The sequence below is a fragment of the Pleomorphomonas koreensis DSM 23070 genome, assembly GCF_000425185.1.
Classification (GTDB): Bacteria; Pseudomonadota; Alphaproteobacteria; order Rhizobiales; family Pleomorphomonadaceae; genus Pleomorphomonas; species Pleomorphomonas koreensis.
Window position 1 is genome coordinate 170,748 of record NZ_AULH01000008.1, and the last position, 112,481, is coordinate 283,228.

General features: G+C 68.4%; 104 protein-coding genes, 1 tRNA gene, 1 pseudogene and 1 riboswitch (2 of these 107 cut by a window edge). Of the genes and pseudogenes, 51 read left to right on the forward strand and 55 right to left on the reverse strand.

Annotated elements, in window-relative coordinates:
- The 5 genes in view from H512_RS0107540 to H512_RS0107560 are tightly spaced (at most 22 nt apart) and all read left to right on the forward strand, a layout consistent with a single transcriptional unit that may run on beyond the window.
- Positions 1-494 carry the final stretch of an ABC transporter substrate-binding protein gene (locus tag H512_RS0107540; protein WP_245585365.1) on the forward strand. It extends 856 nt beyond the left edge of the window, so only the last 494 of its 1,350 coding nucleotides appear in the window; its start codon lies beyond the left edge, outside the window; the stop codon is at positions 492-494.
- 1 nt (position 495) lies between these two features.
- The gene (locus H512_RS0107545; RefSeq protein WP_026782935.1) at positions 496-1,437 is read left to right on the forward strand and encodes a carbohydrate ABC transporter permease; all 942 of its coding nucleotides are present in this window, start codon (positions 496-498) and stop codon (positions 1,435-1,437) included.
- Complete coding sequence (locus H512_RS0107550) at positions 1,430-2,272, forward strand: carbohydrate ABC transporter permease (RefSeq protein ID WP_026782936.1); 843 nt, start codon at positions 1,430-1,432, stop codon at positions 2,270-2,272. The genes H512_RS0107545 and H512_RS0107550 overlap by 8 nt, the downstream gene beginning before the upstream one ends.
- Before the next feature lie 22 nt (positions 2,273-2,294).
- The gene (locus H512_RS0107555; RefSeq protein ID WP_026782937.1) at positions 2,295-3,476 is read left to right on the forward strand and encodes a glycoside hydrolase family 172 protein; all 1,182 of its coding nucleotides are present in this window, start codon (positions 2,295-2,297) and stop codon (positions 3,474-3,476) included.
- Between the two features lie 9 nt (positions 3,477-3,485).
- Complete coding sequence (locus H512_RS0107560) at positions 3,486-4,553, forward strand: ABC transporter ATP-binding protein (protein ID WP_026782938.1); 1,068 nt, start codon at positions 3,486-3,488, stop codon at positions 4,551-4,553.
- Between the two features lie 119 nt (positions 4,554-4,672).
- Here H512_RS0107560 and H512_RS0107565 read toward each other — a convergent pair whose 3' ends face one another.
- Both H512_RS0107565 and H512_RS0107570 read right to left on the reverse strand, forming a co-directional pair.
- Positions 4,673-4,861: a hypothetical protein gene (locus H512_RS0107565; protein ID WP_026782939.1), complete on the reverse strand. Its 189-nt coding sequence runs from the start codon at positions 4,859-4,861 to the stop codon at positions 4,673-4,675.
- A 138-nt stretch (positions 4,862-4,999) separates the two neighbouring features.
- A tRNA-Gln gene (locus H512_RS0107570) sits at positions 5,000-5,073 on the reverse strand.
- A gap of 394 nt (positions 5,074-5,467) precedes the next feature.
- Between H512_RS0107570 and H512_RS0107575 the strand changes: the two genes are divergently transcribed.
- Together H512_RS0107575 and H512_RS0107580 are read left to right on the forward strand one after the other, a co-directional pair.
- A complete protein-coding gene (locus H512_RS0107575) occupies positions 5,468-5,869 on the forward strand; it encodes a hypothetical protein (RefSeq protein WP_026782940.1) in 402 nt (133 codons plus the stop codon).
- A 66-nt stretch (positions 5,870-5,935) separates the two neighbouring features.
- Positions 5,936-7,549: a peptide chain release factor 3 gene (locus tag H512_RS0107580; RefSeq protein ID WP_026782941.1), complete on the forward strand. Its 1,614-nt coding sequence runs from the start codon at positions 5,936-5,938 to the stop codon at positions 7,547-7,549.
- A gap of 63 nt (positions 7,550-7,612) precedes the next feature.
- Here H512_RS0107580 and H512_RS0107585 read toward each other — a convergent pair whose 3' ends face one another.
- The 8 genes from H512_RS0107585 to H512_RS0107620 form a co-directional block, all read right to left on the reverse strand.
- On the reverse strand, positions 7,613-9,205 hold the full coding sequence (locus H512_RS0107585; RefSeq protein ID WP_026782942.1) for an ABC transporter ATP-binding protein: 1,593 nt from the start codon (positions 9,203-9,205) through the stop codon (positions 7,613-7,615).
- 1 nt (position 9,206) lies between these two features.
- A complete protein-coding gene (locus H512_RS0107590) occupies positions 9,207-10,331 on the reverse strand; it encodes an ABC transporter permease subunit (protein ID WP_425414162.1) in 1,125 nt (374 codons plus the stop codon).
- 1 nt (position 10,332) lies between these two features.
- Positions 10,333-11,256 (reverse strand): oligopeptide ABC transporter permease OppB, encoded by a 924-nt coding sequence (gene oppB, locus H512_RS0107595; protein ID WP_026782944.1) that lies wholly within the window; start codon positions 11,254-11,256, stop codon positions 10,333-10,335.
- A 173-nt stretch (positions 11,257-11,429) separates the two neighbouring features.
- A complete protein-coding gene (locus H512_RS0107600) occupies positions 11,430-13,031 on the reverse strand; it encodes a peptide ABC transporter substrate-binding protein (protein ID WP_084798353.1) in 1,602 nt (533 codons plus the stop codon).
- 176 nt (positions 13,032-13,207) lie between these two features.
- Entirely contained in the window at positions 13,208-14,125 is a 918-nt protein-coding gene (puuE, locus tag H512_RS0107605) for an allantoinase PuuE (protein ID WP_026782946.1), read from the reverse strand.
- Between the two features lie 40 nt (positions 14,126-14,165).
- Positions 14,166-15,023, reverse strand: a complete 858-nt coding sequence (gene pssA, locus H512_RS23045) for a CDP-diacylglycerol--serine O-phosphatidyltransferase (RefSeq protein WP_084798354.1) — start codon at positions 15,021-15,023, stop codon at positions 14,166-14,168.
- Positions 15,024-15,032: 9 nt separating this feature from the next.
- Complete coding sequence (locus H512_RS0107615) at positions 15,033-15,734, reverse strand: phosphatidylserine decarboxylase (RefSeq protein ID WP_026782947.1); 702 nt, start codon at positions 15,732-15,734, stop codon at positions 15,033-15,035.
- A 163-nt stretch (positions 15,735-15,897) separates the two neighbouring features.
- Positions 15,898-16,830, reverse strand: coding sequence for a DMT family transporter (locus H512_RS0107620; protein ID WP_026782948.1), 933 nt, complete (start codon positions 16,828-16,830; stop codon positions 15,898-15,900).
- A gap of 104 nt (positions 16,831-16,934) precedes the next feature.
- A riboswitch (FMN riboswitch) is annotated at positions 16,935-17,083 on the reverse strand.
- Between the two features lie 174 nt (positions 17,084-17,257).
- Here H512_RS0107620 and H512_RS0107625 point away from each other — a divergent pair.
- Positions 17,258-18,655, forward strand: coding sequence for a DHA2 family efflux MFS transporter permease subunit (locus H512_RS0107625; RefSeq protein ID WP_026782949.1), 1,398 nt, complete (start codon positions 17,258-17,260; stop codon positions 18,653-18,655).
- Here the strand turns inward: H512_RS0107625 and yidD are convergent.
- Both yidD and H512_RS0107635 read right to left on the reverse strand, forming a co-directional pair.
- Positions 18,647-19,003: a membrane protein insertion efficiency factor YidD gene (gene yidD, locus H512_RS0107630; RefSeq protein WP_026782950.1), complete on the reverse strand. Its 357-nt coding sequence runs from the start codon at positions 19,001-19,003 to the stop codon at positions 18,647-18,649. The genes H512_RS0107625 and yidD overlap by 9 nt on opposite strands.
- 3 nt (positions 19,004-19,006) lie before the next feature.
- Positions 19,007-19,447 carry an iron-sulfur cluster assembly scaffold protein gene (locus H512_RS0107635; protein WP_026782951.1) on the reverse strand — a complete coding sequence of 147 codons (441 nt, stop codon included), beginning with the start codon at positions 19,445-19,447 and terminating at the stop codon, positions 19,007-19,009.
- 140 nt (positions 19,448-19,587) lie between these two features.
- Between H512_RS0107635 and folE the strand changes: the two genes are divergently transcribed.
- From folE to H512_RS23060, 4 genes are all read left to right on the forward strand, one after another.
- A complete protein-coding gene (gene folE / locus H512_RS23050) occupies positions 19,588-20,202 on the forward strand; it encodes a GTP cyclohydrolase I FolE (protein WP_053239664.1) in 615 nt (204 codons plus the stop codon).
- 7 nt (positions 20,203-20,209) lie between these two features.
- Positions 20,210-20,680 (forward strand): phosphoribosyl-AMP cyclohydrolase, encoded by a 471-nt coding sequence (gene hisI, locus H512_RS23055; protein ID WP_036790558.1) that lies wholly within the window; start codon positions 20,210-20,212, stop codon positions 20,678-20,680.
- Positions 20,681-20,770: 90 nt separating this feature from the next.
- Positions 20,771-21,160 (forward strand): hypothetical protein, encoded by a 390-nt coding sequence (locus H512_RS0107650; protein ID WP_026782952.1) that lies wholly within the window; start codon positions 20,771-20,773, stop codon positions 21,158-21,160.
- An 87-nt stretch (positions 21,161-21,247) separates the two neighbouring features.
- Positions 21,248-21,751 carry a DUF6803 family protein gene (locus H512_RS23060; RefSeq protein WP_036790561.1) on the forward strand — a complete coding sequence of 168 codons (504 nt, stop codon included), beginning with the start codon at positions 21,248-21,250 and terminating at the stop codon, positions 21,749-21,751.
- Positions 21,752-21,817: 66 nt separating this feature from the next.
- Here the strand turns inward: H512_RS23060 and H512_RS0107660 are convergent, their stop codons facing one another.
- Entirely contained in the window at positions 21,818-22,132 is a 315-nt protein-coding gene (locus H512_RS0107660) for a PilZ domain-containing protein (RefSeq protein ID WP_026782953.1), read from the reverse strand.
- Positions 22,133-22,337: 205 nt separating this feature from the next.
- Here H512_RS0107660 and H512_RS0107665 point away from each other — a divergent pair, with 205 nt between their 5' ends.
- The 4 genes from H512_RS0107665 to H512_RS0107680 all read left to right on the forward strand — a co-directional run bounded on the left by H512_RS0107665 (position 22,338) and on the right by H512_RS0107680 (position 25,712).
- The gene (locus tag H512_RS0107665) at positions 22,338-23,549 is read left to right on the forward strand and encodes a GNAT family N-acetyltransferase (RefSeq protein ID WP_036790564.1); all 1,212 of its coding nucleotides are present in this window, start codon (positions 22,338-22,340) and stop codon (positions 23,547-23,549) included.
- Between the two features lie 55 nt (positions 23,550-23,604).
- Positions 23,605-24,030 (forward strand): HIT family protein, encoded by a 426-nt coding sequence (locus tag H512_RS0107670; protein ID WP_026782955.1) that lies wholly within the window; start codon positions 23,605-23,607, stop codon positions 24,028-24,030.
- Positions 24,031-24,160: 130 nt separating this feature from the next.
- A complete protein-coding gene (locus H512_RS0107675) occupies positions 24,161-25,051 on the forward strand; it encodes an SDR family oxidoreductase (RefSeq protein ID WP_026782956.1) in 891 nt (296 codons plus the stop codon).
- Between the two features lie 298 nt (positions 25,052-25,349).
- The gene (locus H512_RS0107680) at positions 25,350-25,712 is read left to right on the forward strand and encodes a VOC family protein (protein ID WP_026782957.1); all 363 of its coding nucleotides are present in this window, start codon (positions 25,350-25,352) and stop codon (positions 25,710-25,712) included.
- 32 nt (positions 25,713-25,744) lie between these two features.
- Here the strand turns inward: H512_RS0107680 and H512_RS0107685 are convergent, their stop codons facing one another.
- Both H512_RS0107685 and H512_RS0107690 read right to left on the reverse strand, forming a co-directional pair.
- Positions 25,745-26,500 carry a glycerophosphodiester phosphodiesterase family protein gene (locus tag H512_RS0107685; RefSeq protein ID WP_026782958.1) on the reverse strand — a complete coding sequence of 252 codons (756 nt, stop codon included), beginning with the start codon at positions 26,498-26,500 and terminating at the stop codon, positions 25,745-25,747.
- A 6-nt stretch (positions 26,501-26,506) separates the two neighbouring features.
- The gene (locus H512_RS0107690) at positions 26,507-26,971 is read right to left on the reverse strand and encodes a RidA family protein (protein WP_026782959.1); all 465 of its coding nucleotides are present in this window, start codon (positions 26,969-26,971) and stop codon (positions 26,507-26,509) included.
- 187 nt (positions 26,972-27,158) lie between these two features.
- Here H512_RS0107690 and H512_RS23065 point away from each other — a divergent pair, with 187 nt between their 5' ends.
- Positions 27,159-28,145: an EipB family protein gene (locus H512_RS23065; RefSeq protein WP_053239665.1), complete on the forward strand. Its 987-nt coding sequence runs from the start codon at positions 27,159-27,161 to the stop codon at positions 28,143-28,145.
- Between the two features lie 4 nt (positions 28,146-28,149).
- On the opposite strand, the gene H512_RS23070 is transcribed toward H512_RS23065, so the two are convergent.
- The 5 genes from H512_RS23070 to H512_RS0107720 all read right to left on the reverse strand — a co-directional run bounded on the left by H512_RS23070 (position 28,150) and on the right by H512_RS0107720 (position 32,573).
- Positions 28,150-29,487 (reverse strand): TCR/Tet family MFS transporter, encoded by a 1,338-nt coding sequence (locus H512_RS23070; RefSeq protein WP_281170330.1) that lies wholly within the window; start codon positions 29,485-29,487, stop codon positions 28,150-28,152.
- Between the two features lie 70 nt (positions 29,488-29,557).
- Entirely contained in the window at positions 29,558-29,725 is a 168-nt protein-coding gene (rpmG, locus tag H512_RS0107705; RefSeq protein WP_026782960.1) for a 50S ribosomal protein L33, read from the reverse strand.
- 122 nt (positions 29,726-29,847) lie between these two features.
- Positions 29,848-31,044: an MFS transporter gene (locus H512_RS23075; RefSeq protein ID WP_053239667.1), complete on the reverse strand. Its 1,197-nt coding sequence runs from the start codon at positions 31,042-31,044 to the stop codon at positions 29,848-29,850.
- A gap of 61 nt (positions 31,045-31,105) precedes the next feature.
- The gene (locus H512_RS0107715; RefSeq protein WP_026782961.1) at positions 31,106-32,305 is read right to left on the reverse strand and encodes an FAD-dependent monooxygenase; all 1,200 of its coding nucleotides are present in this window, start codon (positions 32,303-32,305) and stop codon (positions 31,106-31,108) included.
- A 22-nt stretch (positions 32,306-32,327) separates the two neighbouring features.
- Positions 32,328-32,573 (reverse strand): zinc-finger domain-containing protein, encoded by a 246-nt coding sequence (locus H512_RS0107720; RefSeq protein ID WP_026782962.1) that lies wholly within the window; start codon positions 32,571-32,573, stop codon positions 32,328-32,330.
- A gap of 125 nt (positions 32,574-32,698) precedes the next feature.
- On the opposite strand from H512_RS0107720, the gene H512_RS0107725 reads away from it, so the two are divergent.
- From H512_RS0107725 to H512_RS26285, 5 genes are all read left to right on the forward strand, one after another.
- Positions 32,699-33,445 carry an alpha/beta fold hydrolase gene (locus H512_RS0107725; protein ID WP_026782963.1) on the forward strand — a complete coding sequence of 249 codons (747 nt, stop codon included), beginning with the start codon at positions 32,699-32,701 and terminating at the stop codon, positions 33,443-33,445.
- 128 nt (positions 33,446-33,573) lie between these two features.
- On the forward strand, positions 33,574-33,831 hold the full coding sequence (locus tag H512_RS0107730; RefSeq protein WP_026782964.1) for a spike base protein, RCAP_Rcc01079 family: 258 nt from the start codon (positions 33,574-33,576) through the stop codon (positions 33,829-33,831).
- Between the two features lie 8 nt (positions 33,832-33,839).
- Positions 33,840-35,144 (forward strand): phage head spike fiber domain-containing protein, encoded by a 1,305-nt coding sequence (locus H512_RS0107735; protein ID WP_026782965.1) that lies wholly within the window; start codon positions 33,840-33,842, stop codon positions 35,142-35,144.
- A 2-nt stretch (positions 35,145-35,146) separates the two neighbouring features.
- Positions 35,147-35,452: a hypothetical protein gene (locus H512_RS0107740; protein ID WP_026782966.1), complete on the forward strand. Its 306-nt coding sequence runs from the start codon at positions 35,147-35,149 to the stop codon at positions 35,450-35,452.
- Positions 35,453-35,647: 195 nt separating this feature from the next.
- Complete coding sequence (locus H512_RS26285) at positions 35,648-35,806, forward strand: DUF3309 family protein (RefSeq protein ID WP_084798356.1); 159 nt, start codon at positions 35,648-35,650, stop codon at positions 35,804-35,806.
- Between the two features lie 152 nt (positions 35,807-35,958).
- Here H512_RS26285 and clpA read toward each other — a convergent pair whose 3' ends face one another.
- Together clpA and clpS are read right to left on the reverse strand one after the other, a co-directional pair.
- Positions 35,959-38,364, reverse strand: coding sequence for an ATP-dependent Clp protease ATP-binding subunit ClpA (gene clpA / locus H512_RS23080; RefSeq protein ID WP_053239668.1), 2,406 nt, complete (start codon positions 38,362-38,364; stop codon positions 35,959-35,961).
- A gap of 9 nt (positions 38,365-38,373) precedes the next feature.
- Positions 38,374-38,766, reverse strand: a complete 393-nt coding sequence (gene clpS, locus H512_RS0107760) for an ATP-dependent Clp protease adapter ClpS (RefSeq protein WP_084798365.1) — start codon at positions 38,764-38,766, stop codon at positions 38,374-38,376.
- Between the two features lie 562 nt (positions 38,767-39,328).
- Between clpS and H512_RS0107765 the strand changes: the two genes are divergently transcribed.
- Entirely contained in the window at positions 39,329-40,945 is a 1,617-nt protein-coding gene (locus tag H512_RS0107765) for a D-alanyl-D-alanine carboxypeptidase (protein ID WP_036790568.1), read from the forward strand.
- A gap of 119 nt (positions 40,946-41,064) precedes the next feature.
- Here H512_RS0107765 and H512_RS0107770 read toward each other — a convergent pair whose 3' ends face one another.
- Positions 41,065-41,751, reverse strand: coding sequence for a DnaJ domain-containing protein (locus H512_RS0107770; protein ID WP_036790571.1), 687 nt, complete (start codon positions 41,749-41,751; stop codon positions 41,065-41,067).
- A gap of 330 nt (positions 41,752-42,081) precedes the next feature.
- Between H512_RS0107770 and H512_RS0107775 the strand changes: the two genes are divergently transcribed.
- On the forward strand, positions 42,082-43,863 hold the full coding sequence (locus tag H512_RS0107775) for a tetratricopeptide repeat protein (RefSeq protein WP_053239669.1): 1,782 nt from the start codon (positions 42,082-42,084) through the stop codon (positions 43,861-43,863).
- Between the two features lie 16 nt (positions 43,864-43,879).
- Positions 43,880-44,743, forward strand: a complete 864-nt coding sequence (locus tag H512_RS0107780; RefSeq protein ID WP_026782971.1) for a 4-(cytidine 5'-diphospho)-2-C-methyl-D-erythritol kinase — start codon at positions 43,880-43,882, stop codon at positions 44,741-44,743.
- 1 nt (position 44,744) lies between these two features.
- On the opposite strand, the gene H512_RS0107785 is transcribed toward H512_RS0107780, so the two are convergent.
- Together H512_RS0107785 and H512_RS0107790 are read right to left on the reverse strand one after the other, a co-directional pair.
- Complete coding sequence (locus H512_RS0107785) at positions 44,745-45,566, reverse strand: hypothetical protein (protein ID WP_026782972.1); 822 nt, start codon at positions 45,564-45,566, stop codon at positions 44,745-44,747.
- 8 nt (positions 45,567-45,574) lie between these two features.
- Positions 45,575-46,681 (reverse strand): anhydro-N-acetylmuramic acid kinase, encoded by a 1,107-nt coding sequence (locus tag H512_RS0107790; protein WP_036790574.1) that lies wholly within the window; start codon positions 46,679-46,681, stop codon positions 45,575-45,577.
- Between the two features lie 102 nt (positions 46,682-46,783).
- Here H512_RS0107790 and tyrS point away from each other — a divergent pair, with 102 nt between their 5' ends.
- A complete protein-coding gene (gene tyrS / locus H512_RS0107795; protein ID WP_026782974.1) occupies positions 46,784-48,037 on the forward strand; it encodes a tyrosine--tRNA ligase in 1,254 nt (417 codons plus the stop codon).
- Positions 48,038-48,092: 55 nt separating this feature from the next.
- Here the strand turns inward: tyrS and H512_RS0107800 are convergent, their stop codons facing one another.
- A complete protein-coding gene (locus tag H512_RS0107800) occupies positions 48,093-51,230 on the reverse strand; it encodes a hypothetical protein (RefSeq protein ID WP_026782975.1) in 3,138 nt (1,045 codons plus the stop codon).
- Between the two features lie 180 nt (positions 51,231-51,410).
- Between H512_RS0107800 and ygfZ the strand changes: the two genes are divergently transcribed.
- From ygfZ to ppdK, 4 genes are all read left to right on the forward strand, one after another.
- Positions 51,411-52,268 (forward strand): CAF17-like 4Fe-4S cluster assembly/insertion protein YgfZ, encoded by an 858-nt coding sequence (gene ygfZ / locus H512_RS0107805; protein WP_026782976.1) that lies wholly within the window; start codon positions 51,411-51,413, stop codon positions 52,266-52,268.
- 6 nt (positions 52,269-52,274) lie between these two features.
- Complete coding sequence (locus H512_RS0107810) at positions 52,275-52,895, forward strand: HD domain-containing protein (RefSeq protein WP_026782977.1); 621 nt, start codon at positions 52,275-52,277, stop codon at positions 52,893-52,895.
- On the forward strand, positions 52,892-53,425 hold the full coding sequence (locus tag H512_RS0107815; RefSeq protein ID WP_026782978.1) for a tyrosine phosphatase family protein: 534 nt from the start codon (positions 52,892-52,894) through the stop codon (positions 53,423-53,425). Before H512_RS0107810 ends, H512_RS0107815 begins: the two co-directional genes overlap by 4 nt.
- An 83-nt stretch (positions 53,426-53,508) precedes the next feature.
- Positions 53,509-56,190 (forward strand): pyruvate, phosphate dikinase, encoded by a 2,682-nt coding sequence (ppdK, locus tag H512_RS0107820; RefSeq protein WP_026782979.1) that lies wholly within the window; start codon positions 53,509-53,511, stop codon positions 56,188-56,190.
- On the opposite strand, the gene H512_RS0107825 is transcribed toward ppdK, so the two are convergent.
- Positions 56,180-57,247 (reverse strand): AbrB family transcriptional regulator, encoded by a 1,068-nt coding sequence (locus H512_RS0107825; RefSeq protein ID WP_026782980.1) that lies wholly within the window; start codon positions 57,245-57,247, stop codon positions 56,180-56,182. The genes ppdK and H512_RS0107825 overlap by 11 nt on opposite strands.
- A gap of 559 nt (positions 57,248-57,806) precedes the next feature.
- Between H512_RS0107825 and H512_RS0107830 the strand changes: the two are divergent.
- From H512_RS0107830 to dprA, 5 genes and pseudogenes are all read left to right on the forward strand, one after another.
- Positions 57,807-59,558, forward strand: a pseudogene (locus H512_RS0107830) (methyl-accepting chemotaxis protein); the annotation flags it as partial.
- Between the two features lie 143 nt (positions 59,559-59,701).
- Complete coding sequence (locus tag H512_RS0107835; RefSeq protein WP_026782982.1) at positions 59,702-60,670, forward strand: aspartate carbamoyltransferase catalytic subunit; 969 nt, start codon at positions 59,702-59,704, stop codon at positions 60,668-60,670.
- Positions 60,667-61,971 (forward strand): dihydroorotase, encoded by a 1,305-nt coding sequence (gene pyrC, locus H512_RS0107840; protein ID WP_026782983.1) that lies wholly within the window; start codon positions 60,667-60,669, stop codon positions 61,969-61,971. The genes H512_RS0107835 and pyrC overlap by 4 nt, the downstream gene beginning before the upstream one ends.
- A 188-nt stretch (positions 61,972-62,159) precedes the next feature.
- Complete coding sequence (gene plsY / locus H512_RS0107845; protein ID WP_053239670.1) at positions 62,160-62,774, forward strand: glycerol-3-phosphate 1-O-acyltransferase PlsY; 615 nt, start codon at positions 62,160-62,162, stop codon at positions 62,772-62,774.
- An 18-nt stretch (positions 62,775-62,792) separates the two neighbouring features.
- Positions 62,793-63,908, forward strand: a complete 1,116-nt coding sequence (gene dprA / locus H512_RS0107850; RefSeq protein ID WP_026782985.1) for a DNA-processing protein DprA — start codon at positions 62,793-62,795, stop codon at positions 63,906-63,908.
- 50 nt (positions 63,909-63,958) lie between these two features.
- On the opposite strand, the gene H512_RS0107855 is transcribed toward dprA, so the two are convergent.
- Positions 63,959-64,210, reverse strand: a complete 252-nt coding sequence (locus H512_RS0107855) for a hypothetical protein (protein ID WP_026782986.1) — start codon at positions 64,208-64,210, stop codon at positions 63,959-63,961.
- A gap of 320 nt (positions 64,211-64,530) precedes the next feature.
- Between H512_RS0107855 and topA the strand changes: the two genes are divergently transcribed.
- The 5 genes from topA to H512_RS0107885 all read left to right on the forward strand — a co-directional run bounded on the left by topA (position 64,531) and on the right by H512_RS0107885 (position 72,227).
- Positions 64,531-67,254 carry a type I DNA topoisomerase gene (gene topA / locus H512_RS0107865; protein WP_026782988.1) on the forward strand — a complete coding sequence of 908 codons (2,724 nt, stop codon included), beginning with the start codon at positions 64,531-64,533 and terminating at the stop codon, positions 67,252-67,254.
- A gap of 148 nt (positions 67,255-67,402) precedes the next feature.
- Positions 67,403-68,242 carry a GGDEF domain-containing protein gene (locus H512_RS0107870; RefSeq protein ID WP_026782989.1) on the forward strand — a complete coding sequence of 280 codons (840 nt, stop codon included), beginning with the start codon at positions 67,403-67,405 and terminating at the stop codon, positions 68,240-68,242.
- An 89-nt stretch (positions 68,243-68,331) separates the two neighbouring features.
- The gene (rnr, locus tag H512_RS0107875) at positions 68,332-70,659 is read left to right on the forward strand and encodes a ribonuclease R (RefSeq protein WP_210162670.1); all 2,328 of its coding nucleotides are present in this window, start codon (positions 68,332-68,334) and stop codon (positions 70,657-70,659) included.
- A gap of 435 nt (positions 70,660-71,094) precedes the next feature.
- Positions 71,095-71,730, forward strand: a complete 636-nt coding sequence (locus H512_RS0107880; RefSeq protein WP_084798359.1) for a TetR/AcrR family transcriptional regulator — start codon at positions 71,095-71,097, stop codon at positions 71,728-71,730.
- Positions 71,727-72,227 (forward strand): VOC family protein, encoded by a 501-nt coding sequence (locus H512_RS0107885; RefSeq protein ID WP_053239671.1) that lies wholly within the window; start codon positions 71,727-71,729, stop codon positions 72,225-72,227. Before H512_RS0107880 ends, H512_RS0107885 begins: the two co-directional genes overlap by 4 nt.
- A gap of 36 nt (positions 72,228-72,263) precedes the next feature.
- Here H512_RS0107885 and H512_RS0107890 read toward each other — a convergent pair whose 3' ends face one another.
- Together H512_RS0107890 and H512_RS0107895 are read right to left on the reverse strand one after the other, a co-directional pair.
- Positions 72,264-72,692, reverse strand: a complete 429-nt coding sequence (locus tag H512_RS0107890) for a CoA-binding protein (protein WP_026782993.1) — start codon at positions 72,690-72,692, stop codon at positions 72,264-72,266.
- A 23-nt stretch (positions 72,693-72,715) separates the two neighbouring features.
- Positions 72,716-73,150: a VOC family protein gene (locus H512_RS0107895; RefSeq protein WP_036790581.1), complete on the reverse strand. Its 435-nt coding sequence runs from the start codon at positions 73,148-73,150 to the stop codon at positions 72,716-72,718.
- A gap of 216 nt (positions 73,151-73,366) precedes the next feature.
- On the opposite strand from H512_RS0107895, the gene fabG reads away from it, so the two are divergent.
- The 4 genes from fabG (at position 73,367) to mltG (ending at position 77,805) form a co-directional block, all read left to right on the forward strand.
- Positions 73,367-74,104 (forward strand): 3-oxoacyl-[acyl-carrier-protein] reductase, encoded by a 738-nt coding sequence (fabG, locus tag H512_RS0107900; protein WP_026782995.1) that lies wholly within the window; start codon positions 73,367-73,369, stop codon positions 74,102-74,104.
- Between the two features lie 400 nt (positions 74,105-74,504).
- Positions 74,505-74,741: an acyl carrier protein gene (locus H512_RS0107905; RefSeq protein WP_026782996.1), complete on the forward strand. Its 237-nt coding sequence runs from the start codon at positions 74,505-74,507 to the stop codon at positions 74,739-74,741.
- A 291-nt stretch (positions 74,742-75,032) separates the two neighbouring features.
- Entirely contained in the window at positions 75,033-76,295 is a 1,263-nt protein-coding gene (fabF, locus tag H512_RS0107910) for a beta-ketoacyl-ACP synthase II (protein ID WP_026782997.1), read from the forward strand.
- Between the two features lie 205 nt (positions 76,296-76,500).
- Complete coding sequence (mltG, locus tag H512_RS23085; protein ID WP_053239672.1) at positions 76,501-77,805, forward strand: endolytic transglycosylase MltG; 1,305 nt, start codon at positions 76,501-76,503, stop codon at positions 77,803-77,805.
- A gap of 3 nt (positions 77,806-77,808) precedes the next feature.
- On the opposite strand, the gene H512_RS0107920 is transcribed toward mltG, so the two are convergent.
- On the reverse strand, positions 77,809-78,435 hold the full coding sequence (locus H512_RS0107920) for an MSMEG_1061 family FMN-dependent PPOX-type flavoprotein (protein WP_026782998.1): 627 nt from the start codon (positions 78,433-78,435) through the stop codon (positions 77,809-77,811).
- Between the two features lie 82 nt (positions 78,436-78,517).
- Between H512_RS0107920 and H512_RS0107925 the strand changes: the two genes are divergently transcribed.
- Positions 78,518-79,291, forward strand: a complete 774-nt coding sequence (locus H512_RS0107925; RefSeq protein ID WP_026782999.1) for an AraC family transcriptional regulator — start codon at positions 78,518-78,520, stop codon at positions 79,289-79,291.
- A 14-nt stretch (positions 79,292-79,305) separates the two neighbouring features.
- Here H512_RS0107925 and H512_RS23090 read toward each other — a convergent pair whose 3' ends face one another.
- Positions 79,306-80,496 carry a UbiH/UbiF family hydroxylase gene (locus H512_RS23090; RefSeq protein ID WP_036790584.1) on the reverse strand — a complete coding sequence of 397 codons (1,191 nt, stop codon included), beginning with the start codon at positions 80,494-80,496 and terminating at the stop codon, positions 79,306-79,308.
- Positions 80,497-80,519: 23 nt separating this feature from the next.
- Positions 80,520-81,422: a LysR family transcriptional regulator gene (locus tag H512_RS0107935; protein ID WP_026783000.1), complete on the reverse strand. Its 903-nt coding sequence runs from the start codon at positions 81,420-81,422 to the stop codon at positions 80,520-80,522.
- An 83-nt stretch (positions 81,423-81,505) separates the two neighbouring features.
- Between H512_RS0107935 and H512_RS26900 the strand changes: the two genes are divergently transcribed.
- Entirely contained in the window at positions 81,506-81,670 is a 165-nt protein-coding gene (locus H512_RS26900; RefSeq protein WP_156899418.1) for a hypothetical protein, read from the forward strand.
- Between the two features lie 93 nt (positions 81,671-81,763).
- Here the strand turns inward: H512_RS26900 and ntrC are convergent, their stop codons facing one another.
- Genes ntrC through dusB form a run of 3 tightly spaced genes read right to left on the reverse strand, consistent with a single transcriptional unit; the run spans position 81,764 to position 85,382 of the window.
- A complete protein-coding gene (gene ntrC, locus H512_RS0107945) occupies positions 81,764-83,206 on the reverse strand; it encodes a nitrogen regulation protein NR(I) (protein WP_026783001.1) in 1,443 nt (480 codons plus the stop codon).
- Between the two features lie 14 nt (positions 83,207-83,220).
- Positions 83,221-84,336 carry a two-component system sensor histidine kinase NtrB gene (locus tag H512_RS0107950; RefSeq protein WP_026783002.1) on the reverse strand — a complete coding sequence of 372 codons (1,116 nt, stop codon included), beginning with the start codon at positions 84,334-84,336 and terminating at the stop codon, positions 83,221-83,223.
- Positions 84,333-85,382, reverse strand: coding sequence for a tRNA dihydrouridine synthase DusB (dusB, locus tag H512_RS0107955; RefSeq protein ID WP_084798360.1), 1,050 nt, complete (start codon positions 85,380-85,382; stop codon positions 84,333-84,335). Before dusB ends, H512_RS0107950 begins: the two co-directional genes overlap by 4 nt.
- A gap of 167 nt (positions 85,383-85,549) precedes the next feature.
- On the opposite strand from dusB, the gene H512_RS23095 reads away from it, so the two are divergent.
- Together H512_RS23095 and H512_RS0107965 are read left to right on the forward strand one after the other, a co-directional pair.
- The gene (locus H512_RS23095) at positions 85,550-86,821 is read left to right on the forward strand and encodes a bifunctional 2-C-methyl-D-erythritol 4-phosphate cytidylyltransferase/2-C-methyl-D-erythritol 2,4-cyclodiphosphate synthase (protein WP_053239677.1); all 1,272 of its coding nucleotides are present in this window, start codon (positions 85,550-85,552) and stop codon (positions 86,819-86,821) included.
- A 17-nt stretch (positions 86,822-86,838) separates the two neighbouring features.
- Positions 86,839-87,351 (forward strand): CinA family protein, encoded by a 513-nt coding sequence (locus H512_RS0107965; RefSeq protein ID WP_036790586.1) that lies wholly within the window; start codon positions 86,839-86,841, stop codon positions 87,349-87,351.
- On the opposite strand, the gene H512_RS23100 is transcribed toward H512_RS0107965, so the two are convergent.
- Positions 87,297-88,253 (reverse strand): LysR family transcriptional regulator, encoded by a 957-nt coding sequence (locus tag H512_RS23100; protein ID WP_053239673.1) that lies wholly within the window; start codon positions 88,251-88,253, stop codon positions 87,297-87,299. The two genes, H512_RS0107965 and H512_RS23100, sit on opposite strands and share 55 nt — an antisense overlap.
- 98 nt (positions 88,254-88,351) lie before the next feature.
- On the opposite strand from H512_RS23100, the gene H512_RS0107975 reads away from it, so the two are divergent.
- Complete coding sequence (locus H512_RS0107975) at positions 88,352-89,221, forward strand: aldo/keto reductase family oxidoreductase (RefSeq protein ID WP_026783005.1); 870 nt, start codon at positions 88,352-88,354, stop codon at positions 89,219-89,221.
- 36 nt (positions 89,222-89,257) lie between these two features.
- Here the strand turns inward: H512_RS0107975 and H512_RS0107980 are convergent, their stop codons facing one another.
- From H512_RS0107980 to H512_RS0108045, 14 genes are all read right to left on the reverse strand, one after another.
- Positions 89,258-89,503, reverse strand: a complete 246-nt coding sequence (locus H512_RS0107980; RefSeq protein ID WP_026783006.1) for a GlsB/YeaQ/YmgE family stress response membrane protein — start codon at positions 89,501-89,503, stop codon at positions 89,258-89,260.
- Between the two features lie 204 nt (positions 89,504-89,707).
- Positions 89,708-90,334 (reverse strand): LysE family translocator, encoded by a 627-nt coding sequence (locus tag H512_RS0107985; protein WP_026783007.1) that lies wholly within the window; start codon positions 90,332-90,334, stop codon positions 89,708-89,710.
- Between the two features lie 16 nt (positions 90,335-90,350).
- Entirely contained in the window at positions 90,351-90,809 is a 459-nt protein-coding gene (locus tag H512_RS0107990; RefSeq protein ID WP_026783008.1) for a type II toxin-antitoxin system RatA family toxin, read from the reverse strand.
- 101 nt (positions 90,810-90,910) lie between these two features.
- A complete protein-coding gene (gene lipA, locus H512_RS0107995; protein ID WP_026783009.1) occupies positions 90,911-91,879 on the reverse strand; it encodes a lipoyl synthase in 969 nt (322 codons plus the stop codon).
- Between the two features lie 525 nt (positions 91,880-92,404).
- Positions 92,405-93,820 carry a coiled-coil domain-containing protein gene (locus H512_RS0108000; protein WP_026783010.1) on the reverse strand — a complete coding sequence of 472 codons (1,416 nt, stop codon included), beginning with the start codon at positions 93,818-93,820 and terminating at the stop codon, positions 92,405-92,407.
- 18 nt (positions 93,821-93,838) lie between these two features.
- Positions 93,839-94,783: a DUF6384 family protein gene (locus tag H512_RS0108005; RefSeq protein WP_026783011.1), complete on the reverse strand. Its 945-nt coding sequence runs from the start codon at positions 94,781-94,783 to the stop codon at positions 93,839-93,841.
- On the reverse strand, positions 94,776-95,927 hold the full coding sequence (locus tag H512_RS0108010) for a hypothetical protein (protein ID WP_036790714.1): 1,152 nt from the start codon (positions 95,925-95,927) through the stop codon (positions 94,776-94,778). Before H512_RS0108010 ends, H512_RS0108005 begins: the two co-directional genes overlap by 8 nt.
- 133 nt (positions 95,928-96,060) lie before the next feature.
- Positions 96,061-96,918, reverse strand: coding sequence for a shikimate dehydrogenase (aroE, locus tag H512_RS0108015; RefSeq protein ID WP_026783013.1), 858 nt, complete (start codon positions 96,916-96,918; stop codon positions 96,061-96,063).
- A 135-nt stretch (positions 96,919-97,053) separates the two neighbouring features.
- A complete protein-coding gene (locus tag H512_RS0108020; protein ID WP_026783014.1) occupies positions 97,054-97,302 on the reverse strand; it encodes a GlsB/YeaQ/YmgE family stress response membrane protein in 249 nt (82 codons plus the stop codon).
- Between the two features lie 177 nt (positions 97,303-97,479).
- The gene (gene lpdA, locus H512_RS0108025; RefSeq protein ID WP_026783015.1) at positions 97,480-98,892 is read right to left on the reverse strand and encodes a dihydrolipoyl dehydrogenase; all 1,413 of its coding nucleotides are present in this window, start codon (positions 98,890-98,892) and stop codon (positions 97,480-97,482) included.
- Positions 98,893-99,002: 110 nt separating this feature from the next.
- Positions 99,003-100,373, reverse strand: a complete 1,371-nt coding sequence (locus tag H512_RS0108030) for a pyruvate dehydrogenase complex dihydrolipoamide acetyltransferase (protein WP_026783016.1) — start codon at positions 100,371-100,373, stop codon at positions 99,003-99,005.
- Positions 100,374-100,384: 11 nt separating this feature from the next.
- Entirely contained in the window at positions 100,385-101,800 is a 1,416-nt protein-coding gene (locus H512_RS0108035; protein WP_026783017.1) for a pyruvate dehydrogenase complex E1 component subunit beta, read from the reverse strand.
- A 21-nt stretch (positions 101,801-101,821) separates the two neighbouring features.
- Positions 101,822-102,892, reverse strand: coding sequence for a pyruvate dehydrogenase (acetyl-transferring) E1 component subunit alpha (gene pdhA, locus H512_RS0108040; protein ID WP_026783018.1), 1,071 nt, complete (start codon positions 102,890-102,892; stop codon positions 101,822-101,824).
- A 160-nt stretch (positions 102,893-103,052) separates the two neighbouring features.
- Positions 103,053-103,391: an FtsB family cell division protein gene (locus H512_RS0108045; protein ID WP_026783019.1), complete on the reverse strand. Its 339-nt coding sequence runs from the start codon at positions 103,389-103,391 to the stop codon at positions 103,053-103,055.
- A gap of 586 nt (positions 103,392-103,977) precedes the next feature.
- Between H512_RS0108045 and H512_RS27335 the strand changes: the two genes are divergently transcribed.
- Positions 103,978-104,376: a DUF930 domain-containing protein gene (locus H512_RS27335; RefSeq protein WP_036790590.1), complete on the forward strand. Its 399-nt coding sequence runs from the start codon at positions 103,978-103,980 to the stop codon at positions 104,374-104,376.
- A gap of 8 nt (positions 104,377-104,384) precedes the next feature.
- Here H512_RS27335 and ntrX read toward each other — a convergent pair whose 3' ends face one another.
- Both ntrX and H512_RS23110 read right to left on the reverse strand, forming a co-directional pair.
- A complete protein-coding gene (ntrX, locus tag H512_RS0108055) occupies positions 104,385-105,755 on the reverse strand; it encodes a nitrogen assimilation response regulator NtrX (protein ID WP_026783020.1) in 1,371 nt (456 codons plus the stop codon).
- A 114-nt stretch (positions 105,756-105,869) separates the two neighbouring features.
- Positions 105,870-108,113 (reverse strand): sensor histidine kinase NtrY-like, encoded by a 2,244-nt coding sequence (locus H512_RS23110; RefSeq protein WP_210162671.1) that lies wholly within the window; start codon positions 108,111-108,113, stop codon positions 105,870-105,872.
- Between the two features lie 174 nt (positions 108,114-108,287).
- On the opposite strand from H512_RS23110, the gene H512_RS0108065 reads away from it, so the two are divergent.
- Positions 108,288-109,295 (forward strand): KpsF/GutQ family sugar-phosphate isomerase, encoded by a 1,008-nt coding sequence (locus H512_RS0108065; protein WP_026783021.1) that lies wholly within the window; start codon positions 108,288-108,290, stop codon positions 109,293-109,295.
- Between the two features lie 52 nt (positions 109,296-109,347).
- Here the strand turns inward: H512_RS0108065 and H512_RS0108070 are convergent, their stop codons facing one another.
- Positions 109,348-110,736 (reverse strand): cation diffusion facilitator family transporter, encoded by a 1,389-nt coding sequence (locus H512_RS0108070; protein WP_084798366.1) that lies wholly within the window; start codon positions 110,734-110,736, stop codon positions 109,348-109,350.
- Between the two features lie 85 nt (positions 110,737-110,821).
- Positions 110,822-112,481, reverse strand: the 3' portion of a protein-coding gene (pbpC, locus tag H512_RS0108075; RefSeq protein ID WP_026783023.1) for a penicillin-binding protein 1C. The gene runs 413 nt beyond the window's last position; only the last 1,660 of its 2,073 coding nucleotides appear in the window; its start codon lies off the right edge, out of view — the gene reads right to left on this strand; it ends in the stop codon at positions 110,822-110,824.

Sequence of the window (112,481 nt, forward strand, 5' to 3'; positions counted from 1 at the left end):
TCGGCATCTGGGCGATCGCCGAATTGAACACCAACGCGCCCGACGTGCCCTACGGCATCTTCAAGCTGCCGACCCCCAAGGGCGGCAAATACGTGACGGTGGGCGGCGGCTGGGCCTTCGTCGCCAATGCCCACGGCGCCAACCCCGACGCCGCCGGCCAGTTCTGCGCCTGGGTGCTGGCCTCCATGGACAAGGGCTCGGTCGATCGCGTGGTCAACTGGTGCACGGTCGCCAAGTCCGACATGCCGCCGCGCCAGTCGGCGCTTCAGGCGGGCGGCGACGCCTTCCTGTCCGGCAACATGGGGATCTTCTCCAAGGAGATCTACCCCGGCATCCGCGCCGAGCCGCGCGTGCCGCCGGAAGTCTACAAGATCATCTCCGACGCCATCCAGGAGACCATGCTCGGCGGCCAGGACCCGGCAGCCGTCGCCGAAGCCGCCTCGCAGCAGCTCGACGCGTTCTTTGCCGGGTATTCCGGGGCGCGGATCCTCTGAGATGGCAAAGTCGGTTTCGAATCAGGTGTCGGCGGGTCTCCCCGCCGCCACCGGCCTGACCTCGCGCCAGCGCGAGGCCATCGCCGGCTACGTCTTCGTCCTGCCCGATGCCCTGGGCCTGCTGATCTTCATCGGCATTCCGATGATGCTGGCGCTGGCCCTGGCCTTCTTCGACGTCGACGGCTTCGGCGGCTATCGCTTCGTCGGCATCAAGAACTATCAGCGCCTCGCACTCGATCCCCTGTTCTGGAAAAGCTTCTGGGTCACGGTCACCTACGTGGTCTGGCTCGTTCCGGCACTCTACGTCACCGGGCTCGGCCTGGCGCTGCTGGTCAAGCGCACCAATGCCTTCAACGGCATGATGCGCTCGCTGTTCTTCATGCCCCAGATGGTCAGCCTCGTCGTGGTGGCGCTGGTCTGGCAGGTGCTGGCCGTCGACAAGATCGGCATGATCCCCCGCCTCGTATCGGCGCTGGGCCTTGGCAGCGTGTCCTTTCTCGGCAGCCCGGAGCTGGCGCTGTTCGCGGTCGTCTTCGTCAGCGTCTGGTTCCTGATGGGCTTCTACATGCTGATCTTTCTGGGTGGCCTGCAGGACATCCCGGGCGAATACTACGAGGCCGCCCGCATCGACGGCGCCGGCCCGCTGGCATCCTTCTGGTACATCACCCTGCCGCTTCTGCGCCCGACCAGCTTCTTCGTGCTGATCGTGTCGATGGTCGCCGCCGTCGCCGGCGCCCAGACCTTCGATCTCATCTACGTCATGACGCGTGGCGGCCCGGCCAACTCCACCATGATGACCATCTACTACATCTACCAGCAGGCGTTTCAGTACAACGCCTTCGGCTACGCCGGCGCGCTGGCCTCCATCCTGGTCCTGGCCCTGATGGCCATCACCATCCTGCTGTTCGTGCTCACAAGGGGCGGGAGGTTCAACTATGAATAAGCCCGGCCTCGCCTTCAGCCTGTCGCAGGTCCGCATCGTCCGCGGCGTGCAGATGCTGGTCACGCTGATCCTGGCGGTGATGACCGTGTTTCCGCTGTTCTGGATGATCTCGACGGCCTTCAAGCAGCCGTCGGACGTCTTCTCCATGAACCTTATTCCGGAAGCGCCGACGCTGCGGAACTTCGTCTACGTGTTCACCGAGGTCAACTTCCTGCGCTATCTGTTCAACACGCTGGTCGTCTCGGCCTCGGTCACGCTGATCGCCCTGCTGTTCCACTCGATGTCGGGCTACGCGCTGGCGCGGCTGCGCTTTCCGGGGCGCGAAGTCATCTTCATGACCATGTTCTCGACCTTCCTGGTGTCGCTGCCGGTCATCATCGTTCCCCTGTTCATCCTGGTGCGCACGCTCGGCATGCTGAACTCCTACGCCGGGCTGATCATCCCCGCCATATTCAACGCCTTCGGCATCTTCCTGCTCAGGCAATACTACCTGTCGATCCCCCGCGAGCTGGAGGAGGCGGCGGTAATCGACGGCGCAGGCTACTGGCGCATCTACTGGAGCCTGATCCTGCCGCTCAGCCGGCCGCTGCTGTCGTCGCTGGCCATCCTGTTCTTCCTCACCAACTGGAACGCCTTCCTGTGGCCGCTGACCATCACCAGCGATCAGGAACTGTGGATGGTCCAGGTCGGCATATCCGCCTTCAAGGGCCAGTACAGCGCATCGTGGAACTACATCATGGCCGCCTCCACCATCGTGGCGGCGCCGACCCTGATCCTGTTCCTGATCTTCCAGCGCCAAATCATGGATTCCATCAAGACGAGCGGTCTCAAGTAGGCCGCGCCAAGGAGAGTTGTGAATGTCCAATCTCGGCCTGTCACCGTTGCGGGGCCTTGCCAAGCTGCGCAAGGCGAAGACCCGGCGGTTTTCCAGCTACGACCGCACCGGCGGCAACGACGATCGCCTTCACATCGCCACCGGCGAGACCGTCACCATCGCCGAGGCCGCCGGCGCCGGGATCGTCACGCACATCTGGGTGACCATCGCCTGCGACAGCCCGCACTACCTGCGCAAGATCATCCTCCGCGCCTACTGGGACGGCGAGAGCGAGCCGAGCATCGAGGCGCCGATCGGCGACTTCTTCGGCATGGGCCACGCCAAGGCGCAGAACTTCTGGAGCCTGCCGCTGCAGATGAGCCCGCAGGACGGCAAGGGCTTCAACTGCTACTTCCCCATGCCCTTCGGCAGCCACATGAAGTTCACGGTGACCAGCGAGGCCGAGGACGTGGTTCAGTTCTACTACTATGTGGACCTCGAACTGCACGACCGGCTGGAGGACGACATGGGCCGCTTCCACGCCCAGTTCCGCCTGATGCGCCCCGAGGCGGCCGACGAAACCGGCATGTCCAACGAGGAGTACCTGTTCGGCGGTGTCAACACCGCCCCGCGGGACAACTACCTCATCCTCGACGCCGTGGGACACGGCCATTACGTCGGATGCACATACAGTGTCTATTCGCTTCGCCGTCATGCAGGCTGGGACTGGTACGGCGAGGGCGACGACATGATCTTCGTCGATGGCGAGCCGGGCCTTGCGGTGCCCGACGCCGGCCGCCAGCCGCAGATCGCTCATGAGGAACGCCATCCCGAACTGCCCGCGCACCCGGAAACCAGCCCCGGCGCCAACGACGCCTGGCCGCCGACCCTGCACGGCACCGGCACGGAGGATTACTTCAACACCTCCTGGTGCCCCAACCAGGACTACAGCGCGCCCTATCACGGCATCATCGCCGGCGGCGGGCCCAACTGGACTGACCCGGTGTCGGTCTACCGGTTCCACATCGAGGACCCGGTGGTCTTCCAGCAGCGGATCCGGGTGACCATCGAGCACGGCCACGCCAACCGGCGCGGCGACTCCATCTCCTCGGTCGCCTACTGGTACCAGACCGAGCCCCACAAGCCCTTCGGCGCCTTCCCCGCCTGCCACGACCGGCTGCCCGACTTTCGGGCTCCCTTCGAGGCACGCGGCCCCAAGGCATAGGAGTGGACCATGGCGTCGATCGGTTTGGACAACATCGTCAAGGCATACGGCAGCCTGGAAGTGATCCATGGCGTGTCGGTGGACATCGAGGACGGCGATTTCGTCGTCCTGGTCGGTCCGTCCGGCTGCGGCAAGTCGACGCTGCTCCGGATGATCGCCGGCCTTGAGGACATCACCGCCGGCACCCTCAGCATCGGCGGCACCATCGTCAACAACCTGCCGCCCAAGAAGCGGAACATCGCCATGGTGTTCCAGAACTACGCCCTCTATCCGCACATGACGGTCGGCCAGAACATGGGCTTCTCGCTCAAGCTCGGCGGCGTTCCCAAGGCTGAGATCGGCCGCAAGGTGCAGGCCGCCGCCGAGGTGCTGGGTCTCTCCGCCCTGCTCGACCGCTTTCCCGGCCAGTTGTCGGGCGGCCAGCGCCAGCGCGTCGCCATGGGCCGGGCCATCGTGCGCGACCCGCAGGTGTTCCTGTTCGACGAGCCGCTCAGCAACCTCGACGCCAAGCTGCGTGTCGTCATGCGCGCCGAGATCAAGTCGCTGCAGGCCAGCCTCGGAACGACCACCGTCTACGTCACCCACGATCAGGTCGAGGCGATGACCATGGCCGACAAGATCGTGGTGATGAACGAGGGGCGCGTCGAACAGATCGGCAGCCCGCTCAAGCTGTTCAACACGCCCGACAACGTCTTCGTCGCCAGCTTCATCGGCTCGCCGGTCATGAACTTCATCCCAGGTATCGTGACGACGGCCGGCACCGGCCCAACCTTCCTGTCCGGCGACCTGCGCCTGCCGCTGCCCCATCTTCCCCACGGCGTGCCGAAGGAGACCGACGTCATTCTCGGCATACGCCCGCAGTATTGGCGACGCGACCCCACCGGCTTCGAGGCGCAGGCGGAAGTCATCGAGCCGACGGGTTCGGAAACCCAGCTCGAACTGTCGATGCAGGGCCACCGGCTCACCGTCGTCCTTCACGAACAGCTCGAGGTCAGGCGCGGCGACAAGGTTCCCCTCCTGCCGGACTTCGACAAGATGCTGTTCTTCGACGCCGCGTCCCACAGGCGCATCGCATAGGCCGTCCTGGCGGCAAGCAAACCGCGGTACAGACGCAGATCCGTAAGCCGCTGCTGACGCCGGCGGCGGCCGAGCGAGCCCGCCACGTCGGCAAGACCCGGCTTGGCCAGAAACCTTCGTCAGGGATCGCCCATGCGAAGGTCGAGGGTGTTCGCCTTGAGCTGTCCGTCGACACCGAGCACTACCCCGCACTCGCCGGCGCCAAACAGGGCGATCGGATCGAATCCCCAGCCGGCGATTCGCGGGAGGTCGCATCGGTCCGGTGTGACGCGGATGTCCGGGCGGTGTTCGTGCTTGCCGCGTTCCATGTCGCACGGAATCGCCGGCCCTGTTTGGAAAAGCCCGGAATCCTGCGGAATAGGATGACACTCCGATGCGACATGAAATCACCGGAATCGCCAGCGCCGGACGAACATAAACTGTTTAATTTACTGGAAAAAGGAGATTGGCTGGGGGACCTGGATTCGAACCAAGACGAACGGAGTCAGAGTCCGTCATTCTACCGTTAAATTATCCCCCAGCGGGACCCCGACGGCTCGGAGGCAGCGGCGAAGCGGACGCTTCGTCGGCTGCGGCGTTCTGGTACCCGATCGGAAATGCGGTGTCAAGTTGCCGGTGCCGTTTCCGGAACGGAAAGCCATGATGCGCCAAAGCCTCCGACCGCCGCGCTCCCGCGCCATTCAGCGGAACACTTGCATTGATTACCCATGTCATTTTTGTCGAGGAATTTCAGGGGATATTAAGAAAGCTGCGCCCAAAAGTCGGACCCTGCCCTGACGCGTCCGGCCGTTCCGTGCCAATATGGCTGTTACGCGATCGCGCCAAGACGTCGGCGGCCGGGAAGGCTCGCCGACCCATAATACCTATAGCGACGCGTTTCAGTCGCCTTCACTATTGGATAACGCCGCACGCCGATGCCGTGGACGAGTTTTGCCCATGATCTCCCGCCGAACGAGTCGGGAGCGCTTGATGACAGCGGCGCGCTGCTCCGCCTGATGCAGCTCGTGCTGGCCAGCGTCGAGGCGTCCGGCGCCGAGGGCTGCCGCCTCACCCGCGATTCGGCTCTCGTCAGCGTCGCGCGGGCGCTGGTCGGCGAGGCGACCGACTGGTCGGCGGTGAGCCGCACCGCCACCATGGCGCTGCGCGACCTCGTCTGGCGCGTCGACACGGCGCGCGGCCTCCTTATCGACAAGGTCGGCGACCGGGCCCGCCAGGAGGTCGAAGCGCTGCTCGATACCGCCGACATCCACGCCTTTCTAAATAACGCGGCGCCACGAAAGCCGCGTCCGGCGCCCGACGACGAAGAAATCGCCTGAAGCGGTTGACAAACGGCGCGCCGCGTTGTGGTTTGCGGCCTTTCCGGGAGCGCCGCGAGACCCTAGATGAGCAGCCTTGAATCCCCCTCCTCCGCCGACGCACGGCTTCACCGCGAGATCGAGCGGCGGCGCACCTTCGCCATCATCTCGCACCCGGACGCCGGCAAGACGACGCTGACCGAAAAGCTGCTGCTGTTCGGCGGCGCCATCCAGCTCGCCGGCCAGGTGCGCGCCCGCGGCGAAAACCGCCGCACCCGCTCCGACTGGATGAAGATCGAGCGCGACCGCGGCATCTCCGTCGTCACCTCGGTGATGACCTTCGAATACGGCGGCAACGTCTTCAACCTCCTGGACACGCCCGGCCACGAGGACTTCTCGGAGGACACCTATCGCACGCTGACCGCCGTCGACAGCGCCATCATGGTGATCGACGCCGCCAAGGGCATCGAGGACCGCACGCGCAAGCTGTTCGAGGTCTGCCGCATGCGCGACATCCCGATCGTCACCTTCGTCAACAAGCTCGACCGCGAGGCGCGCGACCCGTTCGAGACGCTGGACGAGATCGAGAAGACGCTCGCCCTCGACACGGCGCCGATCACCTGGCCGGTCGGCTCGGGCAAGGACTTCATCGGCACCTACGATCTCAAGCGCCGCCAGACCCGCCTGATGAACGAGAAGGGCGACGACCATCGCGATGAGATCGGCGACGACAAGCTGGACGCGCTGCTCGAACAGCGCTACCTGACCGGCCTCCGCGAAGGCATCGAGCTGGCGGCCGAGGGTACCAATCCCTTCGATCTCCAGTCGTTCCGGGAGGGCCATCTGACGCCGGTCTTCTGGGGGTCGGCGCTCAGGAACTTCGGCATCAAGGACATCCTCGACGGGCTCGCCGCCTATGCCCCTCCGCCGCGCGACCAGGCGGCCAGCACGCGCGTCGTCAAGGCCGAGGAGCCGAAGATGAGCGCCTTCGTCTTCAAGATCCAGGCCAACATGGACCCCAACCACCGCGACCGCATCGCCTTCGTGCGCCTGTGCTCGGGCAAGCTCAACCGCGGCATGAAGGTCAAGCACGTCCGCACCCAGAAGACCATCGGCCTCACCGCGCCGCAGTTCTTCTTCGCCCAGGAGCGGCAGATCGCCGACGAGGCCTGGGCCGGCGACGTGGTCGGCATCCCCAACCACGGCACGCTCAGGATCGGCGACACGCTGACCGAGGGCGAGAACCTCACCTTCGTCGGCGTGCCGAGCTTCGCGCCGGAAATCCTCCGCCGCGTCCGGCTCGAAGACGCCATGAAAGCCAAGAAGCTGAAGCAGGCCCTGCAGGAACTGGCCGAGGAAGGCGTGGTGCAGGTGTTCCGGCCGATCGACGGCGCGCCGGCGCTGGTCGGCTTCGTCGGCGCCCTGCAGCTCGACGTGCTGCAGGGCCGGCTCGACCAGGAATACGGCCTGGAGGTCGGCTTCGAGGTCAGCCAGTACAACATGGCCCGCTGGCTGGCCGGCGAGCGGCAGGACGTCATCGACTTCCAGAACGGCAACCGCGCCGCCATGGCCGAGGACGTCGACGGCGACCCGGTGTTGCTCGCCACCTCCGGCTACGCCTTCAACTACATCAAGGAAAAGTGGCCGAAGATTCGCTTCACCGACGTCAAGGAAACGCAGGCGCGGGCGGCCGAGGGCTGAGAACAAGGCAAAAAGGCCGGGAACCCTGCCCGGCCTTTTTCTTTGCAGAGGGGCCGCCCGCCCTCACTTGCCGAAGGCGGCGGCCATCAGTTCGCGCGTGTAGCCCTCGCGCGGCGCGTCGAAGATCTGGTCGGTCGAGCCTTCCTCGACGATCTTGCCGCTCTTCATGACGATGATGTAGTCCGACAGCGCCCGCACGACCGCGAGGTCATGGCTGATGAACAGGTAGCTGAGGCCGTGCTTTTCCTGCAGATCGCGCAGGAGGTCGACGATCTGCTTCTGCACCGAGCGGTCCAGCGCCGACGTCGGCTCGTCCAGAACCACCACCTTGGGCTTCAGGATGATCGCCCTGGCGATGGCGATGCGCTGGCGCTGGCCGCCCGAGAACTCGTGCGGATAGCGATTGCGCGTCGTCGGATCGAGGCCGACCTCCATGAAGGCGCGGATGGCCCGGAGGTCGCGGTCCGCCTTGCTGAGCTGCGGCTCGTGGACCAGGAGGCCCTCGGTGACGATCTGCCCGGCGGTCATGCGCGGGGAGAGCGAGCCGAACGGGTCCTGGAACACCAGTTGCATTTCCCGCCGGTGCTTGCGCATCTCCTGGCGGGTCGCCTCGGAGATGTCGTCGTTCTCGAAGCGGATGGCGCCGGTGCCGTGGTTGAGGCGGAGAAGCGCCCGGCCGAGCGTCGACTTGCCCGAACCGCTCTCGCCGACGATGCCGATGGTCTGGCCTTCCCTGAGGCGAATGTCGACGTTGTCGACGGCGTGGATGTCGAGCCGCTTGCCGCCGAGGAAGCCGCCGCCCATGGTGAAGCGGACGTCGACGTCCCGGCCTTCCAGCAGCACCGGCGCGCTGTCGGGCACCGGCGCCTTGCGGCCGGTCGGCTCGGCGGCCAGCAGCATCTTCGTATAGGGATGCTGGGGGTTGCTGAAGATCTCGGCCACCGTGCCGCTCTCCACCACCTCGCCGGTGCGCATCACCGCCACGCGGTCGGCGAAGCGGCGGACGATGCCGAGGTCATGGCTGATGAATACGATGGCGAGGCCGATGCGCGCCTTCAGTTCGGCGAGCAGTTCCAGGATCTGCGCCTGGATGGTGACGTCGAGCGCCGTGGTCGGCTCGTCGGCGATCAGCAGTTCCGGATCGTTGGCGAGCGCCATGGCGATCATCACGCGCTGGCGCTGGCCGCCGGACATCTCGTAGGGGTAGCTGTCGACGCGGCGTTCCGGGTCGGGGATCTTGACGAGCTTCAGCAGCTCGATCGCCCTGGCGCGCGCCGCCTTGGCGGTGAGGCCGCGATGACGCATCATCGGTTCGGCCAGTTGCTTGCCGATCCGGTAGAGCGGATCGAGCGAGGTCATCGGCTCCTGGAAGATCATGGTGATCCTGGCGCCGCGGATGCGGTTCAGCTTGCCGAGCGGCAGGCCGATCATCTCCTGGCCCTGGAACTTCGCCGAGCCGCCGGCGCGGCCGTTGGCGGCCAGCAGGCCCATGATCGCCATCATGGTCTGGCTCTTGCCCGAGCCGCTTTCGCCGACGATGGCCAGCGTCTCGCCCTTGTTCACCTGAAGGTCGATGCCCTTCACCGCATGGACCTCGCCGGCCGGCGTCGAGAAGCGGACATCGAGCCCGCGGATGTCGAGTAGCGTGTCGGCCATGTCAGCGGTCCTTCGGGTCGAGAGCGTCGCGCAAGCCGTCGCCGATGAAGTTGAGGGCGAACAGCGTCGTCACGAAGAAGACGGCCGGATAGATCAACAGCCAGGGCACCGCCTGCATGCCCGTGGTGCCCTCGGCGATCAGCGAGCCCCAGGAGGTCATCGGCTCCTGCACGCCGAGACCGAGGAAGGAGAGGAAGCTTTCGAGCAGGATGACCTTCGGCACCAGCACCGTCACGAACACCACCACCGGGCCGATGGTGTTGGGGATGACGTGCCGGCGGATGATCTGCCAGTTGGTGAGGCCCATGGCCAGCGCCGCCTCGACGAACTCCCGCCGTTTCAGCGACAGCGTCTGGCCGCGCACGATGCGCGCCATGTCCAGCCACTCGATGGCGCCGATCGCCGCGAAGATCAGCACGAAATGCCGCCCGAAGAACACCACCAGCATGATCACGAAGAACATGAACGGCAGCGAGTAGAGGATTTCGACGAAGCGCATCATCACGTTGTCGACACGGCCGCCGACATAGCCCGACACGGCGCCGTAGGTGACGCCGATGACCAGCGACACGAAGGTGGCGAGAAGGCCGACGGTGATCGATACCTGGCCGCCGACCATGATGCGCGGCACGAGGTCGCGGCCGTTGCGATCGGTTCCGAAGGGGAAATACTGGGCGTTGACGCGGCCCTTGACCTCGATCGTCCGTCCATCGTCGGCGGTCCCGGTAATCTCGGCGCTGTCGAACTCGTCGGGGCGGTCGAGATAGCGGGTGGCGCGGGCGTCGATCGGTTTGTCGGAGCTGATGCGGGCCGTGTAGGTGGTGCCGTCGGCATCGAAGGCGTCGAGCCTGAGGCGCGCCCGCTCGACGGCCGTCTGCATCACCTGCAGCAGCGTGTCCTCGCGCGGATAGGGGTCGAGCGACGGCGGCACCGCCACGTAGGACGGGAAGATCTGGTCGTAGCGGTGCGGGTAGACCCAAGTGCCGCCGAAGCTGAACACGGCCACCAGCACCAGAATGACCAGGCTGGCCATGGACGCCTTGTTGCGCACGAAGCGGTGGCGGGCCATGGCCCACAGGCTGGTGCCGCGCATGGCGGCCACCGGCTCGGCGAGGGATTGCGTCATCTCACTCATAACGGACCCTCGGATCGAGAACGGCATAGAGAATGTCGACGAGAAGGTTGAACACCACGATGAACACCGAAATTAGCACCACGGTGCCCATCACCAGCGTGTAGTCGCGGTTGAGGGCGCCGAGCACGAAGTAGCGGCCGACGCCGGGCAGCGAGTAGACCGTCTCCACCACCACCGAGCCGGTCAGCACGGCGGCGGCCACCGGGCCGAGATAGCTGACGGCCGGCACCAGCGCGGCGCGCATGGCGTGGACGACCACCACGACGCGGGTCGGCAGGCCGTAGGCGCGGGCGGTGCGGATGTGGTCGGCGCGCAGCGTCTCGATCATCGAGCCGCGGGTGATGCGGGCGAACACGGCGAGCTGCGGCAGCGCCAGCGAGATCACCGGCAGCACCAGGTTGGCCGGGCCGCCATCGCCCCAGCCGCCGGCCGGCAGCCAGTGCAGCACCACGGCGAAGACGAAGGACAGGATCGGCGCCAGCACGAAATTGGGAACGGTGATGCCGAAGCTGGCGACGCTCATCACCGCATAGTCGACGAAGGAGTTCTGCCGGAGCGCCGCATAGGAGCCGATGGCGATGCCGCCGAACACCGCGACCAGCAGCGCCCAGGCGCCGAGCGTCATCGAATAGGGCAGACTCTTGCCGATCAGCTCGGAGACGGTGAAGTCGCGGTAGATGAAGCTCGGTCCGAGGTCGCCGTGGGCGAGGTTCCAGAGATAGTGGCCGTATTGGACCACCAGCGGCTGGTCGAGCAGGAAGGCGCGCTTCAGGTTTTCGAGCACCTGCGGCTCCAGCGGCCGTTCGAGGTTGAACGGGCCACCCGGCGCGACGCGCATCAGGAAGAAGGACAGCGTGACGACGATGAAGATGGTCGGCACCGCCGACAACAACCGTCGCAGGACATAACGTAACATGGACCCGTCCCCGTTGGGTTGGTCACGGAAGGCGAGAACGACAGACCGGCCGCGCGTCCAGGGGAGGACGCCGAAAGGCCGACGGGCGGCGCCTCTCCGAGAGGAGAGGCGCCGCCGTCAGGGACGCCGCCCCTTCCCCGGCTGGCGAGGAAGGGGCGAACGTCACAGCTCTCTCATTCGAGCGACAGGAACTTGGTCAGGTGCTCGTTGACGCCGTTCATGGCGAAGCCCTTGACCTTGTTGGAGACGAGCCAGGTGGAAGCGTGCACCATCAGCGGCACCAGGCCCTGCTCGTCCATGGCGATCTGCTCGGCGTCGTGCATCAGCTGCATGCGCTTGGCCTGATCGCGCTCCTCGTAGGAGGCCTTCATCAGCTCGTCATACTTGGCGTTGGTCCAATGACCGTAGTTGAAGGTCTTGTTGGAGCTGACCAGCAGGTTGAGGAAGTTTTCCGGATCGGCGTAGTCGGCCTGCCAGCCGCAGCGCGCCGCGTCGAACGAGCCGCCTTCCTGGAGGTAGGCGTAGTGCGACTTGACGTCGAGGTTCTGGATGGTCACCTCGGCGCCGAGCGCCTTCCACATGTCGGCAACGGCGGTAGCCACCTTCTTGTGGTTCTCGTTGGTGTTGAAGCGGATGTCGACCTTGAGCGGCTTGCCGCCCTCGCCGTAGCCGGCTTCCTTCAGGAGATCCTTGGCCTTGTCCTCGCGGTCGAGCTGGTCGAGATCGGCCCATTCGGGCTTGGCCGGCGTGTAGCCGACGATGCCTTCCGGCACGAAGGAATAGGCCGGCATCTGCGTGCTGGAGAAGATCTTGTCCGACAGGAAATCGCGGTCGACGGCCATCGAGAAGGCGGCGCGGACGCGGGCGTCATCGAACGGCGGCTTGCGGGTGTCGAGCACGTAATAATAGGAGGACAGGTCGGGGGCGGCCAGCACCTGGTCCTTGCCGAGCTTGTCCTGCAGGAACTTCATCTGGTCGGTCTGGAAGTTGTAGACGACGTCCAGCTCGCCGGCCTCGAACATGCGCTCGGTGGTCGCCTGGTCTTCCGACGGGTTGTAGATGACCTTGTCGATCTTGACGCTGGCGGCGTCCCAGTATTTCGGGTTCTTCACCGTGGTGATGTGGTCGTTCGGCACGTTCTCGGTCAGGCAGAAGGCGCCGTTGCAGACGATGTTGCCCGGCTTGATCCACTCGCCGCCGAACTTCTCGATGGCCCATTTCGGCACCGGCAGCGCCGCGTAGTGGGCGAGCAGCTGGATGAAGTAGGGCGTCGGACGCTCCAGCGTGATCTCCAGCGTCTTGTCGTCGATCGCCTTGACGCCCAGCGTGTCGACCGCCGCATTGCCGCCGTTGATCGCCTCGGCGTTCTTGATCGGATAGAGAATGTTGGCGTATTCGGCCGCCTCCTTCGGATCCTCCATCCGCTGGTAGGCGAAGACGAAGTCGCCGGCGGTGACCGGCGTGCCGTCCGACCAGTTGGCGTCGGCCCTGAGCTTGAAGGTGTAGACGGTGCCGTCGTCCGACAGTGTCCAGCTCTCGGCGACGCCGGGGATCACCTTGCCGTGCGGGTCGTAGATGGTCAGGCCCTCGAACATGTCGCGGACGATGAAGCCCTCGACGTCGATCGAGATGTGCGCCTGGTCGAGCGTCTGCGGCTCGCCGCCGTTGCCGCGGCGGATGACCACCTCGGCCAGCGACGGCGTCGCGAGAACCGCCAGCATCGAGCCGGCGATCAGCGCCGCCGACATCGCACGGATGATACGCGGTGTATTCATGTGTTCGATCCTCCTGCCTGGACTTGCGGCGACCGGGCGATTTGCCGTCGGTCGCCGAACAAATTCGAGTTTTTTCTTTGGTTTCGCTGCCGGTGGTCCAAACGACCTCGGGATTTCAAGGCCCCCAGAATTCAGAGACTGCATCCGGTCATCGTTGTCGTTCCTTGTCGCCGCGCTCAACTGCCGGGCCGGTGCTGGGCGATCCAGTGCCAGGCGATGTCGATCCGGCGGGGTATCCAGACCTTATCATGCGACAGCACGTAGTCCAGAAAACGCTGGAGCGCCGCCGCCCGCGCCGGCCGCCCGGCGAGGCGGCAGTGCAGGCCGACGTTCAGCATCTTCGGGCTGCCGATCCGCCCTTCCTCATAGAGCACGTCGAAGGCGTCTTTCAGGTAGGTGTAGAACTGATCGCCCGAGTTGAAGCCTTGATGTGTCGCAAAGCGCATGTCGTTGGTGTCGAGCGTATACGGAATGATGAGATGCGGCCCGTTGGGGCCCTCGATCCAGTAGGGCAGATCGTCGGCATAGCTGTCGGAGGAGTAGAGGAAGCCGCCCTCCTCCATCGCCAGTTCGGTCGAATGCACCGAGGCGCGGCCGGTGTACCAGCCGAGCGGCCGCGAGCCCGTCACCTCCTCGTGGATGCGGATCGCCTCCAGCATGTGCGCCCGCTCGGCTTCCTTGGTGTAGTCGCGATAGTCGATCCACTTGAGGCCGTGGCTGGCGATCTCCCAATCGGCCTCCTTCATGGCCGCCACCGCCTCCGGATTGCGGGCGAGCGCCGTGGCGACGCCGTAGACCGTCACCGGCACGGCGTGCGCCGTGAACAGCCGGTGCAGCCGCCAGAAGCCGGCGCGCGAGCCGTACTCGTAGATCGACTCCATGTTGACGTGCCGCTGGCCGGGCCAGGGCTCGGCGCCGACGATCTCCGACAGGAAGGCTTCGGAGGCGGCATCGCCGTGCAGGATGCAGTTCTCGCCGCCCTCCTCGTAGTTGACGACGAACTGCACGGCGATATGGGCGCCCTCCGGCCAGCGGGCATCGGGAGGATTGCGGCCGTAACCGACCATGTCGCGGGGATAGGTCTTGTCGATCATGTCGCGTCACCTCCTCGGGTGGGCGGGCGGCGCGGCCGGCTCAGGGCGCGGCCTCGTCGTCCGGGCAACTCGGACTGCCGACGTCCAGCGTCAGCTCGTCCTCCTTGGTGCCGTGGGCCCGCGCCAGCCGGTTCCAGGCGCGCCAGCCGAACGGGATGTAGGCGAGATAGAGGATGGTCAGGACGGAAAGCACGTGGAACGGATAGCTGACCAGCAGCATCGCCAGGATGACGACGCCGATCAGGATCGGCACCACCCACTCGCGCTGGAGGCCGCCGTATTTCTTGCCCGAGAAGGTGGGCACGCGGCTGACCATCAGCGCGGCGATCAACACCACATAGGCCACCACCACCGGCGCCGCCGCCTCCGGCACATCGATGCCGACGCGGTCGATGTAGACCGGCAGCAGCACGGCAAGCGCGCCGGCCGGGATCGGCACGCCGGTGAAGAAGTTGGACTGCCAGGCCGGCTTGTCCTCGCCGAGCATGGTGTTGAAGCGGGCAAGGCGCAGGGCGCCGGCGATGGCGAACAGCACCACCGCCACCCAGCCGAAGGAGTTGATGTCGTGGAAGTTCCACACGAACAGCAGCAGCGGCGGCGCCACGCCGAAGCTCAGGAAGTCGCTGAGGGAATCAAGCTCGGCGCCGAATTTCGAGGTGACGCGCAGGTAGCGGGCGAGCCGGCCGTCGAGCCCATCGAGCACGGCGGCGATTACGATGGCGTAGACCGCCATGTCAAAGCGCCCCTCGAAGCCCATGCGGATCGAGGTGAGACCGGCGCAGAGCGACAGCAGCGTCACCAGATTGGGGATGACGGAACGCACCGGAATGCGACGGAGCCGCCGCGGCCGCTCGGCGGTTTCCGGCTCGGGATCGAACGGCGGGAAAAGCCCAGGCATGGCCGTGCCTCAGGATACGCGCACGAAGGGCGTCTTGACGGCACCGTCGATGTCGGCAAGCACCGTCTCGCCGGCAATCGCCCTGGCGCCCTCGGAGACCAGCGCCGTCGCCTGAGGCGGCAGGTAGACGTCGACGCGCGAGCCGAAGCGGATCAGGCCGAAGCGGTCGCCGACGGTGAGGCTCTCGCCCTCGCGGGTGAAGGAGACGATGCGGCGGGCGATCAGGCCGGCGATCTGCACCACGCCGACGACGCGCCCGTCCGGCCGCTCGATGACCAGGCCGTTGCGCTCGTTGTCCTCGCTGGCCTTGTCGAGTTCGGCATTGAGGAACTTGCCGGCCTTGTAGGCGATGCGCGCCACGCGGCCGGTGACCGGCGCCCGGTTCACGTGCACGTCGAACACGTTCATGAACACGCAGATCCTGAGCAGCGGCTCCGGCCCGAGGCCCAGTTCGCGCGGCGGCACGGCGAGACCGACCGCCGAGACGCGGCCGTCGGCCGGCGACACGACCAGCGAGTTCGACACCGGCGTCACCCGCACGGGATCGCGGAAGAACAGCGCGCACCATATGGTCAGCGCGAGGCCGATCCAGAACAGCGGCTCGAACAGCCAGCCGAGGATGACGGTGGCCGCCAGGAAGGCGAGGATGAACTTGTGCCCTTCCGGATGGATCGGCGGCACGGCGTTCCGGATCGAGTTCAGAACCGACATGGGATTTCGTCCGTGAAACGGCGGGCAAGCCCGCTGAGAGAAACGGACTTTTCGCACGAATGACCGGCACATGCAAAGCCGCTTGCCGCCGCCTGCCTGTTGTTCACACCGCTTTCGATCAAAAATGGCCGGCGGGCCGGCCGCCCGCCGGCCGGACCTCCGGTCAGGCCGGAACCGGCCCGCTTTCGACCGGCTTCACCGCCTCGGTGCGCAGGAGATAGAGCGAGGCGCCGATGATCAGCACGGCGCCGATCCAGAGGTAACCGCTTGGCGCATAGGCGAACACCAGCCAGCCGGCCAGCGTGTTGAGCGGCAGGCGGACGTTGTCGAAGGTCTGGAGATAGGAGGCGTCGGCGCGCGCATAGGCGAGCGTCAGCAGATACTGCGCCGCGGCGGTCAGCGCGGCGAGCGCCAGCACCACCCACAGCACCGTGCCGCCCGGCAGCGCGAAGGCGGCGCCGAAGTCGAAACCGGTGGAGGTCAGCAGGAAGGCGGCGTTGATCGGCGTGAGCAGCGCCAGCAGGTAGACGGTGACCGATTCCGGCCGCTCGACGGCGGCGAGCTGCTTGGTCATCACCGACGATCCCGCCCACATCGCCGCCGCGCCGAGCGGCAACAGGCTGTAGACGCTGAAGCTGTCCGACCACGGCGCCAGGATCAGCATGCCGCCGGCAAAGCCAACCACGGCGGCCAGCGCCCGATGCGGGCCGATGCGCTCGCCGAGCATCAGGCGCGCCGCGATGATCACCATGAACGGCGAGGTCATGTCGATCGCCACCACCTGGGCGATCGGCACGCCGGCCGCCAGCGCGCCGACGAAGAACTGCACGCCGAGCGTGGCAAAGATCACGCGGACGATGTGAGCCACCGGATGCGCCGTGCGGAAGGCGCCGGCCCCGAGCTTGATCAGGCTCGGCAGGAAGAAGATCAGCGACAGCCCGTATTGCCAGAAGACGAGGGCCTGCGAGGAGTAGTGATAGGTGCCGGTCACCCACTGGGTGAGCACGTTGATGGCGGCGAAGACGACGCCGGCGGACACCATGTAGGTCGCCCCGAGCACGGGGAACGACCGGGTCTTGTTCGGGCTCTGATTCAAGGTTCGGATCCTCTAGACAAGGAACGACGCGGAATCAGGGCGATGGGTCATGGCGACAATCGGTCGCGATCGGCTGCTGCCGGCCGCGAACGGGATTTTCAGCACACCCTTCTCTTTCATCCGGACTGTACCGTCGGCTCCGGAATCCAACCGGATCTGCTGACCTCCGGCCGTTAAGCCGGAGCGCTCGCGGGCTAGGCGGCGCGCCGCCATTACCGCCGGTGGGGAATTGCACCCCGCCCCGAGAATGGTTGCCGGCATGGGGAACCCCACTCCGACGGAGCGACTTTAGTCCGGGAAGCCTCCGAAATCAAAGGTGACACAGCGTTTCCGCGCGCATGACAGTCATGTTCTCCGACATGTGATCGCCGCCCCCTCGACCCTTGGTCGCGCTTCCGCCATAAACCGGACCAAATACGAGACCGTCATGCTCATTCCGCTCATCGTCGCCTGCGCTCTCTTCATGGAAAATCTCGACAGCTCGGTGGTCGCGACTTCGTTGCCGCAGATCGCTCGCGACCTCGCCGTCGACCCCATCTCCCTGAAGCTCGCCTTCACCAGCTACCTGATCTCGGTCGCCGTGTTCCTGCCGATCTCCGGCTGGATGGCCGACCGCTTCGGCGCCCGCACCATTTTCCGCCTGGCCATCCTGGTGTTCGTCACCGGCTCGGTATTCTGCGGCCTGTCGTCGTCGCTGGAGGGCTTCGTCGCCGCCCGCATCGTCCAGGGCGCCGGCGGCGCCATGATGGTGCCGGTCGGCCGGCTGGTGATGCTGCGCTCGGTGCCGAAGTCCGACTATCTGCGCGCCATGAGCTGGCTGACGGTGCCGGCGATGATCGGCCCCGTGCTCGGGCCGCCGCTCGGCGGCTTCATCACCACCTATTTCGAGTGGCGCTGGATCTTCTGGATCAACATCCCGATCAGCGTCGTCGGCCTCGTGCTGGTCAGCGTATTCATCAAGAACTACAAGGAGGCGAACCTGCCGCCGCTCGACACGCGCGGCTTCGTGCTGTCCGGCATCGGCCTCGCCGGCTTCGTGTTCGGCGTCGCGGCGAGCGGCATCGGCGTGCTACCGTCCTCACTCGACATCGTGCTGATCGTCGGCGGCGGCGCGGCGCTCGTCGCCTACGCCCGCCACGCCCGCCGGACGCCGGAGCCGCTGATGGACCTCAGCCTGTTCCGCCTGCCGACCTTCCGCGTGTCGGTGCTCGGCGGCCTGTTGTTCCGCATCGGCGTCGGCGCCATCCCCTTCCTGCTGCCGCTGCTCCTCCAGCTCGGCTTCGGCATGACGCCCTTCGAGAGCGGCATGCTCACCTTCGCCACCGCCGCCGGCGCGGTGCTGATGAAGTTCACGGCACCGCGCATCGTCCGCGCCTGGGGCTTCCGCATGGTGCTGATGGTCAACACGCTGTTCACCACCGCCTTCCTCATCGCCATCATCTCCTTCAGCAAGACGACGCCGCATGCCGTCATCTTCGGCGTGCTGCTGGTCGGCGGCTTCTTCCGCTCGCTGCAATTCACGGCGCTGAACGGTCTCGCCTTCGCCGAGGTCGACAGCCGCCGCATGAGCCATGCCACGTCGATCTCCTCGGTGGGCCAGCAGATCTCGGCGGCGCTCGGCGTGGCGATCGGCGCCGCCGTGCTGGAGATCACCCGCTCGATGCGCGGCGACATGGCCGTGCTGCCGGGCGACTTCATCCCGGCCTTCCTGGTGCTGGCGGTGATCGGCCTTCTCTGCATCCCCATCTACGCCCGCATGGCGCCCGGCGCCGGCGCCGAGGTATCCGGCCATCGGGCGCGGGCGGCCGAGGAAGCGTCAATCTAGCCGCGTGGCGGGATCGATGTGGGCGCCGGTCCAGCGCGCCGCCGCCCACGGCCGCCACCAGCGATAGGCGGGATCGAGCGTCTCGGGGATCGGATCGAAGCCCGACGAGCCCCAGGGGTTGCAGCGCAGGATGCGGGCGAGCCCCATCCAGCCGCCGGCCCACAGACCATAGCGGCCGATCGCCTCGTCGGTGTAGCTCGAACAGGTTGGAAGATGCCGGCATTGCCGCCCCATCAGCGGCGACAGGACCAGCTGATAGGCGCGGATCAGCGCCCCGCCGACAAGGCGGCCCGGCGTCTTCCGCCGTGGCGCGTCGGAGCGTTCGGAATGGGCGTGGTGTCCGCACATGGCCTACCCCCTGCCAGCCCGCGCCGCGACGGCGTCGAGGCAAGCGACCACCGCCTCGAACACCAGCATGGTCGAGGCGTGGCGTGCCTTGAAATCGCGCACCGGTTCGAGATGGCGCAGATCGCCGAAGCGGCCGGCGGGCGGCGGAGCGCCCTCCTCCAGCATGGCGCGCATCTCGTCGCGCACTTGCCTGAGTTCGGCCGCCGTGGCGCCGACCACCTCGTTGGCCATCACCGCCGCCGCCGCCTGCCCCAGCGCGCAGGCCTTCACCTCGTGGGCGTAGTCGGCGACGACGTCGCCGTCCATCCCGATGTCGACGGTGATGGTCGAACCGCAGAGCGGCGCCCGCCGCGTTGCCGTGGCGTCCGGCGCCTCAAGCCGGCCGAGGCGACCGATGTTGCCGGCGAGATCGAGGATGCGGGCGCTGTAGACCTCGTCGAGCATGCTGACACCTTCAGCGTGTGGCCGGGCATATTGTCGCGGGCAGCGGCCAACCACCTTTGAACTCCGGGGCATGGCGCGTATATAGGCCAGAGACGGCCCCGCCGCCAAGCGCGGCCGGACGCATCGAGCAAGGATCGAGCATGGACGATGCCATCTTCACCGCCAGCGCCTGCAAGGGCCGCCGCCCCAGCCGCGAGGAAGCCGAGGCCGCCGTCCGCACGCTGATCGCCTATGCCGGCGAGGATCCCGACCGCGAGGGCCTGCGCGACACGCCGCGCCGGGTGGTCAAGGCCTATGCCGAGCTGTTCTCCGGCTACGGCCAGAGCGACGAGGACGTGCTCGACCGCATCTTCACCGAAGTGGCCGGCTACGAGGAGCTGATCCTCGTCCGCGACATCCCCTTCTATTCCCATTGCGAGCACCACATGGTGCCGTTCATCGGCAAGGCGCACATCGCCTATTATCCGACCACCGGCGTCGTCGGCCTGTCCAAGCTCGCGCGCATCGTCGAGACCTACGCCCGCCGCCTGCAGACGCAGGAGACCATGACCGCCCAGGTCAGCAACGCCATCGACAAGGTGCTGAAGCCGCGCGGCGGCGCCGTGCTGATCGAGGCCGAGCACCTCTGCATGACCATGCGCGGCGTGCAGAAGCCGGGCGCCTCCACGGTCACCGCCCGCTTCACCGGCTGCTTCAAGACCGACCCGACCGAGCAGGCCCGCTTCATGATGATGGTGCGCGGGGAGCACAGGTGAACCCGACATGACCGAGACGAAACCGTTCCCGCCCCCCGGCGACAAGGCGGCGCTGGAAGCGGGCAGCGTGCTGACGCCCCGCTTCGGGCCGGACGGCACCATTGTCTGCGTCACCGTCGACGCCGACAGCGGCGCCGTGCTGATGCTCGCCTACATGAACGCCGAGAGCCTGGCGCTGACCATCGAGACCGGCGAGGGCTGGTACTGGAGCCGGTCGCGCGGCGAACTCTGGCACAAGGGCGCCACCTCCGGCAACGTCCAGAAAGTGGTGGAGCTTCTCACCGACTGCGACCAGGACGCCCTATTGCTGCGCGTCCGCGTCACCGGCGCCGGTGCTACCTGCCACACCGGTCATGTGTCCTGCTTCTATCGGGCGGTGCCGCTCGGCCAGACGGCGAAGGATGGCCCGGTGCGGCTCGAACACGTCGGCGGCGAACGCCGCTTCGACCCCGAGGCGGTCTACGGCCACAACCACTGACCGTCGTCGTGCCGCCGCAATCTTCCGCGATTGACGGCGGCCAAGCGCATCCCGATAGTCGCGCCGCCGCCGCTTGCCGCAACGGGTAACATGATCCGCCGGGTCCTCGTCCTCTTCGCGTTTCTCACGCTGGCCCTGGTGTCGGCGGCGAGCGCGCACGAGCACGGCGGCCACGCCATGCCGGCCGCCACCGGTCCGACTATGCCGGCCGCCCTGCCCGACGCGATGCCCATCCTCGATCATGCGGCCGCGCAGCTCAACGCCGCCGCCGACGCGGCCGCCTGCATCGAGGGCGCCGACATCTGCCATGATCGCGGCAAGCCCGCCGCCTGCACCTGCCCGGCCGCTTGTGCCGGCCTGTTCGACGTCGTCGTCGCCGCGCCGTCGATGCCGGCCGTGGCCATGGCCTTGCCGCCCTGCGGCGTCCGCCGCCTGCTTCCTCTCGCCGCGCCGCCGCCGACGCCGCCGCCCCGCGCCTGATCGTCTTCCGACCCGATCCCTAGCAAATGGACCATCCGCCGAACGCGAGCCCGTGCGCCGCGTCCTTCGGCACGGAGACAGACGATCATGCCCATGACCCACTACATGGAACTGCTGGCCACCAACCAGCCGTGGAACCTCATCCTGTTCATGGCGGTGCCGGTGATTCTGGCCGAGACCATCGCCATCGCCGAGCTTTACCTGCTCTACACGCGCAAGCTCGACGGCGCGGTGCGGCAGTTGAGCCGCGTCGCCGGCTCGATCGCCGGCGTCTACTTCCTCGGCGTCTTCCTGTATCTGTTCTTCACCGCCGTGGTACCGCTGACCAGCGGCGGCGGCTGGCGCGGCGCCGCCGACGTCATCGCCGTCGGCTTCTACCTCGCCGGCGTCATTCCGCTCGGCGGCATCGCGCTGATCGATCTCGGACTGATCCTGAAGGGCCGCAGCGTCGAGGCCAGGCTCGGCGTACACGCCGGCTTCGTCGCGCTGTTCCTGATCGTCGCCCACGTGGCGATGATCTTCGGCATGCTCGACCCGACGCTGTTCACCGGCGCCGAGCCGATGGCGGCGATGCCCGGCATGGCCCATTGACAACGGCGGCGCCGGCGGCGGGCACCCCCATTCGCCCGCCGGCGCCCCGATCCGGCCCGCAGGCCGTCAGACGGTCAGGTTGTGGCTTTCCTCGCCGAAACTGAACTGGATGCCCGCCTCCTCGGCGCGCGCCCAGGCGACGATGCCGTCCAGCACCATCTTCTGCGAGGGGATGCGCACCACAACCGAATCGCCGGCCGCGAACAGATGGCCGATGGTGCGCACGCGGCAACCGTTGTGGCTGATATTCTCGACGACGCAGGCAATATCGCGCGGATCGTTCTGGACCATGGCTGGCCAGCGGCAGTTTATCCGCGAGGCTTGCCGCTGTTCACCGACCCTGACATTGGGATTGCGCAGGCGGGCGATCAGCTCCTCCATCTCCCGCTTCGTCAACTTGTGGCGTCTGTGCACGTCGGATATCCATTCTCAGTAACAATCCCAGATAGCGTACTTCACGTTAATCCTTGGTTTCGCCCGCCGGGGCTCCAGTGTTGATCCGGCGTGAAAATTCGCGATTTGCCTTGATGGTGACAGCCGGGCTATCCTCGTGAAAACCCGTATCCAGCCGCGAATCCACCGCAACATGCCCAAATCGCTGTCGCTCCGCACAATTGACAAGCTCGCCACCGTCGGCCGCGAGGACTGGGACCGCCTCGCCAACCCCGGCTGGCAGGTGGGGCCGCGCGGCATTCTTCACTGGACGGGAGAGGGCGAGCCCACCTCCTTCAATCCCTTCGTCAGCCACGACTTCCTGTCGGCCTGCGAGGATTCCGGCTGCGCCACGGCCGAGAGCGGCTGGCTGCCAAGCCATCTGCTGCTTGAGGACGAGGGGCGGCTCGTCGGCGCCGTGCCGGCCTATCTCAAGGGCCACTCCTACGGCGAATACGTGTTCGACCACGGCTGGGCCGACGCCTGGGAGCGGGCCGGCGGCCGCTACTATCCAAAGCTGCAATCGGCTGTCCCGTTCACGCCGGTCGCCGGCCCGCGCCTCCTCGCCGCCGATCCCGAAACGCGCCGGGCGCTGGCCCAGGGGCTGCGGCTGGTTGCCGACCGCTACGAGCTGTCGTCGGCGCACGTCACCTTCGCCGACGGGCAAGGCGCCGTCGCCCTGACCGCCGACGGCTGGCTGGAGCGGCTCGACCAGCAGTTCCAGTTCCGGAACGACGGCTACGCCAGCTACGACGACTTCCTCAGCCGGCTCGCCTCGCGCAAGCGCAAGGCACTGAAGCGCGAGCGGCGCGAGGCGCTTGCGGACGGCATCACCATCGAATGGGTCGGCGGCGCCGACCTCACCGAGGCGCATTGGGACGCCTTCTTCGCCTTCTACATGGACACCGGCAATCGCAAGTGGGGCACGCCCTATCTCAACCGCCGCTTCTTCTCGCTGATCTCCGAGCGGATGGCCGACCGCATATTGCTGGTGATGGCGCGGCGAGCCGGCCGCTACATCGCCGGCGCGCTCAACCTCATTGGCTCCGACCGGATCTACGGCCGCAACTGGGGCGCCATCGAGGAGCACCCCTTCCTGCATTTCGAGGTCTGCTATCATCAGGCCATCGACTACGCCATCGCCCATCGCCTTGAGGTGGTGGAGGCCGGGGCGCAGGGCGAGCACAAGCTGTCCCGCGGCTACCTGCCGGAGACCACCCGTTCAGCCCACTTCATCGCCGATGCCGGCTTCCGTCGGGCGGTGGCCGACTTCCTTGCCCGCGAGCGGCGCGCCGTGCTCCGCGCCGAGACGGAACTGGAGGGCCTCGGCCCGTTCCGGCGCGGCCCCTTGCAGGAACGGGATTGACCGGCCGGAGCGGAAAGACCACCTTGCGGTTCAACACATTACCGAGGAGCGCGCGATGACCGCCTATGACCCCGACAACATCTTCGCCAAGATCCTGCGTGGCGAGATTCCCGCCTACAAGGTCTACGAGGACGACGATGCCCTCGCCTTCATGGACGTCATGCCGCAGTCGGACGGCCATACGCTGATCCTGCCGAAGGTGCCCTCCCGCAACATCCTCGATGCCGACCCCGATGTCGTCGCCAAGGTCATCAAGGTGGTGCAGAAGGTGGCCAAGGCGGCGGTCAACGCTTTCGGCGCCGACGGCGCCACCGTCATGCAGTTCAACGAGGCGCCGGCCGGCCAGACGGTGTTCCATCTGCATTTCCACGTGGTGCCGCGCTATCTCGGCGTGCCGCTCCGCCCGCACACCGGCAAGATGGCCGACGCGGCGCTGCTCTCCGGCCATGCCGACAAGCTCAAGGCGGCGCTCGCGACCTGAGGATGGGGACGGCGGTTCGCCGCTCGCCCGGCCGAAGGCCCGCCGCCTTTTCCGCCAATCGCGCGGAACCCGACACCCATGCTAGAAGTAGACAAGGGACACGGAGCAAGTCAGCGGAGCGAGGCAAGCGATGAGCGAGAAACTGCTGGTGACCGGCGCCGCCGGCAAGCTCGGGCGAAGTGTCGTCGCCTATCTCGTCGAGGAGTTCGGCATCGATCCCGCCGATATCGTCGCCGGCACCCGCGACCCCGCCAAGCTCGATGACGTCGGCCCCGGCGGCGTCGCGGTGCGCACCGTCGACTTCGACAAGCCCGACGACCTCGCCACCGCCTTCGCCGGCATCGACCGCCTGCTGATCGTCTCCTCCGACGCCATCGGCACGCGCCTCGCCGGCCATAAGGCCGCTGTCGCCGCCGCCACGGCGGCCGGCGTCAAGGGCATCGTCTACACCTCGGCGCCCAACCCGCATGGCGCCAGCCATCCGCTGATCTTCGCCGGCGACCACGCCGGCACCGAGGCCGCCATCTTCGAGAGTGGCCTCCCCTATCGCATCCTGCGCAACTACTGGTACCACGAGAACCTGCTCAGGACCCTGCCGCCGGTGCTGAAGAGCGGCGCCTGGTATACCGCCGAGGCGCCCGGCACCCGCGTCGCCTACGTCGCCCGCGAGGATTGCGCCCGCGCCGCCGCCGCCGCCCTCGTCCGTCCGTGGGACCATGACAAGGCCGTCTACGACATCACCGGCGGCGAGGCCCTGACGATCGAGGAGGTGGCCGCTCTCGCCACCAAGGCGCTCGGCAAGCCGATCAACGTCGTCCACCTGTCGCCGGAGACGCTGGCCTCCGCCCTGAAGGTGGCGGGCGTGCCCGAGTTCGTCGTCGCCCTGACGCTGTCCATGGACGCCACCAACAGCGCCGGCCTGCTCTCCACCCCCTCCGACGCGGTGGAGCAACTGACCGGACGCGAGCCGCGTCCGCTCTCCGCCTTCTTCGAGGTCAACCGCGCCGCCTTCGTCGGCTGAGCGCCAGGAGCAATTCCAGCCAAAGCGGGAGCCGGTCTGGCGTCCGGAATTGCGTCCCAACAAAGAGATGGAGCATGTCCGGTGAACCGGATTTCACCGGACATGCTCCAGATTCCAAAACCAATCATCCTCGTGAAACGTGCGGATCACATTGATTCAGAGGGGTCTCCGCTGAAGCAGGAGGTTATTGGCGATGTGGCGTTCGTCGTCCTGGCTGTCGGTTTCAGCCGCAAGCCTCGACGCCGCCACCGCGTTCCGGCTCTGAAAAGGTTATACTTTTCAAACCGAGGAGATAATAATGGCCGTTAAACGGATTGTCGCAAATATTTCCGCGCCGCATCCTGATGCGGCTCGGTCGTTCTACTGTGACATACTGGGCCTTGAAGCTGTCATGGATCATGGTTGGATCATTACATTTGCCGCGCCAGCGATAGATGGCAGGCCGCAGGTCAGCATTGCCAGCGAAGGAGGCTCTGGAACGGCTGTTCCTGACCTCTCTGTCGAAGTCGACAATCTCGAAGAGGTCCAGAAGCGCGTTGGCGAAGCCGGGCTGGAAATCGAATATGGCCCGGCTGACGAACCCTGGGGCGTCAGGCGCTTCTATGTCCGCGACCCGTTCGGACGCCTTATCAACATCCTGAGCCACTCCGGCTCCGCATAGCCATGGCGGAATGAGCCTGAACCCCTGGGCATTCAGGCGTCCGGATCGAACCCCTCGAACACCGGCCCGGCGCCGAAATCCTGCGCCGCCCGCCGGTCCTCCGGCGTGCGGACGGTCCAGGCGGTCAGCGGCAGATGCCAGTCGTCGCGCACCCGGCGGCTGACGTCGTTGCCGAGCAGCTGCACCCAGTAGCTGACGAACTGGAACTTCGACCAGTCACGGTGGCCGAGACCGGCCAGTTCGTCGCGGTCGACGAAGCGATAGTGATTGTAGTCCTCGGCGCTCGCCGCATCGTCGGCGACGATGCCGCGCGGCAGATCGGGCGCGATCTCCGCGAGGTCCTGGATCTGCCGCGGATCGAAGGACTCCACCACCACCGGCCCGCCGTAGCCGGCAAGCTCGCGGGCGGTGGCCGCGACGAGGTCGCGCTGGCGCTCGGCGAAGTAGCTCTTGATCTCGACGACGAGGCCGGTCCGCCCGGCGACGAGATCGAGCACCTGCCGCAGCGTCGGGATGCGATCGTCGGTGCCGATCATCGGGATGGCCCGTAGTTCGGCCATCGTCCGGCCGGCCACCGGCCCCCGACCGGCGGTCAGCCGGTCGAGATGATCGTCATGGAACACATAGACGACGCCGTCGGCGGAGAGATGGACGTCCATCTCCATGGCAAAGCCCGCCCGCGCCGCCGCGTCGAAGGCCGAGAGCGTGTTTTCGATTCGTCCGGCCTTGTCGTCATGCAGGCCGCGGTGGGCGATCGGGCGGGCGGAGAGCCAGGAAATGTCCGTCATCTTGCGTCAGGAAACCTCGATGATGGCGTCGATTTCCACCGCGACGCCGAGCGGCAGGGCGGCGACGCCGACAGCCGTGCGGCTGTGCCTGCCCTTGTCGCCCAGCACGTTAGCGAACAGATTCGACGCTCCGTTGACGACCTGCGGCTGGTCGGTGAATTCCGGCGCGGAATTGACGAAGGCGTTGAGCCGCACGACGCGGACGATGCTGTCGAGGTCGCCGACGGCCGCCTTCACCTGGGCGAGGATGTTGAGGGCGCAAAGCTCGGCCGCCTTCTGGCCGGCCGCGACGTCGACGTCGGCGCCGAGCTTGCCGGTGACGGCCGCGCCGGCCGCCGTCTTGGAGATCTGGCCGGATACGAACAGGAGGTTGCCGGTGCGGACGTAGGGCACGTAGTTGGCGACGGGGGCGATCGCCTCCGGCAGCGTCAGGCCGAGGCCGGAAAGGGCGGATTCGACGGAACTGGTCATGGGAAATCTCCGAAAATGGGAGTTGGAGTCTTGCCCCATCGCGCCGACGAGCGCAACTCGGCGGCCCATCCGGCACGCCGCTTCCCGCTGCGATCGCTTGATGTTTCCGCAAGGATACGTGCTATCCTCCGGCCATTCATCCGGATACTCCAACCGTTTCCGTGACGACGCGCCGGGGAGCCCTACAATGAACCCGCTTTTCCGATCGGCGACGATCGCCTGTGCCGTCTCGGCGCTGATCGACCCGGCGCTGGCCGGCGGCCTGGTGCCGCACCGCGTCGCCTACGACCTCGCCCTCGAAAAGAACGCCCAGATCAGCGACGCCGCCGTCGATATGAAGGGGCGCATGGTCTACGAGTTCACCGGCAACGCCTGCGAGGGCTACAAGTCGGCCTTCCGGTTCGTGCTGGAGACCGGCGACGGCGAGGGCAACGCGGCGGTCACCGACCTGCGCAACAGCAATGTCGAAAGCGGTGACGGCAACAGCTTCGACTTCAGCTCGCAGACCTTTGTCAACGAGGTGCAGACCCAGGACGTCAAGGGCACCGCCCTCCGCGACGGCGAGAAGGTCGACGTCAAGCTGAAGCTCACCGAGGACACCGGCTTCACCATCGACAAGCCGGTGATCTTCCCGACCGCCCAGCTCCTCAAGACCATCGCCGAGGCGGAAAAGGGCACCACGGTATTCTCCGACGACGTCTACGACGGCTCGGACGGCGGCCAGCACGTCTTCCACACCTCCACCGCCATCGGCATGGCGCGCGCCACGCCGCCCGACACCAGCGAGAAGCCGATCGGCGATCTCCGCCGCTGGCCGGTCACCGTTTCCTATTTCGGCGGCGAGATTGGCGGCGACCAGCCGCCGGACTACTCGATTTCCTTCGACCTCTGGGAGAACGGCGTCTCTTCGCGCATGCGGCTCGATTACGGCGACTTCGTCCTCAGCGGCAAGATCGTCCATTTCGAGTTCCTGCCGACGACGCCCTGCGACCAGCCGCCAGTCGAGGCCGGAAAGGCCGCGGCGCCGGAAACGCCGGCGTTGCCCGACGCGGCAACCAATGAGGCGCCGGCCGCCCCCGGTGCCGCGCCGGAGATGCCGCCGCCGCCCGGTGCGACGCCGGCAACCCCTGACGCGAAGCCCGACGCGGCGCCCGACGAAACGCCCGCCAACTGACGCCTCACGCCGCCATCCGCCGCGCCTGCCGCAGGAACAGGGCGAGCGCGGCGAGCATCAGGGCGGCGGCGATGAAGTACGAGACGTCCGGACTGCGAACCGGCGCCGCCTCCGACAGGAAGTAGGCGAAGGCCTGGGTGTAGAAGATGGCGCCGATCAGCATGGCGATGTTCATCAGCGCCGAGATGCCGCCCTGAAGGGCTCCCTGCGTGTCCTCGGGCACCGCCTTCGACATCAGCGCCGACAGCATGGGATGGGCGAATCCCTCGACGGCGTTGATCACCAGCATCGCCACCACGACGGCGGTGGTCGGCGACAGCGCGAAGCCGATGCAGGTGGCCGCGGCACCGGCAATGCCCACGGCCGCCATCCGCCGCTCGCCCCAGCGAGCAACCGCCGGGCCGGTGCCGAATCCCTGTAGCAGCGCCACGGCGAGGCCGGAGGCGGCCAGCGTCAGTCCGACCGTGGTGGCCGACCAATTGTATTTGGCCATGCCCCAGAAGGACCAGACCGCTGGGTAGACCGAGGTTCCGAAGAAGAACACCGTCAGCACCAGCGCGTAGGGCAGCACGCCGGGATAGCGGGCGAACACGGCCAGCACGCCGAGCGGATTGGCCTCGCGCCAGCGGAAGGCACGGCGGCTGTCGCGCGGCAAGGTCTCCGGCAAGGCCAGGAGGCCGAACAGGAAGTTGGCGCTGGCCAGCGCGGCGGCACTCCAGAACGGCACGCGGGTCCCGAACTCGCCGAGCAGACCGCCGATCGCCGGCCCCAGCACGAAACCGAGCCCGAAGGCGGCCGTCATGCGGCCGAAGGCGCGGGCGCGATTCTCCGGCGCGCTGACGTCGGCGAGGCAGGCGCCGGCGATGACATGCGACGAGCCGCAGACGCCGGCGATCAGCCGGCCGACGAACAGCCAAAGCACGGTCGGCGCCAGCGCCTGCACGACATAGTCGACCGCCAGACCGGCGATGGCGATCAGCAGCAGCGGCCGCCGGCCGAAGCGATCGGACAGTGCGCCGGCCAGCGGCGCGAACATGAACTGCGCCAGGCTGAAGGCGGCGAACAGCCAGCCGCCGATACGGGCCGCCTCGTCGAGCCCGGTGTGTCCCACCTCCTCGATCAGTCGCGGCAGCACCGGGATGATCAGCCCGAATCCGACCACATCGAGGAACACGGCGACCAGCGCGAAGGCGGTGGCCCGGCGCGCCCCGGCGGCCGTGACGAAGGCGGGACGATCGGCGGTCATCGGCAGGAGTCTCCGGAGTGGGAGGCGGACTGTAAACCGTGCTGCGTCAGAACCTGTCGGCAGCGATGCCCTCAGGCCCGAAACGCAAAAAGGCACCCGAAACGGGTGCCTCCTGCGGAAAGCCGTAGAGGCCGGGCGCCTTGAGGCGTGTCCGGCCGGAACCGGATCACTTGATCTTGGATTCCTTGAACTCGACGTGCTTGCGCGCGACCGGATCGTACTTGGTCTTGGTCATCTTCTCGGTCATCGTGCGCGAGTTCTTCTTGGTGACGTAGAAGTACCCGGTGTCGGCGGTCGAGACGAGCCGGATCTTGATGGTCGTTGCCTTGGCCATGGCATCCGATTCCCTATGCTTGTTGACGGTGGACAGCCAAAGCGGCTGGACGCCTCCCGCGGGAAGCGTCTTTCGTTCGGCGGGCACCCTAGTCGAAAGCGCCTGAAAGTCAAGACGACAAGTCAGTTCGACAGGGGCTGTTTGCCGACATCCGGCGCCGGCACCGCACGGATGCGCCGGGCCGCGAAAGCCGCGTAGCCGGCGAGGATCGCCACCGTCACCACCACCAGCCCCTGCGGCCCCATCGCGTCCATGCCGACGCCGGTAAGTCCCGGCCCCACCAGCATGCCGGCCGAGTACATGAACACGAAGGCGGCGTTGGCCGAGGCGAGATCGGCGCCGGACAGGCGGGCGCCGAGATGGGTCAATCCCACCGCGTAGAGGCCGGATACCAGGCCGCCCCACAGGCCGATCACCGGCATCAGCAGCCGCCAGTCCGACGACACCGCCGCCGTCGCCAGGGCCGACGCGATACCGCCCAGCGCGACGTAGAGCAGCAGGCGCCGCCGGTCCATGCGGTCGGACAGCATGCCGAGCGGCAGCTGCGCCACGATGTTGCCGAGCGCCGCCGCCATCACCAGGAGCGCCGCCACCTGCTCGCTGTAGCCGAGCCGCAGGCCATAGACCGGCGAGAAGCTCATCACCGACGATTCGACGGCGCCGACCGTGAAGGCGGCCAGCGTCGCCAGCGGCACCACAGTGAGGAAATGCAGGAAGTTGCCGCCGGTCCCCTCGTGCATCGGCGGATCGGCCTTGAAGCCGGCGATGATCGGCAGGATGGAGAGGGCCATCAGCCCGGTGCCGATGGCGAACGGCAGCCAGCCCTCCGAGCCGACGACGCTGAGAATCGCCGGCCCGGCCGCGAAGCCGACGGACAGGATGGTGGCGTAGACGCCCATCACGAAGCCGCGTTTTGCGGCCGGCGCCAGGGCGTTGATCCAGAATTCCGAGACGATGAACGCCGTGTTGAGGCAGAGCGAGAAGATGAAGCGCAGCACGAACCAGACGGCGATCGAATCGAAGAGGTAGAACAGCGGGAAGGTCGCCGTGCCCAGCACCACCGCCATCAGCAACACCCAGGCGGCGCCGAAGCGGCGCGTCAGCACCGGCACGAAGGGCGTGCTGAGCAGGGCGGCGACGCCGGCCGCCACCGTCACCAGGCCGATCACCGAGCCGGAATGGCCGCGCTGCTCCAGGATGACCGCCAGGAGCGGCATGCCGAGCGACAGCGACGTGCCGACCGCCGAGATGGCGCCGATGGCGGCGGCGAGGCCGGCGAGGCGGCGGCGGTCGAAACCATCGGAAGCGGGAGGCGTCATGGCCGGTCCTTTCGAAAGCCTGGCGGAGCGAGTCTGACATTCCAATGTCGGAACCGAACCGCTAGCCTTCTGGCGGACGCCAGCCGTAAATCCAGTCCATGCCGGCGATCAGCCGCTCCGCGCCGAGTGCCCGCATGCCGAGATTGCGCGCCTTGGCCGCCGCGCCGCCGAGATGATAGATGCGGCCGTTGCGCCGGGCGGCGGCGGCCACCTTGTCGGTGCGCGCCTTGCGCCCCTCGGCGAAACCCGAGAGCCGCTCCTCGACGTCGCCGCCGGTGCCGGAGGCCAGCACGCCCGACAGTACCCGCGCGTCCTCGATGGCCATGGCGGCGCCCTGCGCCACGAAGGGCGGCATGCCATGCACGGCGTCGCCGATCAGCACCGCCCGGCCGCGCGTCCACGGCGTGTCGCGCGGCGCCTCGCAAAGCGCCCATTTCCGCCAGCTTTCCGGCATGGCGATCAGCTTGCGCACCGGTTCCGGCCAACGCGCGAAGGCGGCCCGGATCTGTTCGGGATCGCCCGGCACGTCCCAACCGTCGTCGTTCCAGACATCGTCGATGGCGGCGACGAGGTTGATCTCGCGACCGGCGTCGATGGCGTAGTGAACGAGATGGGCATGCCGGCCGAGCCACAGGCCGGTCTCGTTGTGCCGGAAGGACTGGGCGACGAAGCCCTCGGCCTTGAAGGTGGCCCGCCAGGCGGTGCGGCCGGTGTAGACGGCCGGGCGGCCGCCCATCACCTTCTCGCGCACCATGGAGCGAACGCCGTCGGCGCCCACCAGCACGCCGCCGCGGAATTCGACCGGCTGGCCCGCCTCGCGGCCGGCGACCGTCACCCCGGCCTCGTCCTCCTGCAGACTGTCGATGTCGACACCGAGATGCAGGCTGACGCGCGGCTCCTGCTCGACGGCGGCCAGCAGCGTCCCCTGAAGATCGGCGCGGTGAATGACGATATAGGGCGCACCGTAGCGCTCGACCATCGCCTCGCCGAGCGGCAGGCGCAGGATGAGACGGCCGCTTGCCCCGTCGCGGATGGCGATCGCCTCCGGCCGGATGCCCGTCGCGTCGAGCGCCGAGCCGAGTCCGAGATGAAACAGGATCGCCGAGGCGTTGGGCGACAGTTGCAGGCCGGCGCCGACTTCCCTCAGCTCCTGCGCCCGGTCGATCACCGTGACCCGCACGCCGGCGCGCGCCAGGCACAGGGACAGCGTGAGGCCGGCTATTCCGGCCCCGACCACCACCACCGGCAAGTGATCCGGCATAGCTCCATCCTTGGCGTGGGAATCAGGCCGCCTGCGGCCGCCACGCGGCGTCCTTGGGTTCCGATTCGGTCGCCTTCAGCGACGGATCGTAGCGATAGGCGGTCGAGCAATAGGCGCAGACGACCTCCGTCTCGTCTCCCATTTCCAGGAAGATGTGCGGATGGTCGAAGGGCGGCCTGGCGCCGATGCACATGAATTCCTTCGCGCCAATCCGGATGGTCGCCACGCCGGCGTCATTGGCGAAATGAGGAATGAAAGCGTCCGCCATGCACGATACCCTTGTTGAAATCCGCGACTTCGGCAAGCATACCGGCAACATAACGGCAAGAACAGTCCCTTTGCGGCAAAAGCCAGGGACTTCGACGGACCACCGCCCGACGAGGGAAACGCGACATGCCGAGCTTTTCGACCCGCGACGGCGACTTCTCCTATCTCGACGAAGGCAACGGCCCGCCGGTGGTGCTCGTCCACGGCTTTGCCTCCAACGCCCGCGTCAACTGGCGCGATACCGGCTGGATCGACCACCTGACGGCCGCCGGCTACCGGACGATCGCCCTCGACAATCGCGGCCATGGCGGCTCGGTCAAGCTCCACGATCCCGAGGACTACCGGCTGGAGAAGATGGCCGGCGACGTCGAGGCGCTGATCGACCATCTCGACCTCGCCCGCGTCAGCGCCATCGGCTACTCGATGGGCGCCCGCATCCTCATCGACTTCGCCGTCCGCCGCTCTGACCGGCTGAGCAGGCTGGTGCTTGGCGGCATCGGCGGCGCCATGGCCAAGGGCGAGATGGACAAGGAGCCTATCGCCGCCGCCCTCACCGCCCCGTCCATCGATGATGTCGCCGATCCTGTCGGCCGCGGCTACCGGCAGTTCGCCGACCGGACCCGATCCGATCGCGAGGCGCTCGCCGCCTGCATCCGCGGCTATGGCCGGCCCGTCGATCCGGCGGAGGCCGGCCGCATCACTGTCCCGACACTGGTCGCCGTCGGCAGCAAGGACGCCGTAGCCGGCTCGGCCGCCGAGCTGGCGGCGATGATCCCCGGCGCGGAGGTGCTCGACATTCCGAACCGCGACCACATGCGGGCAACCGGCGACAAGGTGTTCAAGGAAGGCGCGACGGCCTTCCTCAAGGGGTGACGGCGGCAACTTCCGATCATCCTGCCGAATTCGCACCACCGGATATCCCCGTCGTCCGAACCGCGCCTATCCTTCTCGCCGGACCGCCCGTCTTCCCGAACGGCGCCCGAAACAGCGAGAGGACCATCATGGCCGACACCTTCTCCGGACATTCCAACGGCCTCGGCAGCCCGGCCGCTCAGGCCGCCGCCGTCACGCCGAGCGACAGCACCGATCTCGCCAACGCAAGCCGGGCGCTCTACGTCGGCACGGCCGGCAACCTGACGATCGTCACGGTTGGCGGTTCGACGGTGACGCTGATCGGCGCCAGCGGCTGGATGCCGGTGCGTGTCGCCCGCGTGCTGGCCACCGGCACCACGGCTTCCGACATCGTCGCTGTCTGGTGAGGCCCGCCATGCTGGGAACAGGACTGCGCCTCACCGAGGCTCCCATTCTTTCCAGAGCCAGCTGGTGGCTGACCGCCCGTCACCGTCTCGACGGCATCGCTCCGGCCGCTATTCTGTCGCCGGCCTCCGGCCGCTCGATGCTCGACGGCAAGCCGGCGGCCGACGCCGCGCTGATCTCCCGCCAGGGCGGCGCCAAATACGTCATCGGCAAGGATGGCGCGCTCGTCCAGATCGCCGCCAACACCCTCGCCTACGACTATAGCTCCGGCCGCCGGCGCCTCAGATTCGAGGGTGCGGCGACCAACTCCATCCGCAACTCGACGATGGTGGGTGCCGGCGCTGGCACTCCGGGGTCGGCGCCGACCAATTGGTCGTTGGTCGCGTCGGCGTCCGGACTTACCCGCTCGATCGTCGGCGTCGGCAGCATGCTCGGCAAGCCCTACATCGACGTCCGCTGGCGGGGTACCATAGCTGGGACCGCCTCCGCACAGATGGACCCCGAGTCGTCGATGCAGCTTGCCGGCGTCCAGGGCCAGACCTGGACGCATGCCGCGGACATCGCGCTGGTGGCCGGGGCGTGGCCGACGACCGGCAACGTCTATATCGGCATCACCGAGCGCTCGTCGGCAGGGTCCGTCATCGCAGGCGGCAATGCGTCTCTCCGAGGCATCGGCTCCGCCCTGACGCGCATCTCGCATAGCCGCACGCTCGCAAATGCCTCGACGGCCTATGTCCAGCCGGTGATCCGGTTCGATCCGTCTGCGGATGGGGAGGTCGTCGATTTCACGGTCCGCATTGCCGCGCCGCAGATGGAGATGTCGGCTGCCGCATCGTCCTATATCCCGACCTCGGGCGCCGCCGTCACCCGGCCGGCCGACGTGGCGCCGCTGTGGTCCGGCGCCGGTCAGGCGACCGCCTGGGCGTGGCGCGGCAGCGTGCCGGCTCCGATCGCCGGCCAGACTTTGCTTGGCGCCAATGGCGGCCCCTATCTCAACGCCGGGGTCAATGATCCAACCGCCGTGCGCTTACAAGGCACGGGGTCGGTTACCGGCGACCGCGCCGGCACGCTGCCGGGGCCTGTTGCGGCCTGCTTCGGATGGGACGCTGCGGGGCGGAGGATCGCCATCAACACGCAAGCCGCCATCGGTGACGCCGTGGCGCCGACATACGCCCGCGCCATAATGGCGCTGGGCGCCGTCGCCGGCCTTGCCGCCGGCCAGATCCTCGACATCGACGAGCTTGTCGCCTGGCGCCTGCCCGACCGTCCGTCGGCGGCCGGCTGTCAGGCGCAGGCCCGCGCGTGGAGTGCCTGATCATGCGGACCATCCGACTGCGCTTTGCCGACGAGGCCGCCGCCCGCGACACTCTCAAGGCCGCCGGCTGGCTGGCGACCGATCCGGAGACCGGCGCCGAGACGGTGCCGCCACTCGTATGGGTCTCTGGCGCCCGCTGCGACATCGACATGATCGGCGTGCTCCATGAGGCGGCCGATGCGGACGCCCAGCCGGTCGCGCTGCCCGGCTGGCACATCAACCTGCTGTGGTGGGGAGATGGTACCGCGCCGGCGATCGGTGGCGAGACGGTGGAGCCCGAGGCGGCGCTTCGGGAGTGGCTGGTGTAAGAAACACCTCGCACCGACACCATGCAACTGGCCGGCAGCCCGGCGTTTTGCCTGCCCATCCGGGACCTCGGCGGCATGTCGGCGGTCATCTCCATGGAACCGCCGGGGCCCTTTGCGAATTTGCTCTGGTAGGCAGGATTTATCGAGCTGGGTTGTCCCTGCCTTTACCGCCCCTTTCGCTAATGGAGACCGCCCATGACTCTCGGAACAATCCTGGTGATCGTCCTGATCCTGGTTCTCATCGGGGCGTTGCCACGTTGGCAGTATAGCAACAACTGGGGGTACTTCCCCAGCGGCGGCCTGGGCCTGATCCTGCTCATCGTCATCATCCTGATGTTGATGGGGCGCATCTGACATCGCGCCGTCGGCCTTCGCCGCGCCCGGCAGAGGCGAGCCGATCGCCCTCCCCGCTGACATGGCGATCGGCTCTCGTGTAGACCCCAAACAGAAAAGCGGCGCGGTCCCCATGGATCGCGCCGCTTCTTCGTTGTTTCCAGACCCCAGCCTCAGACCGCCTTGGCGCTCTGCTTGGGGCTGCGCTTGCGCGGCTTCGGCGGCACCGCCCCATCGCCGGCCTTGGCGTCCACCTCATCCACCTTGCGCTTCAGCGCCGGGTCGGGCAGGCAGTCGAGCTTCAGGCCGATCTCGCCGGCCTCGTTGGTCTCGACCGACACCTTGACGGTGCCGCCCTTCTTCAGCACGCCGAACAGCACGGCATCGGCCAGCGGCCGCTTGATGTGCTCCTGGATGACGCGGCCGAGCGGCCGGGCGCCCATGCGCTCGTCGTAGCCCTTGGTGGCCAGCCAGTCGACCGCCGCCTCGTCCAGCTCGAAGGTGACGTTGCGGTCGGCGAGCTGCGCCTCGAGCTGCATGACGAACTTCTGCACCACCGAACGCACCACCTCCGGCGGCAGCGCCCCGAACGGGATGATCGCGTCGAGACGGTTGCGGAACTCCGGCGTGAACATCCGGTTGATCGCCTCGGTGTCGTCGCCTTCGCGCTTGGAGCGGCTAAAGCCGATCGGCTCGCGCGCGAGGTCGGAAGCGCCGGCGTTGGTGGTCATGATCAGGATGACGTTGCGGAAGTCGACCTGCTTGCCGTTGTGGTCGGTCAGCTTGCCGTGGTCCATCACCTGCAACAGGATGTTGAACAGATCCTGATGCGCCTTCTCGATCTCGTCGAGCAGCAGCACGCAATGCGGATGCTGGTCGACGCCGTCGGTCAAAAGGCCGCCCTGGTCGAAGCCGACATAGCCCGGAGGCGCGCCGATCAGCCGGCTGACGGTATGCCGCTCCATGTACTCCGACATGTCGAAGCGCAGGATCGGCACGCCGAGGATCGAGGCGAGCTGGCGGGCCACCTCGGTCTTGCCGACGCCGGTCGGGCCGGAGAACAGGTAGTTGCCGATCGGCTTCTCCGGCTCGCGCAGGCCGGCGCGGGCCAGCTTGATCGCCGAGGCCAGCGCGGCGATCGCCTTGTCCTGGCCGTAGACCACACGCTTGAGGTTGGTCTCGAGGGTTTCGAGCACCTCAGCATCGTCCTTGGAGACCGACTTCGGCGGGATGCGGGCCATGGTGGCGATGGTCGCCTCGATCTCCTTGACGCCGATCACCTTCTTGCGCTTGGGCTCGGGCAGCAGCATCTGGCTGGCGCCGGTCTCGTCGATGACGTCGATCGCCTTGTCCGGCAGCTTGCGGTCGTTGATATAGCGGGCGCTCAGCTCCACCGCCGCCTTGATGGCGTCCTGGGTGTAGCGCACCTTGTGGAACTCCTCGAAATACGGCTTGAGGCCCTTCAGGATGTCGATGGCGTCGGCGACCGTCGGCTCGTTGACGTCGATCTTCTGGAAACGCCGTACCAGCGCCCGGTCCTTCTCGAAGAACTGGCGGTATTCCTTGTAGGTGGTCGAGCCGATGCAGCGGACGGTGCCGCTGGACAGCGCCGGCTTCAGGAGGTTGGAGGCGTCCATCGCGCCGCCCGAGGTGGCGCCGGCGCCGATCACCGTATGGATCTCGTCGATGAACATGATGGCGCCGGGATAGTTCTCGATATCCTTCACCACCTGCTTCAGCCGCTCCTCGAAGTCGCCGCGATAGCGGGTGCCGGCCAGAAGCGCGCCCATGTCGAGCGCGAAGATGGTGGAGTCCTTCAGCACCTCCGGCACGTCGCCGTCGACGATGCGGCGGGCGAGGCCCTCGGCGATCGCCGTCTTGCCGACGCCGGGATCGCCGACGTAGAGCGGATTGTTCTTGGAGCGGCGGCACAGCACCTGGATGGTGCGGGCGATCTCGTCGGCCCGGCCGATCAGCGGGTCGATCTTGCCCTTCACCGCCTTCTCGTTGAGGTTGACGCAATAGGCTTCGAGCGCGTCGGCCTTCTTCTTCTCGGCCTGCGGCCCGCCGCTCGGCGGCGTTTCCGGCGACGGCGCCTCCTCATCAACGCCACGCGGACCCCGGCTCTCGCTCATGCCGGCGCGCTTGGCGATGCCGTGGCTGATGTAGTTGACCGCGTCGTAGCGCGTCATGTCCTGCTCCTGCAGGAAATAGGCGGCGTGGCTCTCGCGCTCGGCGAAGATGGCGACCAGCACGTTGGCGCCGGTCACCTCGTCGCGGCCCGACGACTGCACGTGGATCACCGCCCGCTGGATGACGCGCTGGAAGCCGGCGGTCGGCTTGGCCTCGTCGCCGAGTTCAGTGACGAGGTTGTCAAGCTCGGTGTCGATATACTCGACGAGATTGCGCTTCAGGACGTCGAGATCGACCGAGCAGGCGCGCATGACGGCGGCCGCGTCGGGGTCTTCGACCAGCGACAAGAGGAGGTGTTCGAGCGTCGCGTATTCCTGGCGGCGTTCATTGGCGAGAGCGAGGGCCTGGTGAAGGGCTTTTTCGAGGCTGCGCGAGAAGGATGGCACGATGGACCCTCACTTTTTTTCCATGACGCACTGAAGCGGATGCTGATGGCGGCGCGCGAAGTCCATCACTTGTGTCACCTTGGTCTCGGCGACTTCATAGGTATAGACGCCACATTCCCCCACCCCATGATGGTGGACGTGCAACATGATCTGGGTTGCCTCTTCACGCCCCTTGTTGAAGAACCGCTCCAGGATGTGCACCACGAATTCCATCGGCGTGTAGTCGTCGTTCAGGATCAGAACGCGATACATGCTCGGTCGTTTGGTCTTGGTCAGGACCTTGGAGGCAACCCCAGTTCCCGACCCGGACCCATTCCCACTGTCCCCCTCATCGTCGTCGGCCGACAGGACCGTCCGGCGCGTCGTCTCGCCCCCCCCCGTTTGGGCCGGTCGGCCAGCCATGGCGCGGATGCAAGGGAAGATCGCGGCGGCACCCGCCGTTGCTTCGCTCGTCACGCCAGCCTCAACCGCCTCGACCACCTTCTTCCTCCGATTGCTTGCCCCAATGTTGCGGGCTATGGGGCCATATTGAATCAGGGACAACGGGGGTGCAATTCCAATCTGGAGTCTAGGCCGACACTCGACGCCCCATTGGGCGGCAAGCGCCTGTTCTTCCATATCTGGTAAGCATTTTCGCTTAGGTCAAGTCGCGATGCAATACGGTTGACCACCGGCAGACCCCAGCTTTTCGCATGGCCCTCCCCCATTCTGCCCGGTGTGGCGGGACCTGCCGTCCTGTTTCGGGACGGTGCAAATCCGGAAAAGTCGATTCAAACTTTACGCTTCCGTAACCGCGTTGCCGCTAATTTTGCCACCGTTGCCCGCTGGGCGCAGAGGGATGGAGAACGGGTCGGAATGGGCTTTCGGAAGTGGCCGCGCGGCCGGTCCGAAACCCGCGGGTTGGCGTTGCGAGGGCGGTCCATTGTTGAGTTTGCGTCGTTTTGTTTCCAAGGTTCTTCACCGGATGGCGGCCCCGGCGGCCGCGGTGATCATCGCGGCGGGCGTTTCCGGCGCCGCTCTGGCGGCCAAGGAGTTCCCGAGCCAGGTCGTCCCTTCAAAATACGCGGCAATCGTCGTCGACACCGCCACCGGCAAGGTGCTCTACCAGGCCAATCCCGATGCCGCGCGCTACCCGGCCTCGCTCACCAAGATGATGACGCTCTACGTCCTGTTCGAGGAACTCGACCGGGGTCGTTTCAAGCTGTCGACGCCGCTGCGCGTCTCGGCGCTGGCCCAGCGGCAGTCGCCGACCAAGCTCGGCCTCAGGGCCGGCGAGACCATCACCGTCGAGGATGCCATCAAGGGCCTGATCACCCGCTCGGCAAATGATGCCGCCGCCGTCATCGCCGAAAACGTCGCCGGCTCGGTGCCGGCCTTCGCCGAGCGCATGACGCGCACCGCCCGCGCCATCGGCATGACCAACACCCGCTTCCGCAACGCCAACGGCCTGCCCGATCCGGGCCAGTACACCTCGGCGCGTGACATGATGAAGCTCGGCGTGGCGTTGCAGGTGCGCTTTCCCCAGTATTATCCGCTGTTCTCGATCCGCTCCTACACCTTCCGCGGACGCACCATCGGCAACCACAACAACCTGCTCGGCCGCGTCAACGGCGTCGACGGCATCAAGACCGGCTACGTCAACGCCTCCGGCTTCAACCTGGTGACGTCGGTGAAGCGCGACGGCCGCAAGATCGTCGCCGTGGTCATGGGCGGCAAGACGGCCGCCCAGCGCGACGCCCACATGGTGCAGCTGATCAACACCTACCTGCCGAAGGCGTCCCGCGCCCGTGGCTACGACGACGATCTCGTCGCCGACGCCATGAACGCGCCGAAGGTGGCCGCCGCCAGCGCCGCCGCGCCGGCCGAGCCGGCCCGCCTCCTCGCCGCCTCGACGCTGCCGCCGCATCCGGCGCCGGTGCCGCGGCCGATGGCGGCCGATGCCGGTGCCGACCCGGCCGCCGATCCGGCGATGATCACCGCCTCCGCCGCCCCGGTGGCGCCGCTGCCGCCCGTCGCGCCGGATGTCCCGGCGCCGGTGGTCGTCGCGGCGGCCGCCGCCGCCCCGGCGCCCCAGCCGGCGCCCGAACCGGTCAGCCTCGCCACGGCCACCCTGCCGGCCAGCCTTGCCAACGCCCGCCTGCCCTCCTCGGCCGCCGAAGCCTTCGCCGACATCGGCCCGGCACCGCAGGGCGACCCGATGGCCGACCTCGTCGCCCGCGTCGACGCCCATTCGCGCAAGACCGCCAAGCGGGGCATCGAAGTGGCCTCCGCCGCGCCGGCCAACGTCATGACCGACGCGCCGGCCGCCCAGCCGGAGGCGTCGGCCGCCGCCCGTCCGAGCGGCTGGTACATCCAGATCGGCGCCGTCGGCTCGAAGGCCGCCGCCATGGACCTTCTCGACAAGGCGAAGTCGGCGGCACCGCAGCTTGCCGCCGCCGACCCGTTCGCCGAGCCGGTCAGCAAGGGCGGCTCGACGGTGGTGCGGGCACGCTTCGGCGGCTTCGAGAACGAGAAGGCGGCCAACAAGGCCTGCGCCGCCCTGAAGAAAAGCGACTTCGCCTGTTTCACCATCAGGCTCTGACCGCCCGCGGGCGGTCGGAGCGCCCCGCGCCCGACCCGGAAGGCTTGTATCCGCCCTCCTCCCTGCGCGGGAATCCCCGATCGATCGACAACGGCACCCATAGTTTTGCGTAACGGGAGCTAGCCATGTTTGGACAGAAGCCGGTCCTTGGCCTGGTTGATACGTACCGCCAGGAAAGTGGAGCCGCCCTGATCGGGATGCACCCGCTTCATCAGTCGGCGGTGGGCGGCCCGGATGTCGGCCTCTCCGGCGCCCTGCTGAAGCCCAAGGATCTCGTACGCCTCCTGCTCGCTCATGGCGCCCGCATTCGACGGTCGACCGCGCCGCGATGCGGCCTCACGCTCCATGTTCTCACGCCAGCCGGGCATTCGGCGGTCGAGATAAATCTCTAGCGTCGCGCGGCTGCGGCCGTCGCGCGCCGTCTCGGCATAGAGGCGGGACAGTTCCGCGCCGTCGAGCCGGCCGAGATCGCGGCCGCGCAATGTGCCGCCCAATACCCGGCCGCCGATGGCGCCGCCATCGACCGTCACCTCGACGAGCGGCGAGCGCAGCACCGACCGGCCACCCGGCGCCATCCGCCGCGACTTGAGCATCCCCGCCCGGTACAGCGCCATCAGCGCCGCCACGCCGAGGGCGGCGAAGGCGACCCGGCCGGTGAGGAACAGCGCCGCCACGACGCCAAGGCCGGCCAGGAGGCCATAGTTGCGGGAGATGGCGTCGATATCGCTCTTGAGGCGATCACCGCGCCAGCGCACCAGCCAGGCGCCGAGAGCGAGAAAGAGAACCAGCAGGAAGGCCATGTTCATGGCGGCGGCGTCCGGCGTTACGGGTTGCGTGAGGCTTCAGGCCGATGTCCCGGGCAATCCGATGGACGGGATATCGGCGATGTCGTCGGCGAGCCGATGCGTCGGCACAGCGGTTCGCCGGTATCATTTCGAACTTTGCCGACCGGAATGCAATGGCGGCGGCCCCAGGCCGACTTTCGGGCCGACTTTATTGCGACGATGCGCCACGCCGCGCTTGATGCGCCACGCCTTTGCCGCCATTTTCCGTTTCAGTGGAGTCGGCGGCCGTGCCATGGTCGCCGGCGCGGCTTTTCTGCTCCGCCACCAACCGACGACGGGGATCGTTCGCCCATGATGCTACGCCAGCCGACCATCCGACGCTTCGCCATGGGACCCCTTCTCGGAGCGGCGCTGGCAACCCTCGTGCTCGTCGCACCGGCCGCGGCGCGCGGCACCTCGGCGCCGCAGGCGGAATCCGGCCTGCCGATCGCCTCGTCGCTCGAAGGCAACTACCTGGCTGGCCGCTTCGCCGGCAGCATCTCCGACTATCGCGCCTCGGCCGACTATTTCGCCTCGGCGCTGCTCGACGCGCCCGAGGACAAGCTGCTGCTGGAGCGGGCGCTGTCGCTCTACATCGCCGCCGGCGAGATGACCGAGATCCGCGCCTTCGCCGAGCGCCTGCGCGCCGTCGATCCCGACAGCCCGATCGCCTCGCTGACCATCGGCCTCGACGATTTCCAGAGCGGCCGCTGGTCGGACGCCATCGAGTCCTTCAAGCACGCCCGCTCCGGGCCGCTTCTGACGCTGGCCGTCGAGGTCCTGTCGGCCTGGGCCGAGCAGGGCGCCGGCCGCACCGACGACGCCCTCGCCCGTCTCGGCAAGCTCGACGGCGAGAAGTGGTATCTGTTCTTCCGCCACTATCACGCCGGCCTCATCGCCTCGGTCGCCGGCCGCGACCAACTGGCCGCCGACGAGTTCAAGGCGGCGCTGGCCATCGACGACAGTCCGGTGGCGGTGATCGACGCGGCAACGCGCGCCTTCGCCCGCAACGGCGACGCCGCCGCCGCCCAGGCCACCCTCGACAAGGCGCTGGCTTCGGCGCCGGGGCATCCGCTCCTGAAGGATCTGGCGTCCGTCATCGCCTCGAAGCGCCGCCCGGCGCCGCACGCCCGCACGGTGGGCGAGGGAGCGGCGGAAATCCTGTCCGGTCTCGGCTCGGCCATCGTGCGCGAGGACGCCAACGACCTCGGCGTGGTTCTCCTGCAGATGGCGCTGTCGCTCGATCCGGAAGAGGACATGACGCGCATCACGCTGGCCGAGAATTTCGAGCGCCTGAACCGCCCCGACGAGGCCCTCGCCATCCTCGACAGGATTTCGGCCCGCTCGCCGCTACGGCGCAACGCCGACATCATGATCGCCTTCGACTACAACGCGCTCGATCAGGTGGACGAGGCGCGCGCCGCGCTGAAGCGGGTGATCCGCAAGAATCCCAAGGACAAGGAGGCGCTGAACGGCCTCGGCAACATCCTGAGGACGCGCAAGATGTTCGCCGAGGCGGCGGACGTCTACACCCGCACCATCAAGGCGATCGGCGACAAGCCACAGGCCGATGACTGGCAGGTGTTCTACAATCGCGGCATCACCTACGAGCGCACCGACCGCTGGCCCGAGGCCGAGGCCGACTTCAAGAAGGCTCTGGAACTCAAGCCCGACCAGCCGCTGGTCCTCAACTATCTCGGCTATTCCTGGATCGACAAGGGCATGAACCTCAAGGAGGGCATGGCGCTGATCGAAAAGGCGGTCAGCCTTGCCCCGACCGACGGCTTCATCGTCGACAGCCTCGGCTGGGCCCACTACAAGCTCGGAGAATATGACAAGGCCGTCGACGAGCTGGAGCGGGCCGTGACCCTGATGCCGTCCGATCCCACCATCAACGACCATCTCGGCGACGCCTACTGGCAGGTCGGCCGGCGCATCGAGGCGCGCTTCCAGTGGAACCACGCCAAGGCCAGCAAGCCCGAGCCGGACGCTCTCGCCAAGATCGAAGCCAAGATCGAGAACGGCCTCGTCGAGGACAACGCCGGCAAGGACGCCGCCGAGGCGTCGGCGCCGAAGGCCCAGCCGGTTCCCTGACAGACGCGGTGAAGGCATGACGCCGGTGGTCGAACAGGCCCGCGCCAAGATCAACCTGGCGCTGCACGTCACCGGCCGGCGGCCGGACGGCTATCACGACCTCGACATGCTCGTCGCCTTCGCCGACGTCGGCGACGAGGTGGGGCTGGCGCCGGCCGGAGCCGACCGCTTCGACATCGCCGGGCCGATGGCCGCCGGCCTCGCGGCCGACGCCGACAACCTGGTACTGCGGGCCGTGCGCGGCTTCCGGGCGCTGACCGGCCAAACAGAGCCGCTCGCCGTCCGCCTCGTCAAGCGCCTGCCGGTCGCCTCGGGCATCGGTGGCGGCTCGGCCGATGCGGCGGCGACATTGCGCGCCCTCTGCCGGCTTCACGATCATCCCGCCGACGATGCCGCCCTCGCCAGGCTGGCGCTGTCGCTCGGCGCCGACGTGCCGATGTGCCTCGCCGGCCGGCCGGCCCGCGTCTCGGGCGTCGGCGAGCGCATCGAACCGGCCGGCGGGCGCCTTGCCTTCGGTCTGCTGCTCGTCAATCCGGGCGTCGGCCTGTCGACGCCGGCCGTGTTCGGGGCGCTCGAACGGCGCGACAATCCGCCACTTCCGGCCCTGCCCGCCATCGGCTCGGCCGCCGGCTTCGCCGCCTTCCTGGCGGCGGCAACCCGCAACGACCTGGAGCCGCCGGCCCGTGCGCTGGCCCCCGAAATTGGCGGCGTGCTGGCCGCCCTCGCCGCGCTGCCTGACGTTCGGCTCGCCCGCATGTCGGGATCGGGAGCCACCTGCTTCGGCCTGTTCGGCGACCGGCAAGCGGCCGAGACGGCCGGCGCCCGCCTCGCCGCCGATCATCCCGGCTGGTGGGTGGCGCCCGCCGAGGCGCGGTTCTGAGTCACAGATCGACGGCGACGTCCTCGGCGGCGATCACCCGGTGGATGCGCTCCTCGTCGGGCGCCTCCTCGCCGAACGGCGCCACCGTCCAGTCCCAGACATCGGAGGCGAACGGCGGCGTGACGCCGGCGAGAAGGTCATGGCTTTCGACGATGATGCCGTCCTGCCGCCGCCTGATATAGGAGACGTCGGTGACGATCACCGTCTTGCAGGGGAGCTGGGCCAGCCCGTCGAGATGGCCGGCCACCAGCTCGGCCACCGCGTCGTCGGGCATGATGCGCGCCTGCCCATCCTTCGCTTGCAGCCGGGCCTCGGCGCCGACGGCGATCTGCGACAGCACGTTGGCCGAGATCACCAGATCGAGTTCGTCGATCTTGCGGAGGAAGCCCAGCGGATCGAGGCGCACGCCGAGGTCGTCCTGTCCGGTGGCGAGCTTGATGCGCGACTGCTCGGCCAGCCGGTCGTAGCCGGAGATGTCGCGCGTCATGAACGCGACGTTGGGATAGCGGCGCAGCAGCACCGTCAGCCGTGTCGTCGGCAGGTGGCACACGTCGACCAGCACCACCTTCTTGAACATGCTGGACAGCCGCTCGATCGGCACGTCGCGCAACAGGCCCGAGCCGAGCACCACCGCCGTGCGCCGCACGTCGACGCCGTCGATCGCCCGATCGATCGCCGCCCGCGTCCGCGCCTCGTGCCCGGCCCAGGCGTCGCGGCATCGGCGCGCCCTCGACCGGAGGCCGATGGCGTCGCGGATGGCGGCGGCGCGGGTATGCGGCGAGGAAAGGCGAGTTGCGGCGAACAGAAGGGCATCGGCCAGCATGGACGTCCTCAGGCGATCTCGCCGCAGACCACCGGCACCGGCGTGCCGGTGGTGGTGGGGAAGGTGGACGGCAGGTTTCTCAGGCGCCGGGCGGCGAGATAGGCGAAGGCTTGCGCCTCGACGAAATCGGCGTCGAAGCCGACCTCGCCGGCCGGCACCACCGCGACGCCGGCCCGCTCGGCGATCATTCCGATCATGGCGGGATTGCGGGCGCCGCCGCCGGAGACGATCACCGTCTTCACCGGCGCGCCGGCAAGGCGCAGACCGGCCGCCACGCCCTCCGCCGTAAAGGCGGTCAGCGTCGCCACCCGGTCGGCGAACGGCAGGCTGGCCACCGCATCGGCGCGGAAGGTGTTGCGGTCGAGCGACTTCGGCGCCGGCGTCTCGAAATAGGGATGGCCCATCAACTCGGCCAGCACGCCGTCGTCGACGCGTCCCCGCGCGGCGATGGCGCCGTCGACGTCGAAGCGGGCGCCGGTGGCGTTGAATACCAGGTCGTCGATCAGCGCGTTGCCGGGGCCGGTGTCGAAGGCGGTCAGTTCGCCGTCCTCGCCGATCAGCGTCACGTTGGCGACGCCACCGATGTTGAGGAAGGCGACCGGCGCCGCGAGGCCGGCCTTCCGCGCCAGCGCCCGGTGATAGACCGGCACCAGGGGCGCGCCCTGGCCGCCCTCGCGGATGTCGGCCGAGCGGAAATCGTAGACTACCGGCAGGTTGAAGCGTTCGGCCAGCACGCCGGCATCGCCGATCTGGGCGGTGAAGCCGCGATCGGGGGCGTGGTGCACGGTCTGGCCGTGGAAGCCGATCGCCTCGGGCCGGATGCCCTTCTTCTCGGCGGCGATCAGCAGCACGGCGACGGCGTGGGCATGGGCATCGGTGACCACCGTCTCCGCCTCGCCGAGCCGGCCGAAGCGGTCGTCGCGGCCGGTCATGCCGCGCGCATCCTTCAGCGCCGCCCTCAGCACCGACCGCTCCTCGTCGCCATAGGGCTGGAACAGGGTCGGCCCGAACTCGGCTATCCCCTCGCCGTCGGTGCGGATCAGTGCCGCGTCGACGCCGTCCATCGACGTGCCGCTCATCAGACCAAGTGCCCAGATGGCCGAATCGCCAGACATTTTTGACCTCATACCCCGTGAAATCCCCGCTCGATCCTGATAGGAAGCCCAGCGGACTGATACGTCAATTCGGTTCCGCGGACAAACCAAAGGTAAGGACAGATGAGCGGCTTCAAGTCGGACTTCCTGCGCACGCTCGACGAGCGCGGCTTCATTCACCAGATCTCGGACCCCGAAGGTCTCGACGCGGCGTGCATGAAAGGTCCGATCACCGCCTATGTGGGCTATGACGCCACGGCCACCTCCATCCACATCGGCAACCTGATCACCGTCACCATGCTGCACTGGCTCCAGGAGACCGGCCACCGGCCGATCAGCCTGATGGGCGGCGGCACGTCGATGGTCGGCGATCCCTCCTTCCGCGACGAGCAGCGCAAGCTGCTGACGCCCGAGCAGATCGCCGCCAACATCGAGAGCATCAAGAAGGTCTACGCCCGCATCCTGCGCTACGGCGACGGCCCGACCGACGCCATCATGGTCAACAACGCCGACTGGCTGATGAAGCTCAACTACGTCGAGTTCCTGCGCGACGTCGGCCGCTTCTTCTCGGTCAACCGCATGCTGTCCTTCGACAGCGTCAAGCTGCGGCTCGACCGCGAGCAGTCGCTCAGCTTCCTCGAATTCAACTACATGATCATGCAGGGCTACGACTTCGTCGAGCTGAACCGCCGCTACGGCACCGTCCTGCAGATGGGCGGCTCCGACCAGTGGGGCAACATCGTCAACGGCGTCGACCTCAGCCACCGCATGGGCGGCCCGCAGCTCTACGCGCTGACCACGCCGCTGCTCACCACCTCGTCGGGTCAGAAGATGGGCAAGACGGCCAACGGCGCCGTCTGGCTGAACGGCGACATCTTCAGCCCCTATGACTTCTGGCAGTATTTCCGCAACACCGAGGATGCCGACGTCGTCCGCTTCCTGAAGATCTTCACCCGCCTGCCGCTTGCCGAGATCGCCCGACTCGGCGCGCTCGGCGGTGCCGAGATCAACGAGGCCAAGAAGGTGCTGGCCACCGAGGCGACCACCGTCGTCCACGGTCGCGAAGCGGCGGAGGCGGCCGCCGAGACGGCGCGCCTGACCTTCGAGGAAGGCGTCCATGCGGACGATCTCCCCACCATCGAGGTGCCGAAGGCCGACCTCGAGGCCGGCGTCGGCGTGCTCGCCGCCTTCGTGCAGGCCGGCCTCGCCGCCTCCAACGGCGACGCCCGCCGCTCGGCCCAGGGCGGCGGCCTCAGGGTCAACGACCGCCCGGTCACCGACCCCAAGGAGACGCTGACGCTCCGGAGCCTCACCGACGACGGCGTCATCAAGCTGTCGCTCGGCAAGAAGAAGCATGTGCTGCTGAAGCCGGTGTGAGCCGGTTCGGACAAGGATATCGACTATGCGCGGCCCGCCCCTCGGCGGGCCGTCGTCATTTCAGCTCGAACAGCCGGCGGAAGATGCCCGGCGCGATGGCCGACAGCGGGTTGACGGTCAGCGACGGGTTGTCGATCGGCCCGTTGAGCCGGTAGGAGACGCCGAGCAGCCCGGCGCGGCCGCCGCCGGCGAACAGCGTCTGGCCGAGCAGCGGAATGGCGGCGAGCAGGCTGTCGAGCTGGCTGGCCGGCAGGTAGCTGCCGGCGAGACGCAGCACGTTCTTCGAGAAGTCGACGTCGCCGGCCATGGTCAGGCCGGCCGTCTCGGTGCGGATGAAGCCCTCGCCGATCGCCATGAGACCGTTGCCGAAGCGCACGTCGAACACGAGGCGGCGAATGTCGGCCGTCGACAGTCCCTCGGTCGGGCCGCTCCGCGAGGCGGTCGAGAGCTGCGCCAGCGCCGGCTCCTCCACCACCTTCCAGCGACTGCCGTCGATGCGGGCCGTCAGGATGCCGCCATCGTCGATGACGCCGGTCAGCGTCGCCCGGCCGCCGTAGACGCGCGAGTAGACGCCGAGGAAGCGCAGGAGGCGGCCGACCTCGCCGGCCTCCACCTTGAGGTCGCGACCGCGGGCGCCCGGCGACAGCGTCGCCGACGCCGAGCCGCCGCCCGACGTCTGCACCGTCAGCGACAGCTGGTTGACGCGGCCGCCGCCGACCGTCGCGGAGAGATTGAGCCCGTCGAGCTGCTCGCCGCCCTCGCCGGTGACGTTGGCGATGGCCGCCGAGAGGTCGAGCGACTGATCAGCCGGCAGGCCGGTTCCCGTCGTCCGGCGCAGCAGCGTGCCGACCAGCGAGCGGGCGTCGAGCCGCGAACCGCTGACCGACACCTTGAGGCCGCCATCGGCCATCGACGCCTTCAGCGATAGCCGGTCGCCGGGCGAGAAGTTGAACTTGGTGAGGTTGGCGCCGACGAAGTCGCTGTCGGCGTCGAGGCTGACCTGCCCCTCCACCTCGGCGCCGCCCGCCCTCAGCGCGAGATTGGTGACCGCCGTGCCGCCGCCCGGCCGGGACGCGAGATCGAAGGTCAGCGTGCCCGGCTTGCCGGCCGGCTTGCGGAAGCCGACCAGCGGCAGGTTGAGACCGGCTTTGGCGAGGTTGACCGACACCTTGCGCGACGAGCCCGTGTCGGTCATCTCCACCGCGACGGTGCCGTCCAGCATGTCGCCGAAATCGAGGCCGTAGCCCTTGGCGGCAGCGGCGTCGAGTTCCAGCCTGACCACCGACTTCGCCTCGCCCTCGCCGCTGATCGGCCGTGTCAGGAACACGTCGGCTGGCGAGCCGTCGATCAGCGCCTTGCCGCTGATGTGCGCCGCGCCGTTGCTGATCTCGACGGCGAGATTGCCGCGGCTGACGCTGCGGCCGCTGACCGGTGCGCCGGGATCGAAGCCGGACAGGTTGATGCGGCCGCCGTAGACGATGCCGCTGTCGGCGATCTCGTCGGCGAGCGGCAGGCGGATGGTGAGATCGGCATCGACCGCGCCGGCCACGCCGGCCGGATCGGGCGAGAAATCACCGACATCGCCGAGCGCTAGGCGGTTCCAGAGCGCCACGCCGGCCGCCGCCGGGCCGGAGAGGCGCAGCGCCACTTCGCCGTCCGGCACCTTGGCGCTGACCACCGGCACCACGAAGCTGGATTTCCCCATGTCGAGCCGCCGCCCGCCGCCGAGATCGACCCAGCCGCTGTCCACGGTCACCTCGAAGCGGTCGCCGGAAAGCCGGCCGTGCCCCGCTGCGTCGCGGATCAGCGGCGCGTCGTCGAACGGCATGAACACCGCCTGCGAGAAGTCGAAGGCGATGGCCGCCTCGGCCACGCCGACGGCGCTGCCGCCGGCCGGGGGCGCGCCGCTGATCGAGAGATCGACGGTGGCGTTGGCGATCAGACCGGACTGGATGTGCCCGCCGGCCCACTCGCGCACGTCGGCGGCGACGGTGGCCGGCCACAGCGCCTTGAGCACGGGCACCGGCAGGCGCGGCGACACGCCCGACAGCACGGCGAAGGCGCCGCCGTCCTTGTGCGACACGCGCGCCGCCGCCGTGAAGCTGACGCCGGCGCCCTCCACGTGGACGTCGTCGACCACGAACAGCTCGGCGGCCGGATCATAGCTGCCGGCGACCCGGCCTTCGCTGGTGCGGATGCCGCTCAAGACGTCCTGGCCGTCGAGCTTGACGTCGAAGGTCCAGAGCGGAGTCCCGGCGCCCGGCGGCACCACCTCGCCATAGGCGAGCAGGTAGCCGCTCTGGAGGACGATCGGCGACGGGTTGAGCGACACCGTGCGCCGCTCCGGGCTCCAGTCGAAATCGAGGCGGACCGGCGCCGTCAGCGCGTCCGTCTCGGTGTCGCCGAAGTGCAGCGACGGCCCGAGCGTCACCTGCCAGTCGGCCGCCGTGATGCCCTTCTCCGGATCGACGGTGACCGTGCCGGTGGCGCCGACGGCGCCCGACAGGCCGAGATCGCCGCGCCCCGCCGCCGAAGCGAGGTCGGCGAGGTCGAAACCGCGCGTCTCGCCGTTGACGATGATCGGCGCACCGGGCGGCGGCAGTTCGGCCGCCAGACGCACCGATACAGTACCGTCGGCGCCGAGGCCGATCGCCTGCATCTCGACGGTATGGCCGTCGGTGACATTGCCGGTCACCGAGACGTTGGTGAGAATGTCGCGGCGGGGCCGGCCCGGCCACTCGATGCCGAAGCCGAGCGACCGCACCTCGAAGAAGCCGAGGCCGTTGGCCTCGATCGCTCTCTTTATGCTCAGGATCACCCGGTCGAGCGGCGGCGGATGCGAATCCGGCCCGACGTTGCTGACCAGCACGTGATCGAGCACCAGGCCGTCGATGCGGACCACGCCGGTGGCCGGCGTCGGCCAGCGGGCGTCGACGCGGATCTCGTTGACCGACACCACCACGTCGTTGGGACGTTCGAGACGTATGTCGCGGATCACCAGCTCCGGCTGCAGGTCGTCGGCCAGCTCGACGCCGACGAAGCCGACGTGCGCCATGCCGCCGGGGCTGAGGGCATCCGCCGCGGCCGCCTCGATCCGCCCCGCCAGAAGCGGCACGGCGAGCGGCCCTTGCGTGAGACGCCAGCCGAGCAGCGCGGCGGCGACAACGACGGCGACGACAAAAATCGCCGCCAAGCGGAGGGCTCGCCTCCACCAGCGCGTCCGGCCGCCGGGCGTCACCTCGTCGATCTCGGTCTCCGCTATGTCGCGTCCTCCTCGGCAAGCTCTCTGATGCGGCGGGCTTGCCTCGCCCCGGCCCGGCAGATACCAATCGGAAACTACGTATGCCCTGCGCCGACACGACGGGAAAGCACCATGGCTGATTCCTTCCTCTGCCGCCTCGAAAGCCGTAGCCTCGTTGAGGTCGCCGGTCCAGAGGCCGCCGATTTTCTGGACCGCATGATCACCCAGAAGACCGAGGCCGCCGGCGGAGGCAAGGCCGCCTTCGGCGCCCTCCTGACGCCGCAGGGCAAGATCATTTCCGACTTCCTGCTTGTCCGGCAGGAAGATGGCGGATTTCTGCTCGACGCTCCGGCGGCCGGTGCCGCCGATCTCGCCAAGCGGCTGGCCATGTTCAGGCTGCGCGCCGATGTGACGGTCACCGCGTCGCCGCTCCTCGTCTACGCCGGCTGGGGCGGCCCGCGGCCGGAGGGCGGCCTCGCCGCCGCCGATCCGCGCCACCCCGACCTCGGCTGGCGCCTTTACGCGCCCGAGGGAACCATTGTCACCAATGCGCGGGAGGCCGACTGGCAGGCGCACCGGGTGGCGCTCGGCGTGCCGGAGGCCGGCACCGAGCTGCCGCTCAATGACGTCTTCCCCCACGACCTCGCCATGGACACCCTGCACGGCGTCGACTTCGACAAGGGCTGCTACGTCGGCCAGGAAGTTGTCAGCCGGATGCGCCATCGCGGCACCGCCCGCCGCCGGCCGGTCGTCCTGTCGGCCGACACCGATCTGCCGCCGGCCGGCACCGAGATCCTGATCGGCGGCCGGGTCGCCGGCCACCTCGGCTCGGCGAGCGGCCGGCAGGGCATCGCCGTGCTGCGGCTCGACCGGGTAAGCGAGGCGCTCGCGGCGGGCGAGGCCGTCACGGTGGACGGCCGGCCGGTTTCGGTTGCGCTTCCCGCCTGGGCCGACTACGGCTGGCCGGACGCCTCCAAACCGGGTGACTGAACTCTCATGGCCGACAAAGCCGGCTCGCCGCCTCGCGCCTGGCAGCGCATGCTGTCGGGGCGCCGCCTCGATCTCCTCGATCCGTCGCCGCTCGACGTCGAGATCACCGACATCGCCCACGGCCTCGCCCGCGTCGCCCGCTGGAACGGCCAGACCATCGGCGACCACGCCTTCTCCGTCGCCCAGCACTCGCTGGTCGTCGAGGACCTCGCCGGCTTGCTCGAACCGTCCCTCACCCCTTGCCAGCGCCTCGTCGTGCTGCTGCACGACGCGCCGGAATACGTCATCGGCGACATGATCTCGCCGTTCAAGGCGGTGATGGGCGGCGACTACAAGGTGGTGGAAAAGCGCCTTTGCGACGCCATCCACCGCCGCTTCGGCCTGGAGAAGCACGCCACCGAGCGCCTCAAGAAACTCGCCAAGCGGGCCGACCTCATCTCCGCCTATTTCGAGGCGGTGGAACTGGCCGGCTTTACGGCCGAGGAGGCGAAGCGCATTTTCGGCGTGCCGAAGGGCATCGGCCGCCAGACGCCGAAGGGGCCGCTGTTCGGCCTCCAACCGCTGCCCACCGTCGCCGCCGAGGCGGCCTTCCTCACCCGCTTCCAGCAGCTCGAAAGCCAGAGATGACCGCGATCCACGTCTGCTCCCTCACCAAGCTCGAAGAAACGGTGACGCTGACCGGCGCCCGCCACGTCATCACGCTGATCAACGCCGGCACGCCGATGCGCCTGCCGGCGACGATCGGCCACGACCGGCACCTGTTCCTCGCCATGCACGACATCGTCGACACGGTGGACGGCATGACGCCCCCCGGCGAGACGCATGTGGCTCAGATGCTGGACTGGGTGCAGGACTGGGACCGGACGACGCCGCTGGTCGTCCATTGCTTTGCCGGCATCTCCCGCTCCACCGCCGCCGCCTTCACGCTGGTCGCCGCCCTCAATCCGTGGCGCGACGAGGCGGCGCTTGCCGCCCTCCTCAGGCAACGCGCGCCATCGGCGACGCCCAACCGCCGCATCGTCGAGATCGCCGACCGGCTGCTCGGCCGCGACGGCCGCATGATCTCGGCGATCGAGGCGATCGGCCGCGGCGCCGACGCCTTCGAGGGCACGCCCTTCGCCCTCGAACTGGAGGCTCCGCGACAGCGAAACGATTGAGCGTCTCAACGGACGCGCACGGCGTTTTTCCGTGTTATAGGCAGTCCATGGATACGCGCGACACGCATCTAGAGAGCGGCGGCATGCCGACCTGGGTCTACAACTTCGGCGACGGCGCGGCGGACGGGGGCATCAGGCTTCGCCATCTGCTCGGCACCAAGGGCGCCAATCTGGCGGAAATGGCCAGCCTCGGGCTGCCGGTGCCGCCGGGCTTCACCATCACCACCGAGGTCTGCCGCCACTACTACGCCAACGATCACCGCTATCCCCTCGATCTCGAACGGCAGGTCGACGCCGCGCTCGAACTTCTCAGCCGGCGTACCGGCCGCACCTTCGGCGATCCCGCCCGGCCGCTGCTCGTATCGGTCCGTTCCGGCGCTCTTGCCGCCATGCCGGGCATGATGGACACCGTGCTCAACCTCGGCCTCAACGACGTCACCGTCGAGGCGCTGGCCATAGAATCGGGTGACGCCCGCTTCGCCCTCGACAGCTACCGCCGCTTCGTCCAGATGTACGGCGACGTGGTGCTCGGCGTCGACGAGCAGGCCTTCGAGGAGATCCTCGACGACCTCAAGGAACGCGAGGGCTATTTCAACGACACCGAGCTGTCGGCCGGCGAGTGGCGCAAGGTGATCGCCAGCTTCAAGGCGCTGATCGCCGACGAGACCGGCAAGCCCTTCCCGCTCGACCCGCGCGAGCAGCTGTGGGGCGCCATCGGCGCCGTGTTCGGCTCGTGGAGCAACCAGCGCGCCGCCACCTTCCGCAAGCTGCACGGCATTTCCGCGAGTTCCGGCACCGCCGTCAACGTCCAGGCCATGGTGTTCGGCAACATGGACGAGCGCTCGGCCACCGGCGTCGCCTTCACGCGCAACCCCTCCACCGGCGAGCGCCAGCTCTACGGCGAGTTCCTGCTCAACGCCCAGGGCGAGGAGGTGGTGGCCGGCCTGCGCACGCCGCAGGACCTGACCGAGGCGGCCCGCCTCGACAGCCGTTCCGACCGGCCGTCGCTCGAAGCGCTGATGCCCGACACCTACCGCGAGTTCATCGGCTACTGCCAGAAGCTCGAACGCCATTTCAAGGACATCCAGGACCTCGAATTCACCATCGAGCGCGGCAAGCTGTGGATGCTGCAGACCCGCTCGGGCCGCCGCACCGTCGAGGCGGCGCTGAAGATCGCCGTCGACATGGCCAACGAGGGCCTGATCAGCCGCGAGGAGGCGATCGAGCGCATCGACCCCTCCTCGCTCGAACAGCTGTTGCACCCGACCATCGAGGCCGACGCGCCGCGCGACGTGCTGGCCACCGGCCTGCCGGCCTCGCCCGGCGCCGCCGTCGGCGAGATCGCCTTCAACGCCGAACAGGCCGAGAAGGCCCGCCAGCGCGGCATCAAGGTCATCCTCATCCGCGCCGAGACCAGCCCGGACGACGTGCACGGCATGCACGCGTCGGCCGGCGTCGTCACGGCGCGCGGCGGCATGACCTCGCACGCCGCCGTCATCGCCCGCGGCCTCGGCAAGCCCTGCGTGGTCGGCGTCAGCGCGCTGAAGGCCAATCCGGCGGCCGGCACCGTCACCATCGGCAAGCGCGAACTCAGGGTCGGCGACGTCGTCACCATCGACGGCTCGTCGGGCCAGATCATGGCCGGCCGCGTGCCGATGAAGGAGCCGGAACTGTCCGGCCCCTTCGCCGAGATCATGACCTGGGCCGACGCCATCCGCCGCCTGGAAGTGCGCGCCAACGCCGAGACGCCGACCGAGGCGCGCATCGCCCGCCAGTTCGGCGCCGAGGGCATCGGCCTCTGCCGCACCGAACACATGTTCTTCGAGAATTCGCGCATTTCCGCCGTGCGCGAGATGATCCTCGCCGAGACGCCCGAGAGCCGCCGCGCCGCGCTCCAGAAGATCCTGCCGATGCAGCGGCAGGATTTCGCCGAGCTGTTCGAGATCATGGAGGGGCGGCCGGTGTGCATCCGCCTGCTCGACCCGCCGCTGCACGAGTTCCTGCCGCGCACCGAACGCGAGGTGACCGAGCTGTCGCAGGTCTCCGGCGTGGCGCCCGACGTGCTGCGCCGCCGCATCGCCAACCTCGAGGAATACAACCCGATGCTCGGCCATCGCGGCTGCCGCCTCGCCGTCTCCTTCCCGGAGATCGCCGAGGTGCAGGCGCGCGCCATCTTCGAGGCGGCCATCGCCGCGACGGAAAAGCTCGGCCGGCCGGTGACGCCGGAGATCATGGTGCCGCTGGTCGCCGCCCGCCAGGAACTCGACTACGTCAAGGCGATCATCGCCCGCGTCGCCGTCGAGGTATCGGAGGCGGCCGGCCAGCCGGTCGCCTATCAGGTCGGCACGATGATCGAGCTGCCGCGCGCCGCGCTGATGGCCGAGGACATCGCCCAGTCGGCCGCCTTCTTCTCCTTCGGCACCAACGACCTCACCCAGACCACCTTCGGCATCAGCCGCGACGACGCCGCCTCCTTCCTGCCGACCTATCTGCAGAAGGGGGTGTTTCCCCGCGATCCCTTCGTCAGCATCGATCGCGACGGCGTCGGCGAGCTGATCCGCATCGCCATCGAGCGGGGGCGGAAGTCGCGGCCCGACATCGGCCTCGGCATGTGCGGCGAGCACGGCGGCGACCCCCAGTCGATCGCCTTCTGCGAGGAAGCGGGCCTTTCCTACGTGTCCTGCTCGCCCTTCCGCACGCCGATCGCCCGCCTCGCGGCGGCGCGCGCCGTGGTGCTCGGCCGCAAGGAACGCGTCAACTGCTGACGCGGCTGGCGATGAAGCGGGCCGTCGCCGGCCCGGTGAACAGCACCAGGAAGAAGCGCATGGTCTGCATGGCCATGACGAAGGACATGTCGACCTTGCTCGACGCGGCGATGATCGCCACCGAATCCGCCCCGCCCGGCGACGTCGCCAGATAGGCGGTGAGGAAGTCGACGCCGGTCACCGACGCCAGCACGCCGGCGTAGACGGCGCAGACGGCGACCAGCCCGACGATGGCGCACAGGATGGTCGGCAGCGCCCGCGCCGCGTAGGCGAGGATGTCGCGAGTGAAGCGCGAGCCGATCGCCCAGCCGCAGACGGCGTAGGAGGCGGCGAGCAGCACCGGCGGCAGCTCGACGGTGAAGACGCCCGCCCCTTGCAGCACGATGGCGAACAGCATCGGCAGGATCATGGCGCCGGTGGAAAGGCGCAGGAGGCGCGACACCACGAGGCCGGCGGCGATCACCAGCAGCGTGCCGGCGAAATTCGCCACGTGGAGCGGCGGGAACCAATCGGCGGCCGTGCCGCCGGTCAGCGTCGCGTCGAGCAGGAAGCGGGCGGCCAGCGACGCCATGGTGGCGACGATGATCACCCTCAGATACTGCATGACGGCGACGAGCCGCATGTCGCCGCCGTAGACCTCGGCCATGATCACCATGGCGGTGGCCGCTCCCGGCGAGGCGCCCCAGACGGCGGTGGTGCCGGGCAGCACGCCAAAGCGGGCCATCAGGTAGCCGATGACGTTGGCGGTCAGCACCACCGACACGACGCCCATCAGGATGACCGGCCAAACGGCAAGGATCTCGCCGAGCACGCCGGGCGGCATCGCCCGCGCCATCAGCGTGCCGACCACCCCCTGCGCCACCAGGAAGCCGGAGCGCGGCACCGTCACCGGCCGGCCGTTGACGCCCATCAGGATCGCCGCCAGCATCGGGCCGAGCAGCAGCGCCGCCGGCAGATGCAGAAGTTCGAGAAAAATGCCGAATGCCGCCGATGCCAGGAGCAGCACGGCCCAGCGGAGAACGGGGGCGCGGACGGCGCCCGGCGGCAGGAGAAGCATGGACGATCCCGGTCGGTGCAGGAAGGGTCGCGGACGGCGTTAGCCCCGGACGCGCGGACCGATGCCGGACGGCACCTGTCGCAGCTTCAGCTGCTACACCCGCCGGGGCCACGCGGGCCAGAAGTATTTGCGTATGGCTGCTCCGCATCCGGCTCATCCAACCGGCATATGCAACCATCAGATACTATCGAGAATAAACGCAATCAATAGAAGCGGAAACTAGTCTGAAATCTCTTTCTTTTCCTATGAAGGCGGCGGGATATTCATTGGCTCAAAGTATGGACACGCAGAACGGAAAGTTACTCTTCGTAAATGGATTGTCGATTAATTCTATTAACAGCCCCTCACCAAGAGTCGGATTGACATGGTTTTCCTCAACACCCGCGGCAAGCTCCTGCATCGAATCATTCTCACCGCCTCGCTGATCGTGGTGGCGAGCTTCGCCCTTTTCTCGACGACCATCTACCTTCTGCAACGGCAGGACCTCGAGGACAGCGTCGCCCGTACGCTGGCGACCACCGGCAGCAGCGTCGCCTCGGGCACCGGCAACTGGTTCCAGGGGCATCTCCTGATGGCCGAACAGGCCGCCGACGCCATCGCCGCCTCCCAGGATTCGCTCGCCTCGACGTTGTCCGGCAAGACGCTGAGCGCCGAGTTCCTGTCGGTCTACCTCGGCGAGGAAAGCGGCACCTTCACCATTTCGCCCAAGGCCGAGATGCCCGAAGGCTACGACCCGCGCAAGCGGCCCTGGTACATCGACACCGCCAAGGCGGCGTCCACCCAGCTCACCGAGCCCTATATCGACCTGGCGACCAACAAGGTGGTGATCTCGGCCGCCGTGCCGGTGAAAGTCGACGGCAAGCTGATCGGCGTGTTCGGCGGCGACTTCGCGCTCGACAAGCTGATCGAGCGCATCAAGGCCGCCAACTTCGGCGGCATCGGCCAGGCTTTCCTGGTGTCGTCGGAGGGCAAGATTCTCGTCCATCCTGACGCTGCACTGGTCGCCAAGCCGCTGTCCGAAGCCTTCGCCGGACTGACCACGCCGGCCACCGGCGCCATGGCCGAGGCCGTCTTCGACGGCCGCGACTACGTCACCACCTTCGTTCCGATCGAGGGGCTGCCGGTCAAGTGGTACGTCGGCGTCGCCGTCGATGACGACATGGCCTATGCCAGCCTCGACCGGCTCGGCCTGACCGCCCTCATCGCCACCCTCGCGGCAACCGCGCTGATGCTGCTCGCCCTCGCCCTGGTTCTGAAGCGCGTCGTCGCCCAGCCGATCACCGCCATGACCGCCGCCATGCGCTCGCTGGCCGGCGGCAACCTCGGCGTCGACATCCCCTGCCTCGACCGCAAGGACGAGATCGGCGAGATGGCCGCCGCCGTCGCCGTGTTCCGTGAGAACGCCGAGGAGCGCGACCGCCTGGAGGCCAGCCAGCGCGCCGCCGTCGACGAGCGCGAATGCCGCGCCGCCCGTGCCGAGGCGCTGATCCAGCGCTTCCGCTCGGAGGCCACCGGCACCCTCAGCCTGGTGGTGGATGCCGCCCAGCGTCTGGAGAAGTCGGCCAGCGAGCTGATGACCACCGCCGAGGGCAGCGAGCGCAGCAGCGGCATCGCCGCCGCGGCCGCCGAGCAGGCGTCGGGCAACGTCCGGTCCGTCGCCGCCACCTGCGAGGAGCTGGAGGCCTCGACCAACGAGATCGCCCGCCAGGTCGAGACGTCGCAGGCCGTGGCCGCCAAGGCGCGCGACTCGGCGCATGAAACGCGCGAAACGGTCGGCCGGCTGCTCGCCGCCACCGACCAGATCAACCAGGTGGTCGGCCTGATCACCGCCATCGCCGAGCAGACCAATCTTCTGGCGCTCAATGCGACGATCGAGGCGGCCCGCGCCGGCGAGGCCGGCAGGGGCTTCGCCGTCGTCGCCGCCGAGGTGAAATCGCTCGCCAACCAGACGGCCAAGGCCACCGAGGACATCTCGCACAAGATCGCCGAGATCAAGGTGGTGTCCGACAACACCGTCAACGCCATCGCCGAGATCGGCGACATCATCGAGGAAGTGAACGCCGTCTCCGGCAGCATCACCTCGGCGGTGACCCAGCAGACCGGCGCCACCGGCGAGATCACCCGCAACATGCAGGAGGCGGCGCACGGCAACGGCGAACTGTCGCGGACCATCGTCGAGCTGAGTTCCGGTGCCGCCACCACGCGCGCCGAGGCGCGGACGGTGCTCGACGCCGTCACCTCGCTGAAGGCATCGTCGGTCGACCTCGGCCACAAGGTGGAGCGTTTCCTGGCCGAGATCGACGCCGCCTGACCTTCCCATCCGCTGCGCCAACGAGCCCGGCCGTCCCAGCGACGGCCGGGCTTTTCGTTGCCGCGCCGGACGACGGCAATTTCCTGTTCACTCGCCCGCCGCTCCCTTGCCGCTCGCAAGAAACGCCTCTATCAGAAGGGCTCATGATCACCAGAGCCGCCAATCCCTACGGATTCAGCCGCCCGCATCTCCTCGGGATCGAGGGGCTTTCGCCACCGGAGATCGTCGATCTCCTCGACCGGGCCGAGGACAACATCGAACTCGGCCGGCAGCCCTCCAAGAAGCGCGACAGCCTTCTCGGCCGCACGCAGATCAACCTGTTCTTCGAGAATTCGACGCGCACCCAGTCGTCCTTCGAACTGGCCGGCAAACGGCTCGGCGCCGACGTGATGAACATGGCGGTCGGCCAGTCGTCGGTGAAGAAGGGCGAGACGCTGATCGACACCGCGGTGACGCTCAACGCCATGAACCCCGACGTCATCGTGGTGCGCCACAACGCCTCGGGTGCCGTCGCCCTGCTGGCCCAGAAGGTTGACTGCTCCGTCGTCAACGCCGGCGACGGCAGCCACGAGCATCCGACGCAGGCCCTCCTCGACGCGCTGACCATCCGCCGCCACAAGAGCCGGATCGACGGCCTCGTCGTCGCCATCTGCGGCGACGTCGCCCACAGCCGCGTCGCCCGCTCCAACGTGCTGCTGCTCACCGCCCTCGGCGCCCGCGTCCGCCTCGTCGGTCCGTCGACGCTGGTGCCCGGCGCCTTCCGCGACATGGGACTGGAGACCTTCACCTCGATGCGCGACGGCCTGAGGGACGCCGACATCGTCATGATGCTGCGCCTCCAGCGCGAGCGCATGCAGGGCTCCTTCGTGCCGTCGGTGCGCGAATATTTCCACTACTGGGGCCTCGACGAGGAGAAGCTCGCCTATGCCAAGCCCGACGCTCTCGTCATGCATCCCGGCCCGATGAACCGCGGCGTCGAGATCGACCCGGCCGTCGCCGACGGCCCGCAAAGCCTGATCCGCGAGCAGGTGGAGATGGGCGTCGCCATCCGCATGGCGGTGCTCGACGCCGTCGTCAACGCCCGCGGCAACGGCGGCGAGGCCGCGCCATGAGCCGCCTCGCCCAGACCCATCCCGTGTGGCTGACCAACGCCCGCGTCGTCGATCCCTCGCAGGGCCTCGACGGCCCCGGCGCCGTGCTGATGGTGGATGGCCGCATCGTCGCCGCCGGCCCGTCGGCGGCCAACAACGGCGCGCCCGAGGGCACCGAAACCGTCGATTGCCGCGGCCTCGTCGTCGCCCCCGGCCTCGTCGACCTCTGCGCCCATGTCGGCGAGCCCGGCCATGAGCACCGCGAGACCTTCGCCTCGGCCGGCCGCGCCGCCGCCGCCGGCGGCATCACCACCCTCGTCGCCATGCCGGACACCGATCCCTGCATCGACGATCCGGCGCTGGTCGACTTCGTGTCAACGCGCGCCCGCCGCACCTCGGCGGTGCGCGTCCGCGTCATGGCGGCGCTGACCAAGGGACAGGAGGGGCTGGAGCTGACCGAGTTCGGCCTGCTCGGCGAAGCCGGCGCCGTCGGCTTCACCTCCGGTCGCGGCTCGATCGCCAGCGCCCAGGTGCTGCGGCGGGCGCTGACCTACGCCAAGGATTTCGGCGCCCTCGTCTGCAACCGGCCGGAAGACGCGACGCTGAAGGGTTCCGGCGTCATGAACCTCTCCGAGACGGCGGCCCGCCTCGGCCTGACCGGTGTCCCGGCCGAGGCCGAGACCACGGTGCTCGCCCGCGATTTGCGCCTCGCCCGCCTGGCCGGCGGCCGTTACCACGCCTCGCTGCTGTCGGCCGCCGAAGCGCCTGACCTGATGGCCTGGGCCAAGGATCAGGGCATCGCCGCCACCGCTTCGGTGTCGGCCGCCCACCTGACGCTCAACGAGATGGACATCGGCGCCTACCGCACCTTCTTCAAGCTGTCGCCGCCGCTGCGTTCGGACGCCGATCGCCGCACCCTGGTCGACGGGGTGAAGACCGGCGCCATCGACGTCATCGTCTCCGGCCACGACCCGCAGGACGTCGAGACCAAGCGCCTGCCGTTCGCCGAGGCGGCCGACGGCGCCATCGGTCTCGAAACCTTCCTCGCCGCCGGCCTGCGCCTCGTCCACGACGGCTCGCTGACGCTCATGCGGCTGATCGAGGCCATGGCGACGCGGCCGGCCGAGATCGCCCGCCTCGACGCCGGCACGCTGAAAGCCGGCGCGGCGGCCGACGTCGTGGTCTTCGACCCCGAGGAGCCCTGGGTGCTCAACGCCAGGGACATCCTTTCGAAAGCCAAGAACACGCCCTACGACGGCGCCCGCTTCACTGGCCGCGTCCGCCAAACCTATGTCGGCGGCGCGCTGGTGTTCGGGCGCTAGCGCACGTCCGGCAACAGCGGGAACCGGTCTTGCATCCGGAATTGCGTCTCAACAAACAGATAGAGCATGTCCGGTGAACCGGCTTCCGGCGGAAATGCTCCCGAACGGCTTGTGATGACCAAAGGCCGATTTGCGGGTGACATGCAACCCGCATTCGGCTACCTCTATCCAAGATTGCCGAGGGCCCCATGTTCGAGTCCGTCGCTCCCTGGATCGCCTACGCCGCCGCCGCCGTGCTGGGCTACGTGCTCGGCTCGATCCCGTTCGGCCTGTTGCTGACCCGTGCCGCCGGCCTCGGCGACGTGCGGTCGATCGGCTCGGGCAACATCGGCGCCACCAACGTGCTCCGGACCGGCAACCGCAAACTTGCCGCCGCCACGCTGCTGTTCGACCTTCTCAAGGGAACGGCGGCCGTCCTTGCCGTGCGGATGCTGATGCCGCAGGCGCCGGAAGCCGACGCCCTTGCCGGCGTCGCCGCCTTTCTCGGCCATCTGTTTCCGGTCTGGCTCGGCTTCAAGGGCGGCAAGGGCGTTGCCACCTACATCGGCGTGCTGCTCGGCCTGTTCTGGCCGGCCGTGCTGATCTTCGCCGGCATCTGGATCGCCGTCGCCTATTTCAGTCGCTATTCGTCGCTCGCCGCCCTCATCGCCACCGTGGCGGTACCGCTCGCCCTGTGGGGGCTCGGCGAGAACCTGCTGGCGGCGGTCTTCGCCGGGCTCACCGTGATCGTCTGGCTGAAGCATCGCGCCAACATCCGCCGCCTGCTCGCCGGCACCGAGGGCCGGATCGGTCACAAATCATGAGAGCGGCGGAGACGGCGCATGGTTGAGCTGTCCGACAGCCAGCGCGTCTCCTGGCTGCGACTGATTCGCTCCGAAAACGTCGGTCCGGCCACCTTCCGCAGCCTGATCAACCACTTCGGCTCGGCCGGCGCGGCGCTCGACGCGCTGCCGGGTCTGGCCCGGCGCGGCGGCTCGTCCGGCCGCATCGCCATCCCCTCGGTGACCGAGGCGGAAACCGAGATTGCGCGGACGATCGCCCACGGCGCCCAGTTGGTCGCCATGTCCGAACCCTGCTATCCGGCCTACCTGCGCGAGATCGCTGCGCCGCCACCGCTCGTCGCGGTGCGCGGCGGCTCGCCCGAGCTGTTCGCCCGGCCGACGGTGGCGATCGTCGGCTCGCGCAATGCCTCGGTGGTCGGCCACAAGATGGCCGAGCGCATCGGCCGCGGCCTCGGCGAAGCCGGCTTCGTGGTGGTGTCGGGCCTCGCCCGCGGCATCGACGGCGCCGCCCATCGCGCCGCCCTCGACAGCGGCACCGTGGCGGTGATCGCCGGCGGCATCGACCACGTCTATCCCGAGGAACACCGGCCGCTGATCGAGGAGATCGTCGGACGCGGCGGCGCCATCCTCACCGAGATGCCCTTCGGCTGGGTGCCGCGCGCCAAGGACTTCCCGCGCCGCAATCGCATCGTCTCCGGCATGAGCCTCGGCGTCGTGGTGGTTGAGGCGGCCGCCCGCTCCGGCACGCTGCACACCGCCCGCTTCGCCCTCGACCAGGGCCGCGAGGTGTTCGCCGTGCCCGGTTCGCCGCTCGACCCGCGTGCCGAAGGCACCAACCGGCTGATCCGCGACGGCGCGACGCTGACCGGCTCCGCCGCCGATGTGGTCGCCGTGCTCAGGCCGATGCTCGATCGCGCGGCGCCGTTGCGTCTCGATTTCGAGGAGTCCGGCGACGGCGAAGCGGCACTCGACGCCGTCAGCACTGAAAGTCGCGCGCTGGTCATCTCGGCGCTCGGACCGGCCCCGGTTGCAGTCGACGACGTCATCCTGCACACCGGGTTGAAATCTTCGGTTGTGTCGGTGATCCTCCTGGAGCTGGATCTCGCTGGCCGTATCGAACGACACGGCAACCAGCTTGTCTCACTCCTGCGCTGAGGCGCGTGTACGCCCAGGCCGGCAAAAAATACAACCTATCAGGATGGATACTACTTTTGGTGACGCACCTGTCCCATATCGAGGTCGGCGCTGGCCGTTGCCCGACCACGCGCCGCGAATCGCACGTCGACCTTGCTGTGCGAAGCCTCCTCGGCGGCCATATTCAGGATATAGGCCAGAAACGGCAGTCCGGATACAGTCGCCAAGCGGCTGAGTTCATGGGACATCCGTTCGATGTATTCGGCTCGTTCGTTCGGCGTTTTGGCACCGGCGGCAGAATCGTCCAACATGATCGGCTCCATCCTCTATTCCGCTAAATTGTACCCAGGATACATGCCGACTCTTTCATTCGCCACTAAGTGGCAACAACTTGTCGGTGTATACACTATATAATTGATGATAACGTCGCGCAACCATCTTTAGGAGAATCTGCGCAACGGTTTCCGGCCCCGCGTCTCCCCTCCGGCGACCATGGCTTTCCACGCGATTACAACTTTAAAGAGCATGTTCGATAGGTCGGCGCCCGATCCGGCCAGCCCTTCCGGCCTCTTCTCTTGCTTAATCGGGAGGGCGCACTTAAAGAGGGCGGAGCTTTTGTCGTGAAAAAGTCCGGCGCACCTCAATGAATCTCGTGATCGTGGAATCGCCCGCCAAGGCGAAGACCATCAACAAATATCTCGGCCGCGACTACACGGTGCTGGCGTCCTACGGCCATATCCGCGATCTGCCGGCCAAGGACGGCTCGGTACTGCCCGACGACGATTTCGCCATGACCTGGGAAATCGACGGCAAGTCCGGCAAGCGCATGTCCGACATCGCCGCCGCGCTGAAGGATGCCGACAAGCTGATTCTGGCCACCGACCCCGATCGCGAGGGCGAGGCGATTTCCTGGCACGTGCTGGAGGTGCTCGGCGCCCGTCGCGGCGCCCTGAAGGGCAAGACCATCCAGCGCGTCGTCTTCAACGCCATCACCAAGCAGGCCGTGCTCGACGCCATGGCCAAACCGCGCGACGTCGACCAGCCGCTGGTCGAGGCCTATCTCGCCCGCCGCGCCCTCGACTATCTGGTCGGCTTCACGCTGTCGCCGGTGCTGTGGCGCAAGCTGCCGGGCGCCCGTTCGGCCGGCCGCGTGCAGTCGGTGGCGCTGCGCCTCGTCTGCGACCGCGAGAACGAGATCGAGACCTTCAAGCCCCAGGAATACTGGTCGGTGATCGCCCGGCTCGCCAACCCGGCCGGCGACGAGTTCGAGGCCCGCCTCTCCGAGTGGCGGGGCAAGAAGGTCGGCCGGCTCGACATCGCCGACGGCATCACCGCCAACGAGATCCGCGCCTTCCTGATGAGCGCCGCCTTCGCGGTGACCGACGTCGAGCAGAAGCCGCAGAAGCGCCACCCCTTCGCGCCTTTCACCACCTCGACCTTGCAGCAGGAGGCCTCGCGCAAGCTCGGCTTCTCGGCCCAGCGCACCATGCAGGTGGCCCAGCGCCTCTACGAGGGCGCCGACATCGGCGGCGAGACGGTCGGCCTCATCACCTACATGCGAACCGACGGCGTGCAGATCGCCCCAGAGGCGGTCAACGCCGCCCGGCGGGTGATTGTCCAGGAATATGGCGAGCGCTACCTGCCGGAGAAGCCGCGCCTCTATTCCACCAAGGCCAAGAACGCCCAGGAGGCGCACGAGGCCATTCGCCCGACCGACCTCGCCCGCCTGCCGAAGGCCGTCGCCCGCCATCTCGAAGCCGACGAGGCGCGTCTTTATGAACTGATCTGGAAGCGCACCATCGCCAGCCAGATGCAGAGCGCCGACTTCGAGCGCACCACCGTCGACATCGCCGCCCGGAACGGCGACACCGCCGCCGGCCTCAGGGCCACCGGCTCGGTGCTGCGCTTCGACGGCTTCCTGGCGCTCTATCAGGAGAGCCGCGACGACGAGGAGGACGAGGACGGCGCCCGCCTGCCGCCGCTCGTGAGCGGCGACGCGCTCGCCCGCAAGTCGGTGGCCGCGACGCAGCATTTCACCGAGCCGCCGCCGCGCTACACCGAGGCGACGCTGGTCAAGAAGATGGAGGAACTCGGCATCGGCCGCCCCTCCACCTATGCCGCGACGCTGGCCACGCTGCGCGACCGCGACTACGTGACCATCGACAAGAAGCGGCTGGTCCCCTCCGACAAGGGCCGCATCGTCACCGCCTTCCTCGAAAGCTTCTTCACTCGCTATGTCGAATACGACTTCACGGCCAGCCTCGAGGAAGACCTCGACCGCATCTCGGCCGGCGAAGCCGAATGGCGCGAGGTGCTGCGCCGCTTCTGGAAGGACTTCAACACCCGCATCGGCGAGGTGAAGGAGCTGCGCGTCGCCGAGGTCATCGACGCGCTCAACGAGGATCTGGCCGCCCACATCTTCCCCGATCGCGGCGACGGCTCCGATCCGCGCTCCTGCCCGCTGTGCGGCAACGGCCGCCTGTCGCTGAAGCTCGGCCGCTTCGGCTCGTTCATCGGCTGCTCCAACTATCCCGAATGCCGCTACACGCGCCAGCTCGGCACCAACGGCGACGGCGAGGCCGAGGCGGCGCTGGGCGAGAACGGCGTCAAGCTGCTCGGCACCGACCCGGAAACCGGCCTTGACGTGACGCTGCGCTCCGGCCGCTTCGGTCCCTATGTGCAGCTCGGCGAGGAGGGCAAGCCCAAGCGCGCCTCGCTGCCCAAGGGCTGGAGCGTGGAGAGCATCGATCTCGAACGCGCCTGCCGCCTGTTGTCGCTGCCGCGCACCGTCGGCCCGCATCCCGAGACCGGCAAGCCGATCGAGGCCAACATCGGTCGCTACGGCCCCTATGTCAGCCACGACGGCAGCTACGCCAACCTCTCCTCGGTCGACGAAGTGTTCGACGTCGGTCTCAACCGCGCCGTCGCCGTGCTCGCCGAGAAAAAGGAACGCGGCGGTCGTGGCCGCGCCACGCCGGCGGCGCTGAAAAGCCTCGGCGAGCATCCGGCCGGCGGCGGCGAGATCACCGTACGCGACGGCCGCTATGGCCCCTATGTCGCCTGGGGAAAGATCTACGCCACCCTGCCGCGCGGCAAGGACCCGCAGGCGGTGACGCTGGAAGAGGCGGTGGCGCTGATCGCCGACAAGGCGGCCAAGGCGCCAGCCAAGGGCAAGCCCGCCAAGGCGCCGAAAGCCGCCAAGAAGGCGGATGGCGAAGGCGAAGCGGCTGGCAAGAAGGCAGCGCCAAAGGCTGCGGCCGCCAAGAAGCCCGCGGCCAAGAAGCCTGCCGCCGCCAAGTCGGCCACGGCCAAGGGCAAGCCCGCCAAGGCGCCGAAATCCGCGGCATCCAAGGCGGATCCCGCCTGACCCACCAATGACGTCATGGGGGTGGCGCGCCGTGTCCGCACGGCAGTGTGAACAATTTTATCGATCTTGTTGGCTGGATCGTTATGTTCTGCGTATACGGTTGAACAATGACGGCAGTCCATCGTTTCCCTGGGATAGAAGATCGATAATGTACGGCGAAATCCTGCGGGCGCTCTTGAACAAGCCCGTCCACTCCGAACGTGACGTCAGGGTCTTCGCTTTCCGCATCGCGGCCATCTGCTTCGTGCTCGCCATGACCGCCGACGCCATCCTGCAGATCATGGCCTTCGGCGGCTGGGTGGAGCTCATCCGCGGCTGGGCGATCACCACCGTCGTCATCGCCGTGGTCGCCTATCCCGTCGGCATCTATCTCGGCAGCACGCGCCTCGACCACCATCGCATCAAGACCAAGCTGACCGAACAGGGCCTCGCCGACAGCCTCACCGGTCTCAGGAACCGGGCATCGCTGCCCGTCGACTATGAGGCCGGGGCGAACAATGCCCGCCTGCTGATCCTCTTGTCGCTCGACCGCTTCAAGACCGTCAACGAGCGCTTCGGCCACCTTGCCGGCGACCGGGTGCTGATCCGCGCCGCCCGGCTGATCGCCGAGGAACTCGGCAATCTCGGCACCATCTACCGCACCGACGGCACCGAATTCACCGTGCTCGCCACCGGCGTCACCGTCGTCGAGGCGCGGTCGCAGGTGCTGGCGCTGCTGGCCCGTTTCGAGGGCACCAATTTCGGCACGATGGAAAAGCCGATCGGCCTGACGCTGTCGGCGGGCATTGCCACGGCGCCGGCCGAAACCGCCTTCGCCGAAGCCTTCGCCGCCGCCGATGCGGCGCTCGAATCGGCCAAGATGACCGGCCGCAGCCGCGTCTGCCTTGCCTCCGAGCCGGCCACCGCCGGCATCGTCGAGGGCGACGAGGTGATCTGGAGCGCCGACCTGCCGCCGGCGCCACGCCGCCGCAAGGCCAGCCGGGCCTGACCCCTTCCCCTTTTGCGCCCTTCCCTTCACAAGCGCCACGCCGCAGCCGCTCGGTTGCCGGGCTGGCCTTGCGCCTCCATCTATGGTCTATGTCGACCCGACCCCTGACCCAACGGAACACTCGCTTGGCCCGCAAGCCCCGCCCTACCGACGAACCCGCCGTCCCCACCCGCGAGGCGATCCTCCGCTTCATCACCGAGAATCCCGGCAAGGGAACGAAGCGCGACATCGCCCGCGCCTTCGAGGTGCATGGTGAGGGCCGCATCGTGCTGAAGCGCCTCCTGAAGGAGCTGGAGGGCGAGGGCCTGATCGAGCGCCGTCACCGCCGCTTCGCCGAACCGGGCGCGCTGCCGGCCGTGCTGGCCTGCGACATCGTCTCCCGCGACCGCGACGGCGATCTCTACGCCGAGCCGGCCGAATGGGACGCCGAGAGCGGCCCGCGACCGCGCTTCGTGGTGGTCGCCGTGCGCCGCCGTCGCGGCGAGCACGGCCCGGCCGCCGGCCTCGGCGACCGGGTGCTCTCCCGCGTCGTCGATCTGCCGGACGGCTACGAGGGCCTCGCCCGCGCCGGCATCCGCGTCATGAAGGTGCTGGAGAAGAAGCCGGCCGGCATCCTCGGCATCCTCAGGGTGACCGATGCCGGCGCCCGCCTGCTGCCGATCTCCAAGAAGCAGACCGAAGAGCTGATCATCGCCGCCGAGGACGTCGGCACCGCCGAGGACGGCGATCTCGTTGCCGTAGACGTCCTGCGCTCCGGCCGCTTCGGCCTTGCCCGCGCCCGCGTCCGCGAGGTCGTCGGCAATCTCCGCTCGGAGAAAGCGGTGTCGATGATCGCCATCCACGCCAACGACATCCCCTACATCTTCCCCGAGGCGGTGCTGCGCGAGGCCGAGGCGGCGCCGGCCGCCACGATGGCCGGCCGCGAGGACTGGCGCGATCTTCCCCTCGTCACCATCGATCCGCCCGACGCCAAGGACCACGACGACGCCGTCCACGCCATACCCGACGACGACCCGGAGAACGTCGGCGGCCACGTCGTCACCGTCGCCATCGCCGACGTCGCCGCCTATGTCCGGCCCGGCTCGGACCTCGACCGCGAGGCGCTGAAGCGAGGCAACTCGGTCTACTTTCCCGACCGCGTCATCCCCATGCTGCCCGAGCGCATCTCCAACGACCTCTGCTCGCTGAAGGAAGGCGTCGACCGGCCGGCGCTCGCCGTGCGCATGGTGTTCGACGCCGACGGCCGCAAGAAGCGCCATTCCTTCCACCGCATCATGATGCGCTCGTCGGCCAAGCTCTCCTATGTCGAGGCGCAGGCGGCGATCGACGGGCAGCCGAACGAGCGTACCGGCCCGATTCTCAACAGCGTGCTGAAGCCGCTCTGGGCGGCCTACGACATCCTCGCCGCCGCCCGCGACGCCCGCGGCCCGCTCGACCTCGACCTGCCCGAGCGCAAGGTGCTGTTGACGCCCGACGGCACCGTCGACCGCATCGTCACGCCCGAACGCCTCGCCGCCCACCGGCTGATCGAGGAGTTCATGATCCAGGCCAACGTCGCGGCCGCCGAGACGCTGGAAAAGCGGCGGACGCCGCTCCTTTACCGCGTCCACGACCAGCCGTCGCTGGCCAAGCTGGAGAGCCTGCGCGAATTCCTGGCGACGCTCGACATGAAGATCGCCAAGCAGGGCAACCTTGAGCCTGAGCTGTTCAACCGCATCCTCGAACGGGTGCAGGGCACGCCGCAGGCCTATCTGGTCAACGAGGTGGTACTGCGCTCGCAGAGCCAGGCCGAATACTCGCCGGTCAACATCGGCCATTTCGGCCTCAACCTCAGGAAATACGCCCACTTCACCTCGCCGATCCGCCGCTATGCCGACCTCGTCGTCCACCGCGGCCTGATCACCGCCCTGGGGCTCGGCGACGGCGGCCTCCCCGACGGCGTCGAGGAAACGCTGCCGCGCGTCGCCGAGGCCATCTCGGCCGCCGAGCGGCGGGCGATGCAGGCCGAGCGCGAGACCATCGACCGGCTGATCGCCGGCTGGCTCAGCGACCGCGTCGGCGCCATCTTCCGCGGCCGCGTCGCCGGCGTCACCAAGGCCGGCCTGTTCGTGCGGCTCGATGAAACCGGCGCCGACGGCTTCATCCCCATCTCGACGCTCGGCGCCGATTATTTCGCCTATGACGAGGCGCGGCACTCGCTGATCGGCTCGCGCAGCGGCGAGACCTACCGGCTCGGCGACCGCGTCGAAGTGAAACTCATCGAAGCCGCGCCGTTCGCCGGCGCCCTGCGCTTCGAGATGGTGTCGGAGGGCAGCGCCGGCCGGCCGCTCGGCCGCGGCGCCGCGCTGCGCGCCGCCAAGGCCCGCAAGGACCGCGAGCGCAAGGAACGGATGGGCAAGGTGCGGCGGGGGCGGTGAGAGAGCCGCGCAGCCGCCGGATTGCCGCTCTCTTCCCGGCCGCCGGCGGAGAACCGTCCGGGTCTTCAGGCAATAAGCTGGACGTGTCCGGACCGGCCTGAGATGGTCCTTCTCAGGTCGGAAGAGGTGCCTTCCGCAATGAGCGGCGGGCCCACCTGAAACCGCGTCTCCATATCTTCCAGCACTTCCCCCTCCGCCCCGCAAGTTCCTCGCTTCCACCCTCCGCGGTCCTCTTCAATGAGCGGCGGGCCCACCTGAAACCGCGTCTCCAGATCTTCCAGCGCTTCCCCCTCCGCCCCGCCCGTTCCTCGCTTCCATCCTCCGCGGTCCTCTTCTTCAACACGTCCCGCGCCCTGTTTCTCCCCATGTCGCCTTTTCTCACCCCCGCCATACGTATTATTGCTTTTATACCGACCAGTCGGTACAAATCTCTTCATGAATGCACCGTCCGCCACACTTGCCCCCATGCCGCCCGCCCGGCGAAAGCTGCTCGACGCGGCGATGATCATCCTGCGCAAGAAGGGCTATGCCGCCACGACGGTCGACGACCTCTGCGCGGCGGCCGGGGTCGCCAAGGGCTCGTTCTTCCACCATTTCGATGGCAAGGAGGCGCTGGCCGTCGCCGCCGCCGAATACTGGTCGGCGACCACCGGCGCGCTGTTCGCCGCCGCGCCCTATCACGCGCCCGACGACCCGCTCGACCGGGTGCTCGGCTACATCGATTTCCGCAAGGCGATCCTGATGGGCGAGCCCGCCGCCTTCTCCTGCGTCGCCGGCACCCTGCTGCAGGAGACCTTCGAGACGCATCCGGCGATCCGCGATGCCTGCGCCGCCGCCATCTTCGACCACGCCGCCCGGCTCGAAGCCGACATCGACGCCGCCATCGCCCGCCACGGCATCGCCGGCGGCGTCACCGCCGCAAGCCTCGCCCGCCACGCCATGGCGGTGCTGCAAGGGGCGTTCATCCTCGCCAAGGCGACCGGCGACGCGGCGATCGCCGCCAGTTCCGTCGATCATCTCCGCCGCTACGTCGGCCTGCTGTTTTCCCGACCAGAAGGAGCCTCGCCATGACGACCATCGCATCGACCGCCGGCAAGCCCCGCACGGCCCCCGCCCTCACGCCGCATCTCTGGTTCGACAAGGAGGCCGTCGAGGCGGCCGAATTCTACGTCTCGGTGTTCCCCGGTTCGCACATCGACGCGGTGGACCGCATCGAAGGCACGCCGTCCGGCGACTGCGACCTCGTGTCCTTCACGCTCGCCGGCCTGCCGTTCATGGCGATCAGCGCCGGCCCGGCGTTCAGGTTCAACGAAGCGATCAGCCTGATGATCCCCTGCGAGACGCAGGCCGAGATCGACTATTATTGGACCGTCCTTGCCGCTGACCCCGAAGACGGCGTATGCGGCTGGATCAAGGACCGCTACGGCCTGTCCTGGCAGGTGTCGCCGGCGGCGATCAACGACTGGATGGCCTCGGGCGATGCCGCCGCCAAGGCGCGCCTCACCGCCGCCATCCTGGCCTCGCGCAAGTTCGACATCGACGCCTTGAGAAAGGCCTTCGAGGGGTGACGACGGCCGGTGACCGACCGCCGCCGGCCTTGTCCCTCATACCCCGAGGCGCGGCGCCTCGATGGCCGGGCAGCGGTCCATCACCGTCCGGACGCCCTTCGCCTCGGCCCGGTCGAAGCCGGCCTGGTTGATGACGCCGAGCTGCAGCCAGATGGTCTTCGGCGGCACCGGCAGCGCCAGCGCCTCGTCGATGGTGTCGCCGGCCGCCTCGGAATTGCGGAACACGTCGACCATGTCGATCTCGGCCGGCACGTCGGCGAGGCTGGCGTAGACCGTCCGCCCCTGCAACTCCTGGCCGGCGAGGCCGGGGTTGATCGGGTAGACCTCGTAGCCGCGTCCGATCAGGAAGCCCATGACGCCATAGACGGGGCGCGCCGGGTTCTGGCTGGCGCCGACCACGGCGATGGTCCGCGTCTCCTCGAGGATGCGGGTGATGTCGTCGTCGCTCTTGCCGTCGATGGCCATCGGTGACTCTCCTTATCCTGAGTTCAGAGCGTCACTATGCCACGATCGTCGACCTGGACGAAGGGATTGTGGGCGACTTCCCAGAGATGGCCGTCGGGATCGGCGAAATAGCCTGAATAACCGCCCCAGAACACCTTCTGCGGCGTCTTCTTCAGCGTCGCGCCGGCGGCGAGCGCCGCCGCCATCGCCGCGTCGACCGCCTCTTCGGACGGATAGTTGTGAGCGAGGGTCACGCCGTCGAAACCGTGGCCGTCGTCGGCCACCTCCGCGTCCTCGGCGAGGGCCAAACGCGGAAAGATCGACAGCACCAGCCCGGCGAGCTGGAAGAACACGATGTTCTCGTTCGATCCGGGACCTGCTGTGAAGCCCAGCGCCTCGTAGAAGGCGCGCGAGTGGGCGAGATCGGCGACGCCGAGGGCGATGATCGACACGGTGGAGAAATGCGACTGTCCGGCCATGGGAATCTCCTTGTCTGGCATGGCGAGAGTAGAAGGACCCCGGTCCGTCCGCGTCAGCAGTCTTCGGACGCTCCAAGCCGTCATCCGGACCGGTAACCACCGGCAAATGCGGGGAAACCGGCCGTTTGCGCTTGACTTGGCACGGCCGACGTGGTGTCAGGCCGTCCAGCAAGCCACCGGCAATGATCGGACGGCCTTGGGAACGGGGTGGAAGTCATGTTCGACTTGACTGGAATGACGGCACTGGTCACCGGCGCCTCCGGCGGCATCGGCGGCGCGATCGCCACCGCGCTGCACGCACAGGGTGCCAGGGTAGCGCTGTCCGGCACCCGTCTGGCGCCGCTCGAAGCACTGGCCGGCAAGCTCGGCGACCGCGTCCACATCGTCGCCGCCAACCTTTCCGACCGCGCCGACGTCGACCGTCTGTTCACCGACGCCGAGGCCGCCCTCGGCCAGGTCGACATTCTCATCAACAACGCCGGCATCACCCGCGATGGCCTGTTCATGCGCATGAAGGATGAGGACTGGGATCAGGTGATCGAGGTGAACCTCACCTCCGGCTTCCGTCTGGCCCGCGCCGCGATCAAGGGCATGATGAAGCGCCGCTTCGGCCGCGTCATCGGCATCACCTCCATCGTCGGCGTCACCGGCAATCCCGGCCAGGGCAACTATGCCGCCGCCAAGGCCGGCATGATCGGCATGACCAAGGCGCTGGCCGCCGAGGTGGCGAGCCGCGGCATCACCGCCAACTGCGTGGCGCCCGGCTTCATCGAAACGGCGATGACCGACGCGCTCAACGACAAGCAGAAGGAAGGTACGCTGGCCGCCGTGCCGATGGGCCGGCTCGGCACCGCCGACGAGATCGCCGCCGCCTGCGTCTACCTCGCCAGCCGCGAAGCCGCCTACGTCACCGGCCAGACGCTGCACGTCAACGGCGGCATGGCGATGATCTGACGGGAAGGCCGGGCAACCCCGGCCTTTGCCGCGTTTTCAGGGTTTCGCGGATGGTAAACGAACCATTCGCGATCAACGGCGGTTTCGCGAGGGGCCGCTAGTCATCAGGGGCGAAGTGTGTTACCAAGCCCGCGATCTGATCGGGAACCGTTCGAGGACCCGCGCGAAGGTCGTGAGCACGAGCATAGGCTGGGATCGCCACGATTTCCGAGGGGCTTCGGGCTTGTTCTACCCCCGGGGGCGGGCGATCGGACCAACTGCGGGGGTGCCGTCAGGCACTGGGATGCTCGACACCTTCGGTAGCCGGCCTTCGTCGTCGCGGCATCGCTGATGCGAGGCAGGCGGCGGGCGGCCGGCGTCCCGTTCGGCAATGGATTTGGACTGACAAGGATCCGTGAACATGAGCGAAGTCGCTGAAAAGGTGAAGACCATCGTTATCGACCATCTCGGCGTGGATGCCGACAAGGTGGTTCTCGAAGCCTCCTTCATCGAAGACCTGGGTGCCGATTCCCTCGACACCGTCGAGCTGGTCATGGCCTTCGAGGAAGCCTTCGGCGTCGAGATCCCCGACGATGCCGCCGAGACGATCCTGACGGTCGGCGACGCCGTCAAGTTCCTCGAGAAGGCGACGGGCTGATTTCCGGACGCATCCGGCTGGGAAGCAGTTCCTCTCCGAGGAACTGCTTCCTTTGCTTGGGCGTTACCTGTCTGCCGGCTTGGCGGCCGGCGGCGCCGGTCGGTCCCGGCTGAACGGCCTCTTCACTCCGCCCGCCGAAGCAACAGTCGGTCAGGCCGACTCGGATTCTTGCTCCGGTCTTCGTTTTCCTGCATCCGCTTTTCGAACGGATGCTCCAGCGTCCCGCTCGCGCGTGTCCTCCCCATGGCGACGGACCCGGCGGAGACGACCAACAGGGAGGCTCTCGTCCAAATGAGGCGAGTCGTCATCACCGGTCTCGGCATGGTCACGCCGCTCGGCTGCGGTGTCGAGCATAACTGGGCCGCCATCAAGGCCGGCAAGAGCGGCATCCGCCGCATCGAATCCTTCCCCGTCGACGATATCGCCTGCCAGATCGCCGGCGTCATTCCGCGTGGCGACGGCAGCGACGGCACCTTCAATCCCGACCTCGCCATGGACCCCAAGGACCAGCGCAAGGTCGACGACTTCATCATCTTCGCGCTGGAGGCGGCCCGTCAGGCGGTCGCGGACAGCGGCTGGACGCCGACCGACTACGACGATCAGTCCCGCTCGGGCGTGCTGGTCGGCTCGGGCATCGGCGGCCTCAACGGCATCGTCGAGGCCGGCTACACGCTGCGCGACAAGGGACCGCGCCGCATCTCGCCGTTCTTCATTCCCGGCCGGCTGATCAACCTCACCGCCGGCTACATCTCCATCGCCCACGGCTACAAGGGCCCCAACTCCTCGGTCGTCACCGCCTGCTCCACCGGCTCGCACGCCATCGGCGACGCGGCGCGGCTGATCGCCAACGACGAAGCGGACGTGATGATTGCCGGCGGCTCGGAAAGCCCGGTGTGCCGTCTGTCGCTGGCCGGCTTCGCCTCGATGAAGGCGCTTTGCTTCACTTTCAACGACCGTCCCGAGCAAGGCTCGCGCCCCTATGACCGCGACCGCGACGGCTTCGTGATGAGCGAAGGCGCCGGCATCGTCGTCGTCGAGGAGCTGGAGCACGCCAGGAAGCGCGGCGCCACCATCTACGGCGAGATCGTCGGCTACGGCATGTCGGGCGACGCCTACCACATCACCGCCCCCTCCGAGGACGGCGACGGCGCCTTCCGCTGCATGAAGGCCGCCCTGCGCAACGCCAAGATCTCGCCGGACGAGATCGGCTACATCAACGCCCACGGCACCTCGACCATGGCCGACGGCATCGAGGTCGGCGCCGTCGAGCGGCTGTTCGGCGAGGCGGCGAAGTCGCTGGCCATGTCGTCGACCAAGTCGATGACCGGTCACCTTCTCGGCGCCGCCGGCGCCATCGAGGCGATTTACACCACGCTCGCCGTGCGCGACGGCATCCTGCCGCCGACCATCAACCTCGACAATCCCAACGTCGAGACGCCGATCGATCTCGTGCCGCACAAGGCCAAGGAGAAGAAGCTGCGCTACGCGCTGTCCAACTCCTTCGGTTTCGGCGGCACCAACGCTTCGCTGATCGTCAAGGCTTTCGAGGGCTGAGGCCGGTCGGAGACTGGGACAGAAAAGACGGCCCGCCGGATTGCAAAGTCCGGCGGGCCGTTTGATTCGGCGGCGAAAGCTGTGGCAATCACAAAGCGGCGCTTGCCAAGCCCGGAACGGCCGTGTTGCTTGGAAGCCCCGCCGTTCCGCGCTGCTGCCACAATTCTAGGCGGAAGTGACGAAGCGACGCTCCAGGAAGAGGCCGATGGACGACAGGCAGGACGCAAACGACACCAGCGACGAGGTCAGGACGCGGCTCAATCCCAAGAGCCCGCGCGAAGCGCTGGCGCCCGAGCAGGCGCCGCCGTTGCCGCGCTCGCGCTCGGCCCGCAACCCGATCGTCGTGGTGATGAACGGCCTGGTGACGCTGTTGGTGCTCGGTGTCATCGCCGCCGGCGTGCTGCTCTACTGGGGCAAGGGCGAGTTCGAGAAACCCGGCCCGCTGACCGCCGAGAAGGTGGTGGTCATTCCGGCCGATTCCGGCCTCGCCCGCATCGCCGACATCCTGGAGACCGAGGGGGTGATCGAGAGCCCCTACGACCTCTTCGGCCACTACGTCTTCATCGGCGGCGTGCGCGCTTACCAGCAGCAGGGCCGCCTCAAGGCCGGCGAATACGCCTTCCCGGCCGGCATCAGCATGCGCGGCGTCATGAACATGCTGGTGTCGGGCAAGGCGATCCTGCACCAGATCACCTTCCCCGAGGGTCTCACCTCGCGGCAGATCGTCGACCGGCTGAACGCCAACGAGTTCCTGACCGGCGCCGTGGCCGGCGTGCCGGACGAGGGCACGCTGCTGCCCGAAACCTACAGCTTCACGCGCGGCGCTGCCCGCAGCCAGATTCTCGATCAGATGAAGTCCGCCCATGCCCGGGCGCTCGAAGAAATCTGGGCCGGTCGCGACAAGGACCTGCCCTTCGACGGGCCGCACCAGTTGGTGACGCTGGCCTCGATCGTCGAGAAGGAGACCGGCAAGGCCGACGAGCGGCCGCACGTCGCCTCGGTGTTCCTCAACCGGCTTGAGCGCAACATGCGCCTGCAATCCGACCCGACCATCATCTACGGCCTGGTCGGCGGCGCCGGCACGCTCGGCCGGCCGATCACCCGCGCCGACATCGACAAGCCGACGCCCTACAACACCTATCACGTCAACGGCCTGCCGCCGGGGCCGATCGCCAATCCCGGCCGTGCCGCGCTGGAGGCGGTGGCCAATCCGTCCAACACCAAGGACCTCTATTTCGTTGCCGACGGCAGCGGCGGCCACATCTTCGCGGCGAGCCTCGCCGAGCACAACCGCAACGTCGCCAAGTGGCGCAAGGTCGAGCGGGCCAAGGCCGCCGCCGGCAAGGCGGACGTCGACACCAAGGATCCGGACGCCGTCGACCTGCCGCCCGATGCCGACGACGACGACGCCGCCGCTCCGGCGCCGAAGGCCGATCCCAACGACCTCCTCGACGGCGCCAAGCCGCGCGATCCGGCGCTGCCGGTGCTGCCGCAGCCCAAGCCGGAGTGACATTCAGCCGTAGAGGTCGCTCCGCACGGCCTGATCGTAGTGCGCGTCGATCGCCTCGGCGACGGCGGCGTCCTGCTTGGTCATGGTCGCCAGTATCTGCCCCGGCGTCGGCACGCTGTTGCGGTCGATGCGCGATGCCGGGTCCCACAGTCGTGCCCGGTTGACCGCCTTGCCGCAATGGAACAGCACCTCGTCCACCGTCACGACGATGGCGGTCTTCGGCTGCTTGGTCCCCTCCGCCAGGCTGGCGCAAAGCGCCGGATCCTCGGTGACCCGGCCGTGCCCGTTGATCCGCATGAACACGTCGAGGCCCGGAAACAGGAACAGCATGCCGAGCCGGTCGTCCTCGGTGAGGTTGCGCAGCGATTCGATGCGATTGTTTCCCGGCCAGTCGGCGAACGCCACCGTTTTGCTGTCCAGCACGTTGACAAAGCCCGGCGGGCCGCCGCGCGGCGAGGCGTCGAGCCCGCTGCTGTCGCCGGTGGCGAGGCAGAAGAAGGTCGCCTTTTCCAGATAGGCGACGTGAAATGACAGCAGCTCCGGCATCACCGCCTTCTGGATATGCTCCGAGGGCGGCGCGTAGAGGCGGTCGAGATCGGCTTCGGCGAGAGAGGGGCTTTGCATGGTCATCGGCTTCTCCTGTCGAAAGACGATAGCCGGCCGCAGGCGGCCGCGCTAAGCTATCGACGCCAAACAATTGCGAGTAGCCGCCATGGTCGAGGAGAAATTCGCGTTGGCGGCCAGCAACCCCCGCGACCCCGTCATCATCGCGCTCTACGAGGCGCAGGCCGAGCATCGCGAACTGGGAACGCACAGCCACGCGCGCGGCCAGCTCTCCGGCCTGCGCCGGGGGCTGCTGACCATGGGCACGGAGGCCGGCGCCTGGATCGTGCCGGCCGACCATGCGGTCTGGCTGCCGCCCCATCATCGCCATTACGGCTGGACGCACGGCGCCATCGAAGCATGGAGCTGCTACGTGGCCGAACCGGCCTGCGTCAGCCTGCCGACCTCGCCGTGTACGATCAGAACGTCGGGCTTGCTGCGCGAGGCGGTGATGCGCGCCTCGGACTGGCAGGGCGACAGCCTCGACGAAGAGCAGTGGCACGTCGCCATGGTGATCCTCAATGAACTGCGCACCGCTCCCGTCAAGCCTTTCGGGCTGCCGATGCCGCGCGACCCGCGCCTGGCGCTGATCGCCCGCGCCCTGCTCGACGATCCCGGCGACCGGCGCGGCATCGGCGAATGGGCTGATTGGGCCGGCATTTCGGAGCGTACGGCGAGCCGCCGCTTCGTCCTGGAAACGGGCTTCACCTACACGGCCTGGCGCCAGCGGGCGAGATTGATGCGGGCATTGGAAATGCTGGCCGAAGGGCAAGCGGTGACCAACGTCGCCCTCGATCTCGGCTACGACAGCGTCAGCGCCTTCATCGCGCTCTTCAAACGGACGTTGGGCGTCACGCCGACGGCCTATTTCCAGCGCGGTTGATTCTCAGGGACCGGCTATCGCGCCCCCAGCCCGAGGCGCATCAGGAAGCGCCGGAAGGGGCCGACGTCGCGGGCGAGCCACAGGCCGGCGGCGCGGGCGGCCTGCACCGGCAGGAAGCCGGTCAGCAGCGATCGGTTGAGAAGGTCGACGCCGGTCACGTGGCCGATGATGTCGAAGCGCCGCGCCTGGGCGTAGCGCTTGGCAGCCACCACGCCGTCGAAGGCCCGCCCATCCTCGGCCGAGGACGCAACGATCTCCCTGAGCACCTCGACGTCGCGCAGCGTCAGATTGAACCCCTGGGCGCCGATCGGCGGAATGCCGTGCGCCGCCTCGCCGACCAGCGCCACGCGGCCGGCGGCCAGCCGCTGCGCCTGGAAGCCGGAGATCGGCCAGCGCTGGCGGGGGCTGTCGATGGTCATCTTGCCGAGCACCGAGCCGGCGCGGCGCTCGATCTCGGCGGAGAGCGCCGCGTCGTCGAGCCCGTTCATGTGCTCGATCACCTCCCGCCGGTCCATCCAGACCAGCGACGACCGCCGCTCGCCGTGCGGCACCAGTGTGAACGGCCCGGCCTTGGTATGGAACTCGACGGAGGCATCGCGGTGCGGTTCGCCGTGCGTGAGGCTGAGCACCAGGGCTTCCTGCGGATAGCTCCAGGATTTCACGTCGATGCCGGCCGCCTGCCGCACGCCGGACTTGCGGCCGTCGGCGGCGATCACCAGCGCTGCCGACAGCGTTTCGCCGGAGGACAGACGAAGAATGTCGCCGGTTCCACGGTGGTCGAGCGTCTGGAACAGCGCCTCGAAACGGACGATGCGATTGTCGCGCTGGGCGATGCCCTTCGACAGCGCCGCCACCAGCGCACCGTTGGCGACATTGTAGCCGAACAGCTCGCGGCCGATCTCGCGGGCGTCGAAGGCGACATCGGGTGCCCGGAACAGCCGGCCGGTGGCATCGACAAGGCGCATGCGCCTGAGCGGCGCGGCGACGGCGGCCAGCCCGTCCCAGATGCCGTGCCGGGCGAGGAAATCGACCGACCCGCCGAGCAGCGCCGTCGTCCGCCAATCATCGACGCCGGGCGCCGGCGCCACCAGCGCCACGCGCAGGCCGGCGTCGCCGAGCGCAATGGCGGCGGCAAGGCCGGCCGGCCCTCCCCCCACCACGGCCGCGTCGAAATGCGGCGGCTCGTCGCTCTGGGCTTCGCTCATGGGCTTCTCCGAAAACAGGAGTCCTATGTGGACACGCTCTCGGCGTTTGGCAAGGACGATTGCCGGTCAGCCCGCCCCTCGAACAGCGCCGCGTGGCGGCGGAACAGGGCCCGCATGCGGTCGACCACCGTCCGGATCTCCGGCCGGTGGCGGTCCTCGTTGTTCATGACCAGCCAACTGCGGTGGCGGAGTTCGGCGATCTCCTCGCCCACCCGGCGAAGCTCCGGATCGTCGTCGCCGACGAAGCAGGGCAGCGCGCCGACGCCGGCGCCCGACAGGATGGAATGCCTCAGCCCCTCGGCCCGGCTGACGGTGGCGATCAGGTTGTTCGGCCAGCGCTCGTGCGGATAGCGGAGGTAGCGCGAGATGGCCGCCTCCTCCGTCACGGCGATCCAGCGATCGACCTGACCGGGCGGCATGTCGCGGGCCGCATAGACGGCGTAGGCCACCTCCGGCAGGCGCACGGCGGCGAGGTTGCTCTCTTCCGGCTCGAAGGCGCGAATGCCGATATCGGCGCTGCGATGGGCAAGGCTGGCCCGCTCCTCGGAAATGCCGAGATCGATGCCGTGCCGGTCTCCCGGCCGCACCAGTTCGCCGAGATGGCGGGCGAGAAAGCGGGCGCACCACGAGCCGGCGCAGATGCGAACCCGCACCGCGCCGCAGAGACCGGCGTTCCAGACTTCCATCTCGCGGCCGGCCGCCTCCATGCCGGCAAGATGGTCGAGCAGCGCCTGCCCGCCGCCGGTCAGCGAGTAGCCCGACTGGCTGCGCACGAACAGCGCGCACTCCATCTGCCGTTCGAGATCCAGCATCCGCCGGCCGACGGTGGCGCTTGAGAGGCCGATGCGGTCGGCCGCCGCGCTGAGGCTGCCGGCCCGGGCGACCGCCAGGAAGATTTGGTAGGAATCCCAGGGGATGTTTTTCATTTCTGCACGCCAAGTTGCAATCCTGGAGGATTGAACCGATTCATTTGTCGCTGTATCCAGATGACGAACCAGGGAGAAACGCCATGACCCCCGATCAATACGTCCATCTGTTCATGCAGCCCAAGCCGAAGAGAAGGTCATTTCCAGACCAGAGTCAATATGACTACGAGCTGGAGCTGATAAATCCCGTCGAACGGACCAGCATCGTCAGGCGGACGATGCGGTATATCCTCGGCCTCATGCATTGATGACCGGCAATGAATTGTCGGCCGTCATGCGACAGCCAAAAGAACAGGCGCCGACCTCGGCCGGCGCCTCTTTTTTTTCATACATGCGCCGGCTCAGCGCGAATTGCGGATCACCTGCACGTCGAGGTCGCGGATCTTCTTGCGCAGCGTATTGCGGTTGACGCCGAGCAGTTCGGCCGCCTTGATCTGGTTGCCGCGCGTCGCCGCCAGCGCCGCGCCGATCAGCGGATATTCCACTTCCTTGAGGATGCGGTGATAGAGGCCGGGCGGCGGCAGGTTGTCGCCGAACTCGGCGAAATACTTGGCAAGGAAGCGCTCCACCGATTCAGACAGGTCCTCGTCGGCCGGCGTCTCCTCCTCGATCAGCGTCACGGTCGGCGTCGCCAGCTCCGCCTCGATCAGGTTCACCGTGATGGTGTCCTGCGGATAGAGGGCGGCGAGGCGGCGGACGAGGTTCTCCAGTTCGCGAATGTTGCCGGGCCAGCGATAGCGCTTCAGCCGCTCGACCGCCGCCGCCTCGATCTGCTTGGACGGCAGCCCCTCCTTCTCGGCCACGGTGAAGAAGTGGCGGACGAGGTCGGGAATGTCCTCGACGCGCTCGCGGAGCGGCGGCAGGCGGATCGGTACCACGTTGAGGCGGAAGAACAGGTCCTCGCGGAAAAGGCCCTGATTGATCAAGAGCCGCAGGTCCTTGTTGGTGGCGGCGACGATGCGCACATCGGTCTTGATCGGCGTGCGGCCGCCGACCGTGGTGTATTCGCCCTGCTGGAGCACGCGCAGGAGGCGCGTCTGGGCGTCCATCGGCATGTCGCCGATCTCGTCGAGGAACAGGGTGCCGCCCTCGGCCTGCTCGAAGCGGCCGGCCGAGCGGGCCTGGGCGCCGGTGAAGGCGCCCTTCTCGTGGCCGAACAGCTCGCTCTCGATCAGGTCGCGCGGGATGGCCGCCATGTTGATCGGCACGAACGGGCCGTTGCGGCGCTTGCCGTAGTCGTGCAGGGCGCGCGCCACCAGTTCCTTGCCGGTGCCGCTCTCGCCGGTGATCATCACCGTCAGGTCGGTCTGCATCAGCCGGGCGAGCACGCGGTAGATTTCCTGCATGGCCGGCGAGCGGCCGACCAGCGGCATGTTCTCGGCGCCGTCCTCGCCGGGCTCCAGCCGCTGCCGGCCCTTGGGCTCGGCCAGCGCCCGGCCGACGATGGCGATCAGCTCCTTGAGGTCGAAGGGCTTGGGCAGATACTCGTAGGCGCCCTTTTCCGAGGCGCGGATCGCCGTCATGAAGGTGTTCTGGGCGCTCATCACCACCACCGGCAGGTCGGGGCGCGCCTTCTTGATACGCGGCAGCAGGTCGAAGGCGTTCTCGTCGGGCATCACCACGTCGGTGATGACGAGGTCGCCGTCACCCTGGCTGACCCAGCGCCACAGCGTCGCCGCGTTGGAGGTGAGACGCACTTCGTAGCCCGCCCGCGACAGGGCCTGGTTCAGCACCGTTCGGATGGCGGAATCGTCGTCGGCGACGAGTATGCTGCCGGTTGGCATCGGAGAGGACCCTTTCAGTCGGCGATCTTGTCGACATAGGCGGGGAGGAGAAGGCGGAAGGTGGTGCGGCGCGGCTGGCTCTCGCACTCGATGACGCCGCCGTGGTCGCCGACGATCTTGGCGACCAGGGCGAGGCCGAGGCCGCTGCCGTTGGTCTTGGTGGTGACGAAGGGATCGAACATGTGCGTCTGGATCTCCTCGGGCACGCCGGGGCCGTTGTCGCGGACGCAGAATTCCAGCGGCAGGCTGACGCGCTCGCGCGTGCCCGGCACCGACAGCCGCACGCCCGGCCGGAAGGCCGTCGTCAGGGCGATCTCGGCGTCCGGCGTGTCGGTCAGCGCCTCGGCGGCGTTCTTGACGAGGTTGAGGAACACCTGCACCAGTTGGTCGCGGTTGGCATAGACCGGCGGCAGCGACGGGTCGTATTCCTCGACGATGCGGATGTCGCGGGCAAAGCCGGTGAGCGCCAGGCGCTTCACGTGCTCCAGCACGGCGTGGATGTTGACCGGCTCGCGCTCGATCGGCCGCTCGTCGGAGAACACCTCCATGCGGTCGACCAGCTTGACGATGCGGTCGGCCTCCTCGGTGATCAGTTGGGTCAGCGCCCGGTCGTCGTCGTCGGCCGACTGTTCGAGAAGCTGCGCCGCGCCGCGGATGCCGGAGAGCGGGTTCTTGATCTCGTGCGCCAGCATGGCGGCGAGGCCGGTCACCGAGCGGGCGGCGCCGCGATGGGTGAGCTGCTTGTCCATCTTGTCGGCCATGGTGCGCTCCTGGAGCATGATCACCACGTGGCCGGGACGGTCGGAGGCGGGAGCGGCGTAGATATCGACGACGCGCTCGCCGCCGTTTCGCGGCGTGCCGACATCGACGCGGTATTCGTTGACCGACGAGCCGCGCTCGCGCACCTGCTCGACGAGTTGGAGGAGCGGGCTGCCGAACGGCACGAAATGCCGCAGCGAATGGCGGCCGAGCACGGCGGCGCTCGACTGGAAGAAATTCTGCGCCGCGTCGTTGGCCGAGCAGACCCGGCCCTCGGCGTCCAGCATGATCACCGGATGCGGCAGGGCGTTGAGGATCGACACTTCGAGATCCCGCCCGGCCGAGCCCTCGGCGGATGATGGCGACGTCATGCGGCAATCCTCTCGAAATTCGCTTCACCGGCCGCGAACCATTCGTCGACGGCCTCGATGGCGGCGTCCGGCGTTTCGGCCGTCAGCGCCCGCCGGCGGATGCCCGATGCCGCCGCGTCGCGGCGCGGCACGGCGTCGAAGGTCCAGCCGAGGTGCTTGCGGGCCATGCGGAGGCCGAGGCCTTCGCCGTAGTAGGCGAGCATATGCGTATATTGGGCCTTGAGCGCGCCCAGGATGTCGCCCCGCGCCGGCGCCGCGACCTCGCCGCCCGTGGCGAGCGCTTCGGCGATCCGGCCCGGCAGCCAGGGCCGGCCGCAGGCGCCACGGCCGACCATCACCGCGTCGGCGCCCGACTGGCGCAGGGCCTCGCGCGCCGAGGCGGCGTCGACGACGTCGCCGTTGACGACCAGCGGAATGGCGACGGCCTCGCGCACCGCCCTCACCTTCGACCAGTCGGCCGTGCCCTTGTAGAACTGGTTGCGCGTGCGGGCGTGGACGGTGACCAGCGCGACGCCGGCCGCCTCGGCCCGCCGGGCCAGTTCCGGCGCGTTGATCGAGCAATCGTCCCAGCCGAGCCGCATCTTCAGCGTCACCGGCACGCGGGCGGCGCCGACCACCGCCTCGATCAGCGTCAGCGCGTGGTCGAGGTCGCGCATCAGGGCCGAGCCGGAATAGCCCGACACCACCTTCTTGGCCGGACAGCCCATGTTGATGTCGATGATGTCGGCACCGCCGGCCTCGGCCGCCCGGGCGCCCTCGGCCATCCAGCGCGCCTCGCGTCCGGCCAGTTGCACGACGTGCAGCCCGTCGTCGTCGGCCTCGGCGCGCGCCGTGGTCTCCGGATCGCCGTCGAGCAGCGTTTCCGACGCCACCATCTCCGATACGGTGAGGCCGGCGCCGTAGCGGCGGGCAAGGCGGCGGAACGGCAGGTCGGTGATGCCGGCCATCGGCGCCAGGAACACCCGCGACGCCACCGTCAGCGGACCGACGCGGAGCGCCGTCGCCGCTGCCATCGCCGTCCCGTCCTCCGGCTTCCGAACCGTCATGCTTACACCTTGTGCAGAAGTTTCATTGCATACAAATTACGCAATTGATAGCCTTTCAAAAGAAACGACGCAAGCGTCTTGCGGGGCCTCCAGCCGATAACGTAACGAGAATGCACATTTTTGACGCGGCCGTGCGCCGGCCGCCGAGCGGAGCCCAGTCGAAGGCCATGCCGTCCAGCACCTCGCGTCCCGTCCCGCCGTCCGCGCCGCCGAGGGTGGCGGTGATTCTGGCCGCCGCCGGACGCGGCGCCCGCGCCGCCGCCGCCGGCGAGCCGCCCAAGCAATATCGCACGCTCTGCGGCCGGCCGGTGATCGCCCGCACCATCGCCGCCTTTCTCGGCCATCCCGGCGTCGATCGCCTGCTGGCGGTGATCCACCCCGACGACCGCGACCTCTACGCCGCTGCCATCGCCGGCCTCGACGATCCGCGCCTGCTGCCGCCGGTTTTCGGCGGCGCCGATCGTCAGGCGAGCTGCCTCGCCGGCCTGGAGGCGCTTTCCGCCGACGCCCCCGACCTGGTGCTGATCCACGACGCCGTGCGGCCGTTCATCGGCGCCGCCGCCATCGACCGGGTGATCGGCGCGCTCGGCCGGGAGGTGGCGGTGCTGGCCGGCGTGCCGGTGACCGACACGGTGAAGCGGGCCGACGACGACGGCTATGTCGGCGAGACGGTGCCGCGCCAGAACCTGTGGCGGGCCGCCACGCCGCAGGGCTTCCGCTATGCCGAGATCGTCGCCGCCCACCGGGCGCTCTCCGCCCGCGGCGTCACCGGCATCACCGACGACGCCGCCGTCGCCGAAATGGCCGGCCACCGCGTATGGCTCGTCGACGGCGGCGCCGACAACGTCAAGCTGACCACGCCGGAGGATTTCGCCATGGCCGAACAGCGCCTTTCCACCGAAGCCTTCCTCGCCACGCCGGACGTCCGCGTCGGCACCGGCTACGACGTCCACGTGCTGGAGCCGGGCGACGGCGTCACGCTCGGCGGCGTGTTCATCCCGCATGATCATCGCCTCAAGGGCCACTCGGACGCCGACGTCGCCCTGCACGCGCTGACCGACGCCATCCTCGGCGCCCTCGGCGACGGCGACATCGGCCAGCACTTCCCGCCCTCCGACCAGCGCTGGCGCGGCGCCGCCTCCCGGCTGTTCCTGGAAGACGCGGTGCGGCGCGTCCGCGAGCGCGGCGGCATTCTCGCCCATTGCGACGTCACGCTCATCGCCGAGGCACCCAAGGTCGGGCCGCATCGCGAGGCCATGCGGGCGGCGATCGCCGAGGCTTGCGGCATCACCATCGACCGGGTCGGCGTCAAGGCCACCACCAACGAAGGCCTCGGTTTTGCCGGCCGCCGCGAGGGCATCGCCGCCATCGCCACCGCCACGGTGCGGCTGCCGCTCGGCGGCCCGGAACCGGCCCGGCCGGCCGACGTTGCCCCCTGAGGGAAAGGACAAACGCCATGACCGATCTGTCGCCGCTTCACCCGCGCGCCGCGACTCTGCTCGAAAAAGCCCGCACCAAGCAGTTGACCATCGCCACCGCCGAGAGCTGCACCGGTGGCCTGATCGCCGGCCTGCTGACCGAGATCGCCGGCTCCTCGGCGGTGGTGGAGCGCGGCTTCGTCACCTATTCCAACGCCGCCAAGGTGGAGATGCTGGGCGTGCCCGAGGCGACGCTGATCGCCCACGGCGCCGTATCGGAGGCCACCGCCCGCGCCATGGCCGAGGGCGCGCTCGCCCATTCGCGCGCCGCGCTCGCCGTCGCCGTCACCGGCATCGCCGGCCCCGATGGCGGCACGGACGACAAGCCGGTCGGCCTGGTGCATTTCGCCTGCGCCGTCACCGGCCGGCCGACCGTCCACGTCGCGCGCCGCTTCGGCGATGTCGGCCGCGCCGAGGTGCGCCTTGCCGCGGTGGTTCAGGCGCTGGCCATGCTGGAGGAGGCCGTCGCCGCCTGGAGCCTGACCGCCTGATCCGCGCCGGCCGCCTTCACGAAGTCGATGAACGCCCTGAGCGGTGCCGGCACCAGCCGTCGGCCGGGATAGTAAAGGAACGGCCCGGAAAAGCGCGGCCACCAGGGCTCCAGCACCGGCTCTAGCGCGCCGGCGTCGAAATGCGGCCTCAACCAGTCCTCGAACAGCCCCATGATGCCGACGCCGCCGATCGCCGCGGCGATCAGCAGGTCGGCGCCGCCGCCCGGACCGACCACGAGCTGCCCCACCGGATCGACGATCAGCGCCTCGCCGTCCTTCTCGAACTCCCAGGGCGACAGCGCGCCGCTCGAAAAGCGGCCGCGCAGGCAGTTGTGGCCGAGGAGGTCGCGCGGATGCGCCGGCCGGCCGCAGCGGTCGAGATAGGCGGACGCGGCGGCCAGCGCATAGCGCTGCTGCCGCGGACCGATCGGCACGGCGATCATGTCCTGCTCCAGCCGCTCGTCGTAGCGGATGCCGGCGTCGCAGCCCGAGGCCACCAGATCGACGAACGAATCCTCGGCGACGATCTCCAGCTGGATGTCCGGATAGGCGGCGAGGAAACCCGGCACGATGTCCGGCAGCACCAGCCGCGCCGCGCTGACCGGCACGTTGAGCCGGAGCGGCCCGCCGATCCGCTCGCGATAGCCGTTGACCACGTCGAGCGCCAGATCGACCTCGGCGATGGCCGGCCGCAGCCGGTCGGCAAGTTCGCGGCCGACCGCCGTCAGCTCGACGCTGCGCGTCGTCCGGTGAAAGAGGCGCACGCCGAGCCGCGCCTCCAGCCGCCGCACCGCCTCGCTGAGGCGCGAGGCGCTGTCGCCGGCCGCGCGGGCGGCGTCGCGGAAGCCGCCTGCCCTCGCCACCGCCAGAAAAGCCGAGATGTCGCCGAAGTCGATGGACATTGTTCGATGATCCGTACAGCGTGTGCCGAGTGTAGCCCGTTCCCGGCACAGCTGCCAGCGCCTATGTCTGGGCTTCGACAACCCAAGGGAGACGCCCCATGTCCTCGATCGAAAAAGCTGGACTCTACCGTCTCGGCGACCGCACCGTGAAGCGGCTCGGCTATGGCGCCATGCAGCTCGCCGGCCCCGGCGTGTTCGGCCCGCCGAAGGACCGGGCCGAGGCGGTGGCGGTGCTGCGCGAGGCGGTGGCCGCCGGCGTCGACCACATCGACACCAGCGACTTCTACGGCCCGCACGTCACCAATGAGATCATCCGCGAGGCGCTCCACCCCTACCCGGCCGATCTGACCATCGTCACCAAGGTCGGCGGCAAGCGCGGCGCCGACGGCTCCTGGCTGCGCGCCGACGCGCCGGACGAACTGCGCGCCGCCGTCGAGGACAACCTCCGCAACCTCGGCCTCGACGCGCTCGACGTCGTGAACATGCGCTTCATGTTCGATCCGCATCGCCCGGCCGACGGGCCGGTCGAGGCGCAGATCGAGGCGCTGGCCGACTTGCAGCGGCAGGGCCTCATCCGCCATATCGGCGTCAGCCACGTGACCTCGGCGCAGGTCAAGGCGGCGCGGCGCATCGTCGACGTCGTCTGCGTCCAGAACCACTACAATCTCGTCCACCGCGACGACGACGCGCTGATCGACGAACTGGCCGCCGAGGGCATCGCCTACGTGCCCTATTTCCCGCTCGGCGGCTTCTCGCCCTTGCAGTCGGATACGCTGGCCGCCGTGGCGACCCGGCTCGGCGTCACGCCGATGCAGCTGGCGCTGGCCTGGCTGCTCCGCCGCTCGCCCAACATCCTGCTGATTCCCGGCACCTCGTCGCGCGCCCACCTCCGCGAAAACCTCGCGGTGGCGGAGATCGACCTCGATCCGGCGACGCTCCGGGAACTCGACGCCATCGGCAAGCCGTAAGGCGGAGCAGAGGGGCGCGGCCTTTCGGTCGCGCCGTTATCGCCGGAACTGGCGATAGAGCGAGATCAGCACGACGGCGCCGATGGTGCCGCCGGCGAGGTTGTCGAGCCAGCCGTAGGGGAAGAAGCCGAAGTGGCGGACCACCCAGGCGAAGACCACGGCGCCGACGACGCCGAGGATCAGGTTGGTGAGAAGGCCGTGATCGGAGCGGGTGAAACGCTCGGCCAGCCAGCCGGCCAGCAGTCCGATGATGATGGTGCCGATGATGCCGACGCCTGCCATTCTGATCCTCCCTGATCGGCCATGGTCGTCAATGTAGGTCGCGCGCCCGTCGTCCGGAAGAGGAGAACAGGCCGTTCCCCTCAGAGATCGCTCGGAAATTCGCGCCCATGCGGCGGCTGGCCGCCTTTCGAGAACCGGAGCGGGAGCGGACGCGCAAGACGTCGGGTCTGACGGCCGCCCTCGTGGAATTTCCACACGGGTGCCTCAGCGGAGATGCGCCGTCAGCACCTTGAAGCCGGCGTAGCCGAAGGCGACGGCGAGCAGCCCGTCGCAGAGGCGCCGGACGCGGGCGAAGCCGCGCGCCACCCGTCCCGATGAAAACACCAGGGCATAGGTCAGGAAGATCAGCGTGCTCTGCAAGCCGACGGCGGCGATCACCACCAGCAGCGTCGCCGGCGGGGCATCCGGCGGCACGCCGATCGAATAGAGGGCGCCGAAGAACAGGATGGCCTTGGGATTGGTGAGGTGCAGCACCAGCCCGTTGCGATAGGCTTCGGCCGACGTCGGATCGCCGGCCGCCTTGAGGGGCGATGCCTGCGGCCGAAGGGCGCTCCACGCCGATCTCAGGGCGAGATAGAGGAGATAGGCGGCGCCGGCGTAGCGGATGACTTCGAGAATCCAGGTGTTGGCCAGCATGATCGCCCCGAGGCCGAGCGCCGCCGCCGACGACCAGGCGAGCGAGCCGGTCGCCACGCCCAGCGCCATGGCGACGCCGCGCCGCCGGCCGGCGCCCATCGACATCGAGGCGATGCCGAGCGTGGCCGGCCCCGGACTTCCGGTGGCGATGAAGGCGGCGGACAGGATGATCGGCAGGTCGACGGCAAGGCTCATGTCGGTCTCCCCGGATTCAGGCGCCCCTGCCGTAAAGTGCGTCGGCGCGGCTCTCGAAGGCTTCGGAGAACTTGCGGAACGCCTTGTCGAACATCGAGCCCATCAGCGCGCCGAGCATCCGGCTGCGAAACTCGTAGGAGATCCAGAAATGGACGTCGGCGCCGCCGTCGTCGCGCCGCTCGAATGTCCAGCGATTGTCGAGGAAGCGGAAGGGGCCGTCGACATACTCGACCTTGATGACGAGCGCCGGCCGGTCGAGCGTCACCATCGAGGTGAAGGTCTCGCGCACCGGCCCGTAGCCGGCGGTGAGGTCGGCGACCAGCACGTCGCGGCCGTCGACGTCGTTTCGCCGCTGCCGCACCACCAGCCGCTCGCAGAGCGGCACGAACTCGGGATAGCGCTCGACGTCGGCCACCAGATCGAACATGCGTTCCGGGCTGTGATTGACGTGGCGAACGGTCTCGAAATTCGGCATCGGCTCTACGGCATCCTGGCAGGCAAGGGGCGGCGCGGCCGCGTTGCGGCCGCTCTCCACGCTTTTTCAGACTTCGCGCCGAAAGGCAATGCCGCCGCCTCTCAGCTTCCCGCCTCGGCGAGCTTCCTGGCGCGGTTGGCCCTGAGCTTTTCGAAGTCCTCGCCGGCATGGTGCGACGAGCGGGTCAGCGGGCTCGACGACACCATCAGGAAGCCCTTGGTGTAGGCGACGGTCTCATAGGACTTGAACTCGTCCGGCGGCACGAAGCGGATGATCGGATGGTGCTTGGAGGTCGGCTGCAGATACTGGCCGATGGTCAGGAAATCGACGTCGGCCGAGCGCAGATCGTCCATCAGTTGCAGCACCTCGTTCCGCTCCTCGCCGAGGCCGACCATGATGCCGGACTTGGTGAAGATGGTCGGATCGAGTTCCTTCACCCGCTGCAACAGGCGGATCGAATGGAAGTAGCGGGCGCCGGGCCGGACGGTGAGATAGTTGGAGGGCACCGTTTCGAGATTGTGGTTGAAGACGTCGGGCTTGGCCGCCACCACCACCTCCAGCGCACCCTCCTTCCTCAGGAAGTCGGGCGTCAGCACCTCGATGGTGGTCGACGGCGAGCGGGCGCGGATGGCGGCGATCACCCGCGCGAAATGCTCCGCGCCGCCGTCCTTCAGGTCGTCGCGGTCGACCGAGGTGATGACGACGTGACGCAGCCCCAGCTTCTCGACGGCCAGGGCGACGTTCTCCGGCTCGGCCGGGTCGAGCGGCGCCGGCATGCCGGTCTTGACGTTGCAGAAGGCGCAGGCGCGGGTGCAGGTGTCGCCCATGATCATCATGGTGGCGTGCTTCTTCGACCAGCACTCGCCGATGTTGGGGCAGCCGGCCTCCTCGCAGACGGTGAAGAGGCCGTTCTCCTTCACGATGCCCTGCGTTTCCTTGTAGACCGGCGAGCCCGGCGCCTTGACGCGGATCCACTCCGGCTTGCGCTGGATCGGATTGTCGGGGCGGTTGACCTTCTCGGGATGGCGCGCCTTCGGCGCATTCTTCACGGTATCCAGGATGGTGACCATCGACCCAATCTTTCCTCTTGCCGGCCCCAACGAGCAGCCTGCCGGCCACTCCTAGCAAAATTACATAGGGGCGGCCATGCCGGCCCCATCACATCTGGCCTGCGCGCCGGTCATGCAGGCAGTTTCAATGCGAAGAAACCCCTTCCAAATCGGAATCAATTTGCAGGGGTACAGCGATATTTACGCGCACTATTGGCTTGTCGAAGGCCAGCGATCGCCTTCCCACATTCCTCGTGATCGCCCAAATAGCCAAAAATCAAGCCCGTTCTTTCCCAGACGCCAAATATATTCTTCATCTCGATCCACTAGTCCGCATCTTCTCCTATGCGACCTCCCTGGACTTGCTTCTCAAGGGCATCATAACCTGACACCATTACCTCTTCCGCTCCACAAGAGACTGTCGAAAGCAATAGGACTAACCCCGCATACTTCATCCTATTCACTCCCATGATATCGTCCTTCCAAACCCAAGCGGCTTGGAAGGACTAGACAGGCGCAGGTGTACATATCCGAAGAGTATGCCAGCTAGAAGCCGCCGCCGGTCCTGAAGCCGCCGCCGCCCGAACCGCCGCCGGTGCCGAAACCGCCGCCGCCCCCGCCGCCCCAGGAGCCGCCGCCGCCCCACGGGCCGCCGCCGAAGTCGCCGCGCCGCCGGGATTCGCCGCGGCGGTAGCCGTCGCGGAAGGCGCCTTCCAGCACCGCCGCCGTGATGGCGCCGGAGATGATGCCGCCGATCAGGTTGCCGATGGTGTCGCCGTTGGAGAAGCTGCCGTTCGGCCGGTCGTAGCCGCGCTCGCGGAAGGTGTCGCGCGAATGCTCCAGCTCCGACCGCTTGTTCGCCATGTCGATCGAGGTGCGGCGCAGTTCCTCCGCCTGGGCATCGACGCGCACCAGGTCGCCCTGGATCTGGCGCAGCCGCTTGACGATGCGGTCGTCCTCCGGCGTCGGCGTCGCCTCGGCGCGGCGGATCAGCTCGACCATGTCGGCGCGGGAGAACGTGCCGGCGAGGTCGTCGATCGCTCCGCGCACCGCCGGGTCGCCGTTGTCGTCGAGCGCCGCCGCTGTTTCCTTGTCGATGCTGTCGACGTCGGAGCGGACGCGGGCGATGTCGGTCTCCACCTTGCCGAGCGCCCGGTCGGCCTCGGCCACCGCCGCCTCCAGCGGCACGATGCCGTCGGCTTCGAGCGCCGCCCGCTCGTGCGCCTGACGCGCCGCGACGGCGGCCGCCACATCGGCCTTCAGCCGCTCGGCATGCTCGGCGAGACGCAGCGGAATCTCGGTCAGCATGAAATAGTTGACGCGCGCCGCCTCATAGCCGGCGAGCCGCGCCACCTTGCCGTCGAGATAGCGGGCGAGCGGCCCGGCGCGGTAGGCGGAGGTGCCGTAGCCGCGCCGCCAGAGATACATGAACAGCCGGTCGGCCTCGTAGGGCTTGCCCTTGACGGCGCGGTCCTCCTCGGCCTGCCGCCGCTTGTCCTCGGCGGCGGCGGCCGTGGTCTCGGCCGCCTCGACGGCGGCGGAAAGGCGCTGCCAGTCGGCTTCCGTCCCGAGCCGCGCCTCGACGGCGTCGGTCTTCGCCTCCACGGCGGCGATCGCCGCGTCGCGCGCCTTCACCGCCGCCGCGCGCTTGTCCTCCAGCTCGGCGAGCTTGTTCGAGGCGCCCTCGCGGCCGGCCTTCAGTTCGTCGAGCCGGTCGCGGCGCTTGTCGAGGGCGGCGCGGGCCCGCCGCTCGACGCTGTCGAGTTCGCCCACCACCTCGTCGCGGGCGATGGCGTCGAGCCGGAGACGGGCCAGCGCCCGGAAGGCGTCGGCCTGCTCGGCCCTGAGGCGGTCGCCCTCGGCCTTGGTGTCGCCCAGCATGGCGACGAGGCGGTCCTCGTCGCGCCGGACCCCGAGGATCGCCCGTTCGATATCGTTGAGCGCCTGCTGCGCGGAAATCATGTGCGTCCTCGAATTCGCTTACCAGCTGGTGATGGCGCCCGGCAGCACGTTCATCTCGTAGACCGGCTCCAGGCTGCCGCGCGGCTTCTCGCCGAGGACGTTGTCCTCGACGATGCCGTCGTCGCTCTTGTCGGCGGCCACCTTGTCGTAGGTCGCCTTGGGCACGCGGACGCCCCACTTGTCGACCGTCTTGACGGCGCCGTCCTCCTCGCTCTTGACCGGCCGCTTGAGGACGTCGCCGGACGGCGTCACCGCCTCGACGATCAGATAGTAATTGCGGGCCTGGGTGTTGACGTCGGGCACCCGGAAGACGCCGGTCCGCTCGCCCGGCCGCGACACGATGCGCAGCTCGTAGGTCTCGGCGAGCCTCGCCCGGAGATCGGCGAGCGCCGCCACCGCCGTGCGCGCCGCGCCGGCGTCGCCGGCGGCGATCGCCGCGCGGGCGGCGGCCACCCGCGCCGTGGCTTCCGCCTGGGCGTCGGAGGTCAGCGCCTCGGCGGCGAGCGCCTTTTCCGCCGCGTCGACGCTGGCCGGCAGCGTCTCGGTCATCTCGATCCGCGCCGTCTCGACGGCCCGCTCGGCGGAGGCCGTACGCCACCAGGCGACGCCGCCGAGCAGGGCGATGGCGAGAACCGCCGCCGCCGCCACCTTGCCGACCATGGCCCGCTCCACCCAGAGGAGCGCCATGGTGCGGTTGAACGACGGCGGAGCCGGGTCGTAGGTGAAGCGGCTTTCCTTCAGCGCCTTGATGCCGTCGTCGAGGATGCGGTCGGAGACCTTCAGCCCCTGCCCTTCGTAGAGCGCCCGGAGGCGCTCCTTCAGCGTCGCGTCGCGGCTGTCCTCGCCGAGCACCTTCTCGACCACGCCTTCCTGGTGACGGAGCGTGTCGACCACGTCCATCGCCAGCATCAGTTCGTCGAGCTTGGGGGCGGCGCCGCCGCCGCCCGCTGCGATGTCAGCCATTCAGCACCAGCGCGTTGCCCTGCTCGGCAAGGCGGGCGATCCGCCGCTTGCCGTCCTCGACGGCGGCGCGGATCTCCTCGGAGTTGCGGGTGGCGAGCGTCCGCATCTCGGCGATGATCTCGGTCGAGCGCTCCTGGTAGTTGACGACGCTGTCGACCAGCTTCTTCACCGCGTCGGCGCGCACCGTCGGGCCGTAGCCGGCCTTCAGCGCCTCCTCCTGCACCTTGCCGCCGATGTCGGCCAGCACTTCCAGCGACTTCGACACGCCGTCCTTCATGGCGTTCAGCGTCTGCGTCGATTCGTGCAGGCCGAAGATGCCGGTGAACGACGCCTTCAGCGCCGTCAGAACAGATTCGTTGGTGGTGAAGAAGGAGACCGACTGCTGGTAGACGCGCTCCTTGGCGGAGGTGGTCTGCATCAGCCGCGCCATGATCACCTCGGAGGTGTTGTAGCCGATGGTGAGGTTGTCGGCGAGGTCCTTGGCCACCTGGTAGCGGCCTTCCTCGTTCTGCATGACGCGGAGCTTCTCGTCGCGGATCAGCTCCAGCCTGGCCCGCTCGGCGGCCTCCGTGCCGGCGTAGCCGGCCACCGCCTGCGAGGCCGCGCCGAGGTCGTCCTTGGCGGCGGCGAGCTTCACCTCGGCCGCCTTCAGCACTTCGAGGGCGGCCACCTCGGCCTGCTTCAGGGCGCCGCGGAAGTCGCGATAGGCTTCGAGGATGACCTGCTCGCGCTCGATGTTGGCCTTGGTGTCCTTGGCCACCTCGATATAGGTGTCGCGGATGCCGTCGAAGCGGCTGGCGATGTCGCCGCGCGAGATCTTCATCCAGGCGTTGGTCGCCCGCTCGAACAGGTCGAGCTTGCCGTCGGAGATCTGGTCGACCATCGCCTTGGCGTCGTCGCGGATCGAGTTGAAGCCTTGGGTGATCTTCTCATAGCGCTCGCCGATCGACATCTCCGAGATCTGCTCGCGCACCACCTCGTTGAAGACGCTCATCTGGCTGAGCGTGCGGGTGATGACGGCGATCCGGTCGGGGTCGAGGTCGGTGATCTTCTCAAGAAGGCCGACGATCGGCGCCTCCTCGGTCCGGGTCGGCAGGAGGCCGAGGTCGCGCAACCCGCCCATCGCCTTGTCGAGATACTGCATGGGCGTCTTCACAATGTCGGTCGTGGTCAAAGGCGTCTCCCCCCAGTCACCGGAGCGCGGATGAACGTCCGCGGTGCGTCGCGGAAAATGTAGTATGCCCGCGCAAAGCCGCAAGCAGACGTTCAGCGAAAATTCACCCTGCGAACACCGCCTCCAGCGCGCCGCGCATCACCTTGGCGTCGGGCTCGCGGCCGGTCCACAGGCGGATGCCGACGACGCCCTGGTTGACCAGCATGCCGAGCCCGTCGAGCGTCCGGGCGCCGCGCGCCTCGGCCGCCTTCAGGAAGGCGGTATGGGGCGGATTGGGGATGACGTCGGCCACCACCATCCCCGGCCGGATTGAGGCGAAATCGACGGCCGGCCGGTCGTCGACGCCCGGGAACAGGCCGATCGACGTGGCGTTGATCAGCACGTCGGTGTCCGGGGGAATGGCGTAATCGCCCGTCCAGGGCACGAACAAGGTGTCGGCGGCGGTATTGGCGGCCACCAGCTGAACCACCGCCTTGCCGCGCGCCGCGTCGCGGTTGACGATGGTGATCGACGCCGCGCCGGCCAGTGCCGTCTCGACGGCCACCGCCCGCGACGCACCACCTGCGCCCAGCACCACGACGTGCTTGCCCTTCGGGTCGACCACCTCCCTGAGCGAGGCGAGGAAGCCCTTGCCGTCGGTGTTCTCGCCGATCAGCCGGCCGTCGTCGTTGATGACGCAGTTGACGGCGCCGATGATCTCGGCCGACGGCGCCAGTTCGTCGATGAAGTCGATCACCGCCACCTTGTGCGGCAGCGAGCAGTTGAAGCCGCGCCAGCCCATGGCGCGGGCGCCGCGCACGGCGTCGCCGAGGTCGGCCGGCGCCACGTCGCAATTGATGTAGCGGGCATCGAGGCCCATCGCCCGATAGGCCGCCTCGACCATGACGACCGTCGGATTCTCGGCGACCGGCGTCGCGAAACAACCGGTGAGAAGGCTGAGGAAATCGAGCTTGGCGGCCATCGCATCATCCTCCTCGGGGCGCGGGCCGGTGTGCCCGCCCTGGCTGAAGGCGATCTTACCCCAGCCAAGCCCTGTTGAAAATGCTAACCTTTTGGCGCCTTGACCAAAGAGACGCCGTTGGCGGCCATCGCCTCGTCATGTCACCAGCTTGGCCAGGAAGACGAAGATGATCGCGCCGATGGTGGCAACCACGACCTCGTGCAGGAAGGGATTGCCGATGGACAGCGTGATGCCCGTCCAATTCAGCACCAGCCCGCCGACGAACGAGCCGATCAGGCCGGAGACGAGGTAGCGGATCAGCCCGCCGCCGCCCGTCACGAAACTGGCCAGCCAGCCGGCGATCAGGCCGATGGCGCCCCAGACCAGAAAGGCATGTCCCTGCATCGGCGTGTCTCCCGCTAGAGCATCATGCTATCGAAGTGAAACAACGATCGAAAAGATGATGCTTCCAAAATAAGGCCAAGGAGCGCCGATCTGATCGAGGCGGATCGAACGGCGCTTCAGAAACAGTGAAGCCGGCGGGATCGCCGCCGGCCTCCGCGCCGAATCGCGATTGGCGTCTCAAATATGGATGGCCCGGCCATAGGCGGCAAGCACGCTCTCGTGCATGGTCTCGCTGACCGTCGGATGCGGGAACACCGTGTGCATCAGCTCCTCCTCGGTGGTTTCGAGCTGCATGGCGACGACGAAGCCCTGGATCATCTCCGTCACCTCGGCGCCGATCAGGTGGGCGCCGATGAGGCGGCCGGTCTTGGCGTCGAAGATGGTCTTGACGAGGCCGTCCGGCTCGCCGAGCGCCACCGCCTTGCCGTTGCCGATGAACGGGAAGCGGCCGATCTTCAGCTCGAAGCCGGCCTCCCTGGCCTTCTTCTCGGTGAGGCCGACCGACGCCACCTGCGGGTGGCAATAGGTGCAGCCGGGGATTTGCAGCTTGTCCATCGGATGGGGATGCTGGCCGGCGATCGCCTCGACGCACAGCGTGCCCTCGTGCTCGGCCTTGTGGGCGAGCATCGGCGGCCCGGCGACGTCGCCGATGGCGTAGATGCCCGGCACGTTGGTGCGGCCGAGCCCATCGGTGACGACGGTGCCGCGCTCGATCTTGACGCCCAGCGCCTCGAGGCCGAGGTTCTCGACGTTGCCGACCACGCCGACCGCCGAGATGACGCGATCGGCGACGATCTCCTGCTTCGATCCGTCCTTCAGCTCGACGGTGGCCGTCACCTCGTCGGCGCCCTTCTTCAGCGAGGCGACCTTGGCCTCCAAGAGGATCTTCATGCCGGCCTTCTCGAAGCGCTTCTTGGCAAGCTCGGCGATCTCGTGGTCTTCGACCGGCATCACCTGGCTCATGACCTCGACGACGGTCACCTCCGAGCCGAGCGCCCGGTAGAAGCTGGCGAACTCGATGCCGATGGCGCCCGAGCCGACCACCAGCAGCCGCTTGGGCAGCGCCTCCGGCACCATCGATTCGAAATAGGTCCAGACCAGCTTCTTGTCGGGCTCCAGGCCGGGCAGCATGCGCGGCCGGGCGCCGGTGGCGACGATGATGTGCTTGGCCTGATAGTCGCCGGCCGGCAGCCAGCCCTTGGGCGCGCCGTCCCTGGCCTTCACCGTCACCTTGCCGGGGGCGGCAATGGTCGCCTCGCCCCAGATCAGGTCGACCTTGTTCTTCTTGAGGAGGAAGCCGACGCCCTGGCTCATCTGCTGGGCGATGCCGCGCGACCGCTTGACGATGGCGGCGACGTCGGCCGTCGGCTTCTCGGCCTTCAGGCCGTAGTCGGCGGCATGCTCGATGTAGTGGAAGATTTCCGAGGAGCGCAGCAGCGCCTTGGCCGGAATGCAGCCCCAGTTGGGGCAGATGCCGCCGACGTAGGACCGCTCGACGACGCCGACCTTGAGGCCGAGCTGGGCGGCGCGGATGGCGGCGACATAGCCGCCGGGACCGGAGCCGATGATCAGGATGTCATACTGGGACATGGGTCTCTGCCTTCAACCTGGGTTCGACGCGGGCCGAGCCTCGCGCCGGAAGCAGGCGGCGCCGGTCCTGCCGGCGGCCGCCTCCCGAAACGCACGACGGATCAGCCCCGTCACACCAGCATCGACATCGGCTTCTCGACGAAGCCCTTGAACGCCCGGAGCAGTTCGGCACCGAGCGCGCCGTCGACGGCGCGGTGGTCGGTGGAGAGCGTGACGCTCATCACCGTGGCCACGGCAAGCTGGCCGCCCTTCACCACCGCCCGCTGCTCGCCGGCGCCGACGGCGAGGATCGTCGCGTGCGGCGGGTTGATGACGGCGGCGAAGTCCTTGACGCCGAACATGCCGAGGTTGCTGACCGAGGTGGTGCCGCCCTGGTATTCCTCCGGCTTCAGCTTGCGGTCCTTGGCGCGCTTGGCCAGATCCTTCACCTCGTTGGAAATCGCCGACAGCGTCTTCTCCTCGGCCCGCCGGACGATCGGCGTGATCAGGCCGCCGGGGATCGACACGGCGACGCCGACGTCGGCGTGCTTGTGCTTGAGCATGCCGCCGTCGGTCCAGGAGACGTGGGCGTCCGGCACCGCCTTCAGCGCCAGGGCGTAAGCCTTGATCACCATGTCGTTGACCGACACCTTGTAGGCCGGCTTGCCGTCGGTGGCCGGCGCGGCGTCGTTGATCTGCTGGCGCAGGGCGAGCAGCGCGTCGATCTCCACGTCGACGGTGACGTAGAAATGCGGCACCGTCTGCTTGGACTCGGTGAGCCGGCGGGCGATGGTCTTGCGCATGCCATCGTGCGGGATCAGCTCGTAGCTGTCGGGGTCGAACAGCTTCAGCGTCATCTCGTCGCTCGGACCGGCCGGCTTGGGTGCCGGCGCGGCGGCGGGAGCGGCCTGCTGATCGGGCGCCGGCTTCGGCGCCGCCTCGGCCGCCTCGACGTCGCGCAGGATGATGCGGCCCTTCGGCCCCGAGCCCTTGACCGACTTGAGGTCGAGCCCCTTCTCCTTGGCGACGCGGCGGGCCAGCGGGGAAGCGAAAATGCGTTCGCCCTCGCCTGCCTTCGGCGCCTCGGCCTTCGCCGGCTCCGCCTTGGGGGCCTCGGCCTTGGGCGCTTCCGCTTTCGGCGCTTCCGACTTCGGAGCTTCCTGCTTCGGGGCTTCCGCCTTCGGGGCTTCCTCCGCCTTCTTGGCCTCGGCCTTCGGAGCCGCGCCTTCGCCGGCCGCCGCGGCGGCTTCGACGTCCTCGCCCTCTTCGGCCAGGATGGCGATCACCGCGTTGACCGGCACGTCGGCGGCGCCCTCGGCCACCACCAGCTTGGCCACCGTGCCCTCGTCGACCGCCTCGACCTCCATGGTCGCCTTGTCGGTCTCGATCTCGGCGAGCACCATGCCGGATTTGACGGCGTCGCCCACCTTGACGTTCCACTTGGTCAGGTTGCCCGTCTCCATGGTCGGAGAGAGCGCCGGCATCAGGATCTTGATCGGCATTTCAGCTCTCCTCAGCGATAGGTGACGGCGCGTACCGCCTCGATCACCTCGCCGACGTTCGGCAGGGCGAGCTTTTCGAGGTTGGCGGCGTAGGGCATCGGCACGTCCTTGCCGGTGATGCGGCCGACCGGCGCGTCGAGATAGTCGAAGGCATTGGCCTGGATCTGGTAGGCGATCTCCGAGCCCACCGAACCCTGCGGCCAGCCCTCCTCCACCGTCACGCAGCGGCCGGTCTTCTTCACCGAGTTGATCACCGTCTCGATGTCCATCGGCCGGATGGTCCTGAGGTCGATCACCTCGGCGTCGATGCCCATGCCGGCCAGTTCCTCGGCCGCCTTGACGGCATAGGTCATGCCCATGCCGAAGGAGACGATGGTGACGTCCTTGCCGGCCTTGTGGATGCGCGCCTTGCCGATCGGCAGCACGTAGTCGTCGAGCTTCGGCACGTCGAAGTGATGGCCGTAGAGGATTTCGTTTTCGAGGAAGATCACCGGGTTGGGATCGCGGATCGCCGCCTTCAAGAGGCCCTTGGCGTCGGCCGCCGTATAGGGCATCACCACCTTGAGGCCGGGGATCATGCCGTACCAGGCGGCGTAATCCTGGCTGTGCTGGGCGCCGACGCGGGCGGCGGCGCCGTTGGGGCCGCGGAAGACGATCGGACAGCCCATCTGGCCGCCGGACATGTAGAGCGTCTTGGCCGCCGAGTTGATGATCTGGTCGATCGCCTGCATGGCGAAGTTGAAGGTCATGAACTCGACGATCGGCCGGAGGCCGGCGAAGGCGGCGCCGACGCCGATGCCGGCGAAGCCGTGCTCGGTGATCGGCGTGTCGATGACGCGCCGGGCGCCGAACTCGTCGAGCAGCCCCTGCGAGATCTTGTAGGCGCCCTGATACTCGGCGACTTCCTCGCCCATCAGGAACACATTGTCGTCGCGGCGCATCTCCTCGGCCATCGCCTCGCGCAGCGCCTCGCGCACCGTCTTGCTCTCGAAAGCCGTGCCCTCGGGAATGTCGGGATCGGCCTCGGCCTTGACGGCCGGCGCCGCCGGCACGGTGCTCGACGCCTGCGCCACCGGCTTCGGCTTGTCGGCCGGCGCCGCCTCGGCGGCGGCCTTCGGTACCTCGCCCGGTTCCTCCTTGGCGGCGGCCGCCGGGTCCTTGGCCGGCTTCTCGGCCGCCGTCTCGCCTTCCTCGCCGACGCGGGCGATGACGGCGTTCACCTTGACGCCCTCGGTGCCGTCGGGCACCAGGATTTCCAGGAGCTTGCCCTCGTCGACGGCTTCGATCTCCATCGTCGCCTTGTCGGTCTCGATCTCGGCGATCACGTCGCCGGACTTCACGTCATCGCCCACCTTCTTCAGCCATTTGGTGAGCGTGCCCTCTTCCATGGTCGGCGACAGCGCCGGCATCAGGATGTCGATAGCCATTTTCAAAACCTCTCGGCGCTGTCAGCGAAGGATGTCGGTCCAAAGTTCGGACGGGTCCGGCTCGGCGTCGGCCGAGGCGAAGTCGGCCGCCTCGGTGACGACGGCGCGCACCTGCTTGTCGATCTCCTTGAGATCGTCCTCGCTGGCCCAGCCCTTCTCGACGAGGCGTTTCCTGACCTGCTCGATCGGATCGCGCTCGTCGCGCATCTTCTGCACTTCGTCCTTGCTGCGGTACTTGGCCGGGTCGGACATCGAATGGCCGCGATAGCGATAGGTCTGCATCTCCAGGATATAGGGACCGTTGCCGGAGCGCGCCCATTCGACGGCCCGGTCGGCCGCCGCCTTGACGGCGCGGACGTCCATGCCGTCCACCTGCTCGCCGCGGATGTTGAAGCTCTCGCCGCGCTTGGCGAAGTCGGTCTGCGCCGACGAGCGGCTGACCGAGGTGCCCATGGCATAGCGATTGTTCTCGATGACGAAGATCACCGGCAGCTTCCAGAGTTCGGCCATGTTGAAGGTCTCGTAGACCTGGCCCTGGTTGGCGGCGCCGTCGCCGAAATAGACCACCGACACGTTGTCGGTGCCGCGATACTTGTCGGCGAAGGCGAGGCCGGCGCCGATCGGCACCTGGGCGCCGACGATGCCGTGACCGCCGAAGAACTGCTTCTCGCGGCTGAACATGTGCATCGAGCCGCCCTTGCCGCGCGAGTAGCCGCCCTGGCGGCCGGTCAGCTCGGCCATGACGCCCTTGGGGTCCATGCCGCAGGCCAGCATGTGGCCGTGGTCACGATAGGAAGTGGTAACCTGGTCCTCGCCGTCGCGCAGCGCCTTCTGGATGCCGACGACCACCGCCTCCTGGCCGATGTAGAGGTGGCAGAAGCCACCGATCAGCCCCATGCCGTAGAGCTGGCCGGCCTTCTCCTCGAAGCGGCGGATCAGCAGCATGTCGTGGTAGGCCTTGAGTTCGTCGTCCTTGTCGAACTCGGCCACCTGGTAGTTGACGGCGGGATTGGCGGACTTGCCGGACTTCTGCGTCCTGGAGGGCGCGGCCGAAGCGCGGCTGCGCTTCTCGGTCGCCGGTCGAACAGCCATTATGCGTTCCTCCCCGATCGGGATTATTTCGTAGAGGCGCCGACGGAACCCCTTTCCTCCGAGCAAGTCAAGGTTTCCTCCGCATGTCAATCATGCGAAAGCCGCATCGCTGGACGGGGGATTAACTAAATTCAAGTTAATTCAAAAAAATAAAGTCAAGTCAATTGCTTTTGGCCTGCGCCAGCTTGTCGAAATCCATGATCACCACTTCGTTGGGATTGACCACGGACAGCTGGACGCGGGCGCGTTCGTCGACCATGTCCTGATCGAGGCTGGCCGGGCGCAGCAGCTTGACGCGCGCTTCCAGCGCCGTCTTCTCGGCATTGAGGCGGGCAAGCTCGGCGTCGAGTTCCTGGGTGCGGCTCTCGAAACGGGCACGGCCGACCATGCCGTATTCGCCGTTGACGGCGTGATAGCCGAAATAGCCGAGGAACACCGCCGTCACGGCGGGGAGGATCAGGCGGCGGAGCCACGACGGACGATATTGGCGGGTGATCATACGCAACGAACTCACGCGGATGCAGCGGAAACGTCCTGTTGCCGCGCCGTCTACACTGGACCAACGTGGTAAAGGGAGGGTGAACGGCCGCCTCAGCGGCGCGAGACGCCCCCCCCGGCGCCGCGCAATAGATAAAAGGTGGCAATCCGCGAAACCGGCCCCGATCACGACATTGTGTCAGGACAGTCGCTGCCGCGAGGGGCGGCAGGAGCCGTCAAACCGCCACGAAAACCGGCGATGGATGCGAGGAAGGGGAGGATCGGGGGAGGATTAAGGGGTGAGGCTTGCGCTGACATGGCCACGGCCGGCAACGGCACTGTCGGTGATCGGTCACGCGCTCTTCCTTGCCCTCCTCACCATCGAGGCGCCGCGCCGCATCGTCGTCCTGCGGCCGCCGGCCGCGGTCGAGGTGGTCATGGTTGCCCCGCCGGCAAGCCGACCGGTTCCGCCTGCCGTCGGTCCCTCCCCGATGGCGGCTCCCTCTCCGGTCGCCAACTCCAGCCCGGCGGCGCCCGCTCGGCCCGAGGCCACTCACCAACCTTCGGCTCCGGCCGTTCGAGCACCCCGTTCGCCAGCCGGCGCACGCGTGACCGCAACCGAGTATTTTGCCAGCACCGTGCTCGACGATCCCCGCAACAGGAAGACCCGGCAGAAGCTCGCCGCGCTGGGCAGCGACGAACGGCTGATCCAGCTTTGCAACATTGAGGCGATGGAGCAGCTCAAGCGCTGGAAGGCCGGCTTCGTCGCCGATCATGTCGTGGCTTATGCGACGGCCGATCCGTCGCTGACGGCAACGTCGATCGAGGCGCCCGGCGCCGCCGTCCACGCCGGCGGACAATGGTACCGGCTGTCGTTCACCTGCACCGCGACGGCCGACTTCGACCGCGTCGCCGCCTTCGCCTTCACGCTCGGCCGGCCCATCCCCCACGAGCAATGGGAACAGGACAATCTCCCCGAGCAGGTGGACGGCGACCCGACGGACTGAGGTCCAGGTCAGCCGGCGATGGCGAGGCTTTTCAGCTTGCGGTGCAGCGCCGAGCGCTCCATGCCGACGAACTCGGCGGTGCGCGAGATGTTGCCGCCGAAGCGGTTGAGCTGGGCCTTGAGATACTCCCGCTCGAAGATCTCGCGCGCTTCCCTGAGCGGCAGCGCCATCAGGTGCTCGCCGCCGGAATTGGACGGCAGCGACGGCAGCATGGTGCCGATCTCCGACGGCAGAAGGTCGGCGGTGATCACCGCTTCCGGGTCGCCGCGCGTCAGGATCATCAGCCGCTCGACGTTGTTCCTGAGCTGGCGGAGGTTGCCCGGCCAGTCGTGCGATTGCAGCACCGCCATGGCGTCCTCGCCGATGCGCCGCACCGGCAGGCCGGTGGCCCGGGAGATCTGGTGCATCATCTGCTCGATCAGGAAGGGAATGTCCTCGCGCCGCTCCGAAAGGCCCGGCACGCGCACCGGCACCACGGCGAGGCGGTGGAACAGATCCTCGCGGAAATGCCCCTCGGCGATCTCGCGTTCAAGGTCGCGCGCCGTCGACGACACATAGCGCACGTCGACATGCACCTTCTGCGTGCCGCCGACCCGCTCGAAGGCCTGCTCGACCAGCACGCGCACCATGCGGTTCTGCATCTCACGCGGCATGTCGCCGATCTCGTCGAGATAGAGCGTGCCGCCGTGCGCCTCCTCGAGCGCGCCGACCTTGCGCTTGCCGTCGTCGTCGGATTCGCTGCCGAACAGCTCGATCTCCATCCGCTCCGGCGGGAAGGCCGAAGCGGTCAGCACCACGAACGGGCCGGCCGACCGGTGCGAGCGCTCGTGAATGGCGCGCGCCACCGATTCCTTGCCCGAGCCCGACGGCCCGGAGATCAGCACGCGGCTGTTGGTGGGGGCAACGCGGTCGATGGTGTTGCGGAGCTGATTGACCACCGACGAGCCGCCGACGACGCCTTCCTGGCGGTCGGAGCGGATCTGCAGGTCGCGGATCTCGCGCTTGAGGCGCGACGATTCCAGCGCCCGCTCGGCGATCAGCACCAGCCGGTCGGCCTTGAACGGCTTCTCGATATAGTCGTAGGCGCCGCGCTTGATGGCCGAGACGGCCGTCTCCACGTTGCCGTGACCGGAGATCATCACCACGGGCACGTCGGGGTTGCTACCCTTGATCTCGTCGAGCAGTTGCAGGCCGTCCATGCGGCTGCCCTGCAGCCAGATGTCGAGGAAGATCAGCTGCGGCCGCCGCTCCGAAATGGCCTGAAGCGCGCGATCGCAGTCGCCGGCCGTGCGCGTGCCATGCCCCTCGTCCTCCAGGATGCCCGCCACGAGGTCCCGGATATCGGCTTCGTCGTCAACGATCAGAATGTCGGTCGCCATCGTTACCTGCGTGTCCGTTCCGCCGCCGCGCGGCCGTTTCCTTTGGTCGCCTGTTTCGGCAGTAACATAAATGTCACACGACCTGAAGCCTTGTCGACCGCAAACTGCCGACAATCAACCGGACCGGTGCGGATCGACCGGCAGGCTGATCCTGACCAGCGCCCCGTGCCCGCCCTCGGCGACCGTCGGCGAATCAAGCAGATCGATGCTGCCGCCATGCTCTTCGACAATCTTGCGAACGATGGCGAGACCAAGGCCGGTGCCCTTTTCCCGCGTCGTCATGTAGGGTTCGAGCAACTGATGCCGCTCGGCGTCGGGCAGGCCGATGCCGGTGTCCACCACCTCGATGACGTTGAAGCCACCGTCCTTGCGCCCGTAGACGTCGACGCGCGCGCCCGCCCTGCCGCTTTCCGGCAGCCCCTCGATCGCCTCGACGGCATTCTTGACGAGGTTGGTCACCGCCTGGCTGACCAGCCGTTGATCGAAGCGGCCGGTCAGCGGCGCGTCGGGAAGATGCGCCTCGAAGGTGATCTCCGGATGGCCGACGCCCAGCAGGAACACCGCTTCGCGCACGCATTCGCCGAGGTCGCGCTCCTCGAACGAGGGCTTCGGCATGCGCGCGAACTGCGAGAATTCGTCGACCATGCGGCCGATGTCGCCGACCTGCCGCACGATGGTATCGACGCATTGGTCGAACACCCGCCGGTCGTCGTCGGCCACCAGCTTGCCGAAGCGGCGGCGGATGCGCTCGGCGCTGAGCTGGATCGGCGTCAGCGGGTTCTTGATCTCGTGGGCGATGCGGCGGGCGACGTCGGCCCAGGCCGAGGTGCGCTGCGCCGACACCAGTTCGGAGATGTCGTCGAGCGTCACCACATAGCCGTGCTCGCGGTCGGGCGAGCGGTCGGGCGTCACGCGCACCGACACCGTGCTCTTGCGGCCGCCGCGCGTCAGATCGATGGTCGCCTGGTGCGACCGGGCCTGATCCTCGTCGCGCAGGGCGACCGCCAGGAGATGGGAGAGTTCCGGCACCTCCTCGACCAGCAGCCGGCCGACGAAGCCGAACAGCTCGACATCGAGCAGCGACAGCGCCGAGGCGTTGGCGATGGTGACGTGGCCGTCGTTGGAAATGCCGACCACGCCGGCCGACACGCCCGACAGCACCGCCTCGGTGAAGCGCCGCCGCCGTTCCGCTTCCTCCGAGGCGGAGATCAGCTCCTGCCGCTGGCTCCTCAGCTCCACGGTCATCTTGTTGAAGGAGGCGCCGAGGCTGGAGATGTCGTCGGAGGTGTTGCCGACCGGCACGGCGGCGGAGAGGTCGCCGTGCGCCACCCGGTCGGCGGCGCCGATCAGATGGCGGATGGGCGCCACCAGGCGGTTGGCGAACGACAGGCCGATCCACATGGCGCCGAGCAGGAACACCACCGACATGCCGCCGAAGATCATGGCGAAGCCGATCTGCACGTCGGAACGGTTGTTCTCCAGCTCGCGATACTCCATGGCGCTGTCGCGGGCGAGCTGGAGGTTGTCGAGCACCTGCTTGTCGAGCAGGCGGACGATGTAGAGATAGGTCTCGTCGTAGGTCCTGAGCTTCAGAAGCCCGCCCACCTGGTTGGACTGGCCGGGCTGCAGCAGCACCGCCGCCCCCTTGCGCGCCTCTTCGATCGCCGTTGGCGGCGGCATCACCGTCGTGACGGAGGGATCGATGTCGGTCCTGAGGATGACGTTGGCGTTCTTGTCGAGCAGGTAGGCGCTTTGCAGCCCATGTAGCGAAGCCTGCAGCCGCATCAGCGTCTCGAAACGGGTCGGCTCGTAATCGTAGAGCGGCTTGGCCGCGTCGAGCGAGGTGGCGATGCTGATCAGGTCGGAGCGCAGCACGCGGGCGTGCTCCTGCATGTAGGCGCTGGCGACCGTCAGCACGTTGTCGACCACCTGCCGCGTTCGCGCTTCGAACCAGTGGTCGAAGCCCTGGTTGAGCGACAGCGTGAAGGCCATCGCCACCATCACCGCCGGCAGGGCGGCGATGAAGGCGAACAGCGCCACCACGCGCAGATGCAGCCGGGCCGCCGCCCGCCCCTCGATCCACGCCCGGCCGAGCTTCCATACCTCCTGCCCGACCATGAACAGGATGGCGAGCAGCAAGAGGCCGTCGATCACCAGCGTGCCGCGGATGACGTCGGTGGTGGGCGGCACCGGCAGCAGGTTGGAGATCAGCGCGAAGGTGCCGAGCGAGAACAGCGTCGCCACCGCCACCAGCACCAGACCGGTGAGGCGCCGTCCCCGTCCCTCGGCGTAGACGTCCTTCATGGCCATCGGCTGCGGCGCCGCGCCGGCCTCTCCCATGCTCAACTCCGCCGCCATCGCTTCTCTCCGTTTCGCCTGTCAGCCCTCTATCACGATTGCGGCTTCTTGACGAAAGCCGCGTCGAAAAGCCCCGCTCCGGCCCATAACCCGCCGTCGCCGACGATGCGGCTTTACATCCCGCTCCATTGGACTAACAAGGCATCCAGCCAACAACCTCGGACCGACGCCGACATGACCGACAACGAGCTTCCGAAGACCGCGCTCGACGCGGCGCTGCATGCCATCGAAATCACCCGGACTGGCGTCGCCGCCCTGGAAGAGGCGGCAATGGGCGGTCCGCTCGGCCTGGCGATCGACCGGGCCATCGACATCATCGCCGGCGGCAAGGGCCGGCTGATCGTCACCGGCATCGGCAAGAGCGGCCACATCGCCCGCAAGCTCGCCGCCACCTTCTCCTCCACCGGCACCGCCGCCTACTACGTTCATCCCACCGAGGCCGGCCACGGCGATCTCGGCATGGTCGACGGCAGCGACGTCATCATGGCGCTGTCCTGGTCGGGCGAGACCACCGAGCTGGCGGTGGTGCTGGCCTTCGCCAAGCGCTTCGACGTGCCGGTGATCGCGCTGACCGCCGGCGCCGAATCGACGCTGGCCGCCGCCGCCGACGTCGCTCTCATGCTGCCGCGGGTGCGCGAAGCCTGTCCGCACAATCTGGCGCCGACCACCTCGACGGTGCTGCAACTGGCCATCGGCGACGCCATCGCCATGGGCGTGATGGTCAAGAAGGGCTTTTCGGAGGCCGACTTCCACATCGTCCATCCGGGCGGCAAGCTCGGCTCGCAGCTCCGCCGCGTCTCCGAGATCATGCACGGCGAGCAACTGCCGCTGATCGGCGAACAGGGCCGGATGACCGACGCCATCCTGGCGATCAGCTCCGGCGGCTTCGGCGTGGTCGGCGTCACGGATAGCGAGGGCCGCCTTGCCGGCGTGGTCACCGACGGCGACCTCCGCCGCTTCGTCCATTCCGGTATCGGCCCGCGCCTGAGCCAGGAGAAGCTGGAGACGCCGGTGACCGAGGTGATGACGCGCAAGCCGGTCACCGTGGCGCCGGAGCTGTTCGCCGCCGAGGCGCTCGACCTGCTTCAGAACCGCAAGATTTCCGTGCTGTTCGTCGTCGAAAACGGCAAGCCGATCGGCATCCTGCACACCCTCGACCTGCTGCGCATCGGCGTCGCCTGAGGGGGCCCTGCATCGGGATGAACCGCCCGCCGGCAACGCAGCGTGCTACCCATCACTGCCTGACCGGCTCGGGATGGCTGACGATGCGGCGGATCTCCGGGAAGGCAGCCCTTGCTTCCCGCTCCACCGCGTCGGCCCGCCGATGCACCTCGGCGGCGGCCAGCGTCGCCGGGAAGCGGCAATGGAAAGCCACGAACACGCCGCCGTCCGCCCCGACGTCGATCTCGCGGGCGCGCACGTTGTGGATGTCGCAGACGCCGTTGCGCTCCGCCGCCGCGCGCAGCGTCGCGGCATAGGCGGCCACCCGGCTGTCCGGTAGCCGCTCGCCCGGAATGAGGTCGGGATAGAGCGGTTCGAGATGCGTCTCCACCTCGATCTCGGCGCCGATCTCGGCGCGGATCGCCGCCTCCAGCCGGCTCGCCACCTCGTGCGCCTCGCCGAGCGGCATGCTGCCATCCACCTCGCAGTCGAGCGACACCGACAGCCGGCCGCCGAACTGCGGGCCGAGGTGCTGAATCGTGATGTGATGAACCGGAATGCGCTCGCGCGAGGCGGCGAGGAACACCCGCTCCCGGAGGCTCTCGTCGTCGATCGGCACCGGCTTCAGGCTGACCGTCGATTCGACGTCGCTGAGTTCGGCGGCGATTGCCGCCACCATCGATCGCTTGACGGCGGCCGTCTCGTCGAAGCTGAAGGTGCGCGGCACGCCGGCCGAGACGTCGACGAAATGCCGCGGGCCGACCGTCCTCACCCGGATCTGTTCGACGTCCACCACGCCCGGCAGGTCCGTCAGCAGCCGGCGCAGCGTGCGGGCGATAGTCGGCGACACCTTGTCGGTCAGCTCGTCGGCGGTGCGGCGGATCATCCGGAGGCCCAGCCAGCCGATGAACACGGCGATCGCCGCCGCCGTCACCGGGTCGGCCCAGTCGGCGCCGTAGAGGGTCGCCACGAAGCCGACGATGACGATGACCGACGAGGCGACGTCGGAGAGGAAATGCAGGGCATCGGCGGCCAGCGCCCGGCTGCCGGTCTCGACGGCCGCCTTGTGGAGTGCCCGGGCACGCCAGAGGTTGATGGCGATCTCGACGCCCAGCACCGCGAAGGCGAACGGCGGCACCGACGGCGGCGGCGCGGCGGCGGCGAAGCGGGTCCAGGCCTCCATGGCGACGCCGCCGGCCAGCACCAGGAGCAGCGTTCCCTCGCCGAGCGCCGCGAGGTCCTCGAACTTGCCGTGACCGTAGGGGTGATCGTCGTCGGCTGGCCGGTCGGCGAAGCGCACCGCCAGGAAGGTGACCAGCGTGGCGATGGCGTCGGTGCCCGAATGCAGCGCGTCGGTGATGAGGGCCAGCGAGCCGATCATCAAGCCGATGATCAGCTTGGCGGCCGTAAGGCCGACGCTGGCGACCAGCGACACCAGCGCCACCCGTTCCTTCCTGGTCATGGTCGTTCCGCCTTCCATGGACTACCGAGACGGGCATGCCCTTCCCCCGGCCAAAAGGCAAGCGCCGCCGGTGCCCCGCCGCGCGTCATTCCACGAAAACGGTGACGCGGTCGGCCCGGCCCTCGCCGTCCACCACCGACAGCGTCACGAAGCCGGCGCCCGTCGGGAAATAGCTGAACTGCCGCGCCCAAGGTTCGCGCGCCACCGGCGCGCCGTCGGCGAACCAGGTGAACGGCCCCTTGCCGTTGCGCACCTTCAGCGCCAGCGGCTGCGGCGCGCCGGCCCGGAAGCCGAGGTCGACGCGGGCGCCGGTCGGCGGATAAGCGATCTCCGGCCCGGCGTCGCGCTGCGCCACGGCCGCCCGCGCGCCGCGCAGCCGTTGCAGCGGCGGCGGCAGTTCCGCGTTCGACGCCCGGAGCAAGCCCGGCGGATCGGGCGGCAGCCGCGTCGTGCCGCCGGCCCGGACGAAGCTGTCGGCGAGGATCGGCACGGCGACGTCGACGCCCATCAGGCCGGGCAACGGCGCGCCGTCCGGCCGCCCCACCCAGACGCCGACCACGTAACGGCCGTCATAGCCCATGGCCCAGGCATCGCGGTAGCCGTAGGAGGTGCCGGTCTTGACGGCGACGCGCACGTCGCCCCTCACGGCAGCCAGCGGCCCGGCCAGAATGCCGGTGACATAGGCGGCGGCACGCTCATCCATCAGCGGCTTGGGCGGTTCGGCCGGGCCGACGGCGTCGGCACGCTCGCGCAGCGCGATCGGCCGGCCGCCGCGGGCGAGCGCCGTGTAGAGCGTGGTGAGGTCGTTGAGCGTCAGCCCGACGCCGCCGAGGCCGACCGCGAGGTTGGCCGGCGCCATGTCCGGCAGCCGGGCCTCGACGCCGGCCCGGCGGAAGCGCGAGATCAGCCGCGCCGGGCCGACCAGCTCCAGCGTCTGGATGGCCGGCACGTTGAGGCTGTCCGACAGCGCCTGCCGCACCGTCACCGTGCCGCGGAAGGTCTTGTCGAAGTTGTTGGGGGTGTAGCCGGCGAAGGCGGTCGGCCGGTCCTCGACCAGCGTCTCGGGATGGGCGATGCCGGCCTCGAAGGCGAGGCCGTAGATGAACGGCTTCAGCGTCGAGCCGGGCGAGCGCACGGCCCGCGTCATGTCGACGTAGCCGGACCGTCGCGCGTCGAACAGGCCGGCCGAGCCGACCGACGCCAGCACGTCGCCGCTCGCCTCCTCGGCCACCATGATCGCCACCGAGACGTTCGGGCCGATGGCGCTCGCCCGCTCGGCGGCAAGGCTTTCCAGCGAGGCTTGCAGCTTGCCGTCGATGGAGAGGCGGATGTCGCCCGCCTTCGGCGCCGACGCCACCGCCCGGTCGGCCGCCTGCGCGGCGAGAATCGGAAAGTCGCGCCGCCGGGTCGGCACCGGCTCGGCGATCGCCGCCTCGGCGTCGGCGCGCGCAAGGACGCCGGCTTCGGCGGCGCGCAGCAGTATCCTGTCCCGCGCCGCCTTGGCGGCCACCGGGTCGCGGTCGGGCCGTCGCGCTTCTGGCGCCTGCGGCAGGGCGACGAGGAAAGCCGCCTCGGCCGGCGTCAGGCGCGCCGGCTCCTTGCCGAACCAGGCGAGCGAAGCCGAGCGCACGCCTTCGAGGTTGCCGCCGAACGGCGCGAGGCCGAGATAGGCGGCGAGGATGTCGTCCTTGCCGGCGAAGCGTTCGAGCGCCAGCGCCTTGACGATCTGGCCGAACTTGCCGCTC

Coding starts and splice junctions, on each gene's coding strand:
- H512_RS0107545 (WP_026782935.1), top strand. CDS start 496: ATGGCAAAGTCGGTTTCGAATCAGGTGTCGGCGGGTCTCCCCGCCGCC.
- H512_RS0107550 (WP_026782936.1), top strand. CDS start 1,430: ATGAATAAGCCCGGCCTCGCCTTCAGCCTGTCGCAGGTCCGCATCGTC.
- H512_RS0107555 (WP_026782937.1), top strand. CDS start 2,295: ATGTCCAATCTCGGCCTGTCACCGTTGCGGGGCCTTGCCAAGCTGCGC.
- H512_RS0107560 (WP_026782938.1), top strand. CDS start 3,486: ATGGCGTCGATCGGTTTGGACAACATCGTCAAGGCATACGGCAGCCTG.
- H512_RS0107565 (WP_026782939.1), bottom strand. CDS start 4,861: ATGGAACGCGGCAAGCACGAACACCGCCCGGACATCCGCGTCACACCG.
- H512_RS0107575 (WP_026782940.1), top strand. CDS start 5,468: ATGCCGTGGACGAGTTTTGCCCATGATCTCCCGCCGAACGAGTCGGGA.
- H512_RS0107580 (WP_026782941.1), top strand. CDS start 5,936: ATGAGCAGCCTTGAATCCCCCTCCTCCGCCGACGCACGGCTTCACCGC.
- H512_RS0107585 (WP_026782942.1), bottom strand. CDS start 9,205: ATGGCCGACACGCTACTCGACATCCGCGGGCTCGATGTCCGCTTCTCG.
- H512_RS0107590 (WP_425414162.1), bottom strand. CDS start 10,331: ATGACGCAATCCCTCGCCGAGCCGGTGGCCGCCATGCGCGGCACCAGC.
- oppB (WP_026782944.1), bottom strand. CDS start 11,256: ATGTTACGTTATGTCCTGCGACGGTTGTTGTCGGCGGTGCCGACCATC.
- H512_RS0107600 (WP_084798353.1), bottom strand. CDS start 13,031: ATGAATACACCGCGTATCATCCGTGCGATGTCGGCGGCGCTGATCGCC.
- puuE (WP_026782946.1), bottom strand. CDS start 14,125: ATGATCGACAAGACCTATCCCCGCGACATGGTCGGTTACGGCCGCAAT.
- pssA (WP_084798354.1), bottom strand. CDS start 15,023: ATGCCTGGGCTTTTCCCGCCGTTCGATCCCGAGCCGGAAACCGCCGAG.
- H512_RS0107615 (WP_026782947.1), bottom strand. CDS start 15,734: ATGTCGGTTCTGAACTCGATCCGGAACGCCGTGCCGCCGATCCATCCG.
- H512_RS0107625 (WP_026782949.1), top strand. CDS start 17,258: ATGCTCATTCCGCTCATCGTCGCCTGCGCTCTCTTCATGGAAAATCTC.
- yidD (WP_026782950.1), bottom strand. CDS start 19,003: ATGTGCGGACACCACGCCCATTCCGAACGCTCCGACGCGCCACGGCGG.
- H512_RS0107635 (WP_026782951.1), bottom strand. CDS start 19,447: ATGCTCGACGAGGTCTACAGCGCCCGCATCCTCGATCTCGCCGGCAAC.
- folE (WP_053239664.1), top strand. CDS start 19,588: ATGGACGATGCCATCTTCACCGCCAGCGCCTGCAAGGGCCGCCGCCCC.
- hisI (WP_036790558.1), top strand. CDS start 20,210: ATGACCGAGACGAAACCGTTCCCGCCCCCCGGCGACAAGGCGGCGCTG.
- H512_RS0107650 (WP_026782952.1), top strand. CDS start 20,771: ATGATCCGCCGGGTCCTCGTCCTCTTCGCGTTTCTCACGCTGGCCCTG.
- H512_RS23060 (WP_036790561.1), top strand. CDS start 21,248: ATGCCCATGACCCACTACATGGAACTGCTGGCCACCAACCAGCCGTGG.
- H512_RS0107660 (WP_026782953.1), bottom strand. CDS start 22,132: ATGGAGGAGCTGATCGCCCGCCTGCGCAATCCCAATGTCAGGGTCGGT.
- H512_RS0107665 (WP_036790564.1), top strand. CDS start 22,338: ATGCCCAAATCGCTGTCGCTCCGCACAATTGACAAGCTCGCCACCGTC.
- H512_RS0107670 (WP_026782955.1), top strand. CDS start 23,605: ATGACCGCCTATGACCCCGACAACATCTTCGCCAAGATCCTGCGTGGC.
- H512_RS0107675 (WP_026782956.1), top strand. CDS start 24,161: ATGAGCGAGAAACTGCTGGTGACCGGCGCCGCCGGCAAGCTCGGGCGA.
- H512_RS0107680 (WP_026782957.1), top strand. CDS start 25,350: ATGGCCGTTAAACGGATTGTCGCAAATATTTCCGCGCCGCATCCTGAT.
- H512_RS0107685 (WP_026782958.1), bottom strand. CDS start 26,500: ATGACGGACATTTCCTGGCTCTCCGCCCGCCCGATCGCCCACCGCGGC.
- H512_RS0107690 (WP_026782959.1), bottom strand. CDS start 26,971: ATGACCAGTTCCGTCGAATCCGCCCTTTCCGGCCTCGGCCTGACGCTG.
- H512_RS23065 (WP_053239665.1), top strand. CDS start 27,159: ATGAACCCGCTTTTCCGATCGGCGACGATCGCCTGTGCCGTCTCGGCG.
- rpmG (WP_026782960.1), bottom strand. CDS start 29,725: ATGGCCAAGGCAACGACCATCAAGATCCGGCTCGTCTCGACCGCCGAC.
- H512_RS23075 (WP_053239667.1), bottom strand. CDS start 31,044: ATGACGCCTCCCGCTTCCGATGGTTTCGACCGCCGCCGCCTCGCCGGC.
- H512_RS0107715 (WP_026782961.1), bottom strand. CDS start 32,305: ATGCCGGATCACTTGCCGGTGGTGGTGGTCGGGGCCGGAATAGCCGGC.
- H512_RS0107720 (WP_026782962.1), bottom strand. CDS start 32,573: ATGGCGGACGCTTTCATTCCTCATTTCGCCAATGACGCCGGCGTGGCG.
- H512_RS0107725 (WP_026782963.1), top strand. CDS start 32,699: ATGCCGAGCTTTTCGACCCGCGACGGCGACTTCTCCTATCTCGACGAA.
- H512_RS0107730 (WP_026782964.1), top strand. CDS start 33,574: ATGGCCGACACCTTCTCCGGACATTCCAACGGCCTCGGCAGCCCGGCC.
- H512_RS0107735 (WP_026782965.1), top strand. CDS start 33,840: ATGCTGGGAACAGGACTGCGCCTCACCGAGGCTCCCATTCTTTCCAGA.
- H512_RS0107740 (WP_026782966.1), top strand. CDS start 35,147: ATGCGGACCATCCGACTGCGCTTTGCCGACGAGGCCGCCGCCCGCGAC.
- H512_RS26285 (WP_084798356.1), top strand. CDS start 35,648: ATGACTCTCGGAACAATCCTGGTGATCGTCCTGATCCTGGTTCTCATC.
- clpS (WP_084798365.1), bottom strand. CDS start 38,766: ATGGCTGGCCGACCGGCCCAAACGGGGGGGGGCGAGACGACGCGCCGG.
- H512_RS0107765 (WP_036790568.1), top strand. CDS start 39,329: ATGGCGGCCCCGGCGGCCGCGGTGATCATCGCGGCGGGCGTTTCCGGC.
- H512_RS0107770 (WP_036790571.1), bottom strand. CDS start 41,751: ATGAACATGGCCTTCCTGCTGGTTCTCTTTCTCGCTCTCGGCGCCTGG.
- H512_RS0107775 (WP_053239669.1), top strand. CDS start 42,082: ATGATGCTACGCCAGCCGACCATCCGACGCTTCGCCATGGGACCCCTT.
- H512_RS0107780 (WP_026782971.1), top strand. CDS start 43,880: ATGACGCCGGTGGTCGAACAGGCCCGCGCCAAGATCAACCTGGCGCTG.
- H512_RS0107785 (WP_026782972.1), bottom strand. CDS start 45,566: ATGCTGGCCGATGCCCTTCTGTTCGCCGCAACTCGCCTTTCCTCGCCG.
- H512_RS0107790 (WP_036790574.1), bottom strand. CDS start 46,681: ATGTCTGGCGATTCGGCCATCTGGGCACTTGGTCTGATGAGCGGCACG.
- tyrS (WP_026782974.1), top strand. CDS start 46,784: ATGAGCGGCTTCAAGTCGGACTTCCTGCGCACGCTCGACGAGCGCGGC.
- ygfZ (WP_026782976.1), top strand. CDS start 51,411: ATGGCTGATTCCTTCCTCTGCCGCCTCGAAAGCCGTAGCCTCGTTGAG.
- H512_RS0107810 (WP_026782977.1), top strand. CDS start 52,275: ATGGCCGACAAAGCCGGCTCGCCGCCTCGCGCCTGGCAGCGCATGCTG.
- H512_RS0107815 (WP_026782978.1), top strand. CDS start 52,892: ATGACCGCGATCCACGTCTGCTCCCTCACCAAGCTCGAAGAAACGGTG.
- ppdK (WP_026782979.1), top strand. CDS start 53,509: ATGCCGACCTGGGTCTACAACTTCGGCGACGGCGCGGCGGACGGGGGC.
- H512_RS0107825 (WP_026782980.1), bottom strand. CDS start 57,247: ATGCTTCTCCTGCCGCCGGGCGCCGTCCGCGCCCCCGTTCTCCGCTGG.
- H512_RS0107835 (WP_026782982.1), top strand. CDS start 59,702: ATGATCACCAGAGCCGCCAATCCCTACGGATTCAGCCGCCCGCATCTC.
- pyrC (WP_026782983.1), top strand. CDS start 60,667: ATGAGCCGCCTCGCCCAGACCCATCCCGTGTGGCTGACCAACGCCCGC.
- plsY (WP_053239670.1), top strand. CDS start 62,160: ATGTTCGAGTCCGTCGCTCCCTGGATCGCCTACGCCGCCGCCGCCGTG.
- dprA (WP_026782985.1), top strand. CDS start 62,793: ATGGTTGAGCTGTCCGACAGCCAGCGCGTCTCCTGGCTGCGACTGATT.
- H512_RS0107855 (WP_026782986.1), bottom strand. CDS start 64,210: ATGGAGCCGATCATGTTGGACGATTCTGCCGCCGGTGCCAAAACGCCG.
- topA (WP_026782988.1), top strand. CDS start 64,531: ATGAATCTCGTGATCGTGGAATCGCCCGCCAAGGCGAAGACCATCAAC.
- H512_RS0107870 (WP_026782989.1), top strand. CDS start 67,403: ATGTACGGCGAAATCCTGCGGGCGCTCTTGAACAAGCCCGTCCACTCC.
- rnr (WP_210162670.1), top strand. CDS start 68,332: ATGTCGACCCGACCCCTGACCCAACGGAACACTCGCTTGGCCCGCAAG.
- H512_RS0107880 (WP_084798359.1), top strand. CDS start 71,095: ATGAATGCACCGTCCGCCACACTTGCCCCCATGCCGCCCGCCCGGCGA.
- H512_RS0107885 (WP_053239671.1), top strand. CDS start 71,727: ATGACGACCATCGCATCGACCGCCGGCAAGCCCCGCACGGCCCCCGCC.
- H512_RS0107890 (WP_026782993.1), bottom strand. CDS start 72,692: ATGGCCATCGACGGCAAGAGCGACGACGACATCACCCGCATCCTCGAG.
- H512_RS0107895 (WP_036790581.1), bottom strand. CDS start 73,150: ATGGCCGGACAGTCGCATTTCTCCACCGTGTCGATCATCGCCCTCGGC.
- fabG (WP_026782995.1), top strand. CDS start 73,367: ATGTTCGACTTGACTGGAATGACGGCACTGGTCACCGGCGCCTCCGGC.
- H512_RS0107905 (WP_026782996.1), top strand. CDS start 74,505: ATGAGCGAAGTCGCTGAAAAGGTGAAGACCATCGTTATCGACCATCTC.
- fabF (WP_026782997.1), top strand. CDS start 75,033: ATGAGGCGAGTCGTCATCACCGGTCTCGGCATGGTCACGCCGCTCGGC.
- mltG (WP_053239672.1), top strand. CDS start 76,501: ATGGACGACAGGCAGGACGCAAACGACACCAGCGACGAGGTCAGGACG.
- H512_RS0107920 (WP_026782998.1), bottom strand. CDS start 78,435: ATGACCATGCAAAGCCCCTCTCTCGCCGAAGCCGATCTCGACCGCCTC.
- H512_RS0107925 (WP_026782999.1), top strand. CDS start 78,518: ATGGTCGAGGAGAAATTCGCGTTGGCGGCCAGCAACCCCCGCGACCCC.
- H512_RS23090 (WP_036790584.1), bottom strand. CDS start 80,496: ATGAGCGAAGCCCAGAGCGACGAGCCGCCGCATTTCGACGCGGCCGTG.
- H512_RS0107935 (WP_026783000.1), bottom strand. CDS start 81,422: ATGAAAAACATCCCCTGGGATTCCTACCAAATCTTCCTGGCGGTCGCC.
- H512_RS26900 (WP_156899418.1), top strand. CDS start 81,506: ATGACCCCCGATCAATACGTCCATCTGTTCATGCAGCCCAAGCCGAAG.
- ntrC (WP_026783001.1), bottom strand. CDS start 83,206: ATGCCAACCGGCAGCATACTCGTCGCCGACGACGATTCCGCCATCCGA.
- H512_RS0107950 (WP_026783002.1), bottom strand. CDS start 84,336: ATGACGTCGCCATCATCCGCCGAGGGCTCGGCCGGGCGGGATCTCGAA.
- dusB (WP_084798360.1), bottom strand. CDS start 85,382: ATGACGGTTCGGAAGCCGGAGGACGGGACGGCGATGGCAGCGGCGACG.
- H512_RS23095 (WP_053239677.1), top strand. CDS start 85,550: ATGCCGTCCAGCACCTCGCGTCCCGTCCCGCCGTCCGCGCCGCCGAGG.
- H512_RS0107965 (WP_036790586.1), top strand. CDS start 86,839: ATGACCGATCTGTCGCCGCTTCACCCGCGCGCCGCGACTCTGCTCGAA.
- H512_RS23100 (WP_053239673.1), bottom strand. CDS start 88,253: ATGTCCATCGACTTCGGCGACATCTCGGCTTTTCTGGCGGTGGCGAGG.
- H512_RS0107975 (WP_026783005.1), top strand. CDS start 88,352: ATGTCCTCGATCGAAAAAGCTGGACTCTACCGTCTCGGCGACCGCACC.
- H512_RS0107980 (WP_026783006.1), bottom strand. CDS start 89,503: ATGGCAGGCGTCGGCATCATCGGCACCATCATCATCGGACTGCTGGCC.
- H512_RS0107985 (WP_026783007.1), bottom strand. CDS start 90,334: ATGAGCCTTGCCGTCGACCTGCCGATCATCCTGTCCGCCGCCTTCATC.
- H512_RS0107990 (WP_026783008.1), bottom strand. CDS start 90,809: ATGCCGAATTTCGAGACCGTTCGCCACGTCAATCACAGCCCGGAACGC.
- lipA (WP_026783009.1), bottom strand. CDS start 91,879: ATGGTCACCATCCTGGATACCGTGAAGAATGCGCCGAAGGCGCGCCAT.
- H512_RS0108000 (WP_026783010.1), bottom strand. CDS start 93,820: ATGATTTCCGCGCAGCAGGCGCTCAACGATATCGAACGGGCGATCCTC.
- H512_RS0108005 (WP_026783011.1), bottom strand. CDS start 94,783: ATGGCTGACATCGCAGCGGGCGGCGGCGGCGCCGCCCCCAAGCTCGAC.
- H512_RS0108010 (WP_036790714.1), bottom strand. CDS start 95,927: ATGCAGTATCTCGACAAGGCGATGGGCGGGTTGCGCGACCTCGGCCTC.
- aroE (WP_026783013.1), bottom strand. CDS start 96,918: ATGGCCGCCAAGCTCGATTTCCTCAGCCTTCTCACCGGTTGTTTCGCG.
- H512_RS0108020 (WP_026783014.1), bottom strand. CDS start 97,302: ATGCAGGGACATGCCTTTCTGGTCTGGGGCGCCATCGGCCTGATCGCC.
- lpdA (WP_026783015.1), bottom strand. CDS start 98,892: ATGTCCCAGTATGACATCCTGATCATCGGCTCCGGTCCCGGCGGCTAT.
- H512_RS0108030 (WP_026783016.1), bottom strand. CDS start 100,373: ATGCCGATCAAGATCCTGATGCCGGCGCTCTCTCCGACCATGGAGACG.
- H512_RS0108035 (WP_026783017.1), bottom strand. CDS start 101,800: ATGGCTATCGACATCCTGATGCCGGCGCTGTCGCCGACCATGGAAGAG.
- pdhA (WP_026783018.1), bottom strand. CDS start 102,892: ATGGCTGTTCGACCGGCGACCGAGAAGCGCAGCCGCGCTTCGGCCGCG.
- H512_RS0108045 (WP_026783019.1), bottom strand. CDS start 103,391: ATGATCACCCGCCAATATCGTCCGTCGTGGCTCCGCCGCCTGATCCTC.
- ntrX (WP_026783020.1), bottom strand. CDS start 105,755: ATGGCGACCGACATTCTGATCGTTGACGACGAAGCCGATATCCGGGAC.
- H512_RS23110 (WP_210162671.1), bottom strand. CDS start 108,113: ATGGCGGCGGAGTTGAGCATGGGAGAGGCCGGCGCGGCGCCGCAGCCG.
- H512_RS0108065 (WP_026783021.1), top strand. CDS start 108,288: ATGACCGACAACGAGCTTCCGAAGACCGCGCTCGACGCGGCGCTGCAT.
- H512_RS0108070 (WP_084798366.1), bottom strand. CDS start 110,736: ATGACCAGGAAGGAACGGGTGGCGCTGGTGTCGCTGGTCGCCAGCGTC.